We start from the raw sequence: 115,343 nt of genomic DNA, 5'->3' as shown, positions 1-115,343 counted from the left end.
GTCATATCCAACAACGTCCAGGCCCCATGCGGGTTGGCTGGCACGGTTTGTTACAGCCCATAGCCGACGGCATCAAACTACTGACGAAAGAAGATCATATCCCCAGTGCCGCCGATCGACCCCTGTTCAAAATGGCCCCTGTTGTCGCATTAGTGCCGCCTTTTGTGGTGTTTGTCGCCATCCCACTAGGGGAACCGGTAACCATTTTTGGCACTGAATTAATGCTCAGCCTGTCAAATATGAATGTAGGGCTGCTGTTTATTCTCGCCGTTAGCAGCATCGGCATCTTTGGGACCATCCTCGCAGGCTGGGCCTCTAACAGTAAATATGCGGTACTCGGCAGCCTCAGAGCGATTGCCCAAATGATCAGTTATGAAATCCCCATGGGGTTCTCTGTCATTGGCGTGGTGATGCTGGCTAACTCGATGAATATGATGGACATAGTGACCGCCCAAAAAGACATGTGGAATGTGGTCTATCAACCCTTAGGTTTTTTTGTATTCTTTGTGGCTGGACTGGCCGAAGTCCAGCGGATCCCGTTCGATCTGCCAGAGGCTGAAGGCGATTTGGGAGCAGGCTACCATACCGAATATAGCGGCATACGTTTTTCCCTTTTCATGCTTAGCGAATACTTAGGCGTCGTGATCATAGGCTTCCTCAATGTGATGCTGTTTTTTGGCGGCTGGCATGGCGCGCCGCCCTTTATACCAGATACTGTTTGGCTGTTACTCAAAGTTGGTTTTTTCATCTGGGTGTTTATGTGGTTCCGCTTTACCTTTCCGCGTTACCGTTATGATCAGTTAATGGCGATTGGCTGGAAGGTGCTTTTACCTCTATCGCTAGTCAATATTTTAATCAGCGGATTATTTATGTTTTAAGAACATCTCGTTACCCAGAAAACGAGATAAGCAATGAGGTATCGAAAGTACCAGGAGGCCAATATGGCCAGGACACGACAACAAAAGCAAAGCTGGATCGGATGGCTATTCTTCAGCGATCTGTGGCGCGCACTGCGGCTGACATTACGTTATATGTTTTCCAGAGTGATTACACACAGATATCCTGACCATGAAAAATGGCGGCCTTACCATCGTCATCGTGGGCATCATTTCATGAAAACCAACGATGAAGGCGACGTGAACTGTGTCGGCTGTGAGCTGTGTGCAAAGATCTGTCCCTGTGACTGCATCACGGTGGTGCCCTATGAAGATGAAAAAGGTAACCGACGGCCAAAAGTGTTTGATATCAATTTGTCGCGCTGCCTTTATTGCGGTTTGTGTGAAGATGCCTGCCCGGCTGACGCTATAAAGCTCGGTCAGGAATATGAGGTTGCTAGCACCACCACCGAAGCCTTAGTCGTGCACCTTGACGATCTCATCGCTGCGCCACACAAAGCTGAAGAAGGGGCAGGAACAGTCATCCCTGCATCGCTGGATAAAAATGGTAGAGGAAAAACCATCACTCAGGATAACGTAAAAGGCCACGACTGGTGGCAATTGCTCAAACGAGAAAAATAACAAAAAAGGATTAATCAATGGAGCAGCAATTTTTTATATTACTTGCCTTGGTTGCCATCGGCACTGGCTTGCTGGTTGTCGTCGCCAGAAATCCGATCCACAGTGCCCTGTCTCTTGTCGCCTGTTTTGTGCAGATCGCGGCCCTGTTTGTCCTCCTAGGATCGCCGTTTCTTGCGGTAATCCAACTGTTTGTTTATGTTGGTGCCATTATGGTGCTGTTTTTATTCGTCATCATGATGTTAGACGTACGTAAAGAAGCCCATGGTCGGTTTATCAATAACAGTCGCTTTATTCAAAAAGGGGCAATACCGGCTATAGTCGCGCTGCTCGCACTGGCAACTGAGCTACTATTCCTACTCAGCCAAAGCAGCCGTCTACATGCAGTGATGACGCAGCAAAGCATCATTGGCGATGAACCAACCAAGCAACTAAGCTTAACCTTATTCAGGGATTTTCTGCTGCCTTTCGAGGTGGCGTCGGTCATCCTTCTGGTCGCCCTGATCGGCGCGGTAGTGCTGGCGCAAAGTAATGGTCGTAACGAACACAAAAAAGGGGCTACAAAGGAGGTATCCAAATGATCCCCATCTCTTGGTATTTGATATTAGCCGCCATTTTATTTGTCATTGGCGCTGCAGGCGTATTACTCCGGCGTAATGTTTTGATTGTGCTGATGTCTCTCGAACTCATGCTCAACAGTGTCAATATCAATCTGATCGCCTTCGGGTATGAAATGAACGATCCCCGCGGCCAGATCATGGCTATTTTTATTATTGCGATCACCGCAGCCGAAGTCGCTATTGCACTCGGCATACTGGTGGCTTTATTGCGTAACAAACGCACGTTGGAAGTAGATGACCTAACAATACTGAAAGGCTGAGACTGGAATTAATGACTCTTATCAATATGGAATTACTGAATTGGGAATTAATATTATCCATAAGGCCGGCTTTAGCCGTCACAGTCTCACTCATCACTGCGGGCGTCATACTGTGCCTGCATAATCGCACCAACGCACGGGATGCGGTATCGGTTGTTGCTGCGGTGATAAAGTTCATCATCGTGATTTCAATGGCGCCATTAATACTGGCTGGCAATACTGTCGACCTGACTTTATTTGAGATCCTGCCAGGGGTTAATTTTGCGTTTCGGGTTGACGCGCTGGGCATGGTATTTGCCACAGTATCCAGCCTATTATGGATATTCGCCGCCATTTATTGCATCGGTTATATGCGCAGCCAGAATGAGAAAAATCAGACCCGATTTTATGCCTCTTTTGCCGTCTCGCTATCTGCTGCTGTGGGCGGCGCATTTGCCGCTAATCTGTTTACGCTGGTGATCTTTTACGAACTACTCAGCCTTATAACTTACCCACTGGTTTATCATAAAGAAAACCAGGCATCCTGGAATGGTAGTAAACGATATATCGTCTATTTGGTGGGGGCCTCAAAATCCTTTTTGCTTGCCGCACTGGCGCTAACTTATCAACTTACTGGCAGCTTTGATTTCTTACCCCAAGGCCTGTTCAAAAATGTCGTCGCCGCCGATGGCTTATTGATTATTATCTATTTCTGCTACCTGTTTGGATTTGCCAAATCAGCCATCATGCCGTTCCACGCCTGGCTGCCAGCAGCCATGGTTGCGCCCACACCAGTCAGTGCTTTGTTGCACGCGGTAGCCGTGGTCAAGATGGGGGTGTTCTGTCTGTTACGGGTGATTTTTCATGTGTTTGGTATCAAGCTGATGAGTACCTTGGGTCTTGGCATCATCACCGCTTATCTGGTGTCTTTCACCATAGTTACCGCCTCTATTTACGCCCTGACCCGAGACGATTTGAAAGCAAGACTGGCCTACTCCACCGTCAGCCAACTCTCTTATATCATTCTCGGCGCAGCCATGCTGACACCAGTGGCTGCCATAGGGGGAATAATCCATATCGCCGCCCATGCCTTTTCAAAAATCACCCTGTTCTTCTGTGCTGGCTCTATTTATTGTGCCAGCCACCGCAAGAAGATCAGTGATCTTTCCGGCATAGGTAAAAGACTGCCTATCACCATGGCAGCATTTTTCATCGGCTCCCTCGGTATGATTGGCATCCCGCCAACCGGTGGATTTATCAGTAAATGGTATCTGGTAGTGGGTTCTGTCGATGCCGGACAGATGGCACTGCTAATCGTATTACTGGTTAGCGCTGTACTTAATGCCGCTTATTTTATACCCGTTACCTATAAAGCCTTTTTTGAGCAGGAAAAAACATCCAAAGACCCGTCACTAGTGGCGGCCAATGATATTCACGAGATCCCAATGGTCGCAGTGCCCTTACTGATCACCACGCTATTATCTTTGCTACTGGGACTCTATCCGGACTATTTTTTAGGCCTAGCCAATATCTTAGTCGCAGACGTATTTGTCACAGGAGAATCGCTACCATGATGGCAAAACTGGTCAACTTCTTTGGTGACAAAAAATACACTAGAACACGCTGGCGCCTGTTAGTCGTCACTTTAGTGGGCATCGTCATTGCCGATTTTCTGGTTGCAAGACCTCACGGTTATAACTTTTGGGATACAATCCCCGGCTGGGGAGCGCTGCTTGGGTTTATCGGCTGCGGCTTGATCGTATTAGTCAGTAAATTCATCGGAAAAAAAATCGGTATCTCCAAGAAGGAAGACTATTATGACTGAATGGTTCTCCTTCTCCATGATGCCAGCCGTTCTGCTACTCGTAGGCGGTCTGCTGCTGGCGTTATTTAAAGGCAATAGCCAAAAATCCTACTCAATCATCATTCCACTGCTGGTGATCTTTTCTCTGACCCAGATGGAAATGGGGAGCTTCGGCGAAATTGACTTTGCCGGTATTTCATTGGTCATGTTCAAAGTTGACAAACTGAGTCTATTTTTTGGCTGGGTGTTTGCTATTGCGGCGCTGATCGGCAACATTTATAGCTTGCATATCAGTCATACAGGCCAAAGAGTGGCGGCGTTTCTTTATATGGGCAGTGCCTTTCTAGTACTCTTCGCAGGTGACTGGTTTACCCTGTTAGTCGGCTGGGAGATCATGGCATTTGCCTCTGCTTACCTGATCTTTGCCACTCGGGAAGATCCGGCCGTAAAAGCAGGCTTCCGTTATCTAATGGTGCATGTCACCGGCGGGGTGTTACTGTTTGCCGGTATTGTACTACATGGCCTTGAAACCGGGTCTTACTTGTTTGGGCCAATCGATGGCGCACAACAAGGTGGTATAGCCTATACCCTGATCTTGATCGCCTTTATGATAAACGCCGCGGTTCCACCGTTAAATGCCTGGCTCACCGATGCTTATCCCGAGGCGACAGTGACTGGTGCTGTATTTTTAAGTGCCTTTACCACTAAAACTGCTGTTTATGTGATGATCCGCGCCTACCCCGGCGCAGAAGTTCTGATCGGTTTTGGGGTTTTCATGGCACTTTATGGAGTGATATTCGCGATGCTGGAAAATGATTGCCGTCGCCTGCTGAGCTATCATATTGTCAGCCAGGTCGGTTACATGGTCGCAGGCATCGGTATCGGCACCGAAATGGCCCTGAACGGTAGTTCTTCCCATGCCTTCGCACATATTATCTATAAAGGCCTATTATTTATGGGAGCTGGCGCTGTCATTCATATGACAGGCAAACATAAGCTCACCGAACTCGGCGGCCTTTACCGAACGATGCCCTGGACGGTAGCGTTTTACATGGTTGGCGCATTTGCTATCGCAGGCTTTCCTTTCTTCAGTGGTTTCGTCAGTAAAAGTATGGTCATCGCCGCGGCCGCTGGGGATCATCATGCGACTGCCACGCTGTTACTTATGTTAGCTTCTTCCGGTACCTTCCTGTCGACTGGGCTTAAGCTACCTTATTATATGTTTTTTGGTAAGGATTCCGGCCTCCGCCCCAAGGAGCCACCAATCAATATGTTAGTGGCCATGGGCATTGCCGCATGCTTCTGCATTGGCATCGGACTCTTTCCTGCTCAGCTTTATAACACGCTGCCTTATGCTGTTGAATTTGAACCCTATACAGGTGCACATATCACCGAAAGTCTCGGTATACTGATGTTCACCCTATTGGCTTTTGTACTGTTATTTAAATACCTCAATCCCAAGAATACCATCAGCATCGATACAGACTGGTTTTACCGGCGCGGGGCAGCTGTCTTTATGTGGCTGGCGAATAAACCCGTTGCTCTGTGGGAACAAAGAGTCATCACGCTGGGTGATGGCGTTATCCTCAATACCCTGCATCGATTGTCCAAGCATAGCCAGACAGTCGATACTCATGTTGTTGACGGCGCGGTTAACGGCGTGGCGAAAACGGCAATGAAAAGCGGTAACTTGTTGCGCCGCCTGCAAACCGGCATTGTTTCCCATTATGCCCTTGTGATGGCGATTGGCCTGTGTTTAGTGATCGCCGTTTATATGCTGACTGGGAATGAGGGCTTATGACAGACTCCTTGATGACCAGTTTATTCATAGAAAATGTACCGATATTAAGCATACTGATATTTTTGCCTGCAATAGGCGCATTATGCGTGCCCTTCCTATCAGGTAAAAACGCAGTGCGCTGGTTTACGTTGACCATATTGTTTGTCGATTTCCTCATTGCCGCTTGGTTGCTGGTCATTTTTGATAATAGCACCGCCCAAATGCAATTTGTGGAGAGTAAACCTTGGGTACCCTCTCTGGGCATCACCTATAAATTAGGTATTGATGGAGTCAGTGTTTTATTTCTATTCTTAACATCCCTGCTCGGCTGGATCTGTGTGTTGGCGTCCTGGAACGCCATTGATAAACGCCTCAAAGAATTTATGATCTGTCTGCTGGCAATTCAGAGCCTGATGCTTGGGGTTTTCTGCGCGTTAGATCTGCTGTTATTTTATGTATTTTGGGAAGCGATGTTAGTCCCCATGTATCTGATGATAGGTATCTGGGGTGGCGAAGATCGCATCTATGCCGCGTTTAAATTTTTCCTTTATACCCTCGCTGGCAGTCTGATTTTTCTGGTCGGGATATTGGTGCTGTATTTCGAAGGTGGGCGAACCTTCGATATCTTGGTATTAATGGATGTATCATATGACTTTGAGCTGCAGCGCTGGGTCTTTATCGCGTTTCTGATCGCATTTGCGGTCAAGGTGCCTATGGTCCCATTCCATACTTGGCTACCGGATGCCCACGTACAAGCCCCCACCGCGGGCAGTATTATTCTGGCCGGGGTGCTGCTAAAAATGGGCGCATACGGTTTCATTCGTTTTTCGTTGCCAATGTTACCCGATGCTTCCCATTATTTTGCCCCGCTAATACAAGGGTTGTCGGCCGTCGCAATTGTCTATGGGGGCTTCCTCGCATTAGCGCAGCAGGACATCAAAAAACTGATCGCGTATTCTAGTATCAGCCACATGGGATTTATCACTTTGGGGCTTTTTACGTTCACGACCAATGGCACAACCGGAGCCGTGATCCAAATGTTTAACCATGGCATTACCACGGGTGCCTTGTTCCTGTTTATTGGCCTAGTGTATGAGCGCACCCATTCACGGGATATTCCGGCTTATGGCGGTTTACTTAAGACCATCCCCTTTTACGGCATATTTTTTGCGATATTCTTGCTGTCTTCCATGGCCGTACCCGGTACTAACGGATTTATTGGCGAAATACTGGTGCTGTCAGGGACTTTTGGCGTCAATAACTGGGCCGCGACTGCTGGTGTGTTAGGGGCTTTGCTCGGCGCAGCTTACCTGTTAGGCATTTATCGTCAAATGCTATTGGGACCAGTCCGTATTCCTGGTGCAGCCAAGATGTGGGATCTTAATGTGCGAGAGCTTTGCTGCGCACTGCCGCTCCTGCTCTTTGTGTTCTGGCTTGGATTTTATCCTAAACCCTTCCTCAGTATTCTGCAGCCAACTCTAAAACATCTGCTTGAGCAAACAGTAGGAGCAGGCTTATGAGCGACATCGCAGAAAAACAAACAGCTGCTGACTTAGCTACTGTAGATCTAACGGCTATCAGCCAATCAGTATTGGCAAGTGGGCCAGAAATTATCATCATTATCGGTGCCTGTGTGGCGTTGATGTTATCGCTGGTGCCACACCCTCGCCAGAATCAATTGCTGGCAGGTGTTTCGGTATTCATGATTTTACTTGCTGCCTGTATGAGCTATGCCCTATCCGACTTTCCGCAAACAGCTTATGCCGGTATGTTCGTCGTTGATGGATTTTCCACTTTTTTCAAAGTTATCCTTTATCTTGGCACCACGTTAACCGTGCTTATGTCAGGTAACTATCGGCCCAATAACGGGCTAATCAAGGACGGTGTGTTCCAGGGTGAATATTATGCCTTACTGCTGTTTGCACTTTTGGGTACGATGATCATGGTATCCAGCACCGATCTACTGCTTATCTATATCGGTCTGGAACTGCAGGCGCTCTCGATTTATGTGTTAACGGGCTTCCTCAAGACTGACCTAAGATCTAATGAAGCGTCTTTAAAATACATCATTCTTGGTGCTTTCTCGTCCGGTATTATCCTTTACGGCATGTCTTTATTTTATGGTCTTACCGGCACTACTAACCTCAACGATATGGCTGTAGCGCTGTCTACCTTGGACTTGTCCGACCCGATGTTGATCCTCGCGACCTTGTTTATGCTGGTTGGTCTGTTATTTAAAGTCGGTGCAGTCCCCTTCCACATGTGGGTACCAGACATTTATGAAGGTGCACCGTCACCGATCACCGCTTATATGTCGGTGGCCTCCAAAGCGGCCGCATTTGCCGTTATCATGCGCATTTTCATGCAGGACCTTTCAGTACTACAACCCATTTGGATTTTAAACATTGTAGGTATTGCAGTGCTAACAATGACGCTGGGCAGCTTTGTGGCTCTAGCACAAACAAATATCAAACGCATGCTGGCTTATTCCAGTATTGCTCACGCTGGTTTTTTGATGCTGGGCCTAGTGGCTGGTGGCAGAGACGGGATGGCAAGTATCATGCTTTATCTGCTGATTTATACGTTTATGACAATCGGTATTTTTGCCGTCATCATTCTCTTAAATAAAGGGGTGACCCTCGGTGAGCCAATCGAAGATTTTTCGGGGCTGGCAAAAAACCATCCCGGTCTGGCATTTATGAGTCTGATTTTTTTATTTTCTCTGGCTGGAATTCCGCCAACCGGTGGGTTTTTTGCCAAGTTTTATGTGCTAACAGCGCTTATAGATACAGGTCATGTGATATTGGCTGTGATCGCCGTGCTGTTGAGCGCCGTCGCGGCCTGGTTTTACATTCGAATCATCATGTTGATGTATGTACAGCCACCAGCACCAGTACTAACACAAGCGGCCGAGATACAGCTTACCCCATCCATACGCATTGTTTTGTTAATCGCCACAATAGGCACCTTACTGACTGGGGTGTTACCCGCCTGGTTCCTTGGTTTTGTCACCAATTCAATGCCTCTTGGCCTTGGATAAAACCCCAAAACAAGACTACAGTTAAAAAGAGCCTAGTTGTAGGAGAGCAGAGTAAATGCCTATTGATTTTTTACCGGTGTTTTTGATGGTTGCGGTTGTCGTTACACTGGCCGCATTTATCCTGACCGTCTCCCGCCTGCTCAGGCCAGACAATCCCTATCCAGAAAAGAATCGGCCCTATGAATGCGGCATAGACCATGTTGGGGAAGCATCAGCTGGATTATTTAAAGTACAGTATTTTGTGATTGCCATTCTGTTTGTCGTATTTGATGTAGAAACCATGTTTCTGTTCCCCTGGGCGATGGTGCTGGCAGACCTCGGCTTGTTTGGTTACATCGAAATGTTTATTTTTATCATGATGCTGTTGGTTGGATTTATCTACGCTTGGATAAAAGGTGCCTTAGAATGGGAAGTTTGACAGAACGATACAAAGATAATGTACTTTTTACCACTTCCGATAGCATTATCAATTGGAGTCGAAAATCATCCCTGTGGCCGGAAACCTTTGGCATTGCCTGCTGCGCCATAGAAATGATAGCGGCCGGCTGTGCTAGATATGATCTTGACCGTTTTGGTGTCGTTTTCCGCTCCTCTCCCCGCCAGTCTGACGTGATGATCATCGCTGGAACTGTGACCAAAAAAATGGCACCAATTATCAGGCGTCTTTATGATCAAATGCCAGAGCCAAGGTATGTGATTGCCATGGGTACCTGCGCCATCTCAGGTGGTGTTTACAATACCTATTCTGTGGTGCAAGGTTCAGACCTTTTTGTCCCAGTTGATGTTCATGTAGCCGGGTGTCCGCCTCGCCCCGATGCACTCTTACATGCCATGGTACTACTACAAGAACAGATCACCGGTAGCCGTCAGTCTAAGCAAGCTCAAGAACAAGCCTCCCCGCCGCCAGCCTTTGAGAAAGAGAATATATGATCATGCCGAGCCAGTTTCCACTTAACAAGCTCATCGATAATTTCAACGGCCGCATCAGCATAGATCCAAACGTCATCGATATGCCCTGTGTCATCGTCAGCCCGCAAAACCTAGTGGAACTGTGTTTATTTCTGCGCGACGACGACGCATTCAAATTTAATTTTATGGCTGATATTGGCGGTATTGATTTTTACCCAGATACCCCACGCTATCAACTTGTCTATCACCTTTATTCAATTTCACTGGGCTGGCGAGTACGCATAAAATGTCCGCTAGATGACCCACCCAAAGTACCGACCATCACCCACCTCTGGACCACTGCTAACTGGCATGAACGGGAAGCATATGACATGTTTGGTATCGTCTTCGAAGGTCACCCAGACTTGCGCCGGATCTATATGTGGCAAGACTTTGAAGGGTGGCCCATGCGTCGTGATTTTCCGCTGCGCGGTTACAAAGATAAATATAATCCATTTGGTGAAGAGAGACCGACCACCACACAGGGGCCCGTCGGAGATATTCTATGACTGATGTCAATATCATCCACGAAAGCAAACAAGAACATGGCTTAAGCCGCGAAGTATTGATGAACCTTGGGCCACAGCATCCCAGTACCCATGGGGTATTACGTCTGTTACTACAAATGGACGGTGAAATTGTAAAACGCATTGAACCACACATTGGCCTATTACACAGAGGTACCGAAAAGCTGTGTGAAAGTTTCACTTATACCCAGATCTTTCCGCTCACCGATCGGTTGGACTATCTTTGCCAACCCTCCAATAATCTAGGCTATGCGCTGGCGGTAGAATCCCTACTTGATATCAAAGCGCCGGAACGGGCGCAATATATCCGGGTATTAATGGCAGAACTGTCTCGGATCTCTGGGCATTTACTGATCACTGGCGCGCTACCGATGGACGTTGGTGCAATAACAACCTTGCTCTATACCATGCGTGACCGAGAAATGATCATGGACCTGATGGAGATGATCAGCGGCGCACGTATGCACACCTCCTTCTGCCGAGTTGGTGGTGTAAGAGAAGACCTGCCTGATGGCTGTGCCGAACGTATTATTGAATTTTGTGACATCTTCGAAAACAGCATTTCTGATTATGAAAATCTGGTGGGAAACAACCGCGTATTTCTTGCTCGGGTAGAAAATGTCGGCAACATCACAGGGGAAGATGCAATCGCCCTCGGCCTTAGTGGCCCCTGCTTGCGGGCTTCCGGTGTGGACTGGGATATCCGCCGAGATGCCCCTTACGAGATTTACGACAGGCTCGATTTTAACGTTATCGTACGCACCGATGGCGACTGTTATGACCGTTGGAAATGCCGGGTCGACGAAATGCACGAAAGCCTGAAAATGATCCGCCAATGTGTTGCACAAATGCAGCCGGGTCCATTTTTACTCGATGACCCTAAGATCGCCTTTCCAGTCAATAAAGACCTGCTGGCTCATTCTATGGAAGCTCATATACATCATTTTAAACTGGCTGCCGAAGGTTTCAAAGTACCCAAAGGCGAGGTTTATACCGCCATCGAAGCGCCAAAAGGGGAACTTGGTTTTTACATCGTCAGTGATGGCTCTGAAAAACCGTTCAGAGTCAAAATCAGAGCGCCCTCTTTTGTCAACCTACAGGCGCTGACCGACCGCACCACTAATCTGAAATATCTGGCCGATGTGATCGCCATGATAGGTTCACTCGACCCGGTGATGAAGGAGGTCGACAAATGACCGCAGAATATTCCAAACAAGCTATCATAGCCGATCTTACCGCCCCTATCGCAGACATTGTAAAACGCTATCCCACCCAGCGCAGCGCGATCATGCCAGCGCTTTATCTGGCTCAGGAGAAATATGGTTTTATCGACGAAACAGCCTATCTGGCAATCTCAGAGATCTTAGACGTACCGGAGATCTGGGTGTTTGAATTGGCCAGTTTCTATACCCTGTATAAAAATAAAAACATCGGTAAATGTCACCTGCAGATCTGTACCAACGTCCCGTGCATGTTACGTGGCGCGTATGACATGCTCGAACACCTACAAACCCGACTCGGCATTAGCCAAGGAGATACCAGCAAAGACGGTCTTTTTACCCTGAGTACAGTGGAATGTATCGGCTCTTGTGATGTCGCTCCCGCCATGATGGTTAATGAAACCTATCACACCAAACTATCCAAACAGAGCATAGACCAATTACTCGATCAATTAACACAGGCAGAAACCGAATCCTTAGCAACAGATATATTGTCGTTAACGCAGAATACGTCGTCCGCAAATAATGAGCCCTTAGCAAATGAACAGCCGTTAGCGAATAAACAGTTTTCAGAAAATACAGAGTCGTTGACCAAGAGTGAGCCAACAGCAGGGCCAGAGTCATGAGCGAATTAGTATTGTTAAAACATATCACTCATCCAGACTCTACTGATATCGAATTTTATGAAAAAAACGGTGGTTATCAGGGATTAAAACAAGTCCTGAGTGACTATTCCCCCGATCAGGTGATCGAAACAATCAAAACATCCAATCTACGCGGTCGCGGCGGCGCTGGCTTTCCTACTGGCATGAAATGGAGCTTCGTGCCAAAAAGCGATGGCAAAATCCATTATCTGTGTTGTAACGCCGATGAAGGTGAACCCGGTACCTTCAAAGACCGACTGCTTATGGAACGAGACCCACACCGGGTAATTGAAGGTATGATTATTGCGGCTTACGCGATTCAATCTCAGGTAGCTTATATCTATATTCGAGGTGAATATGGTTTATCAATTGAAAAAATATCACAAGCGATCAAAGCCGCTTACGCCAGAGGTTACCTTGGAAAAAATATCTTTGGTTCTCGTTTTTGTCTCGATATCTATATCCACAAAGGTGCTGGTGCTTATATCTGCGGTGAAGAAACGGCACTGCTGGAATCAATTGAAGGCAAGCGTGGACAACCCAAATTAAAACCGCCTTTCCCCGCAGTATCAGGTCTTTATGGCTGTCCAACCGTGGTCAATAACGTCGAAACCTTGGCCTGTGTCGCACATATTTTTGCCCGTGGCGTTGACTGGTTTACCGCCATCGGGCCTGAAGATGCACCCGGTCCACGTCTATTTGGTCTTAGCGGACGCTTACAGAATCCAGGGATCTACGAGTTACCAATGGGACTTTCGCTGCGTGAGTTGGTTTTTGACTATGGTGGAGGCCCTTTGACCGGACAACTTAAAGCGGTGATACCAGGTGGATTATCAGCACCCATGATTCCTTTAGCAGGACTTGATGTGAAGATGAACTTTGCCGATTTGGCGGCTGCCGACAGCATGATGGGCTCAGCTGCAGTAATCGCACTGGATGAGACTACCTCGATTCCAGTCATTGGCAGACGGATAGCCGAATTTTTCTCTCATGAAAGCTGCGGTAAATGTACACCTTGCCGAGAAGGTCTGCACTGGGCCAGTAAGATTCTTAACCGCATAGAGTCTGGACAAGGTCGCCCAGGAGATCTAGAGCAATTACAAGTATTATGCGGCGGTATATTTAACAATAGCTTCTGCGCGCTGGGTGTCGGTGCATCATGGGCAATAGGAGCCACCCTGAAACATTTTAGCCATGAGTACGACGCCCTTATCACCCAACAAACCATCCCTGTGCGCGACAGGACACGCTTATGATCAAGTTCAAAATCAATGGTCAGGAGATTGAAGTAGAAGAAGGCACCACGATTCTTAACGCGGCACGCGCCAGCACTGTTGAAATCCCAACATTCTGTTATCAAGATAGGCTGTCCATCTTAGCCAGTTGCCGCATGTGTCTGATAGAAATCGAAGGCAGACCAAAACTAGAACCCGCTTGCGCCACCGTCGTATCTGAAGGCATGGCAGTACTCACCCATTCGCAAAAAGTGGTTACCAGCCGCGAAGATATGTTGGAGATCCTGCTGGCTAATCACCCACTAGATTGCCCGGTCTGTGACAAAAGTGGCGAATGTGAACTGCAGGATACGGTGTTTGAATATGGCAAAGGAGATTCAAGGCTTGCAGATCCAAAACGCGTATTTAGAATCGACGATATTGAACTGAATAATGTCATCACCTTTAATGCCAATCGCTGTATCCAGTGTCAACGTTGTGTCCGGGTTTGTGAAGAAGTGGTCGGTGATGTGGCACTCGGCACTATGGAGCGCGGGTTAGATTCAGAGATTACCGGTGTCGGTAACAGTTTGAAAGATTGCAGTCATTGCGGCAACTGCATCGAAGTCTGTCCGGTGGGGGCGCTGATGAGTACGCCATACCGTTATAAAGCTCGCCCTTGGGATCTTGAGAAAGTTGAAACCACCTGTGGCATGTGTGGTACTGGCTGTAGTATGACCATAGAAACCCGTAAAGGTAAACTTGCGCGGGTAAAAAGCCAATACGAAACGGGCATCAACGGTGAACTGCTGTGTGCGAAAGGCCGCTTTGGGTTTGATTTTATCGACGGAGGTGAACGCATCACCCAACCTATGCTGCGTAAACATGATGTCATGACACCTGTGAGTTGGTCCGAAGCGTTAGATTTCATCATCAACAAGACTCTGAATACTCTCAGTAATAACGGTCATATTAAAGGTCTGATCTCACCACGCCAAACCAATGAAACCGCTTTTATGTTTCAAAAACTAATGCGGAAGGTTTTTCAATCGTCTGACATCCATGCTAGTTGTCGATTCTCAGGCCTGAACCTGCAACCGGAAACCAATGACATTCTGAACAACCTGCTCACCCATACCTATAGTCGCCAACCACTGGCTGAAATCCTAAAAAGCGACTGTGTGTTTTTATTAGGCGGTAACATCTGTGATGAAAATCCAGTGTCGAGTTACCTCGTCCGACAACACAAGCGGGACAATCATAATCACTTATTATTGGCAAGCTCTAGACCCAGTGCTTTAGATGATATTGCCACTGAAAAATTGCGTTTACAGCCTGGTAATGAAGCGAGGTTATTGACAGCTCTGATTTCAGACCTAGCGGTATCAGATGATAGGGAAATGGCTGATTTTGTTAGCGCAGGTAAAGTTATTCTGGAACAGGCTAATTCAATCACCCTATTAATAGGCACCGAGTTTATGCGGGGGAAACAGACCAAAGACTGTTTATTATGGATCGAAAAAACCACACAGCGTCTGCAACAACAAGGCAAGCAAGTGTTTGTACAATTCTTGTTTGACCGGCCCAATCAGCTTGGTCTGTGGCACATGGGCTGCCTGCCAGACTTGCAGAACAATCATCCAAACAATGTGCCAGATATGTTTTATGTGGTCGGAACTGACCCACTCGCTAACTGTTCTGTAGGGGACCCATTGGAACAAGCTGCCTTAAATACCCCCTGCCTCATTGTACAAACGGCCTTTATGAACGCCAGCGCACAGCAGGCTATGGTTATTTTACCCGCGCCTTCATACGGGGAAGATAATGGCACTTATACCAACAATGAAGCAAGAGTACAAAAAGTCAGAGCAATCCGACCTCCAGCCCAAGATATATTACCAAGTGCAACTGTTTTTGCTCAGCTCGCCAACTCATTGGGGGTGGATATTGGCTCAAGTAAAGTTAAGCAAATATTCAGTCAAATTAAACAGGAAATAGACGGTTATCAAACGCTCAAAGAGGACTTTATTTTTGGTCCAGAGCTCGATGACTATGGTTTAACAACAGAGCCACCAACAACGAGCGCAGCTCTCACCACTCCAGAAGTTAAAGTCCCAGCGATTAAAGTCCCACAGGTCGATTATCTTGCTTTAGTAGGTTATATCTTGATCACTGGTGACAGCCAATTTCGCTCCGGCAAACTTACCACCCAATCAAAAAATCTTTCCGGGCTCGGCCATAACACGTATGTAGAAATGAACCCCGGTGTAGATTATGACGAACAGCAGAATTATGAGGTGACGATCACCCGCGGCAACTCTTCACATACAGCACAGCTCAAAATAAACCGCTCATTCCCTGACAAGCTGCTGTTTATACCTGAAGCTCAGTTAAGCTCCCCAGCGAATAAAATCATCACAGCGACGGAGTATCCTTGTGTAGTGGAGGTAGAGATTAAGGTTTCGAACGAGGCTAATGAGGACTGATAAATTTGCACAGGGAATGAACAGGCATAGTGACTTTTTGTCAGAAGGATTATTAAATACCCATCTGCAGCACTATTTTGTACACTGTCGCTATATTTTCGTTCATGAGCCAAATATGAGTATACCGACAGACGTTTTACAGGCAGTCGCCAATGCTATGACAGCAGAGCGCGTTGTCAGTACCCAGTTGATCCAACCTTTATGGGGTGGATACGGCGAGCTTTTTCGTGCCACGTTAGACGGCAGTCAATATACCTCGGTGATAGTTAAACACATCAAATTACCCCGACCAAAAGTGCATCCACGTGGTTGGAACACGTCTATATCTCATCAACGAAAATTAAAATCATATCAAGTGGAACTACACTGGTATCAGCACTACGCAAATAACTGTCTAACGCAATGCCCTGTACCAAAATGCCTGTATGTTGAAGAACAGAATGATGAAATATTACTCATCATGGAAGATTTGGCTACGCAGGGGTTTAAGCATACGTTTACCAGCTTTGAACCGAAACCAGCTTCCCTGCAATCAGCAGCAGACAATCCACACATCAGTCATCAACACGTCAGCCAGCAACAGATAGAAGCATGTTTATCTTGGCTGGCTTATTTCCATGCCCAGCACCTCGCGATTGAACCGACAGGTTTATGGGATTGCGGCAGTTATTGGCACCTAGCCACCCGACCCGACGAACTAGCAGCGTTAACTGATATAGCATTACAACAAGCAGCTGAACAAATAGATCAAACATTACAGCAATGCCAGTTTCAAACCCTGATCCATGGCGATGCTAAGTTAGCTAACTTTTGTTTCACCACCGCTGGCGATCGGGTTGCTGGCGTTGATTTTCAATATGCCGGCAAAGGTTGCGGCATGAAAGACGTAATATTGTTACTGAGCAGTTGTGTTCCCTATCAGCACTGTGAGCAAGATGTACCTGCATTACTGGATTATTATTTTAGACAATTAAAGCAAGCGCTGTCAGAGCATAAACCACGCATAGAACCGCAAGCAGTAGAAGATGAATGGCGACCGCTTTATTGTATTGCTTGGGCTGATTTTCAACGCTTTATGAAAGGCTGGAGTCCGACTCACTGGAAGATAAACAGTTATACGGAAGCGCTGACGCAACAGGCATTGTTACAGTTAAAAACAGCGCAATTAAATTCAGCTAAACAAGATCAATAAACACAATGAAACTCACGGTTTATCAGCTTGAACAGTTACTACAACTCGCCACCGAGGCTGCATTAAAAGCTGGAGCATTCATCAATAGCCTTGATAGAAGTTCGCTGCAGGTACACAGTAAACAGGCTGGTTCGAGTTTAAGCGCGCAGGTGGTCACGCAAGTGGACTTAGACAGCCAAGTCATTATCTTAGAAATACTACAGCCAACTATCGATCAATATGATTTAGCCCTGTTGACCGAAGAAAATGCCAGCGAAGAAGATGTAGCAACCCACGCTCGTTTTAATAAAGACTATTTCTGGTGTATCGATCCACTCGATGGCACCTTACCCTTCATTGAAGGCGGTGATGGCTTTGCCGTGTCTATCGCGTTAGTCGATATTGCAGGTAAACCAGTTATTGGTGTTGTACATAACCCAAGCTCTGGTGATATCTACCAAGCCATTAATGCACAGCCACTGATATCAAAAGTGTTGAAAAATGGATTACTTTGGCAGTCTGAACGGCTTAAGAAGTACAGCCATTCATTAAGTTTATATATCGATCGTAGTTTCCAGCAAGACCCACGTTATCCGGCTGTCATTGAGCAATTAACAAGGCTTTCAGCGCAGCAAGGATTGGCACTGCAAATGATCAAAACTAACGGTGCGGTGATGAATGCAATTGGGGTACTTGAAAATGCGCCGGCTTGTTATTTAAAACTGCCTAAACCACAGCTAGGTGGCGGCAGTTTATGGGACTTTAGTGCGACAGTAGCAATCACACAAGCATTGTCTGCTCAGTATTTAGCGTCATCTTCGCAAGCATGCTGCGCAGTAAGTGATGCTCAAGGTGCCCCCTTAGATCTTAACCGTAAAGATTCTAATTACATGAATCATAAAGGGGTGTTGTATACCAGTAGATTACAGCATCAGACTTTTTTAAATGTAATCAATTGATTAGTTATGAGGTCCAACTCGTTTCAACTTAGTCGAGTAACTTATACTTACTTATGTTTACTTACTTTTGCTTAAAGTTAAAAAAGATAAAACACTATACACTCACATTTTTAACGCTAACGACCTTGATAAGGCGTATTAGGATGTAGGTATAATCGATGCAAAATGAAGTGAGTAAACATAGTAAAAAAACGGTGATATTCCACTGGCTAGTTGGACTATCTATGATCACTGTACTCATAATGGGTATGTATATGGTCGAAAATAAAGTGTATTCACTTTATTATTGGCATCGTTCATTAGGACTTTCATTATTCATTTTTGCCATTTACCGCCTTATTCTCAGAGTTAAGGAAGGGTTACCAAAACCAAAACTTTCTTATACTAAGATTGAGAAAAACTTATCGAGATTAGTACAAATATTACTATTAGCCAGTACAATTTTAATGCCTATATCTGGTATATTAATGACCATGATGAACGGATTTGGAATGATACTTTTTGATCTAGTCATCGTGGCCGCAAACCCAGACCCAAGCAATCCAAGGTTGATGTTGCCAATCAATAGCTCGCTAGGTGATCTGAGTAAAACTATCCACGTGACTTGTGGTTGGATTATGGCTGGTACTTTACTACTACACGTATCAGGCGCTATGAAGCATCATATTATTGACCGCGATGATACTTTAAAGAGTATGTTGAAGCTGAAATCGAATTAGAATAACGTCAACTGAAACACTTTAAGAAAAGGAAGCCGATGGAGGCTTCCTTTGTATTATGACAATGAGGTGAGGCTCACTGTGACGTACATAGTATGGAGCGAGGGGCCTCATACTTGTTAAAATCAACCATTCCAATATGAAGTGCTAAATGGCGTCTTTCGCATTCTTCATTAAGAAATCGAGTACTAAGCCCTGCTCTTCTGGATTTAGACCAGCACGTGGGAACATACTTTTCGTAATCCCCTTCCACTGCAGCTTGGTAAAGTGTGTCGTGTCTTTTGGACCATGGCATACTGTACAACGTTGATAAAATATTTTCTCGCCCGGACCTAAATCAGCGGTAGCTTTCGCCTTCAAACCTGAAACGCGCCCTAGGCCATAGGCAATCGCAAATTCAGCTTTAGACTTATCGATGATCGCTGGTTTTGTATATGCCTCATTCGGTCCATCAGGATCGGTACATTTCTTCATTTTAACTAACACAGTGTTGGCTGTTGTTGCCTGACTCAGGCCACTTGATGCTTTGTCTGACGTGATAAAGTTAACCAAACCACTGTTACAACGACCTTTACTATCAACCGATGGCCAGCAACCTTCATAAATACTGATAACACCTTTCATAATACGAGGGTCGACACGTGCACCGACTAAAATAGAACCACGCTTGTTGTATACTTCAATTAAGTCACCATCTTTAATGCCACGGCTTTTCGCGTCTTCAGGACTCATCAAGCAAGGTTCGCGGCCTTGAATATTGTCGATATCACGAATACTAGTGTTAGCCATCTGTGAGTGTAGACGCATACGTGGATGTGGACTTACTACGTGTAGTTCATCTTCTTCTGCATTACCTAAGTATTCATGTGGAGGGAAGAATGTCGGAATTGGCGGACAATCGGCCAGTTTATACTTAGCAAAATCACTAGAGTAAAGTTCAATTTTACCCGATGTCGTTGCTAATGGATTTTTCACTGGATCGGTATAGAAATCACCATGTCGAACCCACTTGTTGGCTTCTAATGGAACTTCCATGTGGGCAATACCTTTCTCCCAAAACTCTTTAAACGGCATAGTCGCCGAGCTCTTCGCGTACGCTGCTTCAATCATTTGCATGACTGACTGGCCTTGTTCCATGAACTGATATTCAACATTGAACAGGCTAGATAAACGGCGGAAGATCTCAATATCATCTAGGCTCTCTCCTTGCGGTTTAATGATCTGACGCATCGCATAGACTTTATCATTACTATAAGTACCGCCAGAGGTAATATCGTTACGTTCTACCGTTGTTGTTGCTGGTAATACAATATCTGACCAGCGTGTAGATGCACACCACCACGGGTCTTGGCACACGACAGTATCAACATTCTGAAGAGCTTTAATCAACTTGTTAGTATCTTGCTGATGCGACATGAAGTTGTTACCCGAGTTATAAATCATTTTCACAAGCGGGTATTTATGGGTTGAACCGTTATGGGTAAACTCGACACCTGGATTATTTAACATCTCAGTAATACGTGATGCAGGGCAGTAAGTTTTAACCAAGTTTCGACCTTGCGATAAACCTGCTGGCGTAGACTTACCTGAAACAGGCATACCACCACAACCATAGTGCCAGCTGAAACCAACACCTTCACCAGGTTTACCTATTCCACCTAACATGCTTGAGAATGCGATAATCGCCCAGTGCTGCATTTCACCGTGGTCTTGACGTTGCAGTGACCATGAACCAGCAAACTGGGTTCTGTTATCAGAGAACATCTTCGCCAATTCAATAATTTTAGCTTCTGGAATACCAGTGATCTTAGACGCCCACTTCGGCGTTTTCTCTTCACTGCCGTCTTTACCTAGCAGCGATGGTAAAAATTTATCGAAACCAACTGTATATGTATTAAGGTATTTTTCATCATGTAAGTCATTTTTGTACAAGTAATGACACATAGATAAGAATAGTGCTGTATCTGTACCTGGAATGATCTTAACCCACTCACAATCTAATGCTTCATCGGTAATGGTGAACTGTGGGTTAATTGAAACAAATTTAATACCTTTGTTCTTAATGGCTTCCCAACGTGGATACATTTGATGATCAGCTACGCGGTATTCAACACGGTTATTTTTGAACGGGTCACAACCGATCATACAGAATACCTGAGTATTATCACGTACTTGTTCCCAGGCCGTTTGCGGTGAGTATACTTCCATGTCACCGATAATATGTGGCAAACTGATTTGTGATGCGCCACCAGAGTAATCACCCGATGTTAAGCTACAACCACCAATCATGTTAAAGAAACGGCCTTGTAATACGTTCGGACGGAACACACCTGCGTGGCTCCAACCACCATAAGAGCTACTGAAAATACCTTCGTTACCCGCCTTATCAATGGTATCTAGAATCGCCTTAGCTGTTAGACCAAGCGCCACATCCCAAGAAACACGTACGAACTCTTCTTTGCCACGTAATTCAACTTTGGTATCACCAGTGCCGTTCGTCATACCTTCGAGATAAGACTTTCGCACCATAGGGTAATTAACCCGAGTCTCGTGATAAGTTCTGCTTAATACACCCTCGGTCAGCATTTTAGTTGGCAACGCATCAATGTCTGATAACGTCTGCACACCGATGAGTTTGCCATCTTTTACCACTGCGTTAAATGCACCGTAGTGAGTTGCATGTGGGATTAACTCGATATCTTTAGCAAATACAGCCTTGGGGCCAAATAATGTCAGTGCAGGTACAGCACCTGCGGCTGCTAATGACGATTTCAAGAAATTACGACGACTTATGCTCATGTTTCATACCCCTGAGGATTGTATTTGGATGATTGCAGTAATGCTTGGTTACTGCTTTTGAACAATACAATAATGAAATATTGAGAATGACATTGCCGCTTAATATGAATGAATATGACAAGATGTGAACAGGTTATGAATAGATAATGCAACGTGTTTCCTATTTCTAAAGAGATAGAAAACACACTGTTTTCAAAAAAACTTATTTACCTTATAAAACAGCAGTTTGCACTTTAAGCACTGCTACTATTGAAAGAAGTCTCATCCAGCAAGTCGTTGTATATAATTTTGTAATTGGTAGACAGAATGCGTAATTAATAAATCTAGTTCTGATAATTGTGATTCAGATAACACTTTATTTTCACATGAATTTTTGCATAATGCTTCGAGTTGTTGGCAGCTGTCGTATAAGGCTACCAGGCCTAAACCCGCAGCAGCACCTTTCAGTTTATGTAATAAAGTTTCTTGTTGCGCGGCATCAAACAATGCAAAATCACTGTAATCCGATAGTGTCTGTCGACAAAATAAATGCCCTAACTCAATAACCTTTTCTACGCCCAGATACTTTAGATCTTGTTCAAGGATGTCAGTATTTAATAAACCCGAGTTTGAAAAAATAACATCCTTGCTTACCATCGGTGATTGATAAACATCATCAGTACACATCGCATTCACCATTACCTTGGAAATAGTGCTTTTCAGGCGTTTCATTTGTACTGGTTTGGCAATAAACCCATCGAAACCTGAATCGATAAACTTGGTTATATCGTCTTTAAACACATGAGCAGAGACAGCTATTGTTTTTAGTTGTTGGTGCTTATGCTCAGCCATAACTCGCAATTGCACAGCCAGCTCGACGCCGTCAATATCAGGTAAGTTAATATCTAACAAAGCTAGCTCAACATCCTGATGAGCATACAGTTTAAGCGCCGATGCTCCGTCACAAGCACTGTATACTTGATGGCCTAACTTTTGAAGTAGCGCACAGGCAACATCACGATTGATTTGATTGTCTTCAACAATGAGGATACGAAAATGAGAGTTGGTTTCAACCACATTTGATACGATAGATAACTGTTCATTGATCAGGGTTTGCGGAGCGACTTCTAGTGGGATGTTAAAGTAAAAACAACTCCCCTGCGCCTCTATACTCGTTAACATAAGCGTACCTTGGATTGCTGACACCAGTCGCTGACAAATCGCTAACCCGAGTCCTGTACCTGCTGCACTACTTAAATTCGCCACTTGGGTGAAGGCTTCAAATATTTCCTGCTGCTTACCCTGTGCAATACCACAACCGGTATCGGTAATACTGAAATTGAGCTGGTCGTCATGCGCTGCAATAGCCAAGGTCACACAACCTGAAGAGGTAAACTTTATTGCATTGTTCACTAAATTGATAATGACCTGGCGGAGTTTACCCAAGTCAGAAAGCACCCAAGTATCAAGTTCAGCAGCGAGGTTAAAGGTTAAATTCAACCCTTTACTTTCAGATCGAGCCCTCATCAGATCAATAATATCATCCCCCAAGCGCTGAAGATTAACTGCGCGTTTAGACACTTCAATATGACCAGCTTCAATTTTGGAATAATCCAGAATATCATTGAGAATATCCAGTAAGTTTTCACCCGAGGTTAGGATAGTTTGGGTATAAGTCTGTTGCTGCGTCGAAAGCTGTGTATCAGATAACAGCTCTAATGTACCTAACATACCATTCATAGGCGTACGAATTTCATGACTCATATTGGCCAAAAATACGGACTTGGCGTTATTCGCATCTTCGGCCTGTTTCTTGGCTTTGGCATGGCCAACGGATTCATTATTAAGCTTTTCATTAATTTGCGTGAGCTGTTCTGTTCTTTGTTTTACCAAGAGCTCTAAATTTTCTTTATGCAGACGTAATTCTTTTTCTGTTTCAATTTGCGCTTGTTCAAGCTTTTGCTTCTTTAAGGCATTGTCCCGAAAAATATCCAGAGCCTGCGCCATTTGCTTGAACTCTTCATCATTAGAAGGCTCGACATTAATTTCAAGATCGCCTTCAGCAAGCTTTTTAATCACTTGGGTATGTTTGGATAACTTGAAGACAATGCCTTGATACACAATCTTCCACATCACCCCAATAATCACGATTAATGACAAGATGGTGGCTAACATAAGAATGCGCTGCGACCAAGAAACCAACTTAAGATGTTCCTGACTAGTTTGCTGTGCTTGTAGCGTTTGCTTATCTACCAGCACGCGAATGCCTTGATTAAGCTCACCGAGTTGCGTCGAAATAAAGAGATGTAAACGGTTCTGCTTTTCTTCTAGCGCTAAGTATTCTCGCTGTAGACTGATTAACGCAGTAAAAGCATCAAGGCTTAGCATCGCAGTCTGTACACGCTCTAAACGATAAGGGTCTTTGATTGAGTCCACCAGCTGATTAATAATATATAAGAGTTCATATTTTTGCTGTGTTAAGTAAATCAGCTGTTCTGGTTTCGCCGTGTTGATAATTAAGTTAGCTATTTGCCCCAGTTGCAAACTGTATCTTTCTAATGCAGTCATTTTATCTAATAAATTAAGATCTTCGTCAATAACAAGGTCAATGTCCTGATAGATAATGTCCTTGTCGGCACCCTGTTCAATTAAGTCATAAAGCCCACTTAATCTCACCAGTGCAAAGGTACTTGCGTTCGCAACTTGAGATTGTGATAGTTGAAAAATATTGCGCACGCCTTCTGAAACCTGCTGAAACGAAGCTTGGCGCAGCCTCTGTCCCTTAATTTGCAGCTTGGCATTGTCATTTAACTGACGGATATTTTTAATGACGTTTGCTTTTTTTGATACCAAATGACGAATATTGCGATGAGTGAGTTCTGAAATATCAAAGGCCTTAAACTGTCTGTTAATGGCTTGGTTTAGCTGAGTCAATTCGGTATTGATCTGCTGTCGTTCAGTATCATTAGTGGCATTTTTGAGTAAGTTGGTTCGATTGGTGATTTTTAGGCTTATATTTGCCAAGCCTCGCGCACTTGATAAACTAGGCAGAGTTTGTTGGGTAATTTTTTCACCGGCATCGGCAATAAGGCTTAAGCTGTACCAAGACACAGTACTAATAATAACCAATAAGCTGGCAACAAAACTAAACGCGAATAACAGTTTGTTCCCTATACTTTGACGAAAACGCAATGTAAGCTCCTACTAACCTTACTAAAATAACCGCTATTGCGAAAATAACGGCGATGACTAAATATAACTTATCCAGTGGTAACCATTTATTTTGAGATTTATTGTGAAACCTTTGTCTGTATTCATCAAGTTACTGTTCATCACATTACTGTTCAATGTGCCAGTATCGGCAAGCACTGAACAGATGCAAGAGCCAATACGACTTTGTGCGGTTTACCCACACTTAAAAGATTCATATTGGCTAAGTATCAATTTTGGCATGACTGAGCGCGCAAAACAGCGAGCTATATCATTAAAAGTGCTGGAAGCTGGCGGGTATCAAAATAGTCAGGAACAATGGACACAAATAGAACAATGCCTACGGTGGCAAGCCGATGCAATATTAGTCGGCGCTGTATACTATGATCAGCTTAGTGCCAAACTCACTAACCTTAATAAAACAGTACCCTTATTTGGTTTGGTTAACGAAGTATCCACAACAGAGTTAACCGGTCGCACTGGTGTTTCTTGGTATCAGATGGGGGCTAAATTGGGACAGTATCTTAGTAACAAACACCCAAAAACAGCGAACAAAACCAAATTAAAATTAGCTTGGTTTCCCGGACCAAAAGCAGGTGGTGGTAGTGAGCAAGCGACTTTGGGTCTAAGAGATGCACTGCAAGACAGTGACGTTAATATCGTATCAATTAAATATGGCCTTAATAATAAAATGCGTCAGTTTTCGCTGTTAAGTTCAACGCTGGTCGAATTTAATGATCTGGACTATATTGCTGGCAATGCGGTAATGGCAGAGGTAGCGATTAGTGAACTTGCCAAGTTAGAGCAAGACAAGCAACCACAAATTTTAAGTCATTATCTCAGCCATGAGGTTTATCGTGGTATCAAACGTGGAAAGATTCTGATGGCAAATTCAGATCAGATGGTATTGCAAGGTGCAATGGCTATAGATCAAGCAACTGATTATTTATTAAAAAACGAATACAGTAAGAATCAAGGACCTGAAATACTCACGGTCACCAAAGAGTTGATCGCGAAATTTCCGGCTAAACAATCTTTATCACCAAGTAACTTTAAGCCAGTTTATTTAGTTAATCCCTAGGTGGCTCTTAGGCTGATTTTTGCTTAGCTCGGCAGCAAATAGATAGCCTTCACCATGAACGGTAACAAAGTATTCCGGATTTTTAGGGTCTAATTCTATTTTATTACGCAGTCGACGTACTAATACATCGATAGTTCGGTCGTTCGGAGCCTCTACCCGGTGGTCGATCAAATTCAGTAATCGCTCTCGAGATAAAACACGCTCTGGGTGGGCAGTAAAGGCAACCAAAATTTCATATTCGGCTTTGGTCAACTTTATCTGCTCACCATTTTGACAAAGTTTTCGCTTAGCGATGTCAAAACTCCAAGAACCAAAATAAAATAGCTCATCGTTTACTTCATCTTGAATGACATTTGCCAATTCATTTTTCGCCTGAGTGGTCAAGGAAATACGCCACAGCAGATTTTTTACTCGTACTAATAACTCACGCAATTCAAAAGGCTTGGTAACATAATCATCAGCGCCCATTTCTAAACCCACAATTTTATCAATAGCGTCACTGCGTCCGGTCACTAAAATAATACCAATATTTGATTGGCTACGCAGGGTTCGGGTGATCATCAAGCCATCTTCGTCTGGCAAGTTGATATCAAGCATAACAAGGTCGATTTGATGATTAGCCAATACGATATTCATCTCTGCTTTGCTCGCGGCCTCACTCACTTGATAACCCTCATGCTGAAAATAACCAACAAGTTTAGCGCGAGTTATCACTTCATCTTCAACAACCAAAACATGCTTATTTTTCAAATTAAATTCCTTAACAACTCTCCATTAACTAGCTAAATTACAATAACGTACAAGACAAATGGCTCACCTGATGTATATCAATATATAAGTGGTAAACGATGAGTGACAAGTCAAATTTTTCTGTTTATGTTACCCAGCCCCTCTTACTTAACGTAATGCTAAATGACTGAGAACTCTTAGAGATATTATCAATAGCCACAGCTTAACGAAGGGATATGGCTCATTCCTAATGGGGGGATAAAGCACCATAAGACAGCAACACTAAACTTATCGATAAGATTAAGAGATTACTGAATACAATTCTCATATGACTCTATTGCAAAAAACGACAGAGATTAATCTCCGTCGTTTTTATTACTGCCCGTATGCTAACTTATTTTAAAATATCGTAAGGCTTAGCCCAACCAAGGCGCTGGCTGAGATCTCTTTTAATTTGCAGATAACGTGGCGATGACTTCATGGCTTTCACATCGTCTAAGGTAAGTAGCTCTTTTTCACCTTGAGGATTTTGCGTACGAACATAAATGATATCCTTCGCACTTTGACGCAAAGAACTAAACGTCACTTCCTCGCCATTGCCATTGATGAAATGGCTGTAGACTTTTGGTACGTATCCCGGATCGACTGCTTTGCAATCATTCATCGGAGGAACCCAACCAGTTTTACCGTCTTCAGTAAAGTAACCAGTTACAGGTCTGCCTTTAGCAATATCTTCAATCATGCAGAAAGTTGGGCTCACACTGGTAATATTATGGATATTATTGAAAGCATGGCTTACCCAACCACCACTGCTAGCCTGATCTGTACCTTTTTCAGGTTCCCAATCAGTTGCATCAACCTGTACCCAGCTGTCAAAAGGCCCAGTCATAGAAATATCAATTACAAAATTTTGCGGGTCAGAGACGAAATAAGCTTTAGTGCTATTCTCTAGGGTATATTGGTTCACATAATCACGGCTAACCCAATACACAGATCCATCAATGTTTACGTTACGGCCTTGATAATTACTATCCATCACACCAAATGTATTGAATACCGTTTTCGCAACATGGTGTGCTGAATTATCTACCGCGGTATCCTCAGTATTATCAGTAATAAAATAAGGGGAATCGCTGTACAGCAAGCTCTCAGCGCCAGGTATAAGTCCCGAGCGTGAGCGTGGTGAATATTGATAGTTAGCAACATCATAAGTCGGTTGAGTGGAAAAATCATTTAATACCGTTTGACCTTTGATCACGCGAACTGAGTCACCAATCCATCGGCCTTCAAATTCAAATACATAATCCATAGTTAAGGTCTCTGTATTCGCCGAGACATTGTTATCATAACTTTGAATTTCAAAGTGAGACTGCATTGGATCGAAATCCCAACGGCGGAAGAAAGTTACCTTCGTACCTTTCTGGCTTATCGCCATGGATTTATTGTCGTAGTTACCGCTGCAACCTTCATCCCTTTTCGCAATATAAGCCAGTTTTACGCCTGACATATCTGTTCGGCAAACGTATTGATCACGCAATCCTTCGGGGTTCACCTTTTGCACGATGCGCTTGAACTCCTCCCAATTCATGACGCTGTTCTTAGTTTGGAAGTACCCTAACGCATCATTATACGCCAGAAACTGAGCCTGAGGCTGGGCTGGTTTTGTAAGTGCATAGTCGAGCATGAAAAATTCAGCTTTGTTCTGTTGAATTTTATTTACAGTATAACTGACCAGCTCTTTTTCCTGGTAATAACCCTGAAGGTGCGGTGCTGCAGAAACCTGGTTTGCAACAAACAATAACGCTGTACAAAGTAGTATTTTTTTCATTACTGCCCCCTACTTCTGAAAGTTTTTTGGTGTACTGAATGCAATACCGTAATTCGATGCATATTTCACGTTCTGCAGCTCTTGCAGATCTGCCGCATCAACGCTGAGTTGCATTTTAGAGGAAGCACGCTGCTGGCTATCACTGTTTTGAGACAAGGAATCTCCCCCGTCGCCGCAGCCGACCATTAATATAGATAAAAACACCACTGTAGCTAATTTTTTCATAGTAATTATTTGGATTCCACGGTATGTAAGAACAAGTATTGAAAGGTTCATTGACCCCCTTTAAACAGACGTTTTTAATCTTGAGATAAAATCGTCAATATGATTTTTTCTTTCTGGAATGTGGCACATGAAGGCGATGACCATTCGATTAAAACGCAGCTTTTTGCTGCCGCAATAGTCTATTTTGCCAAGGGTAATCGTTGGTAACGGTTAGTTCATTATATTTTACATAATTTTACGCATTGCGCTTGTGTAGTTGAATTGTAGTGGCTGAGTAATACTGGACAATAATAGCGGCTCGTCCTCTAGATCTTTGCCGTTATGGTTAAGATAAGGCTTATCGTTGAGCTATAGACTGCCAATATTGAAAAACAGTGATTTAGTCTGCAAAAGTAAACATCCAGAAATAGGAGATTCATTCTCGACTCGAATTAATGACACCCTTCATATAATATGCCCCGTATCTTTAGTCGACTCATCTATCACAGCGTTATTTTTACATAAAAATATCATAGGGAAATAAGTAAGAATGTATAAAAAATATTTACTATTAGTAGCATGCGGGTTAATTCTTACTGGATGTGGAGGTGGGGGTGAATCTACATTTGACTCAAATACCAGTACTAATGGCAATGGCAATGGCAATGGTAATGGTAATGGTAATGGTAAATATCTAGTCGTACCTAAAGATTATGACAAACCTGATGGTGATAAAGTTAAGGTTTATTACACCATTCATCCCGCAACCTCATCAAAACAACGTATAGGGATATTATTATTAAATTTTGGTGGACCAGGTTCAACAGCTGCCGATAGATTATTGAGTCAAGTAAGCTCAATGCCTACATCCATTACTGAATCATTTGACATCGTCGCTATGGATCCTAGGGGCGCGGGGAAAAGTGCATTTGCAAGAGAATTAATGACCTGTGCAGTGATAGGATCATGTGATTCGACATATAAAGAGATATCCCCTTATATGGGAAGTAATGCTGTTATTCAAGATATGGACTCGTTACGTGAACATTTGAATGAAGAGCAAATTAACTATCTAGGTTACTCTTATGGCACAAGACTAGGTGCGCTTTATGCAGAACGTTATCCGACAAAAATTCGTGCACTAGTGCTCGATTCTTCAATGTCTCCTTTACATCAAAATTATGAAGAACTACGAATTGATCAGGCTCAAGGGCACCATAAAATTGCTAATTATCGACTGGACTCAAAGCCAAAGAGTATGGCGAAACTAAATGATATTGTAACTCAAACCAAGGATAGTGATTATACCGCGAATGATAGCGGCACGCTTAAAAAAGATGATGTAAATAAAATACTTGGTGAAATGACAAACCCTATGCGAGATCTTTTGAATAATTTAAGGGGTATTTCATGGAGTGAGTCCAAGTTAGGATTATCATTATCTGCATTATTTGATAAAGATAAAGCACAACCTTTTATTTGTTGGAAAACCCAATGTGAGACAGAGTCCAATAATTTGAGCTTTAGTCATATACCAAAAGAAAGTTTTACTTCTGATGAAAAGCGGTCGTCAGCTATGTTTCGCTCAGTTATGTGTACTGATGAACGAATACCTTTGGACGATAGCGACATAGAAGGAAATGAGGATAAATATTTAGCTTCATCATCGATCTATGGCGATTACCTAAAAGAAAACCTTTCAGGTTTATGTAAAGGTTGGACGGCACAGCGCTCTCCTATTGCTAGTCAATCTGAAATTGAAAATAAAATAACCGAGCAAGTGTTGATCGTGGGTGGTTTATATGATCCACAAACCTCTTATAATTGGTCTGTAGAAATGAAAGATACAATAACCAATGCAGCACTCATTACTATTGCAGATACTGTCGGTCATGGTTTTAGTTATAACGGCATTGGTTCCTGCTTAGATGACATTGTGACTAATTATTTACTTGAGCCAGAGATCAAAGTCACGGATCAACAATGCCAACGAGTTAAAAAAATATCTTATCGTTATAGTAATGAAAATCCTACCGTCCCTGTTAATTCAGCACATTCCGGAGATATTCACTTGTAGTTGAACATCTATAAGTTCACTCGGCGAGTTGCATCTGAAGAAAATCGCGATCATCTTTTTTTCAAGATGCAACAGAACCTACTTTCGTTATTATGTAAATGCTTAGTTGTTAAGAATAAGTAATACTAGCAACCATTTTAGATGCATTCTTGTATATTATAAGACATAAGACCCCCTCTCCTTACATAATAAAATGGGCTAGTGATGGCTTTAGCTGATAGCCTCATAACTATAACGCCTGTTATGTTGGGTGTTATTACCCTCTTTGCGCTGTTTACTGTGACACTCCAGAGCCAATTGCCCCATATCATCCGTCAAAATACACATTAGTAGTTCCCATATTTTTATCATTACTTCACGTTGCTTACACTAATCGCTGGTAACTACCCTGCTGTAACAGTGTAGTTAAATCTCTAGTTCCACGCTTTTTTATTGCTCTGTTTTGCTGCTCAGTTAATACCTGATCAAAGGTAGGTCGCTGGATCTGACGAAAAATACCAACAGGCACTGGAAATTGAGGATAATTCAAGTTAGCCAATGCAAACGCATAAGTAGATTCCTGTGTCTCAGGATCATGAACAAGAACACAGGGATCATCCACCTTTGCCACCTTGAAGCCAAAACCATTATTTATTAGTGCTTTAGTCTTATCCTTACCGAATAGCAGCGGCATACTACTATTCAGATAAAGCAAATTTTCATCACGGTTTTTAGGGCCATTATATGGTTCGTGAACTTTGTCATTAAATATCACACAATTTTGCAATATTTCGACGACCGCGGTCCCTTTATGGTCTGCTGCAGCTTCTAGCACCATTGCCAAATGATTCGGGTCATTATCCGAAGTACGCGCAATAAAGGTCGCATCGGCCGAAGCTGCCAACGCTAATGGACTTAGAGCTCTATCAGGAGAGCCTGATGGGCTAGACTTAGATACCCATCCCTGTGCACTAGTCGGCGAAAATTGTCCCTTGGTAAGACCGTAAACGGCGTTGTTGAACAGTAAGATTTTAATGTCTTGATTGCGCCGTATAGCATGAATGAAGTGATTGCCTCCTATACTCAGCGCGTCACCATCGCCAGTGATCACCCAAACATCCAACTCTGGGTTTACCGCTTTCACACCGGTGGCAACTGCTGGAGCTCGGCCATGAATAGTATGAAAGCCATAGGTTTCAAGGTAGTATGGAAATCTGGATGAGCAACCGATACCTGAGATAAACACACTGTTCTCCCTGGTTCGACCCGTTTTGGCCAATACAGACTGCATCGTTTTAAGCACATTGAAATCTCCGCATCCGCGACACCACTTAACCTGCGACTTAGAGACAAAGTCTTTCCTATTTAGTATTTCAACATCCATCAGTAATTTCCCCATAATATTCACTTATCGTTTTAACAACATCTCTGACTTTAAATGGTAATCCGGTAGTCTGGGTGGCGCTCTTGGCAGGGGTTAAAAATTCCGCACGGATCAGCTTAACTATCTGCTGATTATTGAGTTCAAATACTAGAACATGTTTGAATGCAGCAATAATAGCAGCCAAATTGGCGGGAAATGGGTTTAGATAACGCAAATGAGTGTGAGCAATCGGCATGCCTTGTTCTCGAAGTTGTTTTACCGCTGATGAAACCCCTCCACGAGTGCTTCCCCAGCTAATGACCAACACGAGATCGTCAGTCTCTCCGGTTAATGGCTGCTCCGGGATAAATGCGCTGATCCCAGCGATTTTTGCTGCACGCTCTTTGGTCATCCGTTGATGATTATCAGGATCGTGAGAAGGGTCTCCCGTTACTGATTGCTTTTCCAATCCTCCTATTCGGTGCATTTTTCCTTTGGTACCAGGGCTCACCCAAGGACGACTCCCAGTAATCGGATTGCGCTTATAGGGATGGAACTGGTCAGTTTGCTGATATTGCTCTACCGCACTTATCGCTATGTCGTCGGGATTTGGAACCAGCCAAGACTCAGTACCGTTCCCCAGGTAACCGTCACTCAATAGGATCACAGGAGTCATAAAAGTCGTTGCAATTCTGCTGGCTTCCAATGCCATATCGAAACAATCGGCAGACGAAGCAGCTGCTAATACCGGCATGGGTGAATCACCATTTCGACCATACATGGAAAATAACAGGTCAGATTGCTCAGTTTTTGTAGGTAATCCAGTTGAAGGGCCGCCGCGTTGCACATTAATTACCACCAAAGGCAATTCGGTCATAACTGCTAGGTTCAATGTTTCCGTTTTAAGGCACAACCCTGGACCTGAAGTCGACGTTATGCCCAGAGCACCAGCATAAGATGCCCCCAGAGCAGCACAGGCCGCCGCTATTTCATCTTCAGCCTGAAATGTTTTTACACCTACGTCTTGATATTTTGACAAGGTATGCAAAATTTCTGATGCAGGCGTTATGGGATATGAACCTAAGAACAAGGTGCGCTGCAATTTCTCTGCCGCACAGATAAAGCCCAGTGATAGTGCTTCATTTCCCGAAATAGTACGATAGAAACCTTCTTTTTTGGGTGCAGGCTCTACCTGAAAACTTTCACCAAATATCTCCGTTGTGTCCGCATAATTGAAACCAGCATTCAGTGCTAATATATTTGCTTCCATCACTAACGGTTTATCTGAAAACTGCGCCTTTAACCACTCCTCTGTCTGTGTAAGAGAACGACTATAAATCCAAAATACGATACCTAACACAAAAAAGTTCTTACTGCGTCTTAGCTGTTTAGGCGGTAAATTAAGTTCCTTGAGAGACTGAACCGTCAAGTGAGTAAAATTATCGGCTATAATGCGGTAATCAGGCAGGCTGCCATCGCTCAGAGGGTCAGAGCTGTAACCGGCCAATTCTATATTCTTTTTACTGAACCCATTTTGGTCTGCTAAAATCAAACCTCCGTTCACCAGACCACCAATTTTATTTTTCAGCGCCGCCGCATTCATGGCGATTAATACAGCAAACTCATCACCCGCAGTATGAATATCAGTGGAGGAAAACTGCATTTGGAAAGCAGACACCCCCGACACAGAACCAGCGGGAGCCCTGATCTCCGCAGGATAGTCCGGCAATGTCATAACGTCATTGCCCCATGCGGAAGCATTATGTGAAAAATTAGTGCCGGTTAGCTGAATTCCATCACCTGAATCACCGGCAAAGCAGATCACTTCCTGGCTAAGTTGAGTTACTGTCATCTATATCTCCAGATATTAAAGAAGGCACTTTGGCGCCTGATTGAGCATAGCGGCTGTTAACAAGCAGCGATTTTTTGTATATGTCGCTATATTAGAAAATAAAAGGCTGTGTTAAAATAAGCTTTAAGTCACTTTACTATTGAATATTATTCACTAATCTAAGCCCTCTATGGATAAGCTAAATCTATTACAGCTATTTGTGTCACTCGCTGAGCACGGCAGTTTTGTCGCCGTTGCAAATCAGTCAGGCCAATCACCTTCAACCATAAGTAAAGCCATCTCCAGACTTGAGAAAAACTTAGGTGTACGACTTTTACACAGGACTACTCGTCAACTGCAATTGACTGAGGCTGGAAGAAACTATCTACAAACTGCTCGAGAAGTTATTTCTTTGCTGAATAACTGTGAGGGGCAACTGGCTCAAAATGTGGTCGCACCAGCGGGAACGCTCAAAGTGAACTTACCTCTTTCATTCGGAAAACTTTATGTGGTTCCCTTGATTCCGGGGTTTTGCCAAAAATATCAGGATATTAAGCTAGAACTTAGCTTTTCTGATGAGTATACGAATATTGTAGATAGCGGAATAGATATTGCAGTACGCAGCGGAAAATTAGATGACAGCAGCTTAATTGCGAGACGGCTCTGTCCTATCGACATGGGTATATTTGCGAGTCCGTCCTACATAGAGCAGTTCGGCAGACCTGATTCACCAGAACAATTAACTAAGCACCGATGGATATTATACCGCTTCAGACAATCGGGACGTATACTTGAGATTACCTCCGGTAAAAATTCTCAAATGGTTGAGGTTCAGCCTGATTATCAAATTGTTGTAGACAACGGAGATGTAATGGCGCAATTGGCTTGCCAAGGTGCAGGGTTAGCATTTATGCCTCACTTTCTTGCTCGAGATCTGGTAAAAGAAGGTAAACTTATATTAATTTCACCACCGCAACGCAATCCCGAACAAGCGGTATATCTGTACTATCTCAGTCGTGATTATATGCCTGTAAAAGTAAGGGTGTTTATAGAATATATAGTGCAACAACTTGAGGCGCAGGAAGAAACAGCTTACACAACTTGGATGGATAGATACTCTGAACCGTTCTCATAAATATAGATTACTTGACCATTTTATATAGCCCTGCCTTGCTGAAAATCTGCTGATTGCATGCATAATAGAGATAAATAAAATAAGAACCACACTAATGGTCTTTACTCATTACTCCGGCCTTTGAATGCTAAAAGGTGCAGTAATTGATGCATACTCCCCGCCCCCTAATCGAGCCAAAGGTTTGACTTTATCTGCTGCAATACTCAATCGTTCTTTCGCGTCTGTACTTACCACATTATCATTGATGTAAAGCTGCTTAACTTCAACAAAAATAAGCGTTTGCGGTGCATCTCCAATCTCTTTAATTTCATAAAGTTCGCAACCATAAGCAATATCACATTGCGTTAGCCTAGGTAGCAAGAAATCATCAAAGGCAGTGGTCGTTAATCCCGCATTAGCAAGTTCAGATTCACCATGCGCTAATGTGGCGGCAGTTTGTGTGACAATGTCAGCTTGATCATCTGATGCAATGTGAATAACCATTTTCTTATTTTTAAGGATGTTGGTGAGTGTATCTTTGTTATCACCATTCGGCTTTTTCCCAACCGAGATCATTAACAACGCTGGTTTACTTGATACCGCGGTAAAATACGAAAATGGCGCTAAATTATAGCTCGCATCACCCGAGTCTGTCAGTACCCAAGCAATAGGTCGTGGGATAATCGTCTGTGTCATCAAGTGATAACCTTGATTGGCTGAAAAGTCTGAAAAGTTTAACTGCATGTCACTAAGTCCCTGTTATAGCAAAGATAGTATCGTGACATATCAGAGGTTGTTAGCCTAGGTTTAATTTATACTTACAAATGACTAGCCCTAACGAAAGAATATCTATTTAACATAGGCTACAGGATAAAATGTTCTGACTATGAATTTATCACTCACGCCTGTATCATAACCAAGCGACTGAAATTCTAGCTATAAAGCTACGTCAGCAAGACCATACTAAACCAGTAATAGGACACTATGGAAAAGAAAAACCAAGGCATACAATCTGTAGAGCAAGCCTTTGAGATTATCGATTTTTTCTCTAACAAAAATCACGCAATCTCGTTAGGTGATGCAGCTGTAGAAATGGATATATCTAAAAGTAAACTCCATAAATACCTAGCAAGCTTTCTGCGTATTGGGGTCATCATTCAAGACGTAAATGGTAACTACTGCCACGGGTCAAAGCTGATCGAACTTGGTGCCAAAATCCTTGGTCATACAGATATTCTCCACGTCTGTGAGCCAGAATTACAACGATTAAGACTAGAAACGCAAGAAGCAACCGCACTCGCCGTTTGGACGACACAGGGGCCAATGATTGTTCGCTTCCTCGAAAGCCCATACCCTGTCGCGATAAGCTTTAGAGTCGGTTTTCACGCACCGCTAACTGGCAGCTCTGTCGGCATGTGTTTTGCGGCATTTTCACCGGAAGAAGCTTACCAACATCTTTTAAAAGCAGAAACGAAAGATCAAGCACAGCTGGACAAAGCGTTTAAACAAGGCCTAATATCGATAAAAGATGAAGGTTATGCGATTCGAAATAAAGTAAACCCAAGCATACCGGGTGCCAAAGCGATATCAGCACCTGTCTTTGACGCAACAGGCAATATAGTTGCGTGTATTCTCATCATCGGTTTCAAGCAAGAACATTCTATCCAAGAAAAAGACATAAAAGCGATACGCGATACGAGTAAACGACTGTCTCAACACTTAGGCTACACGGTGACTAAAGCGGTGAAGTAAAGGTGATAGACAACTCGCTTTTAAACCATTGGCCCGAATAACCGAAGGTCCCAGTTCTCAACAACGTCGTTTTCGAGGCGACGTTCGACAAGCCTTCTCCATGAATCGACCAATGGTAACTCCAGAACTTGTATGAGCGCTTGCTTGTCTAAACACCCCGTGAAAATCAAGCTCATTATTCTTGCGACAGACCAATCCGGGTAAGGTCGTTCACAAAGTAAAATCTCATCACCAATGCCGATTTTACCTTCTTCCAACACCCGAAAATACCAACCTGTCCGTAGGGTATCTTGTAGTTTTAGCGCCATCTCGTGTTGTTCAAATCTTTCGTTTAATTTCCAACAAGGCATACGTCCTTGTGACACTTCCAATAGTGTCGTTCCGATGCGGATCTTATCTTCGATGCAAATTGTATGTTCATTCAGCCCCAAGGAACTAATGTTTTCGCCAAAAGCCCCAACCTCTTGAAACATCACATTGTCACCGAGATCTTCTTTCCACTCTGCATAGTGCTCACTCGGATAGATATGTAGCGCTTTCTCAATGCCGCCATGTACAGTCAAGTCACCTTGCTCGTCGTTAACAAATCCGAGTTTTTCAACAACTAGACGTTCGCTAATCACTTTTTTATCTATCGCACTTGTTGACCCTCTCGCATAAGAGACCGCTTTACCGACAAGCACTGCACCAACCGTTCCTATCTTTTTCATATTGAAGCTACCTCTTTGCTCTGCTGTTATGTTACTTCGCTCTGCCCTGTGTTACGTCACCACGTGATATATCTCAGACAGGTACTAGTTATTCGTCGGTCGATAAATGGGTTGTGAAGCGAGTACTTCGATACCTGTCGGCGTACTTTTTAGATAACGTACTTCATCATCTGAAAATAGCACCTCTCTCTCAAACCCTTCAGCTGTTGGGAATCGGTCCAATACTAAGGCCAAAATGTCCTCTCTTTTACTCTGATCGTTATTTTCGATCACGACTTCGCAAAGCGGTTTTTCTTCTTTTGTTATTTTTATCTTATATCTCATTACTATTCCTCACTCTTGTTGCTTCAACCTGTCTAGGTGACGAATGACACCTCAGCAGTAAAACAGGAAATTCTATTTAATAATATTAAACGACAACTATACCAACCCCACCCTGGTTTATCTATAGGGAATTGAATTTAATATAAAGAAACGGGTACAAGGATAAATTTGGGTGGCAATACTTTCTTGATACGCAGAGGAAAATGAATCACCATTCAGGCTCTAACCAAGAGATATAATTAATAAGACGGGTTTACTGGATACGGCAGTGAAATAGAAAATGGATAAAGTTGGAAGTGAAGCAGAAGTTACGACGCAATCGCTATAAAAAAGACCTACATTGTGAGGCCTTTATTATATCTATATTAAAACAGCATAATGATAAGAAATTTAACTATGTATTTTAATTTTTAAATACGACTGAACCATTTTCATTAGTATAAAGTATTGCTTTAAATTGATTAATTAACTGCACTGCATAAGAAGGAGAAACTGAACGTAAATTGCCTTTTACAGTATAGAATGAAGGTTCCCAAGCTCTATCTTTGTACCGACCTGTTTCTATAAATTCTACTACAACTTTCATAAAGTACCTCTATTGATCTAACCAACTTCCGTCACGAATAAAATATCGATATCCAGAAGACAACATGACTATTCAGAATAATAAACTAGCATTAGGCTTTATTTTTTACAAACGAGTTGAGATGAAAAGAAACAGAATTATGTTTTCGATCAAGCTTTTCCATTATTCTGCAACATAAATCAGCCCATTTCGGTTATAAAACCACTTATTTAAGTTGGTAAATTACAATTTCTATTGAATAACTAGATACATCGGTAATTAAGGGGCTGGCAAGGGTAATTAAATTACAATTGGGTTATTTAAGTTACACCAACACTTGTCGTGTGTTAGCGATATAGTGATGGATCTTATGCTCAGTCTTCGAGTCAATCACCTCTTCTGGTCGACAACCATTTTGGCAAGGTATATTCGATGTTGTGCCAAACACGCTGCATATCAAAGGGCGTTCCTCGCACACCTTACAGTCCTTGAGACATGACTTGATGGGAAACTAATTTGGGCAAAAAATAATTTAGCTCAAATTCAAACTGACAGCTACCATACAAGAATAAAGTAACTGTCAGATCAAGTTTAAGCGAATACAATTAAACTCAGGTTAATAATATATTTACAATGGTAAATATTCCTGTGTATTAACTTCAATCTCCGCAGCTTCAACCGTACTAAGTGCTTTGATTTCCTTTATTTTTTTCAATAGGTCTATATTTTCATCAAAAGTAATGATGAAAAATCCGTTACCAATAACCAGTATTTCAGCATCATCAAAAGAGAGTGTTAGATCATCACTTTTCATTTTAACTAAAATTGAACCTGTTAACGTCCCTGTATATTCATCCTCTAATGATTGCATTTCTTGACCTGCATAGAGTGCTGGTGAAGAATCTGTACCTTCCTCTGACCCCGTATAGGCTGCGCCCATTATCGGTGAGAACTTAAATCCATCACTTTCAATAACGATATCGCTATTCGTATGTGTTCTGGAGCCCTCACTAGGCATCGCTACACTATCTTCATTATCACTGTTCATAATATTTGCATTAGCAGATGCATTACACAAAAATAATGTTGATATAAATAATGTTGATATAAATAAACTTTTTATTTTCATCTTAAATTCCTTCATGTCCATATATTCTTATTGAGACATTTTTTAACAATCCGTCGTCTATATTATTCTTTAGTTCTTTTAACCTGCGACCAGAATAGTAAATAAAACGACTATTATTTGTATCCGTCACTTTTATCGTCCATGTTCCCGCTGATTTTTCACCATAAAATGCATTACTGAGTAAGACTGTATTCTTGAAATCCGCGTCTTTGGTTAATAAGCTTCTCGGTGTCAACAGCATTGAACTTGTCCCTTGCGGTGAAATAAGTTCAATTGAAAGATCACTATTACGCCCATGTTTAATATTTAATTTTACCTGTACAGCTTCAATAGTGAGGTCATTATCTTTGGTTATATTTACACTCTTTTCTGTAGGAGTCCCTTCACCTATACCTAGATCAGTAACATCATCAGATGGAATAAATACCGTTTCTTTTAACGGAGGTAATAATCGCTTATCCTTAATATAAGTTTGTGCCATCTTCACCGCTTCAGAAGCATCGATGAGACCAAAACCATACCAATTATGGAAATTAAAGCCCGCGTTATTCGTTATCCAGCCGGGTTCGGCAATATAAGAGTCGACAAGTATGGGTTTAAACTTATCATCAATTTTCTTTGCTGTTTTAGCGATAATATAACGAACATCACGCCATGTTATAGCATCATCAACACTAAAAATGAGGGCCGCGACACCGGACACAACAGGGGCCGCAGAAGATGTACCATTAAAGGAAGATGTATAATTACAGTCTTCATTTAGTGCTTCTTCGCCACGGTTAAAACCTTTGTACCTGCTGCTAGTTCTGGCGTAGCCAATGGTACAGCCCATACTATCTGTTGTAATAATGGCTGGTGCATAACGACCGTATTCACCACCAGGAGCAGAAACAAACACAGCAGCACCCGTAGATGAATAGGATGATAGTGGATCACTCGCATTTGCATTTAGCGCTGATACGACCGTGTTATAAAAACTAGCGTTACTAAGATTAATTGATGCATTATGTGCAGTTAATCTTGGCAACGATGAATTTTTACTGTAAGCACTGTATTGATAAGTTCGCCACCATTCGTTCTGGAACTCTAACACTCGTTGGAATGAATTACCTGCAGCTTTAACGAATAAAACGCCCCGACCATCGTTATTCTTACTCGTTACTTCTTTCAGCTTTGTCTCGTGCATGGTATTTCTGATTGTCATAAAGTCATATGGTTGCATCATGTAAGCATTACCATAACTTTGATTTATAACGAGCACGTCTTGAGTTCGCTTTCCACCATGGCTATCAACCCAATTTGCTGATGCTTGAGCCCCCCTACTAACATAATTTAATCCAATTAAACTCGCTTCCGGAGCAACACCTCGTCCACCAATATTGTTAAAACCGCGCGCGGCAATAATGCCTGCAACCGAAGTACCATGGTCACCATCTTTACGTGTAGAGGTCGGATCATTGGTTAACTTCACATAATTATAAGATCGACCTGATAATATATTCTCAACTAAATCCTCATGCTTAATTTCGAGCCCTGAGTCAACAACGGCAACCTTAACGCCTGAGCCTTTAACTCCTTGATTATGCAGATTTCCTATATTTATATCGTGCCCAACCGTAGCTCTTGACCTTGAAAATGCTTTCTGCCCTGTATTCTTCAGATGCCATTGTTGACTATATAAAGGGTCCGTAAGTTTAGAATTCAAATTAAAAGTGAAGTTTGCCTCTATCGATTTAGTCCCGTCAGAGATAATGATAGGAAGCTCAACCTCACTCTCTTCCTTGCTTTTCGTTGTGATGTTGAAAGAACCATCGCTATCAAGGTTAAACGTGAGATCTTTAGGTAATGTGAAGCTATCTTTTAATTTAAAGTTAAGCGTGTCACCGTCAACATCTGTTGCTTTAATTCGACCCTTAATCATTTTCGTTGGAGATGTAAACGTACGTTTACCCAGTACTTTTGGTGCGTCATTCACCGATGAAATCGAGAGTGATATTTTTGCTTTATCAGAGTAACCATTTTCTGTCACTGTTATTTCCAGTGAGTCCGGACCAGAAACATCACGATTAGGTGTGTATGTTAGTATACCTTTTGCATCTAATGTTGCTTTACCCTTACTAGGCGCTGTTGATAACGTGAAATTAGGCGCTGTTGTATTTGTTGTCTTGATCGTAAATTTAGCCGGCTCATCTTCATTTAAGGCAAAGCTTTGCTCTGAGATCATCGGTTCAATGTTGAAATTAAAAGTGAAGTTTGCTTCTATCGATGTAGTCCCGTCAGAGATCATGATAGGAAGCTCAACCTCACTCTCTTCCATGCTTTTCGTTGTGATGTTAAAAGAACCATCACGATCAAGCTTAAACGTGAGATCTTCAGGTAATGTGAAGCTATCTTTTAATTTAAAGTTAAGCGTGTCACCGTCAACATCTGTTGCTTTAATTCGATCCTCAATTTTATTCGTTGAAGTTCTAAACGTACGCTTACCCAGTACTTTTGGTGTGTCATTCACCGATGAAATCGAGAGTGATATTTTTGCTTTATCAGAGTAACCATTTTCTGTCACTGTTATTTCCAGTGAGTCCGGACCAGAAACATCACGATTAGGTGTGTATGTTAGTATACCTTTTGCATCTAATGTTGCTATACCCTTACTAGGCGCTATTGATAACGTGAAATTAGGCGCTGTTGTATTTGTTGTCTTGATCGTAAATTTAGCCGGCTCATCTTCATTTAAGGAAAAGCTTTGCTCTGAGATATACTCCTTCTTCTTTATCGCTTCAATGTTAAACGTGAGAGTTGTTTCAACATCTCCTTCACCATCGCTTATAATAATAGGGATCTCTATAGAATGAGGGGTCTTCTTTTCACTCTTGAACGTAAATGAACCAAAAGAAGATAATTCAAAAGAAATATAGTCAGGCATATTAAATGTTGGCTTAACCTTATAGCTTAGATAATAACTATCTACATCGGTTGCGCTTATTTTACCGCCAATGTATTTACCTGGAATACCAAAGAAGGTTTTATTATTCACAACAGGTAAATCGTTGATACTCTTTACATCAAAATTAATCCGTACGGTACCAACCGTATCCCCATTTGTTACTTTTACCACGATACCATCCGGACCATGGTAATTTTCATTAGGCGTATAACGTAAATCGCCTTCTTTTGTAAGGGTTGCAGTACCGAACAATGCATTACTGGTTATTTTCCAGTTCCAACCCAATGTATCACTTGTGCTAAGGCTTCCCTCATATGTCGTATCTTCATTAAGTTTTACGTCTCTGTCTGCTATAGAAACGGATGTAGGTTTAATGTTAAACGTGAGAGTTGTTTCAACATCTCCTTCACCATCGCTTATAATAATAGGGATCTCTATAGAATGAGGGGTCTTCTTTTCACTCTTGAACGTAAATGAACCAAAAGAAGATAATTCAAAAGAAATATAGTCAGGCATATTAAATGTTGGCTTAACCTTATAGCTTAGATAATAACTATCTACATCGGTTGCGCTTATTTTACCGCTAATTTTTTTACCTGAAATACCAAAGAAAGTTTTACTATTTAAAACAGGTAAATCGTTGATACTCTTTACATCGAAATTAATCAGTGCGATATCATACGTATTCCCATTTGTTACTTTTACCACGATACCATCCGGACCATGATAATTTTCATTAGGCGTATAACGTAAATCGCCTTCTTTTGTAAGGGTTGCAGTACCAAACAATGCATTACTGGTTATTTTCCAGTTCCAACCCAATGTATCACTTGTGCTAAGGCTTCCCTCATATACCGTATCTTCATTAAGTTTTACGTCTCTGTCTGCTATAGAACCGGATATATATGTTGGTGGCGTCGCTGAATCACCGCCTCCACCACAAGCTGTTAGGTACCCAGTAAGAATTACGGGAATTAGATGTATTAATTTGTTCAAGATCGACCTATTAAATAATTCACTACAATAAACATTTTTGTTCACTATTTCGTCGGCGGAGTATACATTATCTTGTAAATCGCATTGTAAGGAAGTGTAATTACGGTCCAAAGCTAGATGCTAAACTAATGATATTGTTAATATTTTAATGCTTAATGGACATGAGGTATGTGTAGGATGATTTAATATCGATACCCGCAGAATCAATAGCAATTGCAATGCCACCAACGGGTTCCAATACTTTTATCTCAAATTCAAACTGACAGCTACCATACAAGAATAAAGTAACTGTCAGATCAAGTTTAAGCGAATACAATTAAACTCAGGTTAATAATATATTTACAATGGTAAATATTCCTGTGTATTAACTTCAATCTCCGCAGCTTCAACCGTACTAAGTGCTTTGATTTCCTTTATTTTTTTCAATAGGTCTATATTTTCATCAAAAGTAATGATGAAAAATCCGTTACCAATAACCAGTATTTTAGCATCATCAAAAGAGAGTGTTAGATCATCACTTTTCATTTTAACTAAAATTGAACCTGTTAACGTTCCTGTATATTCATCCTCTAATGATTGCATTTCTTGACCTGCATAGAGTGCTGGTGAAGAATCTGTACCTTCATCTGACCCCATATAGGCTGCGCCCATTATCGGTGAAAACTTAAATCCATCACTTTCAATAACGATATCACTATTCGTATTTGAGATCTCTCTAGGCGTCACGGCATTTTCTTCATTATCACTGTTCATAATATTTGCATTAGCAGATGCATTACACAAAACTAGTGTTGATATAAATAATGTTGATATAAATAAACTTTTTATTTTCACCTTAAGCTCCTTCATGCCCATATATTCTTATTGAGACACCTTTTAACAATCCAGCTTCTGTATTATTCTCTAGTTCCCTTTCTCTAAAAACATAATAATAAGTAAAATCACCTTGATTTGTATCCGTTACTTTTATCTTCCATTCTCCAGCTGATGTTTCACCATAAAATGCATTACTGAGTAAGACTGTTTTCTCGAAATCTGCGTCTCTGGTTAATAAGCTTCTCGGTGTCAACAACATTGAACTTGTCCCCTGCGGTGAGATAAGTTCAATTGAAAGATCACTATTACGCCCATGTTTAATGTTTAATTCTACCTGTACAGCTTCAATAATTAGATTGTCTTCTTCTATTATACGAACACTCTTTGTCGTAGGGGTTCCTTCAACTATATCTAGTTCGGCATCATTCGATGGAATAAATGCAGTTTCTTTTAACGGAGGTAATAATCGCTTATCCTTAATATAAGTTTGCGCCATCTTCACCGCTTCAGAAGCATCGATGAGACCAAAACCATACCAATTATGGAAATTAAAGCCCGCGTTATTCGTTATCCAGCCGGGTTCGGCAATATAAGAGTCGACAAGTATGGGTTTAAACTTATCATCAATTTTCTTTGCTGTTTTAGCGATAATATAACGAACATCACGCCATGTTATAGCATCATCAACACTAAAAATAAGGGCCGCGACACCGGACACAACAGGGGCAGCAGAGGATGTACCATTAAAGGAAGATGTATAATTACAGTCTTCATTTAATGCTTCTTCGCCACGGTTAAAACCTTTGTACTTGCTGCCAGTTCTGGCGTAGCCAATGGTACAGCCCATACTATCTGTTGTAATAATGGCTGGTGCATTACGACCGTCTTCACCACCAGGGGCTGAAACAAATACTGCAGCACCCGTAGATGAATAGGATGACAGTGGATCACTCGCATTTGCGTTTAGCGCTGATACGACCGTATTATAAAAACTAGCATTACTAAGACTAATTGATGCATTATGCGCAGTTAATCTTGGTAATGATTTATTTTGACTATATACGCTTTGAGCATACCAAGAAAAGCCTTCGAATGAATTCCCAGCTGATTTAACGAATAAAACCCCTCGGCCTTTATTATTCTTACGCGTTATTTCTTTTAGCCAAGACTCACGAGCTTTATTCTTGGATGACGTAAACACCCTTGGCTTATTTTGTAGTTTAACACCATAACTTTGATTTATAACAAGAACATCTTTAGTTCTTTTTCCACCATGACTATCATACCAATTAGACTCTTTTTGACTTTCCAAATAGTTTAATCCAATTAAACTCGCTTCCGGTGCAACACCACGTCCACCAATATCGTTAAAACCACGCGCGGCAATAATGCCTGCAACCGAAGTACCATGGTCGCCTTCTTTACTTGTAGAAGTAGGGTCATTTATTGACGTCACATAATTATAAGATCGATCTAATAATATATTCTCAACTAAATCCTCGTGCTTAATTTCGAGCCCTGAGTCAACAACAGCAACCTTAACACCTGAACCTTTAACTCCTTGTTGATGCAGACGCCCTATATTTATATCGTGCCCAGCCGTACCTCTTGACTTTGAAAATGCGCTCTGTCCTGTATTTTTGAGATACCATTGTTGACTATATAAAGGGTCAGTAAGTCCGACATTGAAATTAAAAGTGAAGTTTGCTTCTATCGATGTAGCCCCGTCAGAGATAGTGATAGGAAGCTCAACCTCACTCTCTCCCTTACTTTTCGTTGTTATGTTAAAAGAACCATCACTATCAAGGTTAAACTTGATATCTTTATTAGTGACGTCACCTTTTAATTTAAAGCTAGGTGTGTCAGCGTCAACATCTGTTGCTCTGATTTGCCCCTTAATCTTATTCGTTGAGGATGTAAACGTACGTTTACCCTGTACTTTTGGTGCATCATTGATACTCTTTACATCAAACTGGATCCTTGCGGTATCAACCGTATTCCCATCTGTTGCTTCTACTATAATACTATCCATACCATGGTAGTTTACATTAGGCGTATAGCGTAAATCCCCCTCTTTTGTAATTGCTGCTGTACCAAACACGGCATTACGGGTTATTTTCCAGTTCCAACCTAATGTATTACTTGTGGTAAGGCTTCCCTCATATATCGTATCTTCATTCAGTTTTACGTCGCTATCTGCTATAGAACCGGATATATGTGTTGGCTCTACTGTTGGTGACGTCTCTGAATCACCACCTCCACCACAAGCTGTTAGGTATCCAGTAAGAATTACGGGGATTAGATGCATTAATTTGTTCAAGATCTACCTCTTAAATAATTCACTACAATAAACATTTTTGTTCACTATTCCGTCAGTGGATTATACATTACCTTTTAAAACGCATTGTAAGGCATTGTAATTACGGAACCTGTGTTGACACTAACCCTCTTGATATGGTCAAGAGTTCAATGCCTACTAGACATGTAAATGCGCGTAGGATCATTTAATATCGATAATGAATATAAGTTTGATTATTATTAATTGGTAGTTGTGGATTCGAAAATAGAGGTGTCAATTTACTTATTGGTAACGCGGAACTATAACGATTAAAGGGAATAAAAATAATAACGGAGGTTGAGCGGTAAGGTCTTTATTTGAAAAAACAGGACGTCAGAAACGCGAAAAGCACAACACTTTTGAAGGATACCCTACAAGCCTCACTCCGGCACTTGAGTTCTCTGCTGCGGTTGCTCCCTTCCAGGCCTGGCCGAATTCACAGAGTATCAATGCGGAGGGACCCATAAGGCACCCATCAAATGTGTTGTGCTTGACAACGAGTGAATTATTAACTATTCACTGATTCTTTGCAACTGTTTATAGCAGTTTTATGCTCTACAAACCCCAATCGCACACTATCCAACCAAGTCGATCAAAACCGAGTCAGCTAAATGGCTTTTTTGCTAAGGTACTGACCCGTAAACATAGTTGCTGGTACAGGTTTACCATACAGATAACCCTGACCATAATCACAACCTTCATCAACAATAAACAGATCTTGCTCTACCGTTTCAACGCCTTCGGCAACAACTTGCAAATTAAGCTTCTTCGCCATCGCAATAATCGCCCGTGCTAATTCTTTATCTTGATCTCGCTCCATTAGATTCATAATGAAACTACGATCAATTTTCAGCGTATCAAACGAATACTTCTGTAAATAACTTAATGACGAATAACCCGTGCCGAAGTCATCTAACGAAATACGTACACCCAACTTTTGTAATCCAGCAATGGCTTTCGCGGCTTTCTTCTCGTCTTGTAATAAAACCCCTTCAGTGATCTCAAGTTCTAACGAACTACCAGGTAAACGATAATAAACCAGCAACTGCGCGATACGAGAAACTAAGTTGTCATCACGAAACTGTACCGGTGACATATTAACTGCAATACAAAAATCATCACCAAAGCTGTTACGCCACTGCGCCGCTTGTTCCATTGCGGTACGTAATACAAAATTACCTAATGCTAAGATCTGGCCATTCTGCTCTGCTAGATGGATAAAACGATCGGGCGCAACCGCACCGAGTATCGGATTCTGCCAGCGAATTAACGCTTCGGCGCCCAATACGCGACGAGTTTTAACACAAATCATCGGTTGATAATGTACCGACATTTCATTTTTATCCAGCGCTTCGGCTAAATGAGATTCTAAATAGTGACGCTCACCAATCGCGACGCTTAACTCTTCAGTAAAGAAGTTATAACAGGTACCCTTGTCTTTACTCGCACTCATCGCCGCTTCAGCTCTTTCAACCAAAGAAATACCTTTGTCTGCGGGAGAATCAGCTAACGCAATACCACAACAAATCTGAGTGGTTATAGTATAATCATCAACAATAAATGTGGATTCAAAGGCTTGTGAAAAACGTGCAATTAAATCAATTACTTGCTCAACAACATTCTCATCGCGAACAACAATAGCAAAAGCATCACCCCAGCAACGAGCAACCAAGTGTTCTGTCGTCAGTTGCTGGTGAATACGCTGGCTGACTTCAAGTAATACTTTGTCACCAATCGCATAACCATAACTGTTATTAATTGATTTGAAGTTTCGGATACCCAAATAAATAACAGCGAGTTCGTTGTCATCATCAACATATTCCAACATGTCATCAATCTGTTTAACTAATGAAAACTGATTAGCGACACCTGTAAGCGTGTCATATTCTTGCTGATAAATAAGGGTCGATTCTAATGCAGAACGACTATCTTGTTCATGTAATAACGCTTGATGAGACAAGGTTAGCGCCATTGATTTCTTAGCAAGTAAACTCTGTAATTTACGGTTAGCGTTCAGTAATTCAGCTTTTTCGTAGAGTATAGTGAGATCAGCATTCATCGATTGCTGAAAACGTGCGATAAGTAATTTGCAATGAGGTGTAAATTTATGGATTTTCGTATCTAAGACACAAAGTGTACCAAAAGCTTGATCATTCGGCCAAGTAAGCGGTAAACCGTAATACGCTAAAATGTCGGCGCTAATATTACTGTCGAATTTCCACGTTGAATCGAGGGTAGCGTCTTCAATAAGTAGCTCTCCACGATTATAAATAACCTGTGCACTGTAACAGCTTAATTGCTTCGATTCTGATAATCGCAGGGAAGCCAAATGAGCCGTGTCGTTTGACGAAAATATTCGAATATCATTGTGGTGAACGCGCATAATTAATGCTGCAGGCAGATTCATAACGCCAGCGATCAACTCTACAGTTTGTTGCCAACCACGAAACATGGGTTCCGGGATCTCAATAACCTGAGTATTAATATTTAGCATGCTACATCTCTGTTAATTACACCGCTCTAAATGACATTGTAAACCTTCATTACTATGTCGCTATTCATCTGATGAATAAGGAGGAATCTGTATACTACAAGAAAACAAAGCGAACACCAAGCCAGATTTATAACAAGCAAGAATTATTATCATCTAGCTCAACTATTCGTATAAACTTGTGACCCACAGTTGAACGGAAGCCCTATTTAACTTGATGCTGTTCACATTTATAGCGTCTGGTAGCGAATGATAATTTATCGGCCACATGAATTTAACCAGCTTGTTTTGTAGGAATTTATTCATATCATCGACTGATAAATATGCAATAGCGTCAATAACAGCAATTGGACGATGGCCAAACTCCACATCTTCACATGGGAATACTAACGCTTGATTAATGAACGGATGCGAAAGTAAAATGCGCTCAATTTGTTCTGGATGAATATTTTCACCACCGGAAATAAACATATTATCTTGTCGACCAAGAATAAATAATTCATCCGCTAACGCATCACCTTGCGCTATCATGCCTAAGTCCCCTGTGACAAGCCAACCGCTTTCGTCAGTAATGGGACTTAACGCACCTTGATAATAATAACCCATCCCTAAACTTCTACCTCGCACCTTAATTTGTTTATCAATCAAGGACAAACAGCGATGTGCGAGTAAAGTACCAACGCCTACACTATCATCCGCAGGTTTAGCGGTGACAGTAGAGGCCATTTCAGTCATGCCATAGCCAGACCAGCAATCAATACCGAGGGATTTCGCTTTATCCGTTAATACGACGGGGATCACTGCACCACCTAACAAGATACGTTTAAGACTAATAACCTCTTGATCTGCACCCAATTCATTAAGGTAGCGTCGCAATTGAGTTGGTACTAAAGATGCGTGCGTTACTTGTGATAACTGTTCAACAAGACTATCTGCTAACGGTAACACCACCTGCCCACCAGCAGATAACCAACGCCACACAATCGCTAAGCCTGATACATGAAACAAAGGTAACGACAATAACCAACTGTCTGACGCCCTATAACTGAACACTGATAACAAACCCGCAGCAGAATACAAATGATTTTCACCGCTATGTGCAACCGCTTTGGCTTTACCAGTTGAACCGGATGTAAAGACGATACTGGCTAGGCGCTCTGCTTGCCACTCCAGCTTAATACTATCCTCAGTACTCACGTATTTGGTTGCCGCTGTAGACGCTGTTATAGAAATAGTCGACCTTGTTGATGAAGTCATCTCCGAGGGGCTAAGGAGGAGAGTAAACACTAACTCTCTCGTATTATTAATACTTTGCAAACCTTGTGAACGATTAAATGCAGGTGCTGATACCCAAATAAACTGTGCCGCGAGTGCTTCAAACTGGTCATTTAACTGTTCAGCACTTTGTTTCGGATCTAGTACCACACAGCAAGCACCGAGTCGTAAACAAGCTAAATATAACCACAATACATCTGGGTTATTAACGCTCAGAGCAGCAACAATATGATCTTGTCGTACACCTTGTATATTTAACTGTTCGGCATATTCATCCACCAGCGAATTCACTTGCTGCCAAGTAAATGAATACTCACCATATACCAAGGCAATACCATCCGGATTAAGTAATGACCAATGTTGCCAAGGCCAACAACTAAAACTGACTTCATGACTCTCTATGTTATCAATTACAACGTCTATCATTTATAGGCTTCCATAATACGATGCTGCTTTGTATTTATATCTTGATATCTTATATCTGTAACTTGCAAATAGGTACGACAAGGTAATGTAGTTAGTGCTAACAAAGGCAAACGACAGCCTGGATAAGGTATTGCCACTTGCTGCTTAAAAACATGCAGAGTATCTAACCCGGGGGTCGTATCAGGTGTTAACCACTGCGATAAACGAGCCAGTTGCAGTAAACCAAAACTAGATTCAAGACTTGAACTAATCACCACAGTTAAACCCAATTGATATGCCAGCTCAATCAAGTGACGGCAGTGATGAATGGTGCCAGCCAGCATAGGTTTAATCACAATAGCGGCAATTGATGCGGTGTCAGAAGCATGACACTCAGCGACTGTAGACTTCAGAAACTCAACATCACCCCGCCCTCGCCGGTTTTTGCAAGCATCCCGCAAGCTTTCATCCCATGCGATGGCAATCCCAGTTTCACGCGTAAACAGATAACTATCGCTTGAGTGATGACACGGCTCTTCGATGAAATCGATACGCTGGCGTAACGCCGCGGGGAGCTGCTCGGCAAACGCCAACGCATTCACAAGGTTCCAACGTCGGTTGGCATCTAAACGTAACCGTAATTGAGGGTATCGCTGTAGTAACTGCCGAGCAATCTCGCCGTCATGACAGGCGCCTTTCGCAGTCGGTTGGGTGGCAATTTTCAACTTACATAAGGAACTCGCGGCAAGTTCTGCATGTTTACGGTTTATGATTCTAAGATCAGCAGCCAATAATAGCGCGCTGTTAATGTGATGATGATGTCTATTACCGTTATGAAGCTTGCCGTTATGAATATCGTCGCAATAAGTCATTTGCGGTAGCCCGTCCTCTAACTCCAAAAGTGCCATGCTAAAACCAAACGCCACAGAGGGGCAGCACGCACTCAGATCCACTACGCCCTGCTCTAGCCAAATTTGGATCATGCTTTCGAGTTGCTGCTTTGCTTGCGCTGATGTCTCATTACTAAAGCCAGGTAAAGGCGCGATTTCGCCACGCCCCACTTTATTAACTTGAGTGCTTTTGCACTGCTCATGGAACTCAACATTTTCCAATAATTCAGCCCCCTCCTGCAATTCACCCCTTTCTTGCAACTCAATAATCCAGCCTTCACGAACACAGACAGACTGGCCACGTAATATCATGGCACAGTCCAAAGGCAACTGATAATGGTACAACTTAACCTGACGTTGCATTAACAATGCTCCGCTGACTGATTAAGGATTACGTGGAAACTTAGAGAAATCAGGACGGCGTTTTTCATTAAATGCATTACGTCCTTCTTGTCCTTCGTCTGTCATGTAGAACATCATAGTCGCATTACCCGCGAGTTCTTGTAACCCAGCTTGACCATCACAATCTGCATTCAACGCTGCTTTCAAACAACGTAATGACATTGGGCTGTGTTGTAATACTTCACGACACCAACGCACAGTTTCACGTTCTAAATCTTCCAGTGGCACAACTGTATTCACTAATCCCATATCTACTGCTTCTTGTGCATCATAGAAACGGCACAAGAACCAAATTTCACGGGCTTTCTTCTGCCCAACAATGCGCGCCATATACGATGCCCCCCAACCTCCATCGAAAGAGCCGACTTTAGGACCTGTTTGACCAAATTGCGCATTGTCAGCAGCGATAGTCAAGTCACACATCATGTGTAATACATGACCACCACCAACAGCATAACCCGCCACTGCCGCTATTACAGGTTTTGGACAAGTACGGATCTGGCGTTGAAAGTCCAACACATTTAAGTGATGCATGCCTTCATCGTCTTTATAACCACCGTAATCGCCACGAATACTTTGGTCACCACCCGAACAGAACGCATGCTCGCCAAGCCCGGTTAGAATAATAACGCCCACGTTTGAGTCATAACGCGCATCCGCTAAGGCTTGCATCATCTCTTGTACTGTTTGTGGACGGAACGCATTGCGTACTTGAGGACGTGCAATGGTGATTTTAGCAATGCCATCTAATGATTTGTGAAAATGAATATCTTGGTATTCACCAGTGCAATCTTGCCATTCTACGTGTGCGTATAGTTCTGCTTCTGTAATACCAACGGTTGTTGTCATAATAATTCCTAATCTATTAAGTTTTTATTTAGAACGCGTTTAAGCCGCCTTCTTGTGCGTGGCTTTGTTAACCGCTATCTCACTCACGAAATCTCTCACTAACTGAATGAACTCATGTGGCTGGTCTGCATGTACGTTATGCCCGGCTCTTGATACCAGGCGATAATCCAATTGACTTGCTTTGGTTAACAGCACAAATTTAGGGTCTAGTTCACCACAAACCATGCGCACAGGAAGTTCAGCTTTTTGTAATTGTGGTAACAAATAACCTTGCTTAGATAATGAGGTCGCCGCCAACATTTTGCTTATCTGCATACCGCCGCTGAACCCATTTTTATCTGCTTGAATTTGACAACGCGTTTTAATTAAAGCGTTTTTTTGGGCCTGAGTAAGCGATGCGAATACCCCTTGCTGGTACCAATCAATAAGCACAGTAGGTAATGTGTCGTCGCTAAAACGTGTTACCCAACCCAAGTCATGTAATCCACGCTGTAATTGTTCAGCGCTACTGTTCAAACCTGGATTTCCACTTTCTAACAACAGTCCATCGAGGGTATACGGCCAATTAGACGCTTGATCACTCGCGATCGTCATGGCAATCCGTGCCCCTAACGAGTAACCGACCAAAATAATATTATCGAGTTGATACTGGGCAAGCGTAGCAATGATTAGTTGTTCAACATGTTGAAAGTCATTCACAGTGACAGCTTGGCTACCCGCATGCCCTGGTAGGTCAATACAGATACACTGATAATCCGGTGATAAGTCCGCGATTATCGGTTGCCAATCTGCCGTTGAACCCAGTAACCCATGCAAGAACACCAAACTTGGTTTTGCTGCGGAACTTTGAATACGATTATTAGCAAGCTCAAATGAGACTGAATATAGAGGTGATTGCGTCTGTTTAGAGGTGATTACATTAGATAAAACTTGCATTTTTAACCTCGCTAAACAACTGCTTGAGTAGCTTGGCAGCTTCCCCAGCTGGCGTTGCTATTTCCACCAACAGCGTTCGCACCTCCCCAGCCACTTCACGCATTGGATTTAATCCATGATCAATAGCAGACAGTGCATTCGCCAGCGTTTTAGGTTGAACGTAATCCAGCCCAAACATCGCAGCCGCATGTTCAAATTTAAGTCCGTGTGGCATACGGTAAAGCTGTTCTTTTTGTTGCTCATTAACAGGTAACATATCGAAAATTGCACCACCATCATTATTCAGTACCACAATCACACTCGGATATGTCGGATTAGAAAATAACGCCAGTGAATTTAAGTCATATAACAAAGACGTATCACCCAATAAACAAAGCATGCCTTGCTCCTGCCCAGCTTGCACTCCAGCAGCCGTCGCCAACAAGCCGTCAATGCCCGAAGCACCACGATTACTAAATACAGGCACATTCGGTAATGTCACAAACATATCAAGTAAACGAACAATCAAGCTATTACCAATAAATATACTCGTTGGATTAGTTAAAGGCGGCATAGTCAGGCAAGCATCTAACGTGGCAGCAAAACTAATTTCCGTTAGATTATCAATGTAACGCGTCTCTACCAACTGACGTATCTTACAGCTAGCAAACGTTAATGCCTTAGCCCATTCATAACCCTTAGCATCACGATGACATGCACCAATGTCTGCAAATATGCTGCTATTTGTTTCTAACAAGTCATTAATTGATACCAATGGCCCGCTTAACTGACTATTCAAGTGACCTCCAACAAATAATGTTAACCAAGCCGAAATAGGACTAATGAATTGTTTGCAAGTACGATGATAAGGGTCTAACTGCCCCGCTTGATCTGCAATTAACCAATAGTCTTGCCAGTCATGCTGTGCGATAAACTGACCTAAACGCTTTGATACCAACCGCGCGCCAAATTGCACCAAGATCTCTGCTTCCGCTAACTTATCGTGACACGCTTGATTTTGTAACCAGACATCATAATGCGCCCATTCACTACTGCCACCAGCCTGAGGATCAACCAATACAGGCCAACCCAAAACAGCCGCCCATTGTTTAATCGCTTGCATCTCTGCAACTGCAACAGCGCCAATAACAACAAGTCCTTTTTTGTTTACAATGGGCATATTGGTTTTAGTGGCGGTATATAAGTCGGCAGACGGCTTCAAGTCTAAAGAGTGGCAATGTGCAACAGGACTATCGGACAAGTAAGTGTTTAGCCCATTAATGTCAATTGAATTGACTCCTAATGAATTAATCGACAAATACGTTTTCTGTGAGGCTTGCCATCCTGCAGTCCCAGCCAGATAATCACCAAAATTAGCCTCGCCGCCATACAAAGGTTCAGGGTAAGGGCAATTGATATGAACCGTACCACCCACTTGCAGCTGCACCGCTAAACTTTGGTCTATGGTACTCAACAACCACTGCGGTGTGATGCCCAGACTTGGGCTAGGTAATAATAATTCATGACAAACGTGGCTTGAGAATAAACCTGATTGTTGAATGGCCTGATTAGCACCACAATTAATTTGTTCGATGGGCCGATCGGCAGTTAATAGCACTAGTTTTTCTTTGGTTAAACCACTTTCGACCACTGCTGGTAATAGATTTGCCACCGCTGTTCCTGATGTAACAATCACAGCAACAGGCGCTTGTAATGATTTAGCTAACCCCAGAGCATAGAAACCAAGTCCACGTTCATCAAAGTGGCTGTGCAAGATCAGATTCTCATTCTCTTCAGCCGCTAAAACAAGGGGGGTTGAGCGAGAGCCTGGTGCAACACACACATGACGAACGCCTAAACGACTCAATTCATCTAACATTAAGCTTGCCCACAAACGATTTAATGGAGCTTGTATGTTTAAAAGAGACTGGTTTGTTATCATGCGCGTTGTAACTCAGGTAAAAATGAATTTAAGCGAATATCATCGCAGTCTATATCACAGTTAACAGTCGTATCAGGTTCAAGTAAGGTTAACAGGGTCGCGGTTTTACGTTCTAGCTCTTGCCATTCACTTACAGGGCTAGAGCCAGGTACAATGCCCGCACCCGCAAAAAGCTGTACTTCATGCCCTAAAATTCGCGCGCTGCGGATCGCAACACAAAACTCACTTTGCTGCAGACCAACATAACCAAGCGCACCGCTATACCAACCCCGTGAAAATGGTTCATTGTTCGCAATAAAATTTAATGCCGGTTGACGTGGTAATCCTGCTATCGCAGCGGTTGGTTGTAAGTTAGCTAATAACTCTGCATCATCAACATCTGTAGCAAGTATCCCTGAGATGTGATGTTTTAAGTGCTGCACTTTACGCAGTTTCACTAATTCTGGTTGTACAGATACCTGTAATGAATCACAACGAGGGTCTAAACGCGCCATTAAATCATCCACCACTAAACGGTTTTCATAACGATTTTTACTGTCATGTAATAACCAATTGGCTAAACCACAGTCTTCCGCAGCATCATCACTGCGTGCCGCTGTACCCGCAAGCGCTTCGGTATGTAATTGACGTTGTTTTCGCGAAAATAATAGCTCTGGCGTAGAACCAACAAAATAGTCGTTAGCCTGAAGCGCAAATATAAAGTGGTAACACTGCTGATTGACCTGGCGACTTTGCTGTAAAAACTGAGCAGCAGAAATTGGACGATTTAGTGTTAATGCTGTCTTCCTCGCTAAAACCACTTTCTCAAAATCTTGTTGTTCGATCGCATTTAAAGCTTTGGTCACAAGATGAGACCACTGGTTAAATTCAGGGTAATGACTGCGCGCTTCAATCTTATAAGATAACGGGAGAGGTGTCGGCGCAGGTGTAATTAAACTGGCTAGGCTTTCAAGCAATACCGCTTTGTCATAGGTTTGCTCTGTACGCTTTATTCCAACATTCTCATGGATTGGCGCTGAATTAACAGGCAAATTCACCGATAATTGCCAGTTATTGTTTTTACGTGTTAATTCAACTTGCGGTAAGAAATAATGATCTTGATGTGAAAATGCGCATCCGCCCCAGATCCGTTGCTGTTCGTTAAGCTGGTTTTTAGCCGTATCGAGATCATGAAAATGGCAACACTGACCTAAGGCGACGACTTCTTCATCACCGTCTCGAGATTGCCAATAAAATTGCGGGAATAAAATTTGCGCATCAAACCACTCAATTAGTTCGGTGGCATACAAGGGCTGTAATTCGACCGAAAGACGAGTTTGCTCTGGCTGAGCATGAATAATCAGTTGTTGTAATGCGTTAATCGCAGTTGTTAGTATTAACAAAGCGGCCCCTTAGTAAACTACTACTTAGGGGATGAAATTAACATATTTTAGATAGTGCCTGTTACAAACCTATACTAAATGAGTACTTATTCGGACTATTTATAGCCTAGATCAATAAAATGTTCGTTTTAGAAAAAAATAAACTTCGAACCAACACCCAGTAATAACAAAGCAAAATACCGTTTTAGGATATGACTTGGTAATGAGTGCGCAAGTTTTGCACCTTGTTTAGCAAACACAGTACTGGTAATAATAATGCCAAAGAAAGCGGGTAAGTAAATATAACCCAAGCTGTACTCTGGCAAATCAGGGTTATTCCAGCCCGTAATAATATAGGTGCACACACCTGCCACCGCAATCGGCAAGCCACAAGCAGAAGACGTGGCAACCGCATTACGCATTTCCACACGACACCAAGATAAGTAAGGTACGGTGAGTGAACCGCCGCCAATGCCAAATAAAGCAGAAATGGCACCAATGACACCACCTGCAACACTCAAGCCGGCGCCTTTTGGTAGCTCATGCTCTGCTTTTGGTTTTAAATTAAAGCCCATTTGAACCGCAACAGTGAGTGCATAAATACCGATAATCATTTGTAATGTATCACCCGGTAAATAATCAGCAAAAATACTACCAGCAACCGCGCCAATAACAATACCGATAGTCAGACGTTTAACCAAAGACCAATCAATTGCCCCTTTACTGTGGTGGGTTTTAATCGAACTAAGAGAGGTAAAGATAATCGTCGCGAGGGAAGTACCAATCGCTAACTGGGTTAAAACTATTGGCGAGAGTGCTTGCAAGGAAAAAGAGAAAACCAGTGCCGGCACGATAATTAAACCGCCACCAACACCAAACAAACCAGCGATCAAACCTGCCGCAGCGCCTAATATTAAATATAAAACCACAATCATCTACATAAGCCTTTTTACAACATACACCTATCTTTTAAGGTGAGGATTTCAAGTTAAAAACTTTAAGTCTCTAATTAGAGTATCAAAATTGTGGTTAAAATACTAAGAAAGTGACAACACACCTGTTGATAACAGATAAACCGCACCTGCAGCACCTGCTAATAACACGAATGAATAAGCATAATCTTGCTTGCTAAATGCCTGCTGTTTTTCAGCAAGTGCTTTCTTATAAACCAGTACACCCGGTAAATACAATAATGCACATAACAACATATACTCTGCACCAGCGGCATATACTAGCCAAGCACCATAAAATGATGATATTAATGCAATCACAAGATCTTTCTTACGACCTTCAGTTACGCTATAACCGTCACCGCTTAACGCGACTTTTACACCATAAGCGCCCACTAAAAAATACGGTAACAATACAGCCGAAGTCGCAATGTTTACCAAGGCTAAATACGAGCTTTCTTGTAATAAAGTTAAGATTAGAAAGAATTGTACCAAACAAGATGAGAACCACAGTGACGTTGTTGCTGCGCCTTTACTGTTTTCTTTGGTAAATGCTTTCGGGAATAACCCTTCTTTTGCCGCAATGAAAGGCACTTCAGCACTAACCACAGTCCAACTCAATAACGCACCCGATACCGAGATAATCAAACCAGCATTAATCAGCATTGCTCCCCAAGGACCAACGATCACCTCTAAAATATTCGCCATTGATGGGTTTTGTAGTTGCGCAACTTCAGGTTGAGTCATTACACCTAAGGTAAACAAGCTAACTGCAATATAGAGTATTAATGCCGAGAACAGCGCAATACCCGTTGCTTTCGCCACGTCACGTTTATCTTTAGCACGGTTAGATAAAATAACCGCACCTTCAATACCAATGAATACCCATAATGTCACCATCATAGTGGCTTTAACCTGATCTAATACCGAGCCTAATTCAGGTGTTTTTTCACCCCAAAAATCAAGGGTAAACTTATCAAAACTAAACGCCATCACAACCAAACAAACGAAGGTTAGAATAGGGATTATTTTCGCCACCGTCGCAAATACATTAATCAACGCAGCACGTGTCACACCACGTAATACTAACGCATGCATAAACCAAATTAATAACGAACCACCCAACACTGCAATTGGCGTATTACCCTGTCCCATCATTGGGTTTTCAGGGGTATCAACAAAGTAGCCAATCGCACTAAAAAAGACCACGGCATACGATACGTTCGCTAATAAGTTACAGATCCAATAACCCCAAGCCGACATAAAACCGATGTAGTTACCAAAGCCTGCTTGCGCGTACGAGAAAATACCACCGTTTAAATTAGGGAAGCGAACCACCAAATTACGTAATACCGTCACGAGCGCGAGCATTCCGCAACCCGTGATCAACCAGCCTAGCGTGATTGCACCGGGTGCAGCGGATACGGCAACGTTTTGCGGGAGACTAAATATTCCAGCGCCGACCATGGTACTGAATACCAACGCAACCAACATACCGAGTCCAAGTTTTTTTTCCATCAATAATTCCTTAATCAAGCCAAATGTCGACATAAAATGCCACATCAACCATCATTTCAGCTTGTTAATATAAATAATCTAGCGAATTGTATTGCATTATTATAGATATGCAAGAATATTCACTAAATTTGCATAAATCCAACGGAAAACACAAAGTTGCTGATAATCTGAGCAGAACCGCTCATCACCCGACTAAACTTATCTTTTTTCTTACATCTTGTGCGTCATTCAGTTAAAATATGGGGTTCGATTTCTTGCAAAATAATGATAATGACTGATTCTTCACAACAATATCTTTGTCGCACAACTTACCTTATCGATAGCTTTTGGCCGGGTAAATTACTTGAGTTAAATAACGCGGGTAATATTAAAGTTGCGGGGACCAATGGTGCCGGTAAAACGACACTACTTAAACTGCCTATGCTGTTTTGGGGTGCGCGACCTGGACGTATTGTTGAACGTAATGCCAACAAGAAATCATTTGCCGCGTATTATTTGCCGCGTAAAACCAGCTACATCATTTTTGACTATCAACGTCCGAACGGCACCGACACACCGCAATTATGTCATGTATTAATTAAAAGCGATGGCGATAAACTGCTATACCGCTTTATTGATCACCCGTTCGATATCAAAATGTACCTTGATGAAAGTGGCAATATCTTTGGCGATGACGAAATTAAACGTAATTATCGAACTCAACATCGTTGTGAAATCAGCAGCCTGTTAAGTGTCGATGAATATGCAAAAGTCATTCAGAATCATCGAGACCTCGGCGGCAAGAAATCACTGCGTACACTACAACAACGTTTTTCAATGAGCCAATCACCGGTTAAGCACATTGAAAAAGTCGTTACCTCGGTATTTAATAAGATCTCTAACTTCGACGTGATCAAACAAATGATCATCGAGATCTCGCAAGACGCGATCAGTTCAGAAATGCTCAGCCACAATGTGACTGACATGGTTAACATTGATAAAACCGATATTGATAGCTGGCTAGCCGACCTGCATTCATCACAAGCCATTCTCAATCTAGAAGACAAGATCCTATCGTCATTAACTGACATTGATTCACTTGTTGAAATCAAAAAAGATCTACAGCACCTACATCACCTTGCTGATATCTACCAACAGAAGTGTAATCAAGATCAAGACACTGCAGGCACTCGTTTAAAAGATGTATTGCTTGAATTGACCGACTTAAAAGAAGCACACAGACAACAAGTATTGACGATTGAAGATGCCTGTCACGATGAAGAAAAAGCCCATCGTGAAATTAAACACGATCTCGATAAATTAGAACAAGAAAAAATTGATTTTGAAGATGATGAAGCCGCGACCTATGAGCAGCGTGGTTCTGAGTTATCTGATTTTACCTTACGCTTAATCAATCTGAACAACGAAAAAACCCAATTAAGTGAGAAGTCTGCCGATCTTAGTCGCACGTTTACCGAACAGCAGCAAAAACAAGAGCTTGATTTTAACAAGCACGAGCAACAACTAACGAACGAGATCAGTTCTCAGCGTCAACAGTTAACAACCGCGTTAAGTGAAAACAAATTACGCTATGCAACATTAGAGAGTGAATTAAGAACGCAAACACAAACGCTGATTGATCAGTTAACCGAAAAGAAAACACCGCTTGAACATACTAAGATCTCACTTAACCTACAGCTGAAGCAGCCGCAGATTGATCCAGAACTTGCTGCCCAATCTCTGCAATTACAACAGAATCTAAGCCAGTGTCGCCGTCGTATTAGCGAGCGTCAAGAAGCCTACAACCGTGTTAGCAGCGAGTCTCAAAGTTTACGCCAAAAACAACATCAAGCGCTGCAAACCAACGATCGCTTAAAAATCGAATTAAACCATTTAGCGCAGCAGCACCGAGATGTACAAACGCTATTAAGCCCAGCCAAAGGGTCATTACATGCCTTCCTTGTTGAGCACGTGCCAAACTGGCAAAGCAACATTGGCCGTGTGATTAACCCTGAGCTATTAAAGCACCTGCATCTTGAACCAGAGTTATTAGCCGCATTTACTGACGCAGCGAAACAATCCGATACCGAAACAGCGCTAACCCAAGTGCAAGATTTTTATGGCATCAAAATCAACCTTAATGCCCTAGAACACGCCTCTTTCACAGACAGCGCACTAGCAGAAAAAGAACAACATATCTCAGCACAAATAGGGGCTAAAAAAGCAGAGCGTGAACAACTGCAAAAAGCACTCGAACAATTAAATAAAGAAGTTGAAGAGCTTGATAAACAATTAATGTCGAGCAAGCAATTACTGTTTAAACAAACTCAGTTACTGACTAGCTTAGTCAATGAAGAAGATGAATTAAATAGTAAATTAGAACAACATAAAACCTTAGCTATTGCGCGAGTGCAAACTGAATTAGCGGATACAGAACTACTCTTAGTTCAAGCGCTACAAGCATTAAGCCAAGCAAAAGTTGATTATCAAAGTCGTCATAACGAACTAAACAACGAACGTTTAAGCGTACATTGCCAGCTAGAAACTGACTATAATCAGCGTATTGATAGCTACCAGTCATCACTCGATAATCTGCGCAATGAAGCACAAGTTGAAGCGCAACGCATTGCCGATGCACTCCAAGCCGCATTAAGCGACGCGGGGATTAATGCCAGCATCTTCAATGCCCTTGAAGCGAAAATAAAACAAACGATGAAAGCCGTTGAGAATGCCAAAGTATTCCAACAAAAAGCGGATAAATATAATAGCTGGTTAGAAACATCATGGTCGCAAGTGGAACCAGGCCGTGAACGTTTACGCCGCTTAGATGCAGCTATCCAACGCTTTCAGCAGCAACTAAAAGATAAAAAACAAGATTATCAGCAGTCAACCGACAAGCTAGAGCAAGAGAAAACCCAGCTCGATAAGCTCGTTACTGACTTAGTATTACAATTAAAAGGCTTAGATAACAGCCTTGTAAAACTAGCAGACTATCCTGCTATTAAACATGATGATTTACCAGAATACACCGTCAACAACATCTCTAAGCTAACGAACAGTCAAATAAGTCTGTTAGGTAAACAACAAAGTAATGTATTAAGCTCTGTGAGTAAAATTAGCAGTGAACTAAAACGTTACTCAAAAAGTACACTGCAAATTGGTTGGTTAGAAAACCGCATTGAAAGTGACCCTGAGATGGTGAACTACCGCCTTGAAGAAGCAATCAACAGCGGCGAACAGCTGAGTTATGTATTGAAAAATGCAAAACTATTGCAAACATCGACCACGCACGAAGTTGAATTACGTGCTAACGATATTTTATCTATCTATACCCATTTAAGTAACTTTGATCGCAACATTACCCGTACTGGCCGTAAACTGTCTAGCCACATGAATGGTAAACAATTCTTCACTGCCCTCGGAGATATTAAAATTGCCATTCGTACTAAGATGGACAAGTTAGGTTACTGGAAGCAGCTTGAGAATGTAAACGAGGCGTTTGAAGCATATCAAGCGAATACCGAACTCACACATGATCGCAGTATTCCACAAGACTTAATTGATAGCTTGGATGAATTATCAGCGGTATTACCGAAAAACAATAACATGCAGCACAATGAGCTATTTGATATTGAGTTTACCATTGTTGAAAACGGTCGAACGACTCGTGCAACAACACCAAAAGAACTGGAAGATGTCTCATCAACGGGCCTATCTTACTTAGCCTTAATTACTTTCTTTACCGGTTTAACAACCATGTTGCGCCCCGATGCAAGTACCGTTATCACTTGGCCAGTCGATGAATTAGGTGAACTGCATTCTGAAAACATTCAGGCAATGCTCGAAATGCTAAATCAACACGGTATTCAGATCATGACAGCATCACCGTCAACCGATAAATCGGTATTGCAGTTATTCGATCACCTATACGAAATTGATAGCCGTAATAAACGTCTGATCCAGATGAATGTTGATGACGATCCACTCATGGCTCTGTTAAATGGTGATGCCACAAAAACCTTAGTATCAGAACCAGAATTAACATCGTCGGTGGACACAAAGACGTCGTCTACAAGTACAACATCAATCATAGCTGCAGATACTACGCCAGCAACGATGCAAGAAGAGGGTTAACCCATGTTTCAAACTACCGTTGAATTATTGTTACAGGGTCATACCATTTGTCAGGTCAGTCAACCTGATGCATATCGCTACCTGTCTGAGCATAGCTTATTTGAAAAGGTAAATGATTACCTGCGTTTGATTAACCGTAAAGTAAAAGTGATTGAGGATGGTTTAGCCTTTGTCGCTTGCTACTGCACGATTGAAGAAGAGAACCGCGCGGATATTCGTCAGCAGCTACGCCAAGTACGTGATATCTTCCGTCCATTGGTTAATTTTTTAGATCTCGCCATGACAGCCCTTGTACATGATTGCGCCATGCGCGCAGGCGATACTATCCGCTTGTCTGAGCTATTACGTGGTATTGAGCACGAACCAACGTTAAAACAACAGTTAGCGCTATTAACCAATAAAGGTATTTTCAAAACTAGCCGTAATGATATCTCGGAACAGCTTAACTTTATCTTAAAAAAATTAGATGAAGCTGGCTACGTTCAACGTTTAGAAACGGGCAGTACCATTTATCAGATCACCGCTAAAATGAACTACATTCACGAGTTAATTGATTTTATTAATGACAGCGAATCGTTGAAATTAGAAACACAAGATAACCATATTTTCGATGACTCACAGTCGGAGATGTTTTAATGTCACAGGTGCAAAGCGCTTCTGAAGTCGAAAAAATTGCCCAGATAATACGCACTTCATTTGCTAAAACAAACAGCAGCATGTTGGCCCAAGCCTATTTCGATGGCAGCATTATTGATAATGGCGAGAATAGCGCCTTATTAGAAATGCTCACCAAGAATGGGCTGATCCGTCCAAGTGAAGAAGATGGCACCTATATGCTGGCCATCAACTTAAAGCGTATTTTAGACAAACTGTTATTACGTCATGCGTCTTACCGTAAACGTACTGATATAGCTAAAGTCATGCAACACATTGACGGTGATATTAAGTCATATAAACGAGCGTTATTAACTGGTCAGCACAATGAAGTTTCTTTCTATTTAAGTCAGGTTGACGAAGAGCTTTACGGCATTGTTTATGAATTAGAAGACAGTGTCAGTGGTTTGTTCGCAGCAATCACCAGTAAGTTCGGTTTTGTGGATAGCTTAGAAAGTAAGATCCATGAAAATGAAAAAGCCATCGCTTATACCGAGGGCCTACTTAATGCGTTAGCCGATATTAATCTTAATGACGTATACAGCTGGTTAGATTGGGACGATGTTCCTGCCGAGTTAAGCCGTAAGGTCACTTTCTTTATTGATGGCTATCGTCGAATTAACCGTCAGTTAGAAGGCGCAGTTCATCGCATGCGTCAATTGCTAATGACCCTGCGTAAGCAAAATGAACAAGTGGCCCGTCTTAAAGCCATGTCTAAATTTCTAAAAGACAATCCTATTTGGGAGTTAGACGACTATGCTGAACGTGAACAAGTACCGGCTATCTTCAATCGCGTTGCACCACTGCAATTATCAGCCAGTGTTGATATTAGCAATCAGGTACAGCAAGAAGAACTCACCGACATTTACCACTCATTACGTAAAGAAAGTAAGTCAGATGCTGAAACGGTTGATTTACGCAGCAGTGGTCGTATTGATGACTTACAGCAAAAAGCGCGTCAACTCGAAGCCGACTATGTATTGTCACAGTGCGAAGCGTTATTTACCCAAGTATTGAGTAATAAAGGCGACCCCTTCTCTGCTCTGCACTATTGGCAGCAAGACAACCAGCTCACCAATATTTTACCGAAGCATTTATGGCTCAGTATTCTTTATAATGAATATTACAAATGCGCACCCGCCGTACGAAAAGCGATGGCGATTGATTTCCCTGACGCCAGCACGACTGAATTACCGGGTTCGATATTAATCTCGGGGAATTTACGCGTTAGCGATATTCAATTACAGCGCCCTTAACCCTTTTTACAAACAGGTACCAATTACCCATGTTCGAACTTAAAAAAATCATTGGTACCTGGTTAATGCCACTGCCATTTCTGCTCACTGCTTTTATCCTTGCGGCACTACTATATAAACTCACCCGTCATAAACGCAGTGCCCAAGTGCTGTTTTGTAGTAGTTTTATTACATTATTTCTATTAAGCCTTGATCCTGTCGCTAGCCGTTTAGCCGCTACATTAGAGTCTCAGTACCCGAGTTACCAGCAGCAAAGTGTTGATTATATCCACGTATTGGGTAACGGTCACACCACGGTAGACAGCTTACCGATCACCAGTCAGTTAACCCCTGCCGCCCTTGCTCGAACCACAGAAGGCGTACGTATTTATAGACTAAACCCAACGGCCAAATTAATTTTCAGTGGCTATGGCGGTGGTGATATCAACAGTAATGCGAAAATGAATGCCCGTTTAGCTATCGCATTAGGCGTACCAAAATCAGCCATTATATTATTAGAAGATCCTCGTGACACCATAGAGGAAGCCATTGATAATAAAGAGATTACTCAAGGTAAACGTCTCGTACTAGTCACCTCCGCAACGCACATGCCACGGGCGATGACAATATTCCGACAACAAGGTCTATCCCCTATCCCTGCACCAACGGCGCATGTCAGTAAACCGGTAAATGGCATACAACCATTACAGTATTACTTCCCTCGTGCTCGGTATCTCGCGGTAAGTGAAATAGTGGTCCATGAATGGTTAGGACTGGCTTGGTTGTCGCTAAAAAATAACCAATAAGTTTTCCATTCTGTAATTAACACTGCATTTAGGTCTAAATTGAGTAAGTAAACGTGGCTCAAGTCACAGTTACCGTATTTTATGTAGTTTTATTACCAAAAATTGTCTTATGACAACTTGCCCTGACGCTAGATGACTCTATAATCATCCCATGTTCTCAACTTAAGCGACTTTAGTCATTGTTACTCAAGTCAATTAGGTTGAAGAAAAATAGCTTTAAACCATATCGGAGATAGACATGAGACAAGCACTAGTAATGGGTAACTGGAAACTAAACGCAACTAAAGCATCTGTAGAAGCTTTAATTAACGGTTTAGTTGATGCGGCAAAAGACAATGCAACTGTTGAAGTTGCTGTATGCCCTCCTGCTGTTTTTATCCCACAAGTTGAAGCATTAACAGCTGACACTGCAATTAGCTACGGCGCACAAGATTGTGACGTTAATACAGCTGGTGCATTCACTGGTGAAAACTCAGCAGTTATGTTAAAAGAATTCGGTTGTAAATATACGCTTGTTGGCCACAGCGAACGTCGTGTTATACACGGTGAATCAAGCGAAGTTGTTGCTGACAAATTTGCTGTTGCACAAGAAAATGGCCTAGTACCTGTACTTTGTATCGGTGAAACGCTAGAGCAGTTCGAAGCTGGCGAAACTAAAGCAGTTGTTGAAGCGCAACTTCAAGCGGTTGTAACTAAATCTGGTATCGCATCTCTAAACAATGCAGTTATCGCATACGAGCCAGTTTGGGCAATTGGTACTGGTAAAACAGCAACACCTGAGATTGCACAAGACATCCACGCTCACATCCGTTCATGGTTAGCAGAGCAAGATGCTGCAGTAGCAAACAAAGTTCAAATCCTTTACGGTGGTTCAGTTAAAGGCGCTAACGCTGCTGAATTATTCGGTCAAGCAGACATTGATGGCGGCCTAGTAGGCGGCGCTTCACTAGACGCTGTTGAATTCTCTAAAGTTATTGCTGGTGCTTCTGCATAGTACCTATCAAAGCCTAATATAGAGCGATGTTCTACTCTGAATTAGGAATAAAAGTGTAGTAATACAGATTATTTAATAATGATGTATTACTACGCTCCTTTCTTATTAAACTTATATTGTAAAAAATAAAATTGCACCAAGGCATTATTTTATTTTGCAATCGAAAGTTTCATATGAAAGCGACGTAAGTATTACTTTAGTGATAAAAACAGTCATAAAGACACAGAATAGAATAGAATACATAGTTACAATAAATTAATAAAAAGTAATTATGATAACGAGAAAGTAACAGCAACAGATAAACTAAAATTGGTGTGCTAAATAAATTAACAAGCGTGCTATCACTTGCTGAAACAGTACTCTACCTAGATAAGAACAGTACTCTACCTAGATAAGTACAAGACTCTAACCCAATAAATAAAGTATCATCGACTGATATATTTGAGGCTTCAATGATTAAAAGAATAGGTGTTTTAACAAGTGGTGGTGATGCACCAGGCATGAACGCAGCAATCCGAGCAGTTGTACGTGAAGGCTTACATCTTGGCTTAGAAGTTTACGGTATTTACGACGGTTATGCCGGTTTACATCAAGACCGCATTGAGAAACTTGATCGTAAATCTGTTTCTGATGTCATTAACCGTGGTGGTACTTTCTTAGGTTCTGCACGCTTCCCTGAATTCAAAGAAGAAAGCGTACGTAAAGAAGCAATTGAAAACCTTAAAAAACACAATATCGATGCACTCGTCGTTATTGGTGGTGACGGTTCTTACATGGGTGCGAAGAAGCTAACAGAAATGGGCTTCCCATGTATAGGTATTCCAGGAACAATTGATAACGATATTCCAGGCACCACTTACACCATTGGTTTTGATACTGCACTTAACACGGTTGTTGACGCAATTGACCGTTTACGTGATACCTCAACATCACATCAACGTATCTCAATTGTTGAAATCATGGGTCGCTACTGTGGCGATTTAACCATGGGTGCAGCAGTTGCCGGTGGTGCAGAATTCGTTGTAATTCCTGAAAAAGGTTATGATGAAGCTGAACTGTTAACCCAAGTCAAAGCGGGTATCGAAAAAGGCAAAAAACACGCAATCATTGCGATGTGTGAACATGTAACGAATGTAGATGCACTGGCTAAACATATTGAAGCTGAAACAGGCCGTGAAACACGTGCGACGATCCTAGGCCATTTACAGCGCGGTGGAACACCAACTGCCCGAGACCGCATTATGGCAAGTCGTATGGGTTCTTTTGCAGTTAAGCTTTTATTAGAAGGCGAAGGCGGCCGCTGTGTGGGTTTAATGAACTCACAAATGGTTCACCATGACATTATTGATTGTATCAACAATATGAAACGCCCTTTCAATCAAGAACTGTTTGATCTGTCTGATTCGTTATTCTAAGCAGGCGTTTAGTATTGATATTTTAAGATTAGATATATTTTAAATGGAATATTAATAATGCTAGAAGGCCGACCCGCTAAAATAGCGAAGTCGGCCATATTACACTTATTTAAAAATATTCAGCGTTATAGATAATCTTTTAATCTATTCAGCAATACGGATACTTAGTTCTGCATTACCAAAGCCAAGAGACTCCAATTCATCTATGTCAAAGTTATCTAACACTTCGATAGAGTCGGATAGTTTCATCATTACTTGACCCTCAGGAACGGTTTCTAGATTTGTCAATTCTGTAGACCTACCAATTTCAATTGCACCAGCATATTGAGATTTAGCATAAAAATCACCAGATACATAAGATTTAAACGGACGCAGACTTTTTGCTGTTGTGTCTTGCATATTACTCAGCCCGTTTTCTGTAATAGCATAACTCCAGTCCCACCATTTTACTTCACCTGGAATATAGCGGTGATCCCACTGATACCTAATATCTGCTGATGGCTCACTACTGCGTCCCATACTAAAAGTGTGGCTTCTGTATGGACGGTCTTCAGGGTGAGTATTCCACGCATTACCTTCCCAACGTAAGAAACCATTAAAGTTCGTATCATAACTAATTTTTGCATCAAACTGATAAGGATAAGAGATATCAGAACGATAAAGATCTAAACGAATAGGTAGTTGGGAATTAGCTGGAATCATTGGGCGAGCCTGTAGTGAGACCTTGTGACTGGTTGAGCCACCATTGGTATTACCAAAGCTCTGATTAGCTCCAAACTCGATAGTCAGTTTAGTTTCCCCTACCAGGGGCCACCCAAAGGTATTTTCTGTTATAACCTTCTGTGAAAAAGCATATGTGTTTGTTTTACTCCAACTAGTAGACTCATCGACAGTCAGGTCAACGACTACCTGCTGAGGAATATCACTATAGTTCCGAGCCATGACAGATATTGTTTTAACCAATTCTCGATCAGATTCAACCACATCGCCATGCGAAAAATTACCATCGTCAACGGTATAAGCAAAGTTGTTAATCGTTATTTTTGTCTTCTCATCACAACGGTAACCAGAGCATGAGCCATTATTATTTCCTTGGATAAGCCATTGGTCACCAGAGCGAGTGACATCCATATCTTTGCCAACGTATGAACTATCGTTCCCACCAACCCAGGCATATCCGAGATAATGTGCCAAGTAGCTTAAAGGTCGCACAAAGTTATCGTAATCATTAACCAAAGCATACTGGATATCGATCTCATCGCCTTCAGGTATCGTTTTCATCGAGTAATTGGGAATATCACTTTGGCCCGACAGAGGTACGCACCAAGTCTGTACTGGCTGATTTTGATTGGACTGCTCTTCTTTAATAGTACTATTATAGCCAGACCCCATAATTACCCATCTACCTTGTAGACCTATTATGTCCGACGGTCCCATCTTTGATGCAAAATAATCTCTGTGCGTTGAAGCTTCGAGATGATCAACAGGACGATATCCAGCGCGACAAACATCATCACCAAGTGAATCAAGAACGATCTGATCCGTATAGATCTGTTCAGCTCCAACACCACCAGAAACTACTAGTAGAATTGAAGTTGAAAGCAGATTAAATGTTTGTATCTTTATTTTTTTCATAATTAACATTTCCCTTTCATTTATATTTATAATGTTAAAAACACTTATCATTGTTCATATTGAACAATGATATATATATATATTTTCATCAATACAACATCCACAGTAATAATTTTAATTCTCATTAAAAATGAGCCTACATACCTGCACGACTGTATTCAAAGTCATTTTTAATCAGGTGGTCGGAGGTTTATGATGAGATAAATATAAATGATGGAACGTAAAAGTTCATGAGTATGAAGGAGAAGGTATAGTGCTTAGTAAAAACAAAAAGGCCAACCCAATTTAAATTGGGTTGGCTTTTTCAAACTCAAGATCTTGTGCGTATTTATACATCAGCTCTTCTAAGCGCACGATCTCTTTACTCAGTTCTGCTGGGGTAAACACTGCATATGTCGCTTTCTGTTCGGCAATATGCATCATTTGTTGCTCTGGTGTTCTACCTATATTTAACCCATCACCGACCTTCTTCTTCAGTCCTTTTGGTATAATGGCATGCTTCACGTTATGTTCATGCTGCAAAGCACGGCGACGCTCAGTTTCACTAATGGCTTTATCCATCGATTTGGTGATGCGATTAGCATATAAGATAGCTTTACCTTCGAGGTTACGAGCAGCACGGCCAATGGTCTGGATCAGCGAGCGTTCAGAGCGTAAGAAACCTTCTTTATCGGCATCTAAGATAGCAACCAAAGACACCTCTGGCATATCTAGACCTTCACGTAGCAAGTTAATACCAACGAGTACATCAAATACACCTAAACGTAGATCACGGATGATCTCGACACGTTCAACAGTATCAATATCAGAATGTAAATAACGAACCTTCACGCCATGATCGGCAAGATATTCAGCTAAGTCTTCAGACATACGCTTAGTTAATGTCGTTCGAAATCGCGGGAGGCTTTCGTGACTCACAATCCGGTGGTTTATAGCCTAAACAACCAAAGCATAAAACGCAAAAAGCAAATACGTCTCCATATTTACTTTTGGTATCACAACATAAATTAAGATATTTTATTGATGCCAGCGATACAAAATATAATCTGTTTTTAAATTATTTAACGCAGAGACAAACTCTTCACTTAAAAATAATGCACTGTTATCTTCATTTCTAAAAATATGGATATCATCACTAATATCATCTACTGCAGTATCATAATCGCTAATGATATAGACATGTGTGAAATTCGAACGTAAATCATCTTTTTTCAATTCAACTGCGCCATCAGACAATTCAACATTATGAGTTAAATAACGCGATAAACTGCCCACCATGTCGTCAATAATATAAATCTTCGGGAAAAGATAAAAATCAAAAACCAAAAACCAAATCAGGCTCTACAGGTAACATGCCTTTTTTTTCTTTCACTGGGAAGTTAGCTAATGTATCGACACTTAATTCAATAAACTTTCTCATTAATATATCTCCGGAACGCGACCATCATCAGACACAGGCCGAATACTTAAACTCGAATTAGCAACAGTCTCACGATAAGCTATCAACGCTTCACCTAACTCTTTTGATACAATAATTCTGTCTGGCGTTTCTTCTATAATGAATAGCTGGCGTTTGTACTTAGGTAAAGCACTAAGAAAGTTAAAATCTAGGTATATCGAATTTATAAATTTATGCCCAGAACGAAAAGGGTTATCAGTAATATCACTTTTTCCCATATCTGCACACGCTTGGATATTTTCAAGCGACAACAGAGTGAAATCACCTTTTAAACCCTGTTTATCTGATACTTCAGCGGGTAGATATAAGCATTTATAAGGATTAAATTTCGCGATTATTTTCGATATTGCTTTACTACATACTATTTCACCAATGAAGTGGAAATCTCTTGTGAATTTGATGGAAGACTCTTCAGTAACAACAATATCTTTTGCTACGCTAGTTTGAGGAGAACCTAGATCACAAAAATACTCAGAACGATCATTTGTTATTAATGCGCTATTATTACTCATAAAATTTTCTGTTATTAAGTAGTATTCCGCCATCTTCTATCCTAGCTAACATAGGTATAACACAAATAAAAAAGCAAATACGTTTCAATATTTGCTCTTCAATATACATCTACTTGCGTGAACAACTACACGTCTCGAACCCAAACGTCTTTTACGCGCGCAGCTTTTAATACATCAATCACGCTGTTATGAATAACCACAACACCGAAATCTTCTTCTAGTTTGAAAATAAGGCGTTCTGCTAATGGAACTGATTCTAGACGCGTGAAATCAAGCTCAACCTTGTCTAAATCAAGCCAGTTCAGTTTACCAAATTGTTTTTCTTCGTTGGTTAAACTGTACGTTTGATGAATATATGGCATACGGTAGTTTTCATGTACTTTAATATCATCATCTTCAGGTTGACTCGGAGAGCAATCAACACGGGCATCAAGCCACTCAACACCGTGTTTCACCAAGGCTTCAACTTTGGGTGAAATATCATCGATGATAAATAACTTAGGTGAAAATGTCATTTCCAATAATAAGTCAGGTTCAACTGGCACAATTGGCTTTGCTGATTGTTGAAAAGGGAAATGAGCGAACTGTGTTTTTGATAAAAGGTGATATTCGTTTTTCATTTAGTTAGACCTTAAAATTTTGGAGCTTCTTGATTTATATCTAATTTTGTTTTTCTTAAATCACTAAACTGTTCATCATTTTCTATTAAATCAAAAATTTCTTCACAATAAAATGTAGCAGTTTCCGCACCTTTAACACGATATAAAATTCTATTTTCTAGTGGTAATGCTCCCAATTTTTCTTCAGACAAAAACAAAACCAATGTTAACATTTTGTTACGCTTAGGAGATTTTTGTAGAACTGACTTGGTATCGTCCATAACATCAATAATATTGTTTAGAGCTAATATATACCGATTTTCCACAACACCATCTTCCAAAATTAGTTTTGCGGGATAACATTCAATACCAAAGGGATCAAAACTCATGACTAACTCTGCAAACGCCTTGCTAACACACAGATCACCATTGTCAGCAATGTTAGTAACATCAGCTACCAATCCTGTTAAATCTTCCCATTCGATAGGACTCAATGCACTAGTTGGCTCATAATTATTCTTGCTATAAAGATATTCTCTTCCATCAATACAAGTGAAGCTTGTTCTTGCAGAGAAATAACTCTCCGTGATAATTGAATAATTCATTTTAGATTCCATTAAATATGTTCTTGTACTGTATATAACCTTACACCTGTATAACAATATCTTTTTATTACGTCCTTCGGTAATATTTTTGTATTACTAAGCACAGAATAGTGATCATGCCTTGCATTGGCTTTTCGGCAATAGCTACAACCCTTTTGATTTGATTCCATATGGCGACCTCTAGAAATTAAATGTAATTTAAAGCGACCAATTTCAGCAGCGATTTCGATTGATAGTTCATCGAGTGTATCAACAAAGTCATCTTTATTGTCATCGCAGTCTAGGTTTTTTAACACTTTAGCAAGCATAGAACCAACTACTCTATGATAGCCTTTTAAATGACTAACCATATTAATATCATCCTGAAGAATTGTTGATTTATCTTTATCTGCTTCTTTATGCAAATTTGCTTCTAATTCGGAGATATCAGAATCAATAGTTGATCCCTTCTTTTCAGAATAAAATTCTTCTATCTTTCTGTCCGTATGTCCGGATTTATGTAACGGAACTTCATAATGACAGGCCGATTGGTCCATCATAGGCAAAAAAACTAAATTAAACGGATAATTAATATCATACCCTTTATATACAATTTGCTTTTTACGTGTTGACGATAGTTTTGCTGCAACTTCACATGAAATCAAGTGATGTGCCGCGATCGCTTTAGCCTGAAAATTTAGCGGATGCTTTTCACGTTTTGTTTTAATCTTACTAAGGCTTGAACGTTTCCATCGGCCTTTATTTTTTTGAATAGCCATCTTTATTCTCTCGTTACATTATTAGAGCTTCTTTACATTGACCTTTTTTCTTACCCGCAAGCCGTCGGCAAACCTTACAACGAATATCTTTCTTATCCTTCTTCTCATTCGCCTTAGTCTTATTACTACCCGCTTGCGCTGTGCCACCCGTGTGATGCTTCGTTTTAGCTGGATAAACTTTCTCTGATTTACCTAGTACACGTGCAAATAAGTCGTCAAACTCGCCCATTGCACTTTTTAGTTTATCCACTGACATCTTGTCGAATATTTTGATTTCGTCACCCAGTTTAAGAAATTGTGATGCCAGTTCGTCTGCGTACGACGCCATCTCTGTCGCTATTTCAACGCAGGGTTTTAATACATTAGACAAGATTTTGCTGATGTCTTTTGCATATTGACCCCAGTCTAAACCAAGTAAAAACTTCTCTGGGTCACCCTTACCGAAGGCGCGGACGATAGCCAATAAATCGTCTTTTTTGGTCTCTTTACCTGTTTTAAGCACGACTTTACAAGTGCCTTTTAGCGCACTACCAAACAGTGGGATGCAACCAATTAAGGTGAACGACAAGGCTAACCAATTTTCAGGCTTATCGCGCCCCTCTTCATCCATCATATTAAGGATATTGGCGGTTAAATCACGTATATCACCGACTTGATCAACCACAGGGATCATCGTTAACGCAGCGTTCGCAATAATTTGTTCAACCGACGCATCATCATTAAAATCACCTAATATAACGCCCCATATCCACGTTCCGCCGTTTGAGGCTTTACGCCAAGTGCTCTCCCAAAAGCCCACCTCACCGCGTTTGGTGTCTTCAATGATGGTTTGTGCATTGGCTTGCCCGTCAAACTTAGGGTTGACTTTGGTTGGCTCGTTGGGTTTAAATTCGCGGCTATCTTCGCCATATTCAATGGTAAAAGCACCGGGTGCAACACCACCTACAGCTACTTTTCCATCATTACCTAGCGAACCTTCAAAAGCTGCACCTGCTTGATCAACTAAACTATAAGTAGCCCCCTGAACAGGATCGCCATCAGCATAAGACAAGAACAAATCAACCGTATAGGTGCCTTCTTCATCAGCAGTCACAATGACCGACGGATTTTGTGCGCCGCCCATACACATGGCATTGCCTGTCTAAATAATAAAAAAGCAAATACGTTTCCATATTTGCCCTTCGGTATACATCTACTTGCATAAACGATTAAACGTCTCGTACCCAAACGTCTTTTACGCGCGCAGCTTTCAATACATCAATTACGCTGTTATGAATAATCACAACGCCGAAATCTTCTTCGAGTTTAAAAATAAGGCGCTCTGCTAACGGAACTGATTCTAGACGCGTGAAATCAAGTTCAACCTTGTCTAAATCAAGCCAGTTCAGTTTACCAAATTGTTTTTCTTCGTTGGTTAAACTGTACGTTTGATGAATATATGGCATACGGTAGTTTTCATGCACTTTGATATCATCATCTTCAGGTTGACTCGGAGAGCAATCTACACGGGCATCAAGCCACTCAACACCGTGTTTCACCAAGGCTTCAACTTTAGGTGAAATATCATCGATGATAAATAACTTAGGTGAAAATGTCATTTCCAATAATAAGTCAGGTTCAACTGGCACAATCGGCTTTGCTGATTGTTGAAATGGGAAATGATCGAACTGTGTTTTTGATAAAAGGTGATATTCGTTTTTCATTATTTCAACCTTAAAATTTCGGTGCTTTTTCTTTAATATCAAACGTATAAGCGGTTAATCCTGAAGCCTTCCCTTCTAACGCTATTTTATACAATGCATTATAAATCTCTTCAGAAAAGAAAAAGGTATCAGTCCCTTCAGGTCTAAATATATGCCGTTTCGCCTCAGGTAGTGCTTTAAGTTTATCTTCAGATAAATACAAACGAATAATTCTAGTCCGCTTAACATCAACTTGATCTTCAATCGACACATCATAACCATGTTCTTCTGGATCATATTTTATGGTTTTTGTAATTATTTTACTCTGTTTCTCATCTACAACATCAACAATGTTATTAATTGCTACGACATAACGTTGTTGCTCTGACATACCATCTGCGCAATCAAGTTTATTTGGATAGACTTCTATTCCATAGGGGTCAAAGCTCATAAATACTTCAGCAATCGGTGCCGTTACACTTAAGTCACCCGAGTTTGTTATATCAAAAACCCCGAAACTGACCATTGATTCATCTTCCCATATAATCGGGTGAATCGATGAGCAAGGATGATACTCCATGGTACTATATAAATACTCTCGTGCATCAGCGACCATAAACATCGCATTGCTTTCCATTAAATCTTCATTAATTACGGCGACTTCCATTTTTTACCCTTGCAATTCTGATAATAAATTTAAACGATCTTCTGCTTCATTATTAACGTAAGCACTAATAACGTAATCTGATAACCAGAGTCCTACTGTTCGCTCTTTTGTATGTTCGCGATCACCACACCCAGAGCTATTACAGCCATCTTGACCACTGGCAAAATCATAACCAGGATTACTAAGCAATAAGTCAAAATCTGAAATTAAAGAACAGATATCTTCAGATAGCGAATCAAGATATCCCTGATATTCTGAATTACTTTGATTACATTTTAATTTTTTTAATACAGTTAAAAATAAAGAACTCACAACTTTATGGTAGCCTTTGGTTTTTTCTAATTTTTTTGCATCTGCATTATACATCTTGAGTTCATCTTCAGTCAGGTTATTCCCTTTACCCTGCGCTTTATTGCCTCCGAATGGGTTATCACTCTTCCCTACAGCCTTTCCTTTTTCACTATTATTGTAATGCTTAATAATTTGGTTTCCGGTATGACCACTTGAATGCCACGGCAGTGCATAATAACACGCGATTATTTTCGCCTTACTCTCATCTTTACTTGGTAATAAAACCAAGTTTTTATGCTTGTCAAAATTATAATGATGATCATGCATTTGCTTTTGTCTTGGTGTTGATACCTTATAAAACAAGCTATGACTAATTAAATGATGGCTTGTTAGTGGGCAATAAGATGATAGTAGATGAGCATCTATTTTTGCTCCATCATTAAGCTTACCTCTTTTGCTAATTGCCATATAACATCCCTTCTTTTAGTTTATTTTTTATTTTTACGGCCAACGCAATGTCCTTTCTTCTTGGACAAAATGTTACCACATGATTTACAACGCTGAGATTTCTTATCCTTCTTCTCATTCGCCTTATTCTTATTACTACCCGCTTGCGCTGTGCCGCCCGTGTGATGTTTGGTCTTAGCTGGATAAACTTTCTCTGATTTACCGAGTACACGTGCAAATAAGTCGTCAAACTCGCCCATTGCACTTTTTAGTTTATCCACTGACATCTTGTCGAACATTTTGATTTCGTCACCCAGTTTAAGAAATTGTGATGCCAGTTCGTCTGCGCCCATGCGGTCTGCGTACGACGCCATCTCTGTCGCTATTTCAACGCAGGGTTTTAATACATTAGACAAGATTTTGCTGATGTCTTTTGCATATTGACCCCAGTCTAAACCAAGTAAAAACTTCTCTGGGTCACCCTTACCGAAGGCGCGGACGATAGCCAATAAATCGTCTTTTTTGGTATCTTTACCTGTTTTAAGCACGACTTTACAAGTGCCTTTTAGCGCACTACCAAACAGTGGGATGCAACCAATTAAGGTGAACGACAAGGCTAACCAATTTTCAGGCTTATCGCGCCCCTCTTCATCCATCATATTAAGGATATTGGCGGTTAAATCACGTATATCACCGACTTGATCAACCACAGGGATCATCGTTAACGCAGCGTTCGCAATAATTTGTTCAACCGACGCATCATCATTAAAATCACCTAATATAACGCCCCATATCCACGTTCCGCCGTTTGAGGCTTTACGCCAAGTATTCTCCCAAAAGCCCACCTCACCGCGTTTGGTGTCTTCAATGATGGTTTGTGCATTGGCTTGCGCGTCAAACTTAGGGTTGGCTTTGGTTGGCTCGTTGGGTTTAAATTCGCGGCTATCTTCGCCATATTCAATGGTAAAAGCACCGGGGGCAACACCACCTACAGCTACTTTGCCATCATTACCTAGCGAACCTTCAAAAGCTGCACCTGCTTGATCAACTAAACTATAAGTAGCCCCCTGAACAGGATCGCCATCAGCATAAGACAAGAACAAATCAACCGTATAGGTGCCTTCTTCATCAGCAGTCACAGTGACCGACGGATTTTGTGCACCACCCATACACATGGTATTGGCTTTGTTCATGGTCATTTGATCAGACAAACGACACACGCCTTTACCTTCAATTTTCACCGTTGCGGAGGCGGTAATAAATTTGGCTTCGGCCTCAATAGTGCCAGAGGCAACACCTTTCTTGTCCCCTCCTGCATCACCAGCACTTTTAGCAAACTTACAGCCTTTAATGGCAATACTATTTCCGCCATCCATTGTAACAGTCGTTGAACCATCAGCTAGATCTGCTGACTCAGCGTTATTCCCATAAGGAATAGGTACGACAGCATTCCCGACTGTGGTTAAGCAAACATCTGGTATCGTTGCACTCGCTTTACCTCCCGATCCCAAATGAACAACACTCAGTCCATCTGCACTAACCGTTACACCCATGATTACCCACCTTTATCCGTAAATATCGAGAAGTTGTTTAAAACGTATATCAATCGTTAAATATGTCGCCACGTACATACCAATCACCAATAAACTTGTCACGGCTATAGTTACTTTTGGTGGTAATACTTTTTTCAACGGCTTCGTTAAATACTTGGCTTTCAAATTAACCAACTGCGTATTTTCCTGCTCGACTAAACGATCATGCTTAACCAAGTTATAAATAGTATTACCAATTTCAACTAGCTTTTCGTTACCACGATCTTCACGGCCATAACGACCTTTAAAACCCAATTGCAGTAACAAATACAAAAATTCAATCACGTAGCGGTATTTTTTAGGATCGTTTTTAAGCCTTTCTAAAATAACAAAAAACTTATCTCCCCCAGCCGTTTCATTATGGAATTCTGACAACAAACTATTTTGGCTCCAGTTACTGTTAGCCCCCCACTCTTGTCTGCATACAGCTTCGTCAAACGTAGTACATAAACAATAACGAATAACCAGAATACTGGCACGGTCAACTTCCATTTCGTTAAGCTTTCGCTCACCTTTACGGATTTCTCTTCCGACTTGCTCACGAAATGGATCTAAGTCATCGACCCAAGGGATCGACTTCATGCATGACAAACTCGCGATAAGCCAAGAAAACTCATCAATAAGCGGGTTAATACCCATTTTTTTAATGTCTAAATCACCAATCGCGATATTACGAGACAAATCTGGACTGGGCATAACCTCCATCGGTTTACCCGGTGCAGGTTGAAACAGGACAACAGTAACGTCATCGTCCACATAACTCATAATTTAACCGCCCACAACTGCAAGGATAAATTAGAAAAGTCACCCGCGATATGAACAGCAATGGCAGCAGAACGCGTTAATGCTTGCCACTCAGCACTCGATTTATCCAATTCAAAATAGGTATACCCGGCATGGTACGGCAACTGTCGTGGAACAACAGGCATTGGTTTAATGCCAATACCAGGGAGTTGTAGATTGATCAATTCACGGATATTATCCATCGAACCAATCTTAGTTTGTGCAATAAACTTGGTGTGTAATACGTCTAATGATACATCAGCTTTAACAGCCAATATAAGTGTTGTAGATGTAATAATACTTGAATCAGGGATAGGAGCAGTTCGAATACCATAACTTTGTTCTTTCAAGGTTAATGGGATTGCGCGTTGCTCTGACATCACGCTTAATGTCAATTTAATGTCTTGTAGAATCCCAGATAAGCACTCCGTTAATGCACCGTGATTGTATTTTTCAAACTCTCGTGGACGTCTTGTCGTTGAACATAATGTGGCAAGATCACCTTCGGCTTGCAACAAGTAACGATAAAACGTTTCTGGGTGAATACCTTCTACATGCGTGAAGTGCCAAAATAAGGGTTCTAAGCGGTTTAACGTTTGAAGTAGCATAAAATCAGCGACAGAAGATACACCTTGCTGATCAACAGCACCTAATCGCTGTACGATTAATTCTGCACGATGATGCAGCATAGAAGCAAACTCAGTAGTAAACTTAGTTAACACTGTCGATGCTTTAATATCAATACATGTTGGAATGAAACTCTCATCTAAGACGACCGTACCATCTGGTTTAACTTCTAAAATCTTGAAGATAGGAATTGACGTATAAGCACTTTTATCTTCATCGTCATACAGTAATTTGAATGTCAGTTTACCAATCATAATGTTGGCCATATCTTCACTGCCATAACACGCATCAATAGCATCCTGCGTTGATTGGATATAACGAGCATTACTGCCCGGTTCACCAAACAATTCATCACGAACAGAAGGTAGTGGGCAACATAGATAAACAATTTTGTCCACAATTGATGAATCAACGTCTCTCACATCTGGCAAGTCGGCAAGCAAAGGTAATTCAAATGGTGTTCGGTCCTGCAGTATGCCCTCTGCATGGCTAATACCTATCTTACCCAGCCCAAGTAAACTGTCATTCACCACAATTTTTTTTACCCCCCAAAGTAAAGGGGTAGCAAATATATTCAGCATACTCGTGGCTTTATTATTATGTCGTTCAAGTTGCTGAAAATGTTGAGGCTTCATGAACATTCCATCTTGCCACATAACGGGATTATAAAGAGACATTGTGTAATTCCTTAGAAATAATTTTGTTCAATACCACGAGTACTTCCTGTAGTAAGTTCACTACCTTCAATATGTAATTTTAAAAAGTAATTAGTCTTTTCTTCGATTATTTCTAATTGACGCCATGACGAACCATCAATGTTACGAAAAGCGGCAGAAAATCCAATTGCGCGTGTCATCGGGTCAAGCTTAATAATCTCATGAATCTTTTCGTTAGGCTGAATTTCGAATTCATAGCGTTTTATATATTCGTCACCAAGCGCATCTTTATCATTTTCAAATAAAGCAAAAAAATCTAGGCTACGAAACAGAATTGGTGACGTTAGTTCATGTATACGTAAAATAACAGGCGATGATTGCCCATTGCTTCGGAGGTTAATTAGGCTCGCAGTATCAATATGTAATTCGATTGATGACGTTTCAGGTGTTATTCCTGTTGACTCTTTAAACTGTTCCCAAATAGAACAGCCTTGTAACAAGCATGACGCTATAAATATAAACAGTAGGTTACGCATTTTCCACCTTCAAAATTGTTGTATAATGTTCTTTTATTTTTTCATGTAAAAGTGCATCGGAAGAATAAACATCATCATTTAATTGCGTCCGATAGTGTTGAACATATTCATTCCAGACCCTTCGTTTTGTTAAAAATGGTTGTTTATTTGTAAGTGTCTCAGAAAAAGCCACCGGGTCATATTGATGGGCTTGTCCTACCACTAAACTAGTAACAGCTTGATGATAATGTGTATGATGAGAATCTAATTCATCGCTCACTTGCTGTAACAACTCCAAAGGCGACAAAACCTCTTGCTGGTTAAGTGAAAGCATTAGTCTAAGGATATCTTCACTTGGTTTTTCACTATTATCTTCAGTTGTGTCTTTAAATAAGGATACAGTTCGTAAATCCTTGTTCATTTTGTCTAAGCAAAGTCGTAAACAAGCCCCCATTTGATTTAATAACTGTGGGGTTCGATCTTTTAACTCTAAATCATGAATACCTACGCCCTTAAAGAAAGCTTCAATACTCTCCGAGTCTTCGGAATACGGCTTCATGTTCACGTACGGTTCTATCCGCTCGACTTCATAAGCAACCTCTTCGACATTAGGCGCAGGTATAACGCTTAAATCAGTGATCTCAACATCCGGTATAATAGTTGGCTCGGCGACTTCAGATTTAAACTCATCCATCACATTAGCAGTACTATCCGCCATCCAGTCTTCAGGGATCATATTAGGCATATCAAATTCAGAATGTACACTTTCGGTATCATCAGCAATCTGCCGTTCTATACGAGGCTGAACTAATTTTTGCGGAGTTTCATCATCCAATAACCCGATTGATTTCTCCATACTAAAGTCGATATGAGTGACAGGATCATCGCTATTAATATCATTACCTTTAGTTTCAATAAACAAATCTTCAATTATCCCCTGCTCTCCCAAAACACATTCTGTAGATGAAACATCTAAACATGAAAGGGGATCATCCTCAGTTGAACTCGGGTCAATATCAATCGCTATATCAATATTTTTAACCATATTTTCTAGTGACACAGAAAATTCGTACCTTCCCATCACAATAAAATCATCTTGATGTAATGCAATCGGTTGATTTTTGAAAATCTTATTATCGTTAATAAATGTGCCATTTGTACTTGTGTCACTTAAGTAATAAGTACCGGCATAAAAGGTAACTAATGAATGATTCCCAGAAATATATTTATTATGGTCAGACAAAGTAACAGTACAACTAGGGTTTCTACCAATTTGTCCTCCATCCTCATTCATTTCGATATGTTTATTACCCGAATATTCTTCAGGGCAATTAATTATATGTAAAGTTAATTGTATGATGCTCACGAACTTACCTAAAATAACAACGTTAAAGAAAACTCAATGCCACCTAGCCCATTATTAAACGAATGGTTATATAAGATTTCAGGGACAAGCTGTAAATGAGCATTTGGATTACTACCTAACTTAATGACAGTCCCAACACTAGCGACTAAACCAAACTCAAATGCCTCGATGTCCTCTAGTTGGTCACCATATTTAATACCATCGGAATCAACTTGCCAACGCTCTGAATACTGCGAATAACTGGTAGAAATCCCAAGCCCTAAAAGTGGGGTCATCCAGCCCCAATCAGCTACTGCATATTGAGGAATAACTCTAAATTGAAGGCTTTGTACTTCTTGATATACACCGTAAATGCCTATACTTTGCGATCCAAGATTACTCTGTGCAGGTACTTCTGCTGACAAATAATTAAGGTTAAACAGCCAACGCCAACGATTATTATTTTCATCAATTGGTCTGGAATGTACTAATCCAAATTTAATCGTATTAGTTTCATCTGTACTCCCCTCATCAAATTTAACACTATCAATGTTGAAATATTGAGCAGACACTCCATATCGCTCACCTTTAGCAAAAGCAGATTCAGTACAAACCATACAAAAAGAAAATAATACTAATACTAATACAATTGATAGCCTCAACATTCACACCTTAAACATCATTCGAATTTAGTGGAAAGATAACATCAAAAACTTCAATTTCAAGAAAATAATCCAGAAAAACCAATTATTTACATAATGAACACCTCAATAGTTATTATGCCTAGTAAATCAGTTATTTTGACCATGACCTCGAAATTAAACCACAAAAAAATAACCATAATTGGTTACCTATGGATTGGTATCTGTTAAGGTGTGATCCGATGAGTTGAAAATTTGTAAAGGACTGTAAATGACCGTAAGCTACTGTAAATTATTGCTATTTTTTTGTTTGAAAACTTTATTTTTATGCATGTTTCTTTAATTTCCAGGCTATTAGCTGCACCGTCACAATTTACTTTTAATTACTAAAAATTACTTTACCCCTTGAACATGTGCTTAATACTTTCGGATAAAATGGAGTTAATATTTTAAAATGTACTTTTCAGATTTTACAAGACGCCCAATAAGCAAATCCTTTCCAGAGGGAGAAAACACAAATAGACTTGATACGTTTACCGAACTCAAAAGACAAATAAACGAGCTGAGTCGAATTTCACCTAACGTCTCATGGAAGAAGATTTATTCCTTGTCAGAAGATATTTTGACAAATCAAAGTAAAGATTTTAGAAGTGCTTGTTACTTCACAACCGCCGCTATCCACACTCAAGGGCTTAAAGGACTTGTCAATGGTTTAAGTGCTATACACGATTTAACGCTCGTATATTGGTACAGCGCATACCCTGAATATACTAAAGAAAAAGCCAGAATTAGTGCTTTTGAATGGATGATAGAACATACTGTAAAACGACAAAAGAGAATGACGGTCAATGCAGACGACCTTATATTAATCGAGATCGGGCATAGACTAACACTCAAAATTGAAGAAGAACTAAAGTCCCATTATGGAATAAAAGCCCCCTCTTTAGGCCCTATTCGCAGAATTTTATCCCAATGGCAAGAAGAATTAAAAGAACGCCAAATAGAACAACATAAACAATCAAAAACTCGTACTATAAATGTCGAAGATATTAAAAGCGTTATTAATACCAATACAATAACAACGCCCTCACCTGAAGTGTCCATGAATGAAACAGCAACTAATATACCTAGTATCCCCGGACCTAAATTATTAAACAGTAATAAACCAATCATAATTAGTATATTGATACTTATATCATCCATGTACTTAGGCTTTAAAAATTATCAGCAAGAGCAACAGTTACAAACATTTAAAAACGCCAATTTGGATGAGTTTTCTTCTCTAATTCAAAAGTTAACACATAGCCCTAAAAAGACTCAGCGGGCATTAAAAGAAATTGTTTTCAATAAAAGTACTGATTTCTTCAAAAATTGGGCCGAAGATCCACTGAAAATAAACAAGATGGATAGATTAGTTTCAATCATTACTTCTCTTGAAGAAATATACCCAGATTCAATTACGTTTCAATCTATAAAAGGTAGCTTTGACAACGATAGATACAACCTAATTAATAGCTATGTAGGTATTAAACAGCAATTTAATAGTGCCAGAACAATCATTGCAAATGCTCAATTAACATCACCATCATCATCAGTTACAAAATCTTATAAATTTAGTAATACATTGTTTCCACTTCTTGGTCGTATTGAATACGCCGAAAGCTCACTGAAAATTGATGATATAAATAAAGCCCAATATATACTAAATACCTATCAGTTTAAAATTAATGCACTGCTATCAGAACGTCAATAAAGTTTATTTAACCAAACTAAAAATAATAGAAGGAATGTATGTTAAAGTTTTATAGGAAGCCATTATTTATTTCATCATTGATTGCTATTCTAACAATCTGTGGATTATTAATAGTAAGTTTATGGCTGGGAATTGACCGTTCCTCAATATTTTTTATGTTACCGGTCACCATGATAATTGGTTTATATATAGCATTTAATATTTCTATATTTTATAAACGCAGAAAATCATCTAAAATAAATCACATTGAAACAGAAAGTGAGATACTGACCTATACGTTAAAAAACTTAATGGACAATTCAGAAAAAAAGCCCCTCTACTTACTTCTTGGAAATAAATCAAGTGGTAAATATACGTTTTTAGAAACATCAAATTCGATAAAGCCACTAGACAAGAAAAAAACATTATCTAACGATTTTTTCACTTGGATGGAATCTGATAGTGCGATTTATTTAAAGCCTAACCACAGACTTGTTTTTCAAGAAAGCGCTGCGAATGATGGCGAACTTTGGAAAGTATTTATTAATCAATTAATACGTTCAAACCCGAGAAAACCGTTTTCTGGTTGTTTATTATGTTGGGATTTAGAACATATTATTGTACATGAAAATGATCATCTAGATTATACGATGAATATAATATCTTCTCGTTTAGAATATATTGTAGAAAAAATTTATAGCGCACTACCTATTTACATAATAATTACTAAAATTGATAAACTTAATGGATTTAATGAATTTATTAATCATAGTCCTCTTAAATCAAATCTTGAATTTTTAAACATCCCGCTAAAAGACGCGAAAGGTGCAGTGGCAGATTTTTATCGAGATAGCTTTAATAATATAGTTAAAACGATGGAAAAAAGTGCATTAGATTCAGCCTCTCAATGCAATGATGTTGAAGAAAAAAAGGCCATTATTTCATTTCCTAAACAATTTGAGCTTTGTAAAAACGAAATCATGCGTCTGGTAAATCAATTAAGCCAAGTAAACCAAGGCATTTATAATCTTGATATCAGAAACCTATTTTTCACATCAGGGTTACAAGGTGGACGAAAATATAATTTATTAGCAAAGAGTTGCAGCAATTATTTTAATTTACCCATGATTGCATCTGAGCATATGCAATTACATGAAACACCATATTTCTCTCGTTTTTTGGTCGAATCTCAAATCCTACCTGAAGCAAACTACGCAGGTGAAAACAAAGTTTATCTTCGTAAGTTAACCCGGAATAGTTATCTCACTCTTTCAGGCTGTACTTTAATCGTTATTTTAACCGGCTACATGCTACAGGAAACATTAATCAGTAATATCAATGTCATCAATAATTTGATATCGCTAGAAGCTAACGGTGACGAACTTTCAAGCCAACAGCACAGTTCAGATTTGAATAAAGAATTAAGTAAAGCTATCGCTAACATAGATCCAATATATGACGCTTGGATAGCGAGTAACAAAGCCCTTGAGCAAGAGGTTTCATCATTAAACCTAAGCCAGCTAGATGCAGCAACACAACTCGCTTATCAGAAATTAATACTTGATGTGAATGAAATACTCATCCCTATAATTGAAAAAGCTTATACGCAGGAAATTAGCCAACAACAAAATGACTATAACGAATCGTTAGCGTTACTCAAAGCATATTTAATGCTAGAACAAGTAGATAAAAGAGATATCACTTATTTAAATAAACAGACCAATAAAATATTAACGGATATTATATCCAATCAAAATAATGTCGAAAAGTCATCAAGATACTTAACAACATATTTTAAAAGTGATTTTCCTGCTGTGACTATTAATTTAGATTTGGTTAGATCAACAAGACGCTATCTATTATCAAAATCAAAAGTTGACATGGTGTATTCTGACATTCTATCACAAGCTAATGATATTGATTTAGGCTCGTTAGATATAGCCAGAAGCATCGGATTCGATTTTGATAATGTGTTCAACCCTCGCTTGAACAAAAAACAAATTACCATAAACAAAATTTATACATCAACGGGATTTAGTACATTTTATCGTCCGCACACTGAACTGCTATCAGAGAAGATCATTGCAGATGACTGGGTACTCGGTCTATCAAATAATACTGAACCAACAGAGCAAGAATTAGATATATTTAAAGCTAAAGTACGTAAAAAATATGCAGATGACTACATTAGTAAATGGAGGCATGCACTAAGTGAATTAAAAATAAAACCATACAGTAATATTATAGATCTTACTGATTCAATAGATCTAATCTCAGGACCGTCTTCACCATTAACGACGGTATTGAGACAGCTCTACGCAAATACCAAACTATCACCATCGAAAAAAGAGCTAGAACGACTTAACTCAAAAAATAAACTCATCAATAAGGCATTAGAAAAAACAACTGATATCGCAGAAAAAACATTTAAACCAGACTACTTACTTATGGCTCGAGTCGAGCAAGCCTTTTTCTTAATTAACCGATTACAAATAAGTGAAACAGATGAATCACCAACACCTTGGGATGAAATACTTAAAGCGCTAAGTCAAGTAAGAACTTACATGAAAGATATTACAGACTCACCAAATCGGCAAATGGCTGCATTACATGCAGCTAAAAAAAGAATGACCATTACCGAGTCAGATCCTTTGATAAGACTAAAACAGATAGCACAAAAATCACCAGAGCCAATCAGAACTTGGTTGTTAGACATAGTAAATCAAACATGGGCAATGATGCTTACAGAGGCCACAAAAGGCGTAGAACAGCTTTGGCTAAGTTCTGTTTACAGTAAATTTGAAGTAATTGGTATCGATAGATATCCATTTAATCGACAAGCAACTAAAGAGATTTCCTTAGAAGAATTTGATAATTTCTTTGCAAATGGTGGTGTCCTAGATAGCTTCATAACGCAATATTTAGCTGCATTTTATGATACCAACTTATGGCAAGAAAAACGGGTGGATGGAGAATATTTACAGCTATCTCAAGCATTAATAGTACAGCTTAAAAGCTTTAACATCATCAGAGATACACTAATTGATCATACGACAAATTCATTCAAAGTCCCATTTAACATAAAAATCATAGACTTAGACTCTAGCGTAATAAGAGCCAGAGTTGATATTGCAGATCAAATTATAAATTACTATCATGGCCCAAGTAAAGTCAGAGAGCTTGTTTGGCCTCCGAAAAGTGGAACTTTTGCCGTGAACTTAACAATTCAAGACATAACAAAAGAAGGTAAACAGCATATATTAAGCAAAAACGGGCAATGGGCTTTATACCGTCTATTTGATGATAGCAATATAATAATGTCTGAAAAAGGTGGGTTCACAAGCGAAATAAAAATTTCAGGGCGTGAACTTAAGGTCATGATACAACCTGACTCACCTAATAACCCATTTACACTTCCTGAATTATTTAACTTTAAATTACCAAAAACAATAAAAAAAGTTAATTAATTACATTTTAATCAAATCTAATTAAATGGATTGAAATTCAATGAACGCTACAATTTTAGCAGAAAAAACAACAATTGAGAATTTGGACAAATTAGATCGTAAAATAATTTCTATTTTATTATCAAATGGTCGTGAATCGGTAGCAAATTTATCTCGAAATATAGGTTTATCAAGAACAGCGGTTTCTGAAAGAATAAATCGCTTAGAAAAGTCAGGGATGATTAGGGGCTACACAGCTCAGTTACAAATCGACAGTAAAGAAAGGCTGGCGGTTACATACTTACTTATAAGCTGTATTAATGGCCAACGCAATGAAGTCTCAAGAATATTAAAAGGAGTCCCTGAAATCAGGAGCACGTGTATAACAGGTGGCGAATTTGATATAATCGCAAGATTAGAAGCGTCAACTTTATACCACATTCATATTCTGTGTGACAACATTGAAAATATTACAGGTATTAAAAAATTACAAACATCGATTGTATTGCATCAAACCGTAGACCGATAAAGCAGTAACTATTAACGCTCTCTATTTTAACTGCATCTGAACTATTTTCTAGAAAGATCCCGTGATAGTAATAATATTATCATTATCACGGGGTACTCCTAACCAACATGTTTGTCCCAAAGTATTCCCCTCCCCACCACCGAGTGTATTTTTAGGTAAGGTATTATTATTGACTTTTATTTTTATATCCCAAGCTAAAGGATCAATTAAAGTAAATTTCATTAATTCTTTTAGAACAATATTTAGTTCCTGCCCTGGTAAAAATTTTAAATAATGAGAAAAATCTAATTCATTAATGCATAAGTTAAATTTTCCCGATAAATCTGCGATTGTTTTACCTATATGTAAATCCTGACCCAATACACAATTACATTTGTTAAGGTGGTTAACTTGACTATCTGCAATACTTACTCGACGAAAAACCCATTCTTCAATACTGACATTATCTAACCCAAAACAGTGAGCAATAATACCAGATACAAGCTTAGGAGAGCGTGTCCGAGTCGATAATTGTCCGACATAAGATAATAACTTCGCCTTATCCAAACTAACACCATTGCAGCGTAATATCGATTCAGATAAACCGATAAAATTGAACAGGTGACTGGATAACATATCGTTAGCACCGCTTTGATATTGCACATGATGTCGATATTTTTTCCAAGTTTGATATAATAACGATAAATAGCGATTATGAAAAAAATCAAGAAAATATCTTACTGGGTTGTCATCATCCCGACCCGCTAATTTTTCCACATAAGAGCTTGGCAATGGTGAGCTGCTACCATGTAGACCTAAGAAATTAACTTCTAAATTAACATAATTACGACCGTCATATTGATAGCTTGTTATATTATTTATATCACTCTTGGGATAAGATAATTCAGGTGAAACAGAGAACTGAATATATTCATCAACAGTATACCGATTACCACCTACGCCTTTATACTTAATGCCATGATGACTTTCAAACTTCTTTTCCAGTAATGAAGTTAAGTAAAAGAAACTGTAATTATGTGCATTTTTTATTATATCATCCATCATAAAATCGGTTGCTGCCCCACTTTACTAGACCAATTATAAACTTCGTTATTCACTACATTTTCAACTTCAAGTTCAGTGAATGAGTTAATACTTGCATATAACCTTATAAATTCATTAAGTACCGAAGCAAATAAGAACATATCACCTTCATTAGTAAACATACTTGAGTTCATATCCATTTTTATCTTCATACCCCGTATGGATACCCCCTTATAAATACGTTCGATTGGCACCGTGAAGATATTTTTTATCCCGTCTAGCCTCTGCTGAGAGGTACGTTGGGATTGCCGATCGCTGTTAGCATTAAAGTCGTACGTTGATAATAAAACCTTTAACGCATCAATATTCGTAAGTGATAAATAGTTTAATGACATATTTGAAATTAACTGCCACTGTAATGCCCCGTTTATATTTGGACTAACTGACGCGGTTGGTTTTGATATATTGGTAAATGAAGCATACCCAGGTGAATTTTGAGTGGAATAGGTAATATCACCAATAATTAAACGCTCAGGGAGGTTCGCATTACTGCATGTGAGCTTCATAAGCACCGTTTCGCTCGATAGATTAGTTATTTCATTCTGGTGCGTGTAAAAAGAAATATAACGCTCAAAACCACTCCCAGAGGCCCTTTCTGCAACATTTGACTTATAATAATCTTGCTTTTCAAACGTATTAACCTGATGCTCAAATGACTCAAACTCTAATAACTGCTTACGCTTTCGTTCGTTATTATCCCAACTATCAACATTATTAATCGAGTAAACCTCATAATGATCTTGATTAAGACTTTGTGGTCTAACTTTATATTGAGTTTGCTTATGCTCAACCCTTATCGGATCAGCATCTTTATCGAATAGATTCACAATCGGTGTGCAGTTTAATTTAAAATGCTTATCTTTTATCACAACATCTAGCGGTAAGGCTCGGGAAAAAACAAAGGAAATTTTAACTGTATTACGTTGTGGTAAACCTTTTAGCCAATCCAATCCATTAAGATCAAAAAACATAAATTTTTCAGGTAATGAAAAATACTCTTGTAATAATCGATAGCCCGCGAACGAGTTTTCACCGTAAGGCAATAAGCTTTCATCATCACTGTATCCAACAGGACTGATCATTGAAGCAGGTAATCGCTTTCGGCTACCATCTCCCGTATCTAGCTCTATATAATCCAAATAACGGAATAACCAAAGAAATATGCTCATCGAGATATAACGTTCACCATTTAAATAAAACCTTAATGTGTCAAGTCCAATGCGAGCAAGTTCAAGATCATTTTCAACGCTAAGGTTGAGGCTAATGACAGAACTAGAACGGCTATTTTCTTGTTTAACACTATTTATTTGGATGGGATATAAATCAACGTTATAACAAGTTTTAAAAATGCATTTCGTACCATCAACCAATTTACTGGCCATTTCAACACCAGAGGCAACACGTGTTTTCTCTGTGACACCGCCACTGTTCGGAGTTAGCTGAGCAATACACATTGAAGGAATAGAGCGAGTATAATGGGGCCATAACAATGTCATTAGAGATTGGGTTAATTCTGGGTATTCATCATCTATTTTTTCTCTAATACGTCCAGTTAAAAACGCAAAACCTTCTAGCAATCGCTCAACGTCTGGATCGTATGTACTTTCTGATAAGAAATTAGCTAGCTGAGGATGTTGCTTAGAGAATTCATTTCCCGCTTCTTTTAAATAAGTTAGTTCACTTTGAAAATATCTAGAGTTACTCATTTAATTGCCCACTCATACGTTAAATTGTCCATTTACTCCCATATGAACATCTATCGATAATGGCATATTTATTCCATTATGAGAGATATCTCCAGAGATACTAAAATTAAGCTGTAGGGGATCCTCATTGCTCTCTCGATACAACACATCGACAAATTTTATTCGAGGTTCAAATTTTTTAATTGTATATATGATATTTTTTCGAATGTTTGATACTAAATTAGTATGGTTAGATAACACGTCGTTAAAATCTGGTAGTCCATAATCAATACAGGTCATCGCATTACCTGCATGAGTATTAAGTAAATCGGCAAGATGCTGATGAATAGACTCGATTAAATGCCTCTGCGATATCACTTTTTCATAGCTATTTTTACTTTCACCTAACTCAATACGTTCGAACAATCTATAACCTTTTTCCATAAACCATCTTATAATTAAGCAGTGATACACGATCACCGCTTAATATTCACTGTAAATAAACCTTAAATTTGGTCTAATTTACCAACTAAAGACAAATCAAAACTCGCCCCCATATATTTAAAATGAGGTCGAACCGAAAGTGAAACTCTAAACCAACCCGGATCGCCATCAACTTCTGATACGTTGATCTTAGCCGCTCTTAACGGACGACGACCACGCACTTCTGAAGGCGGATTCTCTTGGTCAGAAACATATTGGCGTATCCATTTGTTTAGTTCAATTTCTAAATCTGAGCGCTCTTTCCACGAACCAATCTGTTCACGCTGTAAAACTTTAATATAGTGCGCTAATCGGTTAATAATGAACATGTAAGGTAATTGTGTACCTAATTTATAATTCATTTCAGATGTTTTACCTTCCGGTGTATTTGGAAACACCTTCGGTTTTTGAACTGAGTTCGCAGAGAAAAATGATGCATTGTCAGATCCTTTACGCATAGTTAATGCTATAAAACCTTCCTCGGCTAATTCGTACTCACGGCGATCAGAAATAAGAATCTCTGTTGGTATTTTAGTTTCGATTTGTCCCATCGATTCAAAGTTATGAATAGGTAAATCAAATACTGCACCACCACTTTGCGGCCCGATAATATTTGGGCACCAGCGGTATTTAGCAAATGAGTCTGCTATTTTAGATGCCATCGCGTATGCTGAGTTACCCCATAAGTAACTGTCATGGCTACCTGTAACAACTTCATTATAATCAAATGATTTAATAGGATTGTCTTCCACAGAATACGGGCTACGTAACATAAATCGAGACGCACACAAACCTAAATAACGCGAATCATCACTATCACGAAGAGCCCGCCACTTAGAATATTTAGGACCTTCAAATACCGATTTAATATCTTTGAGCCCAGGCAATTCTTCATAACTGTCCACACCAAAGAAATTAGCTGACACAGATGAAATAAATGGGGCATGGGACATAGCGCCGACGTTTGACATATATTCAAGTAACTTGATATCAGGCGATGACGAATTAAATTGGTAGTCACAAATAACAGCACCAACCGGTTTACCACCAAATTGACCATATTCACGTGTATAAATTTGATTATAGAGACCAGACTTAACGACTTCAGGTGCATCATCAAAATCGTCTAAGACTTCATTTTTTTTCGCTGAAATAAGCTCTATTTGAATATTTTCACGGAAATTAGTATGATCGACAAGGTACTTAAGGCCACGCCAAGTTGATTCAATTGCTTGCACTTCTTCATGATGTAAAATGGCATCAACTTGTGATGATAATTTAGCATCAATATCTGAGATCATTAAATCAACTAGTGATTGCTCAACCTTTTCAACAGCATTATGGCTGAGTAGTTCAGCAATAAATGCCTCAACACCACGCTTAGCAACATCAAAACCTTCGTCTGTAGGTTTTAAACGTGTTTCATTTAAAATACTGTCAAGTAACGAACCTGATTCAGCCAGACTTACGTCTTGCTCTGCTGTTTGTGCATCTAAACTCATACTAGCTCCTATCCTTCTTCCGTTTTATCAACATTTAGTTCTTCTAACAATAGCTTACGAGAATCTTCATCTTGAAGAATTGATGCAATTTTCTTACGAAAAGCAGGTACATTACCAAGCGGTCCTTTTAAAGCAACCAACGCTTCTCTTAAATCAAGTAAGCTCTTTAATTCAGGTACACTTTCAGCTATCGATTCAGGTGAGAAATCCTGGATACTATTAAAAGTAAGATCAACCGTCATTGGGTGAGCGTCTTCCTTACTAAGTCTATCCTCAACTTTCACTATAATATTTGGAGAATAGCCTGCAAGTACATCATTAAAGTTATCTTTATCTATATTAACTAATGTACGATCTTCAATTGGTGTTTCATCTGCTTTTGCAGAAAAGTCACCAATAACAACCATACTCAAAGGTAATTCAACCTCTTCACTTACATCACCAGTAGGTGGAACATACTTAATATTAATACGCTCTTTTGGAGCAACTGAGCCATCGTTTGACATAACAATCCTTATTTATTAGGTTTTCGGTTTTAAGATTTCCACTCTTGATACTTATCAGGTATATCGTCACTGTTTTCATAGATATTACTTAAAGTTAAATTGACCAGATAATCAAGTTGTGTACACAGAACAGGTTCCCAATTAACTAAATTCATGTCACAACGTATAGGCCATAATTTTTCAATATAAGGCAAACATAAATGATGTAATCCAGCTAATTGGTAAACCTTAATGATTTGTAAATAGTTCATAAATCGTCCTCTTCCTGAACTATCACTATCGAGATCTTTTGATATATCAAAAATAAAGCTGCCGATATTTTCAATATCAACATAATCAATTTCAGTATCAAACACGAGTGAAGTACCAGAGGTATGCAGTGGTTTATCATTGGCGTCTAGCCATGCAGTTGTTTCAATATCAGCAAATGGGATATTATTTGAAAACCTTAATGCTGCTATTCCTTTAAATTTTTTAGACAACGCTTGCACCTCTGATTTAATGGCTTCAGCAGCATCTAAATAATTTAATGCTTTTAATGCTTTGTACTGTATGAAATGACCAGTAAGCCAGAAAGGGCTATTTATCAGTGTTTTTTCAAGCTGCTTAATTAGCTCAACAGTCGGGTTTTCAGTGGCTAAACTCTGATACTCAGCACATTTATCGGCTGATATAGCAAGGCTCAAAAGCGTTGTCTTAGCATCGTCAGAAGACGGAAGTTCATCGATATCACACCAGGCTATATAGCGATTTATTCTATAAGCTAAGCCGAATCCGATCTGATTAGATAACAGGTAATGAGAAAGGGTTCCTAATGAGGCCTTAAGCGTACCTGCTGTAGAAAAATCAACATCGAGTTCTTTTGCTATGACTAGTGGCGTAACGGCGGTATTGCTCTTATTTTCATGACTTCGATTATCACTAGCATTCGCACTTTTGGCTTCATTTTCTACAGTCATCTGTGCAGTGCTAACTGGCTCAGGTACAACAGGCACTAATAGCAAGGGAGTCAGAGTGTTAGCTAACCGATTGAAATTAACATCGATGTCTTCAAATATAGAAAATAAAGCTGAACTTACTGATTTAGCTAATGCTTCGCATTCAAAGATTATTGATTGATCAACAGCATTAACATCGATTTTCGGTAAAACAATGTCCAGTTGGTTTAACAACCAATCTAGCACACCGTCTCGACCTCTTTTACGCCGCGGATAAAGCTCTTTACCAAATATGGTAATTGCATTAAGTAATAATTCAAGTCCATCACGCAACCCTACAAATTGCTTACGTTCCACCATAGAACGGATTAAATAGCACAGAGGTTTAAAATCTTTGCTGTGTGATACCAACACTTCAGTTGACGTCGCATCAACGACTTTCCAATCAACCGTTTCACCAAAAAGCGAACCAAACTTCTTAATCTCTGATTCCATTACCTCATAACAAAATTCGTATTTAGCATCTTCTCCTGCCGGAGATGAATTCGAAATCGGCTCTAACAATGCCACAATCTCTGGTAATTTCATTATATGACCTGCTCACTTTTTGTTAATTTAACAAGTAACCTTTGTATGATGAGTGCACCATCAAGCGTGACTTTGGAGATATGTTTTTTAGCCAAATTATCAGTCACTATTTCAGTTAAAAGAACACGTGCGTCTTGAGCTCGTTCTGGCGATATTTTCGCTAACTCTTTATAAGCTTTGTTAATTTTCGTATTTGAATATATATATTTTCCCGTTACCGTTTGAAACAAAATATATTCAGAACGTGCAATAATAAGCGAATCTATTTTTTTGGATAATATTTGGAGGGGACCGACATAATCTTCCAGGTGCTCTAATAATTGAATAGAGTCCGTATAACGAGATTTTGATTCAAGCAATTCAACACGCGCCACAACAGCGTTAATTAGCTTCTTATAAAATGCTTTCGAATAATAAAAATCATTCACTTTGGCATTCAATAATGCTTCATTATTTAGCCTAGCCACACTTTTAGTATCCCCTTTTTCTAGATACTTTATAGCTTGTTCAATTGATATACCAAAAGACCCATTAATATCTACAGTATCCGATATCAATGTATTTACATTAGCCAATAATTCGACAAAGGATGTCTGAACAAGGTTAGTGCCAGGTAAGGTAGGCGCTGAAATATGCTGACGTAAATCAACAATTTGTTGCTTAAGTTGACTTAATTTATCTAACTGCTCTAATGGATAAGATTGGTTCTTAACAATAACATCCTGATTATCAACATAGCGTTGCTCAGCTTCAAGCTCACTCACTCTATTAGCACGTGAATACGCATTATCTTCTAAGCTTATTAAGTCCTCATACAGTTTGTTTTCAGCATTATTGTTCACAACGATAAAACCATAGCCTAATATAATAGAAAATAAGAGCGTAAAACTGAATAAAGCAATAATCCCGGCATAACTGACATTCGAACCAAAAGAAGTCTCTTTACCGCTTGCCTGCGTTAAAACCAAGTCAGCATTACGTAAACTATTAAAAATAGGCATACCAGATAGAGATTTTGATTTTATGTCTATTTTAGCCAGCTTTTGAGCAAAATTAATGGGGGTCAAACCATGACTTCGCGGTGAAGAAAGAACAAAATTTAACAATGCCCATATATGCTGCGGAATATCACTTGATCCCTTAAACTTAGAGATATCATCTGCGAGATTAGCGCTGGACGTACTTCCGATAAATAAGTGATAAACGACAACCGCTAATGAATACACATCATCCTGTGGTTCACCGATATGGGAATCAATAAAAAGAGGAGATGCATACCCAAGACTTGCTTCAGCGTAACCGTCACTTTCATTAATATATTGCGCAGCACCAAAATCGATTAACCTAACCGCATCATCTTCATCAACAATAATATTTGATGGTTTAATATCTAAATGGCACACACCTTTCGTATGCATATACTCTAATGCACCAGCGACTTGATAAATGAGCCAAGCAATATGGTCGTGACGAAAACCCTTAGCTGAATAACGATTCACTTTTTCAGCAATCGATTCACCTTGAACCCATTCATACATAAAATAAGGCGTATGAAGTTCTGAACTAACTTTAATAAAGCGGCTAACACTTGGATGTTGACTTATTTCAAGACAAGACGCTTCAGCTAAAAGCTGTTTTTTAGCCGATTCATCATTAATATTGACGATAGTTTTGCAACAAATTTGTTTATCTGGTTGATCTTTTTTTGCAAGTTGATAAATAATTGTTGAAGATGAAGGCGACGTGATTGTATCTACAATATCAAATTTAGCTGACAGCACATCAATTAATTTAGGCTGCTTTGCTCGCTCAATATCTTCCTTTTTTTTATTTTTCTTTTCAATAGCCTTCGCAATAACGCTATTAATAAACTTAGTTTTTACGTTATCTACTTCAGACAAAACTTGCTCTTTTCTAACTATAAAAGGGTATGAGCAATACTAGTTTACTTTAACCTTTCATTTCAATAGCATTAAAAAAAACAAGCCTTTTGACTGGGGTATTAGTTATTCCGACTATGAAAAACATCATAATAACCATTATGATTTGTAGTAAAAAAGAGACTAATTGGATTATTCTAATGACAACCTTAAAATAGCGCACTCTTCTTCATGATTAAATAAGAACAAAGTCGTACTTAATTCGGTTGAAATTTCACGATTGGCTAGCGTAAGACATACCAACGCAGAAGCATTTCTTAGGTAGCCCCAAAGTTCATTCACTTGTGTAATATTATCCGGTTCAATAAAGTATTCACTTCTGGCTCCTACCGCAAAACCATAGTTTTCAGAATGCGATCGTGAACTCGTCATATCACTATAAATCTTACCTAGATTATTCGTTTTATTACTGCAGGCTTTCACTAAACGTGAACAACCGCGCCTATCCTTATTATCATAATCGACACGATAATCTACAATTTTAGACTCTGCGGTTAATTTTAATGTACTCAATAAATTAGCCTTAACAAGAACAACACCAGCAGCCCCTTCACTCGGAATTACTCCCCATGGATATGTGGATGAAAACAATGCTTTATTCTCTGCATAATAATCAAAATCTGCGGCTGGATTGTCCAGCGAAATTGATATAATCGCATCACAATGTTTCATTTCACCTAACATTGTTTCAATAAATTCGCAGCCATTTTTATGGTGTAAACTGACTCGAGAAATGAACACCGTATAAGGACTACTATCAAACCAGCTATCAAACATTTCCTTTGATATACTATGTGGTAACGATAAGAGTAATGGTAAGGGTTTCAGCGAACGATGTAATTTGTTGAGCAAACTGTTTAATAATAACTCCAATACTGAAAAAACACGCTCAGATGGCTTACTTTCCTGAATAAAATCCATATGTCCGATGGTTTTATTCACCCCATCATATTCATCTTTCTTAGTATCAAACCGGCCAAGGTCTGCCCTAGCTAAAGCAACCGCTAATGGTAAGTTCATACCTGTAGGCAACACAGCATCAGAATTTAGAATGAAAATATCTTTTCTATCAGTCATATATATCCTATCGTTTATTAAACCGAGTTAAAACGAGCATATGTTCACGACCTTGACAAGGAAATGATGCAGAGAATGTGGCACTCACAGAGTTATCCTCAGTATCAAAAAACAGTGTATGTAAATCCAATTTCTTTGTCTCCTTGGTATTATCTGAATATTTGACTTCTGCTTCATAATTTTCTTTTGGAAGCGTAAACATAACTACGCCATCATGGTTAAAACCAGAAAGATTAATCCGTTCCCCTCCGTTCAAAAAACCCGAACATTGTTGATCAACCGGTGCCGATTGATAAAATGCCAGATCAAAATCCATTGGTAAAAGCGGCCGCCGATGATTAAACCAAGTATCGTCAAATGAACCCGCTAAGCGATAACGTTGTTGAAAAAATGTGGGTAAACTACCAAAGCCAACAACGGCCATTTTTTTCGGGTTTAAATTCCAGTTCTCAGAAATATTAAATACCGAGGGTACCTGTTGAGCCTGCAGTTCGCTCATATTTTTGCCGACACCACAACCAATACGATTACGCTCATCAGTACCTCCAACAGCATGGGTATAATCAATATCTCTTACTATAAATGTCGATGGTATTGAGGGAATAATACTCCCCGATTGAACAACCCACTCTCGGTCACCAACAACTTTAATTTGCTTATCTATATGCCCTTCAACAAATAAACGGCAAATATGTTCTGCACAAGGTGATTTTTTAAATGTTTTAGCTTTTCCGTTAATAACAATGTCAGTATTATTTTTATGAATAGCAAAGTCATGATCAGATATGACGGGAGATAAACCAGGCTCCCCCAAATAAAGAGGATTATCTAAGATATGTAAATTATTAGCGTCTTCATCCCAAACTGTACCATCTAAGACCCAACGTTTTTTTAATGTTGCAACCCACACTTCCAAGCCATCGTGATCACGTTGAAAGCGCCCACTTACTGGATAAACTAATTCTGTTTCAATATCCCACAACTGCATTTTTTTCCCTCACGTTATACCGTTCCTTTGCAACACAATTACTTCTCATTTTACTTAATACAGAATATTGACGCTCGGCCTTAACTAATGAGTTCCAAGGGAAATACCCTCTACATATAACGCATAATTCTTTCCATATCCACATTCTTAAATTCGCAGTAACTTCAACACTTGCTAATAAATTTAAGCTATTATCAAAGTTTTGTAGATCTCCAGAACGCCAAAATGAAAATACAATTTCACTTCGTTCTCCCCACCACGTTTGAATCTCTTTGACAGCAACTGAGTAATCAATATCAGTCCCAATTTGACTTGGTAATACAGGTAACTGAGTACCAAAAATGACATATAGTGCAACGATCCAAGATTCACCTGTATCTTCATTTATCTCGCTTAGCATAGCGATAACCTGATTAACATCGCGACTATCGCCTTTTAAAGCAAATCGTACTGTAGCTATCGAACAACTAGGCTCAAAAGCACTGTGTGTGTATTCTGAAACACCCAAAATATCACCAAATATCGCCAGTTCATCCACAGTAAAATTTGGGTCATATTGAGTTCTAAACCACTCACGTCTATCTGGACGAGACAATAAATGTTCAAATACATTACTAGGTGTAACAGGTTGTTGAACCATCCAATCACAGCTTGATGGAAGATTTTGAGTCACTAGATATCGATGCATAATCTCTTCATCAATAGTGCAATCTAAGCTTAGCAATGTCATCGCAAATTTCGATGATAACTCCCCGCGTAACTGTAACGTGTCGAACAACAAAGATGAGCGTATTGAGCTTGACTGAATCAATATGCGTGATGCAGCACAAAATCCCTCACTATCAGATAAACTTGCGATACTTTTCCATGATGTCTCACTTAACGCATCAGCAATACTAATCGCAAAAAAACTAGATCTATTGTCTATTTTTTCTAAACCAATAGATAAGAGTGCCCATAGAGCAACGTCAGGATACGAATCCTTGAGAAAATAAATATACCCCACATCGATTTTATATAACTCGATAAATACATTATTTAACTGCGTTAATTTTTGAGTCACTAATGTTAAATAAGGTAATTGGGCAGAAGGAAAACCAGAATTGAATATATTTTGGCGCTGCTTGAGATAGAAAGAAGCTGTTTCTGCAGCCAGTGTCGACTTATCGATACAAAAACGAGATTGTGAAGTGTCTATACTGGTTACAAGGGCGACTGCATTACTAAGCTCTAGGCGCAATGAATCTAGATGTTTGTCATCTAACCTCTGAAGGTTGTTTTCGCTGTTAATAATTTTCTGTAATTTATTCATTATAAATCATCTAATTAATTGATATTGTTGAACCTCGAATTTGTTGGGCTTTTTCTGCTTGGGTCGTGATATATTTTGCAGAACTAGTCAGCCGCCCATCGCGTCCACTATATGTACTAGAAGTACAACCACTTTTTAGCGTTAGCTCTTGCTCAGCTTCGATAATAATAGAACTTGCCTTTAACTTTAACTCTCCATTTCCCTTCACTAATGAAAAGAAAATATCGGTAACGACAGGTAAATTAATATCGCCACCGACAAATTCAACTCTGCATGTCAATTTGTTTTCTATCGCCAAGTTAAGCTCTTGCGAGGTGAACAAACGCCCCAATTTTGCAGTTAACCCTTGAGAATACGGATTACCGTCAAAATCAACACGTACAGTGTCCATCGACTCTTGTATTGCTAGCACATGACCAAAGCGGGCCAAGATGGCACTTGGTTGTGCCTCGGCATACTCGCTTGACAGCATATCAAATGAATCAACTTGTTTATTTTTCATTAATTAACCGCCACTTTTCCGCCTTTAATCACAACTTTATCGCTGCCTTCAATCATAATAGAAGAACCAGATATTTTAATCGATCCATCACTGTTCATCACCAACTGAGATCCCCCTGTTTTGAACACAATTTTATCTGCACTGACAATTTGCGTTGCACCATCTGCTTTATAAGAATTATTCCCCGTAACAGATACGGTTAAATTACCACCCACAGTTTGTAAATCGTCAGCCGAAATATCGACAGCACGTGACGCACCAACAGTTAAGTTATAGTTTGAACCTATGTCTACATCATCATTTTTAATAATTTTAGTTGTTCTATTTTCACCGATATCAATAGCCACATTCTTTGAAACTGACTGTGTTTCATTTGCGTTATATTTCACCGTAACATCTTGCTCAACGGTTTCAGTAAAGGTGCTATTTACAGTTGTCGTTTTATACCCATCAATGGTTTCATTATGATCACCTTTAATTTCGTTAGTTTGATGTCGTCCAACCTTTAGAAACTCATCATTTGTAATATCTCTGAACCGGTTATTTTGAACCAATGTCGACATATCTTTCTGCGCTCTGATATACACCTCTTCTTGATTGGCTTCGTCTTCAAAACTTAACTCATTAAAGCCCGTCCCTTTATGGGTTTGTGTTCTGAAAGTTGTTTTCGTTTTATTCTCAGGCAAGCCGTAAGGTGGTAAATTCAAACTATTATAAACAGCCCCAGTTACGAGCGGACGATCAGGATCACCATCAAGAAACGTGACGATCACTTCATGACCTATGCGAGGAACACAAACAGCCCCCCAATTAGCACCAGCCATTGTTTGTCCAATTCGGATCCAGCAACCTGCGTTTTCATCGTTTTCGCCATAACGGTCCCAATGAAACTGAACCTTTATTCGACCAAGTTTATCGGTATATATCTCTTCATTTGCAGGACCGACAACAACAGCCGTTTGTGGACCATCAACGACAGGAGATGGCATTTTAGGCGCTTGGTACTCGACATCACGAGGAATACAAACAAAACTGTTATCGTAAGTAGTCGGAAGGCCACTACTTTCTTTTTCATGTGCCTGAGGGTTGTAGCCATTATGACTCACCCTTAAAATGGTAAAATCTCGATTTAATGTTGTTCGAGGGTGATTCTCTATATTAATGCTATACCCAGAGGCTAAGCGCATAACATTACTTGTACACTCTATCTGTTCACTATCTACAACGTACTCGGCAACATGTTCCGAGACTTTTTTCTGACCCGAATCCGGATTATTATAGCGGCCAGGATAGTCAAAACTAATTAGATCATCATTTAGCGCAGCAGTGCTACCCATTTCTAACGGGGTATTAGGGTGAATATAATTATAATCACGTTGAACAACAGCCCCTGTTTTAACTCTATTAATACTTTCTAAATTAAGAATATGTTCACGGTCAGCATTACCACCGCTATCAGATTTAAATGGTATAGCCCCTTCGTAAGAACTGTTATTATTATCAGAAACTAACTCTACAATGGCATCATTACTATCAACAATCACCATAGTATGCATCTCTTCGGTGTGCTCAAAATAATACCAAATGCCATATTCAGCCATTAATCGCTGTAAGAACACACTGTCTGACTCTCGATACTGTAAAATATAATCTTGAGATGCATAAGTTGATGACAGTTCTAATCGATAATCACTGATACTCGCTTTGCTAAGTACTTCATCAATAATATCTGTAACCGCCATTTCTTGGAATATACGGCAATCTTGACGTTGCGATAAAAACCAAAACTGCGGGGCTAAAATCACTTGATACCGACTAACGCTCTTGCCTGAACCAAGATAGCGAACTTCACTGACCACGCCATGAAATTGTTTCGATACATCTTCACCTTGTCCATATAGACTCAATAACGCAGGCTGCCGTATCAAGGTATCAAATGGTATATCAGCATCAGTTGAAAGTAATGATAGATGAATATGAAACGGTTTTGATATTTCTTCTGTAACGTTAAAGCTTTCAACTTTAAATTCAAGATCGCAGTCATTTACTTTAAATTCAAATCGAACCATATCTTTCACCTGATGCAAATAAAACGTCTAAAAATAAGTAGATTAATTATGGGGGAATAAATCGAAGTATAGATGGGGACAACAAGGTCCCCATCTATCAGCAAAGCTAAAATTAAGCTTCGCGAGGTGCACGCCAATCATCGTTACCAGCAGTACCACATATTTCGTGTGTTACTTCGATTGCACGGTAAGTTAATTGCAATACTTCTTCAACAACACGCGTTGATGTTGCATCATCTTGACAATGCGCCATACGAGTATCAATATCAACAATCAACGCATCAATCAATTTAATTGTATAGTAATGCTCTTGCTTACCTTGGATAGACGTACGGTAAAAGTTGATGTAACACTCAGGTAGTTTTTCACCACTTACCAGTGAATTGAAAAGCAATGGAGAGCAACGGTCTTGTTGTTTCGTTACAATAACAGGACGATGAACACGTTGGCCCGTTGGTTGACCACTTTGTGGGTCTCTTGGCACTGTTAATACGTGATCAAGTTCTTGTACTAAGAATTCGTTAATATGTGCTTCTTGCCATGTGTTACCGACAGAATCTGCAGAGTATGCATCTTTAGTAATATGACCTTGAGTTTCACCGTTGATAGACATATAAGCTGGAGTTGGCATTCGTATTTCCTTGTTTTATTTAATATTTAGTGGATTAAGTTATCGTGACCAAATCGCTAATCACTGCGATACCGGTATACAAGCAAAAGCTATGCCAACTCGAAAAATTAAAATAAAGGAACCTATAAACAACAACTTAAAACAAAACAAGGTATGAGTTCAATAATATACTTAACGTTTAAACAACAACTTATTGTGAATGCTAACAATTTATTGTGATAACCCAAACTAACAAAAAAACATATTTAAAATAATGCCTTACGAATAGCATTATGGGCATTATGAGCGATAAAACATCGTTTTAACTAAACAAGGGTAGATTTTACATTCATATTGAATTAATAGACCTGCATTCTAACTAGTAAACGAGCCAAAAACCCCTCCCCTTAAAACGCGATTTTATTTTTTACGTATAATAGCAATCAAATCAAACAACTAGGCTAAGCTATTAACACATGATAAATATAAACCTATCTTCATTAATACAGCGTTTGCACCCTATAGCAAAAACAGCATTAGAAGATGCTGCTGCGTTAGCAGTTTCTGAGCAATCCGCCGAAATTCAGATCGAGCATTACTTATTAAGCCTATTAGAAAGACCAAACAGCGATTTTGATTTATTACTTAATCAATACGATTGTTCTGAACATTTATTGCGTCAATCGATTAAATCTTCATTAGATAATTCAAGCAAAGGATACGGTGGTAAGCCTGTATTCTCAGCTCTGTTAATTGAATGGTTACAAGAGACATGGTTAGTATCTTCACTGGATCTGTCGCAGACACAAATCCGAACAGGTGGATTATTACTCACACTGGTCAGTAACCCTCTGCGTTATGGTCAGCATGGTTATGCTTCATTATTCGAATCAATAAATACTGAAGATATCAAGCGTAACTTTACTGCGTTAACAACCAATTCAATAGAATCTCAACGTGAAAGTACAGAGCAAGAGTCAGCAAGAGAAGAAGGCTCTGCCTTAAGTAAATTTACGACGGACTTTACCGGTAAAGCACGTAAAGGTGAAATCGACCCGGTATTCTGCCGTGATAAAGAAATTCGCCAAATCATTGATATTTTGGCTCGTCGCCGCAAAAACAATCCGATAGCAGTTGGTGAACCAGGTGTTGGTAAGACTGCCGTCGTTGAAGGCTTAGCCCTAAAAATCGTGCAAGGTGACGTACCCGACATTCTTAAAGGCGTAGAGTTATACGGCCTTGATATGGGTCTGTTACAAGCAGGTGCAAGCGTTAAAGGTGAATTTGAAAAACGCTTAAATGCTGTATTAGATGAAGTTAAGCGCTCTCCTACCCCTATTATTTTGTTTATTGATGAAGCCCATACCCTCGTTGGTGGTGGCAATCAAGCAGGTGGTAGTGATGCAGCGAACTTATTAAAACCAGCGCTTGCACGTGGCGAAGTGAAGACCATTGCAGCAACGACCTGGTCAGAATACAAGAAATACTTCGAGAAAGATCCGGCCCTTGCACGTCGTTTTCAACTGGTAAAACTTGAAGAACCATCGCCTGAAGAAGCTGCACTCATCATTCGCGGCTTACGTCCGATTTATGAAAAATCACATAATGTATATGTAAGAGACGATGCCATCATGGCTGCAGCAACCTTATCTGATCGCTATATAACAGGTAGACAGCTACCCGATAAAGCCATTGATATTATAGATACAGCTTGCGCTCGTGTTAACATCAGCCTTAATTCGATTCCCGCACCAATTGAAACGCTACAACAAAAAATTGCGGCTGCTGAACGCGAGTTATCTGCCTTAAAACGTGACCAGCTGCAACAAACGGGTGACAAACATCGTCTCGCTACGATCCCTGCATTAGAACAATTAATTGCTGATGCACAAGCCGAACTCGAAACGCTCGATCTGCAATGGCAAAAAGAAAAAACGTTGATTCTTGACATGTTAGCACTACGCAAACATTTGCATGTGCTAACAACGCCAGCGGCAGATCGCCAGAATACAGATACAGATACAGATACAGATACAGATACAGAAAATACTGATAAAGCATCACTAAACGAACAAGAGGTTCGTATTGCTATCCAAGCGTTACAGGAACAACTTGATCAATGCCGTGGTAAACAGCCACTCGTCCATTTTGAAGTAGGTCCTGATGAAATTAGCCTTGTCATATCCGATTGGACTGGTATTCCAATGGGTAAGATGTTGCAAGATGAATCGGCAACGACGTTAAATTTAGAATCGGTATTAACCGAAACGATCAAAGGGCAAGCGCATGCTATTTCAGCACTTGCAGAAGGTATCCAAACAGCGAAAGCGGGGCTTGTGAATCCAGACGCGCCAACGGGTGTATTCTTGCTTGTTGGTCCAAGTGGTGTAGGTAAAACAGAAACAGCCAGAGCTATCGCAGATCAAATGTTTGGTGGCGAACGTTTCATGACAACAATTAACATGTCTGAATTCCAAGAGAAACACACCGTATCACGTTTAATTGGCTCACCTCCTGGTTATGTAGGTTACGGTGAGGGAGGCATGTTAACCGAAGCGGTTCGTCAACGTCCCTACTCTGTCATATTGCTGGATGAAGTTGAAAAAGCAGACCCTGAAGTGCTTAACCTCTTCTATCAAGTGTTTGATAAAGGCACATTAAATGATGGTGAAGGCCGCACTATTGATTTCAAAAACACGCTTATTTTAATGACAAGTAATCTCGCTACCCACGAAATTGTCTCGTTGGTTCAACAGTCAGCCGATATCCAAGTAGGGACCATTGCCGAAGCAATTCGACCAACGTTAAATAATCATTTTAAACCTGCGCTATTAGCACGTATGAATGTGTTGCCTTATCTGCCATTAACAGATAAAGCGATGACAGATATCATTAATCACAAATTAAATACAGTCTCTAAACGTTTAGAAAGTCATCATAAACTGACCTTGGATTATGATAATGATCTTGTTGAGTTTGTGTTGGGTAACTGCCGTTTAGCTGAAACAGGGGCGCGTAATATTGATGCTGTGATAAATAGACAATTACTACCACAACTATCAAATCAATTACTTGCTCACGGTAAAAATGAAAATGATTCTAAAGTGACTGTGAATGTCGACGAACAAGGAATCATCCAGTATGCCTTCAGCTAATACGAAGGAACTGAACAATGCACTCTTTGCGATCAGCCAGTCTTTGGCTGATCGCAGCCAATTAGCGTCAACACTCGACGCTATTTTGGTTGCTGCACGTCAGTTAACAATGGCAAAACATGGTATTATCTATGTTTTAGATCAAACCAAAAAATCATTAATGCCAACCGCCGTACACAACGAGGGCAAGACTCAAACCGACCATGCTTGGCAGCCACTCACCTTAAATGCTTTGCAAGACAACGACCCTTTTAGCTATGCATTACAAACAGGTGAAGTTGTTTTGGTGAATGAGTTATACCAATATAACGGATACAATTGCAGCCATATTTATGAGGTAGAGCTTATAACAAGGCAGCAAAGTCAAAACCTATTGGCATGGCCTTTAATTAATAGCCAAAAGCAAACCGTTGGCTTACTTGTGTTATTGGATATGCAAGTGATTGATGACGAACAAAGTTTAACCTCGTTCACTCAATTAGCAGGGGCAAGTATTCATCAAGCAGTACTGTTAGAGCAATACAATGCAACAATCAACCTCTTGTCTGAAGATAACAAAGCGCTACTAAAAGAAAACAAGCAGCTTAAACAACGTAAAACCAATGACCACTCGGGCCCTATTGCAGAAAGTGATGAAATGCAGCAGGTACTGTCTCGCTTACAGCGTATCCTTAGCCTTCCGGTCGATGTTTTGCTACGCGGTGAAACCGGCACAGGTAAAGAAGTTGTCGCTAAATATATCCACGAGAACTCCACCCGCGCTTCGCAACCGTTTATTATACAAAACTGTGCTGCGATTCCAGAGCAATTGTTAGAGTCAGAATTATTCGGTCACAAAAAAGGCGCATTTACTGGGGCGGATAAAGATAAAATAGGCTTATTTGAAGCAGCAAATGGCGGCACTCTTTTCTTAGATGAAATTGGTGATATGCCATTATTGTTACAAGCTAAACTATTACGTATTTTACAAGAACGAACCTTACGCCCGATCGGGAGTACCAAAGAAGTTCACATCGATGTTAGGGTCATTGCAGCAACACACTGTAATTTGATGGAACAGATTAAGCAAAATAGATTCCGAGCAGATCTGTTTTATCGCTTAAATGTATTCCCCGTTACGCTACCACCATTACGCGAGCGCACCAAAGATATTTTACCTCTAGCAGAGCACTTCATCACCTTAATGAGCAAGCAGCTAACACTTGCGCATTCACCAGTAATGAGTCCACGTGTACGTAAACAGCTTACCCAATACGCATATCCAGGTAATGTTCGAGAGTTACGTAATATCGTTGAACGGGCGGTATTGCTTTCTGACTTCGATATTATTGATCATATCGAAATTAATGATGAAATAGCACCACAATCATTCGATTCAGACAATATTGTTCATGCGGAATTTGAGCACGTTGCCGTCGATGCATCGACATCATTAAAAGAAGTAGTGGGTAATTATGAACGTGAGGTGTTACTCAAATATCTCAACTCTTACAATTGGCAAACCAAGCGTGTCGCAGACGAACTGGGCTTACCTGTAAGCACGCTTAGCCACAAGATGAAGAAGTATGACATCAGCGCAGCGTGTTAGGCACGCTACGCTGCTAGCCTCAGTTACAAAACATCAGCACCGCAGACTTAGTATGCTACGGCGTATGGGGACTATAACGTAGTAGAAACCATCGTCTTTAACGCTTGAGGTAATGGTTCTACCGTTTTCGCCTTTATCGGGTCAGTGATCCAGTCAATCAGCCTACTTTCTTGCTCCTTTAATGATAGCGCATTCCAGATGACAGCCGAGTCTTTACCCACATTATGGTTTCCAGCTTTACCCATCTCTGAAAATGGTGCTGGCATGAACTTGCCGTTTTCTGACAATCGCACTTGGTAATCGGATAGTAACGCGGTATTAGTCGCGCTACCTGTTTGAGTGATATGAGATATGTTCAAAAGCGAATACTTATATGCATTTTCTTTTACACTAACTGGATCACCAAACGTATTTAGGATCTTACCAAACGGCCTTAATCCTTTCACTTTATTCCCTGACAGCGAAACATAATCGAGATCAAACTCAACTTCATAAACAACATATGCAGTCTTGCCTGATAAATCATTCTTGTCATTCAATTTAATTAAACTTTGCGTCACAAAGTCACTCAGCTTAGTCGTTTTCTCATCTTTTTCGAGTCTCCATTTGGCATCTTTCTTCAATACACCCAAATAACGCATATAAGCTTGATAACTTGGCCCTTGTTGCATTTTTGATTTATCTGAATTCATCATTATCGAATCAAAACCGCCAATATGTAGCCCTAGCGAGGTTTGTACTCGACGCCAATCTTTTCCGGTATCTTCGTAATAAGACTTATTATGCGTTTTACTAATAAATAAAGCTGAAATTTTAAATGGGGAAGCTGTCGACCAAGTAAATGCAGATTCGGGTAATACTGGATATATTGAATCACCCAAGCCCATTTTAGGAATAAATTTTATCTGGCTGTTACTCGTAATTGCGAGATAACATGCAGCTGGATTTTCAATGATATTTTTTACCGAACCTTTCTTCACTTCAGCTTCAGTGACGAATTCAGGGATCAGTAAATCACTTTCACAAACAGTGCGCGGCATTTTTCCAAAGCCACTTGCCAACATAAGTTGATGACGATGTTCGCCATGTAATCCAACAGGTAGTGACGATGTAGCAGCTTGAGTAACCTTCGCATTTGCTACTGTTGCTGGCATATGGTTTGTTGATAAGTCAATATTATATGTTTTACCGATTAGGCTAAAAGCATATTCCATTTGTCTAAATCCGCCTTCAGCAGTATACATTGCCAATAGTTTTTCTTTATCCGAAAATAAATATTTTATCGTATCAGTAAGCCAAATTTGGTTTGCAGCCTGCCAATAATTATTCAGTTCAGATTCTCCAACTAAAGGTTTAACCCCCTTAATCATGTCATCACCCCAATAATAAAATGGCTCAAACTCTGTGGCAACTAAGCGCGCCTCTTGCTCATCGTCGCTAATATCTGGATTATTATGCTCATTATTAAAAAAATCCGCTAGCTCATTATCACAATCGACAGAAAAATCAGTCAATGCCATCGGGTGGAATAATGTGTTGAATTTAGGTCCGCCAACATCAAACCCAAATAACTCTCGGCGGTAGCCAATATTAGCCTGGAATATTTGCTGATTTAAATCATCTTGATCACTTTTCCACAGTACAAGCTGCCATTTCATTCGATGGAATGGCGATAACCTTGCAACTTTTCCTGCAGCTGTTCTTTGCTTAAACCAGTTCGCATAAGTAACCCAATGCTCCGAACCATAAGGTTCTAAATCATGGGGTTCTGCAACTAACAAACGTATAAAACCAATTTCCTCATGCTTAACGACACGTTCAAAAGGATGCATATGTTTAACTAAACTATATAGCCCATCTGTTTTATCTTGCTTAAACAGTTTATTTTGAACTGGGAAAGCCCGATTAAAAGCCCCTTTTGTACTTGTATACTCAATACCGTAATTTTTATAATCTGTATATTTAGGTTCAACCGTCGAGTAACCAGATATAAAATTGCTACCTTTTTTAACAGGGTACATAGCTTCATATGCTTTTTTCATCCTGTCGGACAATAGCTGCTGCTCCCACACAGTGGCTAAGCTATCAACGTTATAGCTATGTAATATCCAAGCATCATTGTCAATATAGGTTTTGATATAGCCTTCTATATCATATTTAGCAATGTTCTTATCCCGCGCACATTTAGCAATTAAAACGAATAAACCATTTAATGCTAATGCACGCATTTTGTAACGCTTAATGAGTTCTTTTGCAACATTAGAACTACTAAGATGCTCACTTAAATCTTTGACTGTAGAAAAATCGTGTTCTCCAAGTTGCTCATCAATCTCACTGAGTTCTCGCAACATCATCTTACTTTGTAGAGCAAGTTTATCTAGACTGTTTATTTTACTCATTCTGTCGTTAGATTGCTTAAAGTAATAATCCAATAACGTCGCATCTAATACCTGACTCGCGGATTTAATCAAACCGGTACTTTCTTTTACCAGCAAGACCCCTTTTGCTCCAACAGCAAGGCCTGGGATAAAACAGCTAACGCCAACAGCACTTTCAAACAAAGCAAGCGCTAACTCTCTTTCCAATGCCTGTTCACTGTTAAGCGCGGTCATTTCACTAAGTCGAGTCAACTCCATTGCTCGAAATCCACTGCGACTTGGCGGTAAACGTAATGCTAACTCTGATACATAAATACGGACTTCAACACGGCGATTATTCTTCAACGCGGGATTATCACGATTAATATCATCACCACTGGCTTGCACAATGACTTTGCTCTCTCCGTAAGCTGCGACCTTGACTCGCTCTCCGAACTTAGTAATATTCTTAAATTTATTTGCAACGGTGTTAGCACGCTCGAATGAAAGTTTTAAGTTATAACCACTAGTGCCGTTTTGGTCAGTATGTCCTTCGATCTCAATCTCTATATTTAGATGTTCATTCATGACTTCAGCAAGTTCTTCTAGGTAATCAAGGGACCCTTTATCTTCAACAATACCGACATCAAAATTAAATAGCAGTTTAAGCCCTGCGCCACGCCCATCTTGGAATAATGAGACGTTTTCGTCACTGCTTGCTTTTTCTGCAGTGACTTTATCTAATAGTGTTTGTAATATATCTTCACCAGACTTGCGTTGCTTGCTCCAAACCGGAATAAGTTTCAGGTAATGAGTAGCGACATCATTTACTTCTGCTTTACGCTTTTTGGTGAGCTTTTCAGCTAGTTCGAGCTGTTTGTTTTTATCCGCTAAATCAGCCATGGCATAAAATGAACTTACCGCATTGAGTCCTGTAAAGCCGAGTGACGATAACGCTGGACGCCAGCCGGTTACACCGTTAAGAAACCAACTTCTCGGTAATCGACTAGCCAACACTCCATATTGACCATTTCGAATAGGGTTACCCACATTCTCAATGAATTTTTTGGTATTTAAGATATAATTACGAAACAATGCACCGGCACCAAGCATTCTTGCTTTGTTTAGCGTGTCTGCGGTACGGATCTCTTGCAGTGCATCAAATGCCGCTTTGGTCGATGATATGCCAAACATAAATTCAAGACCTGATACCATGGCATCGGGTAAGGTTTTTTTATCGACTTGCGACCAGAGCGTATTTGCAAGGGCTCCCATTGCATCCATTTTTGAATCAGGATCTAACGCGATATTAAGCCCAGTATCAGCAATATTAAGCCCTGATTTTTTTGCTATTTCCCAAATCGCACCACTCATTTCCGCTATGCTGCCCACGGCTTCCAGTTTGTCTACCTCCCCTTGTTTGTACTGCTGCAATCCGGTCATGTATTCAGGGAATTGATTCATCAGGGATTCTTCAAGGGAGATCATGTCACCGCATACAACAGCTAACTTTCCAAATGCGCCGACTTGACTTAAAGAGATGTATTCACGAAGTTCGTAAGTGACAGACATTAACAAACCTTCTTCATTTCGCTCCTTTACAACATTTTTTACATCATCTAAAAATGCAGGCATTTCTCCCAATTCACGACGATTAAATACAATACGTAATGTATACATACCATCGACAAATGTTTCGGGGTCAACTTGTAATAACGCACAAGGTCGCTTTTTTCCCTCTTTCAATGTTGCAGTTGATTGCGCCAATAATGTTTCAGGGTCTTCGGATTTGTCATTAAATCGCAGCAAAGAGACGTTAACATTTTTATACTCAGGGGTTGAAAACACAACACCACAAAAATTAAACGTGGGCACCAAAAAGCCAGTTAATGGTTTACCGATATCATTTACGCTGTAGAGCCAATCATTATAGTTCTGCTTTGCTTCAGTTAATAACTCACCAGGTTTAGCCCTGTAAGCCGGGGCTAGTTGCGACAAATCCAGTGTCGATGTGGCAAAAGAGATCGCCTTAGTCATCGAGTTATAAACATCACCTTCATCATTGGTGATTTTACTCGCCATACTTTTTAATTTACCGCATATATCACCGACACTTGCTGTTGATGATGCAAGCTCGACAAGCATTGATAACGGCGGGAATGTGAGTTTATAGTCGCCCGATATGCTGTGTAGAGGCGCTGCTTGACGTAATATGTCATGACTATTCACCTCTGAATGACAAGATGTGCCCACACCTAAACTATACAAACGCCCTTTGGCATTGGTTCCCCATAACATGGGTTTTTCATCGCTATCAGCCTTGCTTGCGATGTTTACAGCAACCGGAATAAAAGGCAATGGCCGGACATTTTTCAGGGCTGTATTTTTACTATGATCTTTATCTTCATTTAGTGAAAAGTAAGTTTTTTCACCTTGTATTAATTCAGAGTTAAACATTGCCCCAAACAAATAAACAGGCTGACCTAAATCTTTCACTAGTGATTCACATGTTGCCATTATTTACCCTCCTTAGTAAAAAAACGACCATTATTGGCGAATGCATTGTAAACATTAGATAATCGAGCACTACGACCCGTTTTAATGACCGACCAGCTTGTATAACTTAATTTATTACCGGATTTATCTTGAGAGTACATGATAATTCTTGCCGCGCCTTCTTGATATTCATCACCATTAACACTGATATTTTCCATGGTGTGTATTTTCCATTTATCTTTACCTTTATTATCAACCGCAAACCAAGTCTTATTCTCAACATCAATAAACACTTTATGATAACGGTTTTTAGCCCAAGCGTATTTACCGTTGGCACTGATAGCACGCTCTCTGTAAATTCGCTCTTCTACAGTTTTTGTATCGTCCTCTTCAGTGAGAATGTCATAGAGTCGTTTATTATCCGACTCTCTGTACACAGCGACTCCGGCATCCGATACAACAATTCTTTTCCCGCCATAAATCACCGTTTGTGGCGTCAGTCGAATATCAACAGCCTCTTTCTTTTTCGTTGCAAGGGTATATTTAATGTATTCACGCCCGTTAGAATAATACAAATAGCTGCTGTCTTCAGCCCAGACCAAAATTGGCAGTGTCGAGCTTGAACCGAGTATGATTGACTCTTGGGTTTTTAAATCAAATAAAACTTTATTAAACCCTGCGATAGCATTGTTTGTATAAGCCAAATAACGATTATTTGGTGAGCGACGTAATGTCCCTATACTTGTTCCTGAAAAATCGTCTGTGACTAAGCGTAAATCGGTACCATCAATTTTCATGCTCCAGATTTTTTCACGCTTTTCATAGGCATCGCTTTTCATTTTTCGTGAATTACCGTTATCCCAAAAGAACTGTAAGCGAGGTTGGTCGTATGATTCTGCATTATCTAAATCTTCACGTGGCCATTCTTTGGCTTTGTAAACATTGTACTGAGGCATCCCCAATGGGTGACTTTCGTCATCATAAGTAATGTAGTTATGCTCAGTCACGTAATCACGCTTTTCGGTGATGACCTCTGCAACAGGCTCGGGCTTAGTCTCTGTTTTATTCACTGCTG

Annotated in this window: 90 protein-coding genes, 1 other RNA gene and 2 pseudogenes (2 of these 93 running past the window's edge); 34 read left to right on the top strand and 59 right to left on the bottom strand. The window is 40.3% G+C overall.

Annotation, left to right across the window (positions count from 1 at the left end; all coding sequences use genetic code 11):
- From nuoH to HWV01_RS07935, 19 genes are all read left to right on the top strand, one after another.
- Nucleotides 1–878, top strand: the 3' portion of a protein-coding gene (gene nuoH, locus HWV01_RS08025; RefSeq protein ID WP_211674880.1) for an NADH-quinone oxidoreductase subunit NuoH. The gene continues 109 nt to the left of window position 1, outside the view; only the last 878 of its 987 coding nucleotides appear in the window; its start codon lies off the left edge, out of view; the stop codon is at nt 876–878.
- Between the two features lie 63 nt (nt 879–941).
- Entirely contained in the window at nt 942–1,517 is a 576-nt protein-coding gene (locus HWV01_RS08020; RefSeq protein ID WP_211674879.1) for a 4Fe-4S dicluster domain-containing protein, read from the top strand.
- A 17-nt stretch (nt 1,518–1,534) separates the two neighbouring features.
- Entirely contained in the window at nt 1,535–2,095 is a 561-nt protein-coding gene (locus HWV01_RS08015) for an NADH-quinone oxidoreductase subunit J (RefSeq protein WP_211674878.1), read from the top strand.
- Complete coding sequence (gene nuoK / locus HWV01_RS08010) at nt 2,092–2,394, top strand: NADH-quinone oxidoreductase subunit NuoK (RefSeq protein ID WP_211674877.1); 303 nt, start codon at nt 2,092–2,094, stop codon at nt 2,392–2,394. Before HWV01_RS08015 ends, nuoK begins: the two co-directional genes overlap by 4 nt.
- Before the next feature lie 11 nt (nt 2,395–2,405).
- On the top strand, nt 2,406–3,947 hold the full coding sequence (locus tag HWV01_RS08005) for a monovalent cation/H+ antiporter subunit D family protein (protein WP_249185478.1): 1,542 nt from the start codon (nt 2,406–2,408) through the stop codon (nt 3,945–3,947).
- A complete protein-coding gene (locus HWV01_RS08000) occupies nt 3,944–4,198 on the top strand; it encodes a hypothetical protein (RefSeq protein WP_211674876.1) in 255 nt (84 codons plus the stop codon). Before HWV01_RS08005 ends, HWV01_RS08000 begins: the two co-directional genes overlap by 4 nt.
- Nucleotides 4,191–5,978: a Na(+)/H(+) antiporter subunit D gene (locus HWV01_RS07995; protein ID WP_249185477.1), complete on the top strand. Its 1,788-nt coding sequence runs from the start codon at nt 4,191–4,193 to the stop codon at nt 5,976–5,978. Before HWV01_RS08000 ends, HWV01_RS07995 begins: the two co-directional genes overlap by 8 nt.
- Nucleotides 5,975–7,477, top strand: a complete 1,503-nt coding sequence (locus tag HWV01_RS07990) for an NADH-quinone oxidoreductase subunit M (protein WP_211674875.1) — start codon at nt 5,975–5,977, stop codon at nt 7,475–7,477. The genes HWV01_RS07995 and HWV01_RS07990 overlap by 4 nt, the downstream gene beginning before the upstream one ends.
- Entirely contained in the window at nt 7,474–8,997 is a 1,524-nt protein-coding gene (locus HWV01_RS07985) for an NADH-quinone oxidoreductase subunit N (protein ID WP_211674874.1), read from the top strand. Before HWV01_RS07990 ends, HWV01_RS07985 begins: the two co-directional genes overlap by 4 nt.
- 55 nt (nt 8,998–9,052) lie before the next feature.
- Nucleotides 9,053–9,415 carry an NADH-quinone oxidoreductase subunit A gene (locus HWV01_RS07980; RefSeq protein ID WP_067042797.1) on the top strand — a complete coding sequence of 121 codons (363 nt, stop codon included), beginning with the start codon at nt 9,053–9,055 and terminating at the stop codon, nt 9,413–9,415.
- Nucleotides 9,403–9,927, top strand: coding sequence for an NADH-quinone oxidoreductase subunit B family protein (locus HWV01_RS07975; RefSeq protein ID WP_211674873.1), 525 nt, complete (start codon nt 9,403–9,405; stop codon nt 9,925–9,927). Before HWV01_RS07980 ends, HWV01_RS07975 begins: the two co-directional genes overlap by 13 nt.
- Nucleotides 9,924–10,454, top strand: a complete 531-nt coding sequence (locus HWV01_RS07970) for an NADH-quinone oxidoreductase subunit C (RefSeq protein ID WP_211674872.1) — start codon at nt 9,924–9,926, stop codon at nt 10,452–10,454. The genes HWV01_RS07975 and HWV01_RS07970 overlap by 4 nt, the downstream gene beginning before the upstream one ends.
- Nucleotides 10,451–11,668 carry an NADH dehydrogenase (quinone) subunit D gene (nuoD, locus tag HWV01_RS07965; protein WP_211674871.1) on the top strand — a complete coding sequence of 406 codons (1,218 nt, stop codon included), beginning with the start codon at nt 10,451–10,453 and terminating at the stop codon, nt 11,666–11,668. The genes HWV01_RS07970 and nuoD overlap by 4 nt, the downstream gene beginning before the upstream one ends.
- Nucleotides 11,665–12,318, top strand: coding sequence for an NAD(P)H-dependent oxidoreductase subunit E (gene nuoE, locus HWV01_RS07960; protein ID WP_211674870.1), 654 nt, complete (start codon nt 11,665–11,667; stop codon nt 12,316–12,318). Before nuoD ends, nuoE begins: the two co-directional genes overlap by 4 nt.
- Nucleotides 12,315–13,592, top strand: a complete 1,278-nt coding sequence (nuoF, locus tag HWV01_RS07955) for an NADH-quinone oxidoreductase subunit NuoF (protein ID WP_211674869.1) — start codon at nt 12,315–12,317, stop codon at nt 13,590–13,592. The genes nuoE and nuoF overlap by 4 nt, the downstream gene beginning before the upstream one ends.
- The gene (gene nuoG, locus HWV01_RS07950) at nt 13,589–16,036 is read left to right on the top strand and encodes an NADH-quinone oxidoreductase subunit NuoG (protein WP_211674868.1); all 2,448 of its coding nucleotides are present in this window, start codon (nt 13,589–13,591) and stop codon (nt 16,034–16,036) included. Before nuoF ends, nuoG begins: the two co-directional genes overlap by 4 nt.
- Nucleotides 16,037–16,151: 115 nt before the next feature.
- A complete protein-coding gene (locus tag HWV01_RS07945; protein WP_211674867.1) occupies nt 16,152–17,228 on the top strand; it encodes a phosphotransferase in 1,077 nt (358 codons plus the stop codon).
- A gap of 5 nt (nt 17,229–17,233) precedes the next feature.
- Nucleotides 17,234–18,166: a 3'(2'),5'-bisphosphate nucleotidase CysQ gene (locus HWV01_RS07940; protein ID WP_211674866.1), complete on the top strand. Its 933-nt coding sequence runs from the start codon at nt 17,234–17,236 to the stop codon at nt 18,164–18,166.
- Between the two features lie 158 nt (nt 18,167–18,324).
- Nucleotides 18,325–18,885 carry a cytochrome b gene (locus tag HWV01_RS07935; protein ID WP_211674865.1) on the top strand — a complete coding sequence of 187 codons (561 nt, stop codon included), beginning with the start codon at nt 18,325–18,327 and terminating at the stop codon, nt 18,883–18,885.
- A gap of 147 nt (nt 18,886–19,032) precedes the next feature.
- Here HWV01_RS07935 and HWV01_RS07930 read toward each other — a convergent pair whose 3' ends face one another.
- Nucleotides 19,033–21,684 carry a molybdopterin-dependent oxidoreductase gene (locus tag HWV01_RS07930; RefSeq protein ID WP_211674864.1) on the bottom strand — a complete coding sequence of 884 codons (2,652 nt, stop codon included), beginning with the start codon at nt 21,682–21,684 and terminating at the stop codon, nt 19,033–19,035.
- 261 nt (nt 21,685–21,945) lie between these two features.
- A complete protein-coding gene (torS, locus tag HWV01_RS07925) occupies nt 21,946–24,855 on the bottom strand; it encodes a TMAO reductase system sensor histidine kinase/response regulator TorS (protein ID WP_211674863.1) in 2,910 nt (969 codons plus the stop codon).
- A gap of 103 nt (nt 24,856–24,958) precedes the next feature.
- Between torS and torT the strand changes: the two genes are divergently transcribed.
- Entirely contained in the window at nt 24,959–25,954 is a 996-nt protein-coding gene (gene torT / locus HWV01_RS07920) for a TMAO reductase system periplasmic protein TorT (protein ID WP_249185476.1), read from the top strand.
- Here the strand turns inward: torT and torR are convergent.
- From torR to HWV01_RS07905, 3 genes are all read right to left on the bottom strand, one after another.
- Complete coding sequence (torR, locus tag HWV01_RS07915) at nt 25,940–26,704, bottom strand: two-component system response regulator TorR (RefSeq protein ID WP_211674861.1); 765 nt, start codon at nt 26,702–26,704, stop codon at nt 25,940–25,942. The two genes, torT and torR, sit on opposite strands and share 15 nt — an antisense overlap.
- 373 nt (nt 26,705–27,077) lie before the next feature.
- Nucleotides 27,078–28,511: a porin gene (locus HWV01_RS07910; protein WP_211674860.1), complete on the bottom strand. Its 1,434-nt coding sequence runs from the start codon at nt 28,509–28,511 to the stop codon at nt 27,078–27,080.
- 9 nt (nt 28,512–28,520) lie between these two features.
- Nucleotides 28,521–28,667, bottom strand: a complete 147-nt coding sequence (locus HWV01_RS07905; RefSeq protein WP_249185475.1) for a hypothetical protein — start codon at nt 28,665–28,667, stop codon at nt 28,521–28,523.
- Between the two features lie 598 nt (nt 28,668–29,265).
- Between HWV01_RS07905 and HWV01_RS07900 the strand changes: the two genes are divergently transcribed.
- Nucleotides 29,266–30,792, top strand: a complete 1,527-nt coding sequence (locus tag HWV01_RS07900) for an alpha/beta fold hydrolase (RefSeq protein WP_211674858.1) — start codon at nt 29,266–29,268, stop codon at nt 30,790–30,792.
- 364 nt (nt 30,793–31,156) lie between these two features.
- Here the strand turns inward: HWV01_RS07900 and HWV01_RS07895 are convergent, their stop codons facing one another.
- Nucleotides 31,157–32,155, bottom strand: a complete 999-nt coding sequence (locus tag HWV01_RS07895; RefSeq protein ID WP_211674857.1) for a 2-oxoacid:ferredoxin oxidoreductase subunit beta — start codon at nt 32,153–32,155, stop codon at nt 31,157–31,159.
- Nucleotides 32,145–33,986 (bottom strand): 2-oxoacid:acceptor oxidoreductase subunit alpha, encoded by a 1,842-nt coding sequence (locus HWV01_RS07890; protein WP_211674856.1) that lies wholly within the window; start codon nt 33,984–33,986, stop codon nt 32,145–32,147. Before HWV01_RS07890 ends, HWV01_RS07895 begins: the two co-directional genes overlap by 11 nt.
- A gap of 169 nt (nt 33,987–34,155) precedes the next feature.
- Between HWV01_RS07890 and HWV01_RS07885 the strand changes: the two genes are divergently transcribed.
- Nucleotides 34,156–35,100 (top strand): LysR family transcriptional regulator, encoded by a 945-nt coding sequence (locus HWV01_RS07885; RefSeq protein WP_211674855.1) that lies wholly within the window; start codon nt 34,156–34,158, stop codon nt 35,098–35,100.
- Between the two features lie 108 nt (nt 35,101–35,208).
- On the opposite strand, the gene HWV01_RS07880 is transcribed toward HWV01_RS07885, so the two are convergent.
- Nucleotides 35,209–35,823: a flavin reductase family protein gene (locus tag HWV01_RS07880; protein WP_211674854.1), complete on the bottom strand. Its 615-nt coding sequence runs from the start codon at nt 35,821–35,823 to the stop codon at nt 35,209–35,211.
- Nucleotides 35,824–36,063: 240 nt separating this feature from the next.
- Between HWV01_RS07880 and HWV01_RS07875 the strand changes: the two genes are divergently transcribed.
- Complete coding sequence (locus tag HWV01_RS07875) at nt 36,064–36,831, top strand: IclR family transcriptional regulator (RefSeq protein ID WP_211674853.1); 768 nt, start codon at nt 36,064–36,066, stop codon at nt 36,829–36,831.
- A gap of 20 nt (nt 36,832–36,851) precedes the next feature.
- On the opposite strand, the gene HWV01_RS07870 is transcribed toward HWV01_RS07875, so the two are convergent.
- The 19 genes and pseudogenes from HWV01_RS07870 to HWV01_RS07785 form a co-directional block, all read right to left on the bottom strand.
- The gene (locus tag HWV01_RS07870; protein WP_211674852.1) at nt 36,852–37,541 is read right to left on the bottom strand and encodes an MOSC domain-containing protein; all 690 of its coding nucleotides are present in this window, start codon (nt 37,539–37,541) and stop codon (nt 36,852–36,854) included.
- An 84-nt stretch (nt 37,542–37,625) separates the two neighbouring features.
- Nucleotides 37,626–37,865 (bottom strand): hypothetical protein, encoded by a 240-nt coding sequence (locus HWV01_RS07865; protein ID WP_211674851.1) that lies wholly within the window; start codon nt 37,863–37,865, stop codon nt 37,626–37,628.
- A gap of 403 nt (nt 37,866–38,268) precedes the next feature.
- Entirely contained in the window at nt 38,269–38,451 is a 183-nt protein-coding gene (locus tag HWV01_RS07860) for a hypothetical protein (protein ID WP_067042981.1), read from the bottom strand.
- A gap of 304 nt (nt 38,452–38,755) precedes the next feature.
- Nucleotides 38,756–38,920 (bottom strand): annotated as a pseudogene (locus HWV01_RS22360) (zinc/iron-chelating domain-containing protein); the annotation flags it as partial.
- Between the two features lie 138 nt (nt 38,921–39,058).
- Nucleotides 39,059–39,559, bottom strand: a complete 501-nt coding sequence (locus HWV01_RS07855) for a hypothetical protein (RefSeq protein WP_211674850.1) — start codon at nt 39,557–39,559, stop codon at nt 39,059–39,061.
- A gap of 1 nt (nt 39,560) precedes the next feature.
- Nucleotides 39,561–43,499: a tandem-95 repeat protein gene (locus HWV01_RS07850; RefSeq protein ID WP_211674849.1), complete on the bottom strand. Its 3,939-nt coding sequence runs from the start codon at nt 43,497–43,499 to the stop codon at nt 39,561–39,563.
- A 145-nt stretch (nt 43,500–43,644) separates the two neighbouring features.
- A complete protein-coding gene (locus HWV01_RS07845; RefSeq protein ID WP_211674848.1) occupies nt 43,645–43,815 on the bottom strand; it encodes a hypothetical protein in 171 nt (56 codons plus the stop codon).
- A 23-nt stretch (nt 43,816–43,838) separates the two neighbouring features.
- The gene (locus HWV01_RS07840; protein WP_211674847.1) at nt 43,839–44,333 is read right to left on the bottom strand and encodes a hypothetical protein; all 495 of its coding nucleotides are present in this window, start codon (nt 44,331–44,333) and stop codon (nt 43,839–43,841) included.
- 1 nt (nt 44,334) lies between these two features.
- Nucleotides 44,335–46,635 carry a S8 family serine peptidase gene (locus tag HWV01_RS07835; protein ID WP_211674846.1) on the bottom strand — a complete coding sequence of 767 codons (2,301 nt, stop codon included), beginning with the start codon at nt 46,633–46,635 and terminating at the stop codon, nt 44,335–44,337.
- A gap of 387 nt (nt 46,636–47,022) precedes the next feature.
- An RNA gene (ffs, locus tag HWV01_RS07830) (signal recognition particle sRNA small type) lies at nt 47,023–47,119 on the bottom strand.
- A 141-nt stretch (nt 47,120–47,260) separates the two neighbouring features.
- Nucleotides 47,261–49,147 carry a GGDEF and EAL domain-containing protein gene (locus tag HWV01_RS07825; protein WP_211674845.1) on the bottom strand — a complete coding sequence of 629 codons (1,887 nt, stop codon included), beginning with the start codon at nt 49,145–49,147 and terminating at the stop codon, nt 47,261–47,263.
- A gap of 162 nt (nt 49,148–49,309) precedes the next feature.
- Nucleotides 49,310–50,845, bottom strand: a complete 1,536-nt coding sequence (gene menE / locus HWV01_RS07820) for an o-succinylbenzoate--CoA ligase (protein WP_211674844.1) — start codon at nt 50,843–50,845, stop codon at nt 49,310–49,312.
- On the bottom strand, nt 50,842–52,077 hold the full coding sequence (gene menC, locus HWV01_RS07815; RefSeq protein WP_211674843.1) for an o-succinylbenzoate synthase: 1,236 nt from the start codon (nt 52,075–52,077) through the stop codon (nt 50,842–50,844). Before menC ends, menE begins: the two co-directional genes overlap by 4 nt.
- A 21-nt stretch (nt 52,078–52,098) precedes the next feature.
- Entirely contained in the window at nt 52,099–52,965 is an 867-nt protein-coding gene (gene menB / locus HWV01_RS07810; protein WP_211674842.1) for a 1,4-dihydroxy-2-naphthoyl-CoA synthase, read from the bottom strand.
- Nucleotides 52,966–53,004: 39 nt separating this feature from the next.
- Nucleotides 53,005–53,901 carry a 2-succinyl-6-hydroxy-2,4-cyclohexadiene-1-carboxylate synthase gene (menH, locus tag HWV01_RS07805; protein ID WP_211674841.1) on the bottom strand — a complete coding sequence of 299 codons (897 nt, stop codon included), beginning with the start codon at nt 53,899–53,901 and terminating at the stop codon, nt 53,005–53,007.
- The gene (menD, locus tag HWV01_RS07800; RefSeq protein WP_211674840.1) at nt 53,885–55,822 is read right to left on the bottom strand and encodes a 2-succinyl-5-enolpyruvyl-6-hydroxy-3-cyclohexene-1-carboxylic-acid synthase; all 1,938 of its coding nucleotides are present in this window, start codon (nt 55,820–55,822) and stop codon (nt 53,885–53,887) included. The genes menH and menD overlap by 17 nt, the downstream gene beginning before the upstream one ends.
- The gene (locus HWV01_RS07795; protein ID WP_211674839.1) at nt 55,819–57,204 is read right to left on the bottom strand and encodes an isochorismate synthase MenF; all 1,386 of its coding nucleotides are present in this window, start codon (nt 57,202–57,204) and stop codon (nt 55,819–55,821) included. The genes menD and HWV01_RS07795 overlap by 4 nt, the downstream gene beginning before the upstream one ends.
- 128 nt (nt 57,205–57,332) lie before the next feature.
- Nucleotides 57,333–58,118, bottom strand: coding sequence for a sulfite exporter TauE/SafE family protein (locus HWV01_RS07790; RefSeq protein ID WP_211674838.1), 786 nt, complete (start codon nt 58,116–58,118; stop codon nt 57,333–57,335).
- 102 nt (nt 58,119–58,220) lie between these two features.
- Nucleotides 58,221–59,651: a basic amino acid/polyamine antiporter gene (locus tag HWV01_RS07785; protein WP_211674837.1), complete on the bottom strand. Its 1,431-nt coding sequence runs from the start codon at nt 59,649–59,651 to the stop codon at nt 58,221–58,223.
- 270 nt (nt 59,652–59,921) lie between these two features.
- Here HWV01_RS07785 and HWV01_RS07780 point away from each other — a divergent pair, with 270 nt between their 5' ends.
- The 6 genes from HWV01_RS07780 (at nt 59,922) to pfkA (ending at nt 68,868) form a co-directional block, all read left to right on the top strand.
- On the top strand, nt 59,922–63,764 hold the full coding sequence (locus HWV01_RS07780; RefSeq protein ID WP_249185473.1) for an ATP-binding protein: 3,843 nt from the start codon (nt 59,922–59,924) through the stop codon (nt 63,762–63,764).
- A gap of 3 nt (nt 63,765–63,767) precedes the next feature.
- Nucleotides 63,768–64,400 (top strand): hypothetical protein, encoded by a 633-nt coding sequence (locus tag HWV01_RS07775; RefSeq protein WP_211674835.1) that lies wholly within the window; start codon nt 63,768–63,770, stop codon nt 64,398–64,400.
- Nucleotides 64,400–65,674, top strand: a complete 1,275-nt coding sequence (locus tag HWV01_RS07770) for a hypothetical protein (protein ID WP_211674834.1) — start codon at nt 64,400–64,402, stop codon at nt 65,672–65,674. The genes HWV01_RS07775 and HWV01_RS07770 overlap by 1 nt, the downstream gene beginning before the upstream one ends.
- A 29-nt stretch (nt 65,675–65,703) precedes the next feature.
- A complete protein-coding gene (elyC, locus tag HWV01_RS07765) occupies nt 65,704–66,459 on the top strand; it encodes an envelope biogenesis factor ElyC (protein ID WP_211674833.1) in 756 nt (251 codons plus the stop codon).
- A 238-nt stretch (nt 66,460–66,697) separates the two neighbouring features.
- Nucleotides 66,698–67,453, top strand: coding sequence for a triose-phosphate isomerase (tpiA, locus tag HWV01_RS07760; protein WP_211674832.1), 756 nt, complete (start codon nt 66,698–66,700; stop codon nt 67,451–67,453).
- Nucleotides 67,454–67,905: 452 nt separating this feature from the next.
- Nucleotides 67,906–68,868, top strand: a complete 963-nt coding sequence (pfkA, locus tag HWV01_RS07755) for a 6-phosphofructokinase (protein WP_211674831.1) — start codon at nt 67,906–67,908, stop codon at nt 68,866–68,868.
- Between the two features lie 144 nt (nt 68,869–69,012).
- On the opposite strand, the gene HWV01_RS07750 is transcribed toward pfkA, so the two are convergent.
- The 17 genes and pseudogenes from HWV01_RS07750 to HWV01_RS07670 all read right to left on the bottom strand — a co-directional run bounded on the left by HWV01_RS07750 (nt 69,013) and on the right by HWV01_RS07670 (nt 83,706).
- A complete protein-coding gene (locus HWV01_RS07750; protein WP_211674830.1) occupies nt 69,013–70,503 on the bottom strand; it encodes an aerolysin family beta-barrel pore-forming toxin in 1,491 nt (496 codons plus the stop codon).
- Between the two features lie 285 nt (nt 70,504–70,788).
- Nucleotides 70,789–71,391 (bottom strand): annotated as a pseudogene (locus HWV01_RS07745) (helicase-related protein); the annotation flags it as partial.
- A gap of 129 nt (nt 71,392–71,520) precedes the next feature.
- Nucleotides 71,521–71,781, bottom strand: a complete 261-nt coding sequence (locus HWV01_RS07740; RefSeq protein ID WP_211674829.1) for a hypothetical protein — start codon at nt 71,779–71,781, stop codon at nt 71,521–71,523.
- A 141-nt stretch (nt 71,782–71,922) separates the two neighbouring features.
- On the bottom strand, nt 71,923–72,507 hold the full coding sequence (locus tag HWV01_RS07735) for a hypothetical protein (RefSeq protein ID WP_211674828.1): 585 nt from the start codon (nt 72,505–72,507) through the stop codon (nt 71,923–71,925).
- Between the two features lie 92 nt (nt 72,508–72,599).
- Nucleotides 72,600–73,094: a hypothetical protein gene (locus HWV01_RS07730; RefSeq protein ID WP_211674827.1), complete on the bottom strand. Its 495-nt coding sequence runs from the start codon at nt 73,092–73,094 to the stop codon at nt 72,600–72,602.
- Nucleotides 73,095–73,105: 11 nt separating this feature from the next.
- Nucleotides 73,106–73,678, bottom strand: a complete 573-nt coding sequence (locus tag HWV01_RS07725; protein ID WP_211674826.1) for a hypothetical protein — start codon at nt 73,676–73,678, stop codon at nt 73,106–73,108.
- Between the two features lie 11 nt (nt 73,679–73,689).
- The gene (locus HWV01_RS07720; RefSeq protein WP_211674825.1) at nt 73,690–74,436 is read right to left on the bottom strand and encodes an AHH domain-containing protein; all 747 of its coding nucleotides are present in this window, start codon (nt 74,434–74,436) and stop codon (nt 73,690–73,692) included.
- 13 nt (nt 74,437–74,449) lie between these two features.
- The gene (locus HWV01_RS07715; protein ID WP_211674824.1) at nt 74,450–75,559 is read right to left on the bottom strand and encodes a hypothetical protein; all 1,110 of its coding nucleotides are present in this window, start codon (nt 75,557–75,559) and stop codon (nt 74,450–74,452) included.
- A gap of 85 nt (nt 75,560–75,644) precedes the next feature.
- Nucleotides 75,645–76,139: a hypothetical protein gene (locus tag HWV01_RS07710; RefSeq protein WP_211674823.1), complete on the bottom strand. Its 495-nt coding sequence runs from the start codon at nt 76,137–76,139 to the stop codon at nt 75,645–75,647.
- 10 nt (nt 76,140–76,149) lie between these two features.
- A complete protein-coding gene (locus HWV01_RS07705) occupies nt 76,150–76,785 on the bottom strand; it encodes an imm11 family protein (protein WP_211674822.1) in 636 nt (211 codons plus the stop codon).
- A 3-nt stretch (nt 76,786–76,788) separates the two neighbouring features.
- Complete coding sequence (locus tag HWV01_RS07700; RefSeq protein WP_211674821.1) at nt 76,789–77,544, bottom strand: AHH domain-containing protein; 756 nt, start codon at nt 77,542–77,544, stop codon at nt 76,789–76,791.
- Nucleotides 77,545–77,564: 20 nt separating this feature from the next.
- A complete protein-coding gene (locus HWV01_RS07695) occupies nt 77,565–79,076 on the bottom strand; it encodes a PAAR-like domain-containing protein (RefSeq protein WP_211674820.1) in 1,512 nt (503 codons plus the stop codon).
- Between the two features lie 12 nt (nt 79,077–79,088).
- Nucleotides 79,089–79,880, bottom strand: coding sequence for a type IVB secretion system protein IcmH/DotU (gene icmH / locus HWV01_RS07690; RefSeq protein ID WP_211674819.1), 792 nt, complete (start codon nt 79,878–79,880; stop codon nt 79,089–79,091).
- Nucleotides 79,877–81,202: a type VI secretion system baseplate subunit TssK gene (gene tssK / locus HWV01_RS07685; RefSeq protein WP_211674818.1), complete on the bottom strand. Its 1,326-nt coding sequence runs from the start codon at nt 81,200–81,202 to the stop codon at nt 79,877–79,879. Before tssK ends, icmH begins: the two co-directional genes overlap by 4 nt.
- An 11-nt stretch (nt 81,203–81,213) precedes the next feature.
- Nucleotides 81,214–81,717, bottom strand: coding sequence for a type VI secretion system lipoprotein TssJ (gene tssJ / locus HWV01_RS07680; protein WP_211674817.1), 504 nt, complete (start codon nt 81,715–81,717; stop codon nt 81,214–81,216).
- The gene (locus tag HWV01_RS07675; RefSeq protein WP_211674816.1) at nt 81,710–83,062 is read right to left on the bottom strand and encodes a type VI secretion system-associated FHA domain protein; all 1,353 of its coding nucleotides are present in this window, start codon (nt 83,060–83,062) and stop codon (nt 81,710–81,712) included. Before HWV01_RS07675 ends, tssJ begins: the two co-directional genes overlap by 8 nt.
- Nucleotides 83,063–83,070: 8 nt before the next feature.
- Nucleotides 83,071–83,706, bottom strand: coding sequence for a hypothetical protein (locus HWV01_RS07670; RefSeq protein WP_211674815.1), 636 nt, complete (start codon nt 83,704–83,706; stop codon nt 83,071–83,073).
- Between the two features lie 430 nt (nt 83,707–84,136).
- Between HWV01_RS07670 and HWV01_RS07665 the strand changes: the two genes are divergently transcribed.
- From HWV01_RS07665 to HWV01_RS07655, 3 genes are read left to right on the top strand one after another with little or no spacing between them, the layout of a single operon-like run.
- Complete coding sequence (locus HWV01_RS07665) at nt 84,137–85,435, top strand: type VI secretion system ImpA family N-terminal domain-containing protein (RefSeq protein ID WP_211674814.1); 1,299 nt, start codon at nt 84,137–84,139, stop codon at nt 85,433–85,435.
- A gap of 38 nt (nt 85,436–85,473) precedes the next feature.
- Nucleotides 85,474–88,881: a type VI secretion system membrane subunit TssM gene (gene tssM / locus HWV01_RS07660; RefSeq protein WP_211674813.1), complete on the top strand. Its 3,408-nt coding sequence runs from the start codon at nt 85,474–85,476 to the stop codon at nt 88,879–88,881.
- A gap of 40 nt (nt 88,882–88,921) precedes the next feature.
- On the top strand, nt 88,922–89,389 hold the full coding sequence (locus tag HWV01_RS07655) for an Lrp/AsnC family transcriptional regulator (RefSeq protein WP_211674812.1): 468 nt from the start codon (nt 88,922–88,924) through the stop codon (nt 89,387–89,389).
- 48 nt (nt 89,390–89,437) lie between these two features.
- On the opposite strand, the gene tssG is transcribed toward HWV01_RS07655, so the two are convergent.
- The 13 genes from tssG to HWV01_RS07590 form a co-directional block, all read right to left on the bottom strand.
- Nucleotides 89,438–90,433: a type VI secretion system baseplate subunit TssG gene (gene tssG / locus HWV01_RS07650; protein ID WP_211674811.1), complete on the bottom strand. Its 996-nt coding sequence runs from the start codon at nt 90,431–90,433 to the stop codon at nt 89,438–89,440.
- Complete coding sequence (tssF, locus tag HWV01_RS07645) at nt 90,430–92,178, bottom strand: type VI secretion system baseplate subunit TssF (protein WP_211674810.1); 1,749 nt, start codon at nt 92,176–92,178, stop codon at nt 90,430–90,432. Before tssF ends, tssG begins: the two co-directional genes overlap by 4 nt.
- A gap of 12 nt (nt 92,179–92,190) precedes the next feature.
- Nucleotides 92,191–92,601, bottom strand: a complete 411-nt coding sequence (gene tssE / locus HWV01_RS07640; protein ID WP_211674809.1) for a type VI secretion system baseplate subunit TssE — start codon at nt 92,599–92,601, stop codon at nt 92,191–92,193.
- 62 nt (nt 92,602–92,663) lie between these two features.
- Nucleotides 92,664–94,142: a type VI secretion system contractile sheath large subunit gene (gene tssC / locus HWV01_RS07635; RefSeq protein WP_211674808.1), complete on the bottom strand. Its 1,479-nt coding sequence runs from the start codon at nt 94,140–94,142 to the stop codon at nt 92,664–92,666.
- Nucleotides 94,143–94,150: 8 nt separating this feature from the next.
- Nucleotides 94,151–94,648 carry a type VI secretion system contractile sheath small subunit gene (gene tssB / locus HWV01_RS07630; protein WP_211674807.1) on the bottom strand — a complete coding sequence of 166 codons (498 nt, stop codon included), beginning with the start codon at nt 94,646–94,648 and terminating at the stop codon, nt 94,151–94,153.
- Nucleotides 94,649–94,677: 29 nt separating this feature from the next.
- Nucleotides 94,678–96,174: a type VI secretion system protein TssA gene (gene tssA / locus HWV01_RS07625; protein WP_211674806.1), complete on the bottom strand. Its 1,497-nt coding sequence runs from the start codon at nt 96,172–96,174 to the stop codon at nt 94,678–94,680.
- Nucleotides 96,174–98,075 carry a protein kinase family protein gene (locus HWV01_RS07620; RefSeq protein ID WP_211674805.1) on the bottom strand — a complete coding sequence of 634 codons (1,902 nt, stop codon included), beginning with the start codon at nt 98,073–98,075 and terminating at the stop codon, nt 96,174–96,176. The genes tssA and HWV01_RS07620 overlap by 1 nt, the downstream gene beginning before the upstream one ends.
- A 171-nt stretch (nt 98,076–98,246) precedes the next feature.
- Nucleotides 98,247–99,191, bottom strand: coding sequence for a hypothetical protein (locus tag HWV01_RS07615; protein WP_211674804.1), 945 nt, complete (start codon nt 99,189–99,191; stop codon nt 98,247–98,249).
- Between the two features lie 7 nt (nt 99,192–99,198).
- Nucleotides 99,199–100,179: a DUF2169 domain-containing protein gene (locus HWV01_RS07610; protein ID WP_211674803.1), complete on the bottom strand. Its 981-nt coding sequence runs from the start codon at nt 100,177–100,179 to the stop codon at nt 99,199–99,201.
- The gene (locus tag HWV01_RS07605; protein ID WP_211674802.1) at nt 100,160–101,491 is read right to left on the bottom strand and encodes a hypothetical protein; all 1,332 of its coding nucleotides are present in this window, start codon (nt 101,489–101,491) and stop codon (nt 100,160–100,162) included. Before HWV01_RS07605 ends, HWV01_RS07610 begins: the two co-directional genes overlap by 20 nt.
- Before the next feature lie 10 nt (nt 101,492–101,501).
- Entirely contained in the window at nt 101,502–101,993 is a 492-nt protein-coding gene (locus HWV01_RS07600; RefSeq protein ID WP_211674801.1) for a hypothetical protein, read from the bottom strand.
- The gene (locus tag HWV01_RS07595; protein ID WP_211674800.1) at nt 101,993–104,062 is read right to left on the bottom strand and encodes a type VI secretion system Vgr family protein; all 2,070 of its coding nucleotides are present in this window, start codon (nt 104,060–104,062) and stop codon (nt 101,993–101,995) included. The genes HWV01_RS07600 and HWV01_RS07595 overlap by 1 nt, the downstream gene beginning before the upstream one ends.
- 112 nt (nt 104,063–104,174) lie before the next feature.
- Nucleotides 104,175–104,693: an Hcp family type VI secretion system effector gene (locus HWV01_RS07590; RefSeq protein ID WP_211674799.1), complete on the bottom strand. Its 519-nt coding sequence runs from the start codon at nt 104,691–104,693 to the stop codon at nt 104,175–104,177.
- A 455-nt stretch (nt 104,694–105,148) separates the two neighbouring features.
- Here HWV01_RS07590 and tssH point away from each other — a divergent pair, with 455 nt between their 5' ends.
- The gene (tssH, locus tag HWV01_RS07585) at nt 105,149–107,827 is read left to right on the top strand and encodes a type VI secretion system ATPase TssH (RefSeq protein ID WP_211674798.1); all 2,679 of its coding nucleotides are present in this window, start codon (nt 105,149–105,151) and stop codon (nt 107,825–107,827) included.
- The gene (locus tag HWV01_RS07580) at nt 107,814–109,415 is read left to right on the top strand and encodes a sigma-54-dependent Fis family transcriptional regulator (RefSeq protein ID WP_211674797.1); all 1,602 of its coding nucleotides are present in this window, start codon (nt 107,814–107,816) and stop codon (nt 109,413–109,415) included. The genes tssH and HWV01_RS07580 overlap by 14 nt, the downstream gene beginning before the upstream one ends.
- A gap of 71 nt (nt 109,416–109,486) precedes the next feature.
- On the opposite strand, the gene HWV01_RS07575 is transcribed toward HWV01_RS07580, so the two are convergent.
- Both HWV01_RS07575 and HWV01_RS07570 read right to left on the bottom strand, forming a co-directional pair.
- Nucleotides 109,487–114,289, bottom strand: a complete 4,803-nt coding sequence (locus tag HWV01_RS07575; protein ID WP_211674796.1) for an OmpA family protein — start codon at nt 114,287–114,289, stop codon at nt 109,487–109,489.
- Nucleotides 114,289–115,343, bottom strand: the 3' portion of a protein-coding gene (locus HWV01_RS07570; protein ID WP_211674795.1) for a hypothetical protein. Its footprint extends 76 nt past the window's final position; only the last 1,055 of its 1,131 coding nucleotides appear in the window; the start codon falls outside the window, past its right edge; it ends in the stop codon at nt 114,289–114,291. The genes HWV01_RS07575 and HWV01_RS07570 overlap by 1 nt, the downstream gene beginning before the upstream one ends.

Source organism: Moritella sp. 5, from assembly GCF_018219455.1.
Lineage (GTDB): Bacteria > Pseudomonadota > Gammaproteobacteria > Enterobacterales > Moritellaceae > Moritella.
This window is presented reverse-complemented; position numbering and strand designations above follow the sequence as displayed.

Coding starts and splice junctions, on each gene's coding strand:
- menB (WP_211674842.1), bottom strand. CDS start 52,965: ATGACAACAACCGTTGGTATTACAGAAGCAGAACTATACGCACACGTA.
- HWV01_RS07615 (WP_211674804.1), bottom strand. CDS start 99,191: ATGACTGATAGAAAAGATATTTTCATTCTAAATTCTGATGCTGTGTTG.
- HWV01_RS08000 (WP_211674876.1), top strand. CDS start 3,944: ATGATGGCAAAACTGGTCAACTTCTTTGGTGACAAAAAATACACTAGA.
- HWV01_RS07995 (WP_249185477.1), top strand. CDS start 4,191: ATGACTGAATGGTTCTCCTTCTCCATGATGCCAGCCGTTCTGCTACTC.
- HWV01_RS07780 (WP_249185473.1), top strand. CDS start 59,922: ATGACTGATTCTTCACAACAATATCTTTGTCGCACAACTTACCTTATC.
- tssG (WP_211674811.1), bottom strand. CDS start 90,433: ATGATGGATGATATAATAAAAAATGCACATAATTACAGTTTCTTTTAC.
- HWV01_RS07910 (WP_211674860.1), bottom strand. CDS start 28,511: ATGAAAAAAATACTACTTTGTACAGCGTTATTGTTTGTTGCAAACCAG.
- HWV01_RS07990 (WP_211674875.1), top strand. CDS start 5,975: ATGACAGACTCCTTGATGACCAGTTTATTCATAGAAAATGTACCGATA.
- HWV01_RS07605 (WP_211674802.1), bottom strand. CDS start 101,491: ATGAATAAATTACAGAAAATTATTAACAGCGAAAACAACCTTCAGAGG.
- nuoG (WP_211674868.1), top strand. CDS start 13,589: ATGATCAAGTTCAAAATCAATGGTCAGGAGATTGAAGTAGAAGAAGGC.
- HWV01_RS07970 (WP_211674872.1), top strand. CDS start 9,924: ATGATCATGCCGAGCCAGTTTCCACTTAACAAGCTCATCGATAATTTC.
- tssJ (WP_211674817.1), bottom strand. CDS start 81,717: ATGCGTAACCTACTGTTTATATTTATAGCGTCATGCTTGTTACAAGGC.
- HWV01_RS07610 (WP_211674803.1), bottom strand. CDS start 100,179: ATGCAGTTGTGGGATATTGAAACAGAATTAGTTTATCCAGTAAGTGGG.
- HWV01_RS08015 (WP_211674878.1), top strand. CDS start 1,535: ATGGAGCAGCAATTTTTTATATTACTTGCCTTGGTTGCCATCGGCACT.
- HWV01_RS07770 (WP_211674834.1), top strand. CDS start 64,400: ATGTCACAGGTGCAAAGCGCTTCTGAAGTCGAAAAAATTGCCCAGATA.
- HWV01_RS07985 (WP_211674874.1), top strand. CDS start 7,474: ATGAGCGACATCGCAGAAAAACAAACAGCTGCTGACTTAGCTACTGTA.
- HWV01_RS07730 (WP_211674827.1), bottom strand. CDS start 73,094: ATGAAAAACGAATATCACCTTTTATCAAAAACACAGTTCGCTCATTTC.
- HWV01_RS07580 (WP_211674797.1), top strand. CDS start 107,814: ATGCCTTCAGCTAATACGAAGGAACTGAACAATGCACTCTTTGCGATC.
- pfkA (WP_211674831.1), top strand. CDS start 67,906: ATGATTAAAAGAATAGGTGTTTTAACAAGTGGTGGTGATGCACCAGGC.
- HWV01_RS07825 (WP_211674845.1), bottom strand. CDS start 49,147: ATGCTAAATATTAATACTCAGGTTATTGAGATCCCGGAACCCATGTTT.
- tssM (WP_211674813.1), top strand. CDS start 85,474: ATGTTAAAGTTTTATAGGAAGCCATTATTTATTTCATCATTGATTGCT.
- HWV01_RS07670 (WP_211674815.1), bottom strand. CDS start 83,706: ATGTTGAGGCTATCAATTGTATTAGTATTAGTATTATTTTCTTTTTGT.
- tssK (WP_211674818.1), bottom strand. CDS start 81,202: ATGTCTCTTTATAATCCCGTTATGTGGCAAGATGGAATGTTCATGAAG.
- HWV01_RS07590 (WP_211674799.1), bottom strand. CDS start 104,693: ATGCCAACTCCAGCTTATATGTCTATCAACGGTGAAACTCAAGGTCAT.
- HWV01_RS08020 (WP_211674879.1), top strand. CDS start 942: ATGGCCAGGACACGACAACAAAAGCAAAGCTGGATCGGATGGCTATTC.
- HWV01_RS07865 (WP_211674851.1), bottom strand. CDS start 37,865: ATGAGATATAAGATAAAAATAACAAAAGAAGAAAAACCGCTTTGCGAA.
- HWV01_RS07705 (WP_211674822.1), bottom strand. CDS start 76,785: ATGGAAGTCGCCGTAATTAATGAAGATTTAATGGAAAGCAATGCGATG.
- menC (WP_211674843.1), bottom strand. CDS start 52,077: ATGCAACGTCAGGTTAAGTTGTACCATTATCAGTTGCCTTTGGACTGT.
- HWV01_RS07740 (WP_211674829.1), bottom strand. CDS start 71,781: ATGGTGGGCAGTTTATCGCGTTATTTAACTCATAATGTTGAATTGTCT.
- HWV01_RS07890 (WP_211674856.1), bottom strand. CDS start 33,986: ATGACAGTAACTCAACTTAGCCAGGAAGTGATCTGCTTTGCCGGTGAT.
- tssA (WP_211674806.1), bottom strand. CDS start 96,174: ATGAAATTACCAGAGATTGTGGCATTGTTAGAGCCGATTTCGAATTCA.
- menE (WP_211674844.1), bottom strand. CDS start 50,845: ATGATAGACGTTGTAATTGATAACATAGAGAGTCATGAAGTCAGTTTT.
- tssB (WP_211674807.1), bottom strand. CDS start 94,648: ATGTCAAACGATGGCTCAGTTGCTCCAAAAGAGCGTATTAATATTAAG.
- HWV01_RS07725 (WP_211674826.1), bottom strand. CDS start 73,678: ATGAATTATTCAATTATCACGGAGAGTTATTTCTCTGCAAGAACAAGC.
- nuoD (WP_211674871.1), top strand. CDS start 10,451: ATGACTGATGTCAATATCATCCACGAAAGCAAACAAGAACATGGCTTA.
- nuoK (WP_211674877.1), top strand. CDS start 2,092: ATGATCCCCATCTCTTGGTATTTGATATTAGCCGCCATTTTATTTGTC.
- tssH (WP_211674798.1), top strand. CDS start 105,149: ATGATAAATATAAACCTATCTTCATTAATACAGCGTTTGCACCCTATA.
- HWV01_RS07655 (WP_211674812.1), top strand. CDS start 88,922: ATGAACGCTACAATTTTAGCAGAAAAAACAACAATTGAGAATTTGGAC.
- menD (WP_211674840.1), bottom strand. CDS start 55,822: ATGATAACAAACCAGTCTCTTTTAAACATACAAGCTCCATTAAATCGT.
- HWV01_RS07900 (WP_211674858.1), top strand. CDS start 29,266: ATGTATAAAAAATATTTACTATTAGTAGCATGCGGGTTAATTCTTACT.
- tssC (WP_211674808.1), bottom strand. CDS start 94,142: ATGAGTTTAGATGCACAAACAGCAGAGCAAGACGTAAGTCTGGCTGAA.
- HWV01_RS07870 (WP_211674852.1), bottom strand. CDS start 37,541: ATGAAAAAGATAGGAACGGTTGGTGCAGTGCTTGTCGGTAAAGCGGTC.
- HWV01_RS08005 (WP_249185478.1), top strand. CDS start 2,406: ATGACTCTTATCAATATGGAATTACTGAATTGGGAATTAATATTATCC.
- HWV01_RS07980 (WP_067042797.1), top strand. CDS start 9,053: ATGCCTATTGATTTTTTACCGGTGTTTTTGATGGTTGCGGTTGTCGTT.
- HWV01_RS07665 (WP_211674814.1), top strand. CDS start 84,137: ATGTACTTTTCAGATTTTACAAGACGCCCAATAAGCAAATCCTTTCCA.
- menH (WP_211674841.1), bottom strand. CDS start 53,901: ATGCAAGTTTTATCTAATGTAATCACCTCTAAACAGACGCAATCACCT.
- HWV01_RS07720 (WP_211674825.1), bottom strand. CDS start 74,436: ATGGCTATTCAAAAAAATAAAGGCCGATGGAAACGTTCAAGCCTTAGT.
- HWV01_RS07575 (WP_211674796.1), bottom strand. CDS start 114,289: ATGGCAACATGTGAATCACTAGTGAAAGATTTAGGTCAGCCTGTTTAT.
- HWV01_RS07975 (WP_211674873.1), top strand. CDS start 9,403: ATGGGAAGTTTGACAGAACGATACAAAGATAATGTACTTTTTACCACT.
- HWV01_RS07700 (WP_211674821.1), bottom strand. CDS start 77,544: ATGGCAATTAGCAAAAGAGGTAAGCTTAATGATGGAGCAAAAATAGAT.
- HWV01_RS07735 (WP_211674828.1), bottom strand. CDS start 72,507: ATGGCGGAATACTACTTAATAACAGAAAATTTTATGAGTAATAATAGC.
- icmH (WP_211674819.1), bottom strand. CDS start 79,880: ATGAGTTATGTGGACGATGACGTTACTGTTGTCCTGTTTCAACCTGCA.
- HWV01_RS07695 (WP_211674820.1), bottom strand. CDS start 79,076: ATGGGTGTAACGGTTAGTGCAGATGGACTGAGTGTTGTTCATTTGGGA.
- HWV01_RS07895 (WP_211674857.1), bottom strand. CDS start 32,155: ATGGATGTTGAAATACTAAATAGGAAAGACTTTGTCTCTAAGTCGCAG.
- HWV01_RS07790 (WP_211674838.1), bottom strand. CDS start 58,118: ATGATTGTGGTTTTATATTTAATATTAGGCGCTGCGGCAGGTTTGATC.
- nuoF (WP_211674869.1), top strand. CDS start 12,315: ATGAGCGAATTAGTATTGTTAAAACATATCACTCATCCAGACTCTACT.
- nuoE (WP_211674870.1), top strand. CDS start 11,665: ATGACCGCAGAATATTCCAAACAAGCTATCATAGCCGATCTTACCGCC.
- HWV01_RS07945 (WP_211674867.1), top strand. CDS start 16,152: ATGAGTATACCGACAGACGTTTTACAGGCAGTCGCCAATGCTATGACA.
- HWV01_RS07595 (WP_211674800.1), bottom strand. CDS start 104,062: ATGGTTCGATTTGAATTTAAAGTAAATGACTGCGATCTTGAATTTAAA.
- elyC (WP_211674833.1), top strand. CDS start 65,704: ATGTTCGAACTTAAAAAAATCATTGGTACCTGGTTAATGCCACTGCCA.
- tpiA (WP_211674832.1), top strand. CDS start 66,698: ATGAGACAAGCACTAGTAATGGGTAACTGGAAACTAAACGCAACTAAA.
- HWV01_RS07875 (WP_211674853.1), top strand. CDS start 36,064: ATGGAAAAGAAAAACCAAGGCATACAATCTGTAGAGCAAGCCTTTGAG.
- HWV01_RS07880 (WP_211674854.1), bottom strand. CDS start 35,823: ATGCAGTTAAACTTTTCAGACTTTTCAGCCAATCAAGGTTATCACTTG.
- HWV01_RS07930 (WP_211674864.1), bottom strand. CDS start 21,684: ATGAGCATAAGTCGTCGTAATTTCTTGAAATCGTCATTAGCAGCCGCA.
- HWV01_RS07750 (WP_211674830.1), bottom strand. CDS start 70,503: ATGAAAAAAATAAAGATACAAACATTTAATCTGCTTTCAACTTCAATT.
- HWV01_RS07710 (WP_211674823.1), bottom strand. CDS start 76,139: ATGAAAAACGAATATCACCTTTTATCAAAAACACAGTTCGATCATTTC.
- tssF (WP_211674810.1), bottom strand. CDS start 92,178: ATGAGTAACTCTAGATATTTTCAAAGTGAACTAACTTATTTAAAAGAA.
- HWV01_RS07715 (WP_211674824.1), bottom strand. CDS start 75,559: ATGGGCGGCGCACAAAATCCGTCGGTCATTGTGACTGCTGATGAAGAA.
- HWV01_RS07935 (WP_211674865.1), top strand. CDS start 18,325: ATGCAAAATGAAGTGAGTAAACATAGTAAAAAAACGGTGATATTCCAC.
- HWV01_RS07885 (WP_211674855.1), top strand. CDS start 34,156: ATGGATAAGCTAAATCTATTACAGCTATTTGTGTCACTCGCTGAGCAC.
- HWV01_RS07860 (WP_067042981.1), bottom strand. CDS start 38,451: ATGAAAGTTGTAGTAGAATTTATAGAAACAGGTCGGTACAAAGATAGA.
- HWV01_RS07600 (WP_211674801.1), bottom strand. CDS start 101,993: ATGAAAAATAAACAAGTTGATTCATTTGATATGCTGTCAAGCGAGTAT.
- tssE (WP_211674809.1), bottom strand. CDS start 92,601: ATGGAAAAAGGTTATAGATTGTTCGAACGTATTGAGTTAGGTGAAAGT.
- HWV01_RS07855 (WP_211674850.1), bottom strand. CDS start 39,559: ATGAAAATAAAAAGTTTATTTATATCAACATTATTTATATCAACATTA.
- HWV01_RS07775 (WP_211674835.1), top strand. CDS start 63,768: ATGTTTCAAACTACCGTTGAATTATTGTTACAGGGTCATACCATTTGT.
- HWV01_RS07785 (WP_211674837.1), bottom strand. CDS start 59,651: ATGGAAAAAAAACTTGGACTCGGTATGTTGGTTGCGTTGGTATTCAGT.
- HWV01_RS07940 (WP_211674866.1), top strand. CDS start 17,234: ATGAAACTCACGGTTTATCAGCTTGAACAGTTACTACAACTCGCCACC.